Annotated in this window: 96 protein-coding genes, 1 tRNA gene, 2 other RNA genes and 2 pseudogenes (2 of these 101 only partly in view); 60 read left to right on the top strand and 41 right to left on the bottom strand. The window is 52.4% G+C overall.

Annotation, left to right across the window (positions count from 1 at the left end):
- Window positions 1–796 carry the 3' portion of a glutathione ABC transporter permease GsiC gene (gene gsiC, locus AC534G_RS16530; protein ID WP_110498518.1) on the top strand. Its footprint begins 125 nt before the window's first position, so only the last 796 of its 921 coding nucleotides appear in the window; the start codon falls outside the window, past its left edge; the stop codon is at window positions 794–796.
- Window positions 797–798: 2 nt separating this feature from the next.
- Window positions 799–1710 (top strand): glutathione ABC transporter permease GsiD, encoded by a 912-nt coding sequence (gene gsiD, locus AC534G_RS16525; protein WP_038639184.1) that lies wholly within the window; start codon window positions 799–801, stop codon window positions 1708–1710.
- A gap of 54 nt (window positions 1711–1764) precedes the next feature.
- Here the strand turns inward: gsiD and rimO are convergent, their stop codons facing one another.
- Entirely contained in the window at window positions 1765–3072 is a 1308-nt protein-coding gene (rimO, locus tag AC534G_RS16520; protein WP_110498517.1) for a 30S ribosomal protein S12 methylthiotransferase RimO, read from the bottom strand.
- A 278-nt stretch (window positions 3073–3350) separates the two neighbouring features.
- Between rimO and bssR the strand changes: the two genes are divergently transcribed.
- Window positions 3351–3734, top strand: coding sequence for a biofilm formation regulator BssR (gene bssR, locus AC534G_RS16515; protein WP_038639191.1), 384 nt, complete (start codon window positions 3351–3353; stop codon window positions 3732–3734).
- Window positions 3735–3836: 102 nt separating this feature from the next.
- On the top strand, window positions 3837–4934 hold the full coding sequence (locus tag AC534G_RS16510) for a PQQ-dependent sugar dehydrogenase (protein ID WP_110498516.1): 1098 nt from the start codon (window positions 3837–3839) through the stop codon (window positions 4932–4934).
- 5 nt (window positions 4935–4939) lie between these two features.
- On the opposite strand, the gene AC534G_RS16505 is transcribed toward AC534G_RS16510, so the two are convergent.
- On the bottom strand, window positions 4940–5566 hold the full coding sequence (locus tag AC534G_RS16505) for a glutathione S-transferase family protein (RefSeq protein ID WP_199981180.1): 627 nt from the start codon (window positions 5564–5566) through the stop codon (window positions 4940–4942).
- 329 nt (window positions 5567–5895) lie between these two features.
- Between AC534G_RS16505 and dacC the strand changes: the two genes are divergently transcribed.
- Window positions 5896–7098: a serine-type D-Ala-D-Ala carboxypeptidase gene (gene dacC, locus AC534G_RS16500; RefSeq protein WP_032940149.1), complete on the top strand. Its 1203-nt coding sequence runs from the start codon at window positions 5896–5898 to the stop codon at window positions 7096–7098.
- Between the two features lie 48 nt (window positions 7099–7146).
- Here dacC and deoR read toward each other — a convergent pair whose 3' ends face one another.
- Entirely contained in the window at window positions 7147–7905 is a 759-nt protein-coding gene (gene deoR / locus AC534G_RS16495; RefSeq protein ID WP_038639198.1) for a DNA-binding transcriptional repressor DeoR, read from the bottom strand.
- Between the two features lie 63 nt (window positions 7906–7968).
- A complete protein-coding gene (gene ybjG / locus AC534G_RS16490) occupies window positions 7969–8577 on the bottom strand; it encodes an undecaprenyl-diphosphate phosphatase (RefSeq protein WP_038639201.1) in 609 nt (202 codons plus the stop codon).
- A gap of 296 nt (window positions 8578–8873) precedes the next feature.
- Between ybjG and AC534G_RS16485 the strand changes: the two genes are divergently transcribed.
- Window positions 8874–10106, top strand: coding sequence for an MFS transporter (locus AC534G_RS16485; protein WP_038639204.1), 1233 nt, complete (start codon window positions 8874–8876; stop codon window positions 10104–10106).
- 27 nt (window positions 10107–10133) lie between these two features.
- On the opposite strand, the gene AC534G_RS16480 is transcribed toward AC534G_RS16485, so the two are convergent.
- The 3 genes and pseudogenes from AC534G_RS16480 to AC534G_RS16470 all read right to left on the bottom strand — a co-directional run bounded on the left by AC534G_RS16480 (window position 10134) and on the right by AC534G_RS16470 (window position 12547).
- The gene (locus AC534G_RS16480; protein ID WP_038639207.1) at window positions 10134–10415 is read right to left on the bottom strand and encodes a hypothetical protein; all 282 of its coding nucleotides are present in this window, start codon (window positions 10413–10415) and stop codon (window positions 10134–10136) included.
- Window positions 10416–10523: 108 nt separating this feature from the next.
- Window positions 10524–11339, bottom strand: a pseudogene (locus AC534G_RS16475) (Cof-type HAD-IIB family hydrolase).
- Window positions 11339–12547 carry an MFS transporter gene (locus tag AC534G_RS16470; protein WP_199981181.1) on the bottom strand — a complete coding sequence of 403 codons (1209 nt, stop codon included), beginning with the start codon at window positions 12545–12547 and terminating at the stop codon, window positions 11339–11341. The pseudogene AC534G_RS16475 and the gene AC534G_RS16470 overlap by 1 nt, the downstream one beginning before the upstream one ends.
- A gap of 85 nt (window positions 12548–12632) precedes the next feature.
- On the opposite strand from AC534G_RS16470, the gene AC534G_RS16465 reads away from it, so the two are divergent.
- Complete coding sequence (locus AC534G_RS16465; protein WP_110498513.1) at window positions 12633–13181, top strand: TetR/AcrR family transcriptional regulator; 549 nt, start codon at window positions 12633–12635, stop codon at window positions 13179–13181.
- Window positions 13182–13186: 5 nt separating this feature from the next.
- Here AC534G_RS16465 and AC534G_RS16460 read toward each other — a convergent pair whose 3' ends face one another.
- The gene (locus AC534G_RS16460) at window positions 13187–14101 is read right to left on the bottom strand and encodes a LysR family transcriptional regulator (RefSeq protein WP_110498512.1); all 915 of its coding nucleotides are present in this window, start codon (window positions 14099–14101) and stop codon (window positions 13187–13189) included.
- A 102-nt stretch (window positions 14102–14203) separates the two neighbouring features.
- On the opposite strand from AC534G_RS16460, the gene AC534G_RS16455 reads away from it, so the two are divergent.
- Window positions 14204–15118 carry a DMT family transporter gene (locus AC534G_RS16455; protein WP_038639220.1) on the top strand — a complete coding sequence of 305 codons (915 nt, stop codon included), beginning with the start codon at window positions 14204–14206 and terminating at the stop codon, window positions 15116–15118.
- A 13-nt stretch (window positions 15119–15131) separates the two neighbouring features.
- Here the strand turns inward: AC534G_RS16455 and AC534G_RS16450 are convergent, their stop codons facing one another.
- Entirely contained in the window at window positions 15132–15929 is a 798-nt protein-coding gene (locus AC534G_RS16450) for an SDR family NAD(P)-dependent oxidoreductase (protein ID WP_110498511.1), read from the bottom strand.
- Between the two features lie 267 nt (window positions 15930–16196).
- Entirely contained in the window at window positions 16197–17882 is a 1686-nt protein-coding gene (locus tag AC534G_RS16445) for an aspartate:alanine antiporter (protein ID WP_038639225.1), read from the bottom strand.
- 269 nt (window positions 17883–18151) lie between these two features.
- Between AC534G_RS16445 and AC534G_RS16440 the strand changes: the two genes are divergently transcribed.
- A complete protein-coding gene (locus AC534G_RS16440; protein WP_061388467.1) occupies window positions 18152–18532 on the top strand; it encodes an inner membrane protein YbjM in 381 nt (126 codons plus the stop codon).
- Window positions 18533–18566: 34 nt separating this feature from the next.
- Here the strand turns inward: AC534G_RS16440 and AC534G_RS16435 are convergent, their stop codons facing one another.
- Window positions 18567–18830 (bottom strand): GrxA family glutaredoxin, encoded by a 264-nt coding sequence (locus AC534G_RS16435; RefSeq protein ID WP_016152408.1) that lies wholly within the window; start codon window positions 18828–18830, stop codon window positions 18567–18569.
- 173 nt (window positions 18831–19003) lie between these two features.
- On the opposite strand from AC534G_RS16435, the gene AC534G_RS16430 reads away from it, so the two are divergent.
- The 10 genes from AC534G_RS16430 (at window position 19004) to rlmC (ending at window position 28010) form a co-directional block, all read left to right on the top strand.
- A complete protein-coding gene (locus AC534G_RS16430) occupies window positions 19004–19294 on the top strand; it encodes a YbjC family protein (protein WP_110498510.1) in 291 nt (96 codons plus the stop codon).
- On the top strand, window positions 19278–20000 hold the full coding sequence (gene nfsA / locus AC534G_RS16425; protein ID WP_087857572.1) for a nitroreductase NfsA: 723 nt from the start codon (window positions 19278–19280) through the stop codon (window positions 19998–20000). The genes AC534G_RS16430 and nfsA overlap by 17 nt, the downstream gene beginning before the upstream one ends.
- A 57-nt stretch (window positions 20001–20057) precedes the next feature.
- On the top strand, window positions 20058–20960 hold the full coding sequence (gene rimK, locus AC534G_RS16420; protein ID WP_038639233.1) for a 30S ribosomal protein S6--L-glutamate ligase: 903 nt from the start codon (window positions 20058–20060) through the stop codon (window positions 20958–20960).
- 90 nt (window positions 20961–21050) lie between these two features.
- Window positions 21051–21527, top strand: coding sequence for a type III secretion system chaperone family protein (locus tag AC534G_RS16415; protein WP_038639236.1), 477 nt, complete (start codon window positions 21051–21053; stop codon window positions 21525–21527).
- A gap of 433 nt (window positions 21528–21960) precedes the next feature.
- Window positions 21961–23073 (top strand): spermidine/putrescine ABC transporter substrate-binding protein PotF, encoded by a 1113-nt coding sequence (gene potF / locus AC534G_RS16410; RefSeq protein ID WP_038639239.1) that lies wholly within the window; start codon window positions 21961–21963, stop codon window positions 23071–23073.
- 138 nt (window positions 23074–23211) lie between these two features.
- Window positions 23212–24345: a putrescine ABC transporter ATP-binding subunit PotG gene (gene potG, locus AC534G_RS16405; RefSeq protein ID WP_069323238.1), complete on the top strand. Its 1134-nt coding sequence runs from the start codon at window positions 23212–23214 to the stop codon at window positions 24343–24345.
- A 9-nt stretch (window positions 24346–24354) separates the two neighbouring features.
- Window positions 24355–25308 carry a putrescine ABC transporter permease PotH gene (potH, locus tag AC534G_RS16400; RefSeq protein WP_069323239.1) on the top strand — a complete coding sequence of 318 codons (954 nt, stop codon included), beginning with the start codon at window positions 24355–24357 and terminating at the stop codon, window positions 25306–25308.
- Window positions 25305–26150, top strand: coding sequence for a putrescine ABC transporter permease PotI (gene potI, locus AC534G_RS16395; protein ID WP_110498509.1), 846 nt, complete (start codon window positions 25305–25307; stop codon window positions 26148–26150). Before potH ends, potI begins: the two co-directional genes overlap by 4 nt.
- Window positions 26151–26209: 59 nt before the next feature.
- A complete protein-coding gene (locus AC534G_RS16390) occupies window positions 26210–26698 on the top strand; it encodes a YbjO family protein (RefSeq protein ID WP_038639250.1) in 489 nt (162 codons plus the stop codon).
- A gap of 184 nt (window positions 26699–26882) precedes the next feature.
- On the top strand, window positions 26883–28010 hold the full coding sequence (gene rlmC, locus AC534G_RS16385; protein ID WP_110498508.1) for a 23S rRNA (uracil(747)-C(5))-methyltransferase RlmC: 1128 nt from the start codon (window positions 26883–26885) through the stop codon (window positions 28008–28010).
- A 141-nt stretch (window positions 28011–28151) separates the two neighbouring features.
- Here the strand turns inward: rlmC and AC534G_RS16380 are convergent.
- From AC534G_RS16380 to AC534G_RS16360, 5 genes are all read right to left on the bottom strand, one after another.
- Window positions 28152–28290: non-coding RNA, RtT sRNA (locus AC534G_RS16380), on the bottom strand.
- Window positions 28291–28334: 44 nt separating this feature from the next.
- A non-coding RNA gene (locus AC534G_RS16375) (RtT sRNA) lies at window positions 28335–28473 on the bottom strand.
- A gap of 44 nt (window positions 28474–28517) precedes the next feature.
- Window positions 28518–28605: transfer RNA gene (locus tag AC534G_RS16370), tRNA-Ser, on the bottom strand.
- Window positions 28606–28754: 149 nt separating this feature from the next.
- Window positions 28755–29432, bottom strand: a complete 678-nt coding sequence (locus AC534G_RS16365; RefSeq protein ID WP_110498507.1) for an isochorismatase family protein — start codon at window positions 29430–29432, stop codon at window positions 28755–28757.
- Window positions 29433–29448: 16 nt separating this feature from the next.
- Complete coding sequence (locus tag AC534G_RS16360; protein ID WP_038639258.1) at window positions 29449–30309, bottom strand: pirin family protein; 861 nt, start codon at window positions 30307–30309, stop codon at window positions 29449–29451.
- A 108-nt stretch (window positions 30310–30417) separates the two neighbouring features.
- Between AC534G_RS16360 and AC534G_RS16355 the strand changes: the two genes are divergently transcribed.
- Complete coding sequence (locus tag AC534G_RS16355) at window positions 30418–31329, top strand: LysR family transcriptional regulator (RefSeq protein WP_069323241.1); 912 nt, start codon at window positions 30418–30420, stop codon at window positions 31327–31329.
- An 81-nt stretch (window positions 31330–31410) separates the two neighbouring features.
- On the opposite strand, the gene infA is transcribed toward AC534G_RS16355, so the two are convergent.
- The 5 genes from infA to trxB all read right to left on the bottom strand — a co-directional run bounded on the left by infA (window position 31411) and on the right by trxB (window position 37235).
- Window positions 31411–31629 carry a translation initiation factor IF-1 gene (gene infA, locus AC534G_RS16350; RefSeq protein ID WP_002211347.1) on the bottom strand — a complete coding sequence of 73 codons (219 nt, stop codon included), beginning with the start codon at window positions 31627–31629 and terminating at the stop codon, window positions 31411–31413.
- Between the two features lie 285 nt (window positions 31630–31914).
- Window positions 31915–32619 carry a leucyl/phenylalanyl-tRNA--protein transferase gene (gene aat / locus AC534G_RS16345; protein WP_038639268.1) on the bottom strand — a complete coding sequence of 235 codons (705 nt, stop codon included), beginning with the start codon at window positions 32617–32619 and terminating at the stop codon, window positions 31915–31917.
- A 44-nt stretch (window positions 32620–32663) separates the two neighbouring features.
- Window positions 32664–34385 carry a heme ABC transporter ATP-binding protein/permease CydC gene (cydC, locus tag AC534G_RS16340; RefSeq protein WP_069323242.1) on the bottom strand — a complete coding sequence of 574 codons (1722 nt, stop codon included), beginning with the start codon at window positions 34383–34385 and terminating at the stop codon, window positions 32664–32666.
- The gene (cydD, locus tag AC534G_RS16335) at window positions 34386–36152 is read right to left on the bottom strand and encodes a heme ABC transporter permease/ATP-binding protein CydD (RefSeq protein WP_038639271.1); all 1767 of its coding nucleotides are present in this window, start codon (window positions 36150–36152) and stop codon (window positions 34386–34388) included. It lies immediately after the preceding gene.
- Between the two features lie 114 nt (window positions 36153–36266).
- The gene (gene trxB, locus AC534G_RS16330; RefSeq protein WP_003831889.1) at window positions 36267–37235 is read right to left on the bottom strand and encodes a thioredoxin-disulfide reductase; all 969 of its coding nucleotides are present in this window, start codon (window positions 37233–37235) and stop codon (window positions 36267–36269) included.
- Window positions 37236–37782: 547 nt separating this feature from the next.
- Between trxB and lrp the strand changes: the two genes are divergently transcribed.
- The 8 genes from lrp (at window position 37783) to AC534G_RS16290 (ending at window position 49994) form a co-directional block, all read left to right on the top strand.
- Window positions 37783–38277 (top strand): leucine-responsive transcriptional regulator Lrp, encoded by a 495-nt coding sequence (gene lrp, locus AC534G_RS16325; RefSeq protein WP_000228469.1) that lies wholly within the window; start codon window positions 37783–37785, stop codon window positions 38275–38277.
- Window positions 38278–38411: 134 nt separating this feature from the next.
- Window positions 38412–42389, top strand: a complete 3978-nt coding sequence (gene ftsK / locus AC534G_RS16320; RefSeq protein WP_496594430.1) for a DNA translocase FtsK — start codon at window positions 38412–38414, stop codon at window positions 42387–42389.
- A gap of 111 nt (window positions 42390–42500) precedes the next feature.
- On the top strand, window positions 42501–43112 hold the full coding sequence (gene lolA, locus AC534G_RS16315) for an outer membrane lipoprotein periplasmic chaperone LolA (RefSeq protein WP_085049191.1): 612 nt from the start codon (window positions 42501–42503) through the stop codon (window positions 43110–43112).
- Between the two features lie 10 nt (window positions 43113–43122).
- Complete coding sequence (gene rarA / locus AC534G_RS16310; RefSeq protein ID WP_110498506.1) at window positions 43123–44466, top strand: replication-associated recombination protein RarA; 1344 nt, start codon at window positions 43123–43125, stop codon at window positions 44464–44466.
- A 91-nt stretch (window positions 44467–44557) separates the two neighbouring features.
- Window positions 44558–45850 carry a serine--tRNA ligase gene (gene serS, locus AC534G_RS16305; RefSeq protein WP_003836908.1) on the top strand — a complete coding sequence of 431 codons (1293 nt, stop codon included), beginning with the start codon at window positions 44558–44560 and terminating at the stop codon, window positions 45848–45850.
- 206 nt (window positions 45851–46056) lie between these two features.
- Entirely contained in the window at window positions 46057–48501 is a 2445-nt protein-coding gene (gene dmsA / locus AC534G_RS16300; protein WP_199981127.1) for a dimethylsulfoxide reductase subunit A, read from the top strand.
- A gap of 10 nt (window positions 48502–48511) precedes the next feature.
- The gene (locus tag AC534G_RS16295; RefSeq protein WP_038639290.1) at window positions 48512–49129 is read left to right on the top strand and encodes a DMSO/selenate family reductase complex B subunit; all 618 of its coding nucleotides are present in this window, start codon (window positions 48512–48514) and stop codon (window positions 49127–49129) included.
- A gap of 1 nt (window position 49130) precedes the next feature.
- Window positions 49131–49994 (top strand): dimethyl sulfoxide reductase anchor subunit family protein, encoded by an 864-nt coding sequence (locus tag AC534G_RS16290; protein WP_110498504.1) that lies wholly within the window; start codon window positions 49131–49133, stop codon window positions 49992–49994.
- 108 nt (window positions 49995–50102) lie between these two features.
- On the opposite strand, the gene ycaC is transcribed toward AC534G_RS16290, so the two are convergent.
- Window positions 50103–50729, bottom strand: coding sequence for an isochorismate family cysteine hydrolase YcaC (gene ycaC, locus AC534G_RS16285; RefSeq protein ID WP_016152433.1), 627 nt, complete (start codon window positions 50727–50729; stop codon window positions 50103–50105).
- A 385-nt stretch (window positions 50730–51114) separates the two neighbouring features.
- Here ycaC and AC534G_RS16280 point away from each other — a divergent pair, with 385 nt between their 5' ends.
- Complete coding sequence (locus AC534G_RS16280) at window positions 51115–52263, top strand: MFS transporter (RefSeq protein ID WP_038639295.1); 1149 nt, start codon at window positions 51115–51117, stop codon at window positions 52261–52263.
- A gap of 123 nt (window positions 52264–52386) precedes the next feature.
- Here the strand turns inward: AC534G_RS16280 and pflA are convergent, their stop codons facing one another.
- The 4 genes from pflA to ycaO all read right to left on the bottom strand — a co-directional run bounded on the left by pflA (window position 52387) and on the right by ycaO (window position 58677).
- Window positions 52387–53127: a pyruvate formate lyase 1-activating protein gene (pflA, locus tag AC534G_RS16275; RefSeq protein WP_003035751.1), complete on the bottom strand. Its 741-nt coding sequence runs from the start codon at window positions 53125–53127 to the stop codon at window positions 52387–52389.
- A gap of 185 nt (window positions 53128–53312) precedes the next feature.
- On the bottom strand, window positions 53313–55595 hold the full coding sequence (pflB, locus tag AC534G_RS16270) for a formate C-acetyltransferase (protein WP_006685273.1): 2283 nt from the start codon (window positions 55593–55595) through the stop codon (window positions 53313–53315).
- 59 nt (window positions 55596–55654) lie between these two features.
- Window positions 55655–56512, bottom strand: a complete 858-nt coding sequence (focA, locus tag AC534G_RS16265) for a formate transporter FocA (RefSeq protein ID WP_032939923.1) — start codon at window positions 56510–56512, stop codon at window positions 55655–55657.
- A 404-nt stretch (window positions 56513–56916) separates the two neighbouring features.
- Window positions 56917–58677: a 30S ribosomal protein S12 methylthiotransferase accessory factor YcaO gene (gene ycaO, locus AC534G_RS16260; protein ID WP_110498841.1), complete on the bottom strand. Its 1761-nt coding sequence runs from the start codon at window positions 58675–58677 to the stop codon at window positions 56917–56919.
- A 135-nt stretch (window positions 58678–58812) separates the two neighbouring features.
- On the opposite strand from ycaO, the gene AC534G_RS16255 reads away from it, so the two are divergent.
- The 13 genes from AC534G_RS16255 (at window position 58813) to AC534G_RS16195 (ending at window position 73784) form a co-directional block, all read left to right on the top strand.
- Window positions 58813–59505, top strand: a complete 693-nt coding sequence (locus tag AC534G_RS16255) for a DUF421 domain-containing protein (protein ID WP_038639302.1) — start codon at window positions 58813–58815, stop codon at window positions 59503–59505.
- 213 nt (window positions 59506–59718) lie between these two features.
- The gene (serC, locus tag AC534G_RS16250) at window positions 59719–60807 is read left to right on the top strand and encodes a 3-phosphoserine/phosphohydroxythreonine transaminase (protein WP_061381866.1); all 1089 of its coding nucleotides are present in this window, start codon (window positions 59719–59721) and stop codon (window positions 60805–60807) included.
- 68 nt (window positions 60808–60875) lie between these two features.
- A complete protein-coding gene (gene aroA, locus AC534G_RS16245; RefSeq protein ID WP_110498503.1) occupies window positions 60876–62159 on the top strand; it encodes a 3-phosphoshikimate 1-carboxyvinyltransferase in 1284 nt (427 codons plus the stop codon).
- 171 nt (window positions 62160–62330) lie between these two features.
- Window positions 62331–63014 carry a (d)CMP kinase gene (cmk, locus tag AC534G_RS16240; RefSeq protein WP_032939922.1) on the top strand — a complete coding sequence of 228 codons (684 nt, stop codon included), beginning with the start codon at window positions 62331–62333 and terminating at the stop codon, window positions 63012–63014.
- Window positions 63015–63127: 113 nt separating this feature from the next.
- Entirely contained in the window at window positions 63128–64801 is a 1674-nt protein-coding gene (gene rpsA, locus AC534G_RS16235; protein ID WP_003035776.1) for a 30S ribosomal protein S1, read from the top strand.
- Between the two features lie 159 nt (window positions 64802–64960).
- Complete coding sequence (gene ihfB, locus AC534G_RS16230; protein WP_003035780.1) at window positions 64961–65245, top strand: integration host factor subunit beta; 285 nt, start codon at window positions 64961–64963, stop codon at window positions 65243–65245.
- A gap of 205 nt (window positions 65246–65450) precedes the next feature.
- The gene (locus AC534G_RS16225) at window positions 65451–67715 is read left to right on the top strand and encodes a ComEC family protein (RefSeq protein WP_110498502.1); all 2265 of its coding nucleotides are present in this window, start codon (window positions 65451–65453) and stop codon (window positions 67713–67715) included.
- A gap of 36 nt (window positions 67716–67751) precedes the next feature.
- Window positions 67752–69500 carry a lipid A ABC transporter ATP-binding protein/permease MsbA gene (msbA, locus tag AC534G_RS16220; protein ID WP_038639312.1) on the top strand — a complete coding sequence of 583 codons (1749 nt, stop codon included), beginning with the start codon at window positions 67752–67754 and terminating at the stop codon, window positions 69498–69500.
- On the top strand, window positions 69497–70474 hold the full coding sequence (lpxK, locus tag AC534G_RS16215) for a tetraacyldisaccharide 4'-kinase (protein ID WP_110498501.1): 978 nt from the start codon (window positions 69497–69499) through the stop codon (window positions 70472–70474). Before msbA ends, lpxK begins: the two co-directional genes overlap by 4 nt.
- 41 nt (window positions 70475–70515) lie before the next feature.
- On the top strand, window positions 70516–71748 hold the full coding sequence (locus AC534G_RS16210) for a winged helix-turn-helix domain-containing protein (RefSeq protein ID WP_110498500.1): 1233 nt from the start codon (window positions 70516–70518) through the stop codon (window positions 71746–71748).
- A gap of 51 nt (window positions 71749–71799) precedes the next feature.
- Window positions 71800–71982 (top strand): protein YcaR, encoded by a 183-nt coding sequence (gene ycaR / locus AC534G_RS16205; RefSeq protein WP_038639323.1) that lies wholly within the window; start codon window positions 71800–71802, stop codon window positions 71980–71982.
- Entirely contained in the window at window positions 71979–72725 is a 747-nt protein-coding gene (gene kdsB / locus AC534G_RS16200) for a 3-deoxy-manno-octulosonate cytidylyltransferase (RefSeq protein WP_038639327.1), read from the top strand. Before ycaR ends, kdsB begins: the two co-directional genes overlap by 4 nt.
- 165 nt (window positions 72726–72890) lie before the next feature.
- A complete protein-coding gene (locus AC534G_RS16195; protein WP_069323251.1) occupies window positions 72891–73784 on the top strand; it encodes a YcbJ family phosphotransferase in 894 nt (297 codons plus the stop codon).
- 92 nt (window positions 73785–73876) lie between these two features.
- Here the strand turns inward: AC534G_RS16195 and elyC are convergent, their stop codons facing one another.
- On the bottom strand, window positions 73877–74641 hold the full coding sequence (elyC, locus tag AC534G_RS16190; protein WP_110498499.1) for an envelope biogenesis factor ElyC: 765 nt from the start codon (window positions 74639–74641) through the stop codon (window positions 73877–73879).
- A 135-nt stretch (window positions 74642–74776) separates the two neighbouring features.
- Between elyC and cmoM the strand changes: the two genes are divergently transcribed.
- The 7 genes from cmoM (at window position 74777) to AC534G_RS16155 (ending at window position 85454) form a co-directional block, all read left to right on the top strand.
- Entirely contained in the window at window positions 74777–75580 is an 804-nt protein-coding gene (gene cmoM, locus AC534G_RS16185; RefSeq protein WP_110498498.1) for a tRNA uridine 5-oxyacetic acid(34) methyltransferase CmoM, read from the top strand.
- Complete coding sequence (gene mukF / locus AC534G_RS16180) at window positions 75573–76895, top strand: chromosome partition protein MukF (protein ID WP_038639340.1); 1323 nt, start codon at window positions 75573–75575, stop codon at window positions 76893–76895. Before cmoM ends, mukF begins: the two co-directional genes overlap by 8 nt.
- Entirely contained in the window at window positions 76876–77580 is a 705-nt protein-coding gene (gene mukE / locus AC534G_RS16175) for a chromosome partition protein MukE (RefSeq protein ID WP_038639343.1), read from the top strand. The genes mukF and mukE overlap by 20 nt, the downstream gene beginning before the upstream one ends.
- Complete coding sequence (gene mukB, locus AC534G_RS16170; RefSeq protein ID WP_069323255.1) at window positions 77580–82040, top strand: chromosome partition protein MukB; 4461 nt, start codon at window positions 77580–77582, stop codon at window positions 82038–82040. Before mukE ends, mukB begins: the two co-directional genes overlap by 1 nt.
- A 260-nt stretch (window positions 82041–82300) precedes the next feature.
- Window positions 82301–84052 (top strand): L,D-transpeptidase, encoded by a 1752-nt coding sequence (ldtD, locus tag AC534G_RS16165; protein WP_110498496.1) that lies wholly within the window; start codon window positions 82301–82303, stop codon window positions 84050–84052.
- A 177-nt stretch (window positions 84053–84229) separates the two neighbouring features.
- Window positions 84230–84778, top strand: a complete 549-nt coding sequence (gene mepK, locus AC534G_RS16160) for a peptidoglycan L,D-endopeptidase MepK (protein WP_003831948.1) — start codon at window positions 84230–84232, stop codon at window positions 84776–84778.
- 28 nt (window positions 84779–84806) lie between these two features.
- The gene (locus AC534G_RS16155; protein WP_038639351.1) at window positions 84807–85454 is read left to right on the top strand and encodes an MBL fold metallo-hydrolase; all 648 of its coding nucleotides are present in this window, start codon (window positions 84807–84809) and stop codon (window positions 85452–85454) included.
- A gap of 53 nt (window positions 85455–85507) precedes the next feature.
- On the opposite strand, the gene aspC is transcribed toward AC534G_RS16155, so the two are convergent.
- From aspC to pncB, 4 genes are all read right to left on the bottom strand, one after another.
- Entirely contained in the window at window positions 85508–86698 is a 1191-nt protein-coding gene (gene aspC / locus AC534G_RS16150; RefSeq protein WP_042309427.1) for an aspartate transaminase, read from the bottom strand.
- A 183-nt stretch (window positions 86699–86881) separates the two neighbouring features.
- Window positions 86882–87952 carry a porin OmpF gene (ompF, locus tag AC534G_RS16145; RefSeq protein ID WP_199951400.1) on the bottom strand — a complete coding sequence of 357 codons (1071 nt, stop codon included), beginning with the start codon at window positions 87950–87952 and terminating at the stop codon, window positions 86882–86884.
- Between the two features lie 605 nt (window positions 87953–88557).
- Window positions 88558–89958: an asparagine--tRNA ligase gene (asnS, locus tag AC534G_RS16140; RefSeq protein WP_038639361.1), complete on the bottom strand. Its 1401-nt coding sequence runs from the start codon at window positions 89956–89958 to the stop codon at window positions 88558–88560.
- 165 nt (window positions 89959–90123) lie between these two features.
- The gene (gene pncB / locus AC534G_RS16135) at window positions 90124–91326 is read right to left on the bottom strand and encodes a nicotinate phosphoribosyltransferase (protein ID WP_069323257.1); all 1203 of its coding nucleotides are present in this window, start codon (window positions 91324–91326) and stop codon (window positions 90124–90126) included.
- Window positions 91327–91592: 266 nt separating this feature from the next.
- On the opposite strand from pncB, the gene pepN reads away from it, so the two are divergent.
- Window positions 91593–94205 (top strand): aminopeptidase N, encoded by a 2613-nt coding sequence (gene pepN, locus AC534G_RS16130; RefSeq protein ID WP_496594429.1) that lies wholly within the window; start codon window positions 91593–91595, stop codon window positions 94203–94205.
- A gap of 71 nt (window positions 94206–94276) precedes the next feature.
- Here the strand turns inward: pepN and ssuB are convergent, their stop codons facing one another.
- From ssuB to ssuE, 5 genes are read right to left on the bottom strand one after another with little or no spacing between them, the layout of a single operon-like run.
- Window positions 94277–95044 (bottom strand): aliphatic sulfonates ABC transporter ATP-binding protein, encoded by a 768-nt coding sequence (gene ssuB / locus AC534G_RS16125; protein WP_110498494.1) that lies wholly within the window; start codon window positions 95042–95044, stop codon window positions 94277–94279.
- Window positions 95041–95832: an aliphatic sulfonate ABC transporter permease SsuC gene (gene ssuC, locus AC534G_RS16120; protein WP_110498493.1), complete on the bottom strand. Its 792-nt coding sequence runs from the start codon at window positions 95830–95832 to the stop codon at window positions 95041–95043. Before ssuC ends, ssuB begins: the two co-directional genes overlap by 4 nt.
- Window positions 95833–95843: 11 nt before the next feature.
- The gene (gene ssuD, locus AC534G_RS16115; protein ID WP_038639379.1) at window positions 95844–96989 is read right to left on the bottom strand and encodes an FMNH2-dependent alkanesulfonate monooxygenase; all 1146 of its coding nucleotides are present in this window, start codon (window positions 96987–96989) and stop codon (window positions 95844–95846) included.
- Window positions 96986–97960: a sulfonate ABC transporter substrate-binding protein gene (locus AC534G_RS16110; protein ID WP_087857549.1), complete on the bottom strand. Its 975-nt coding sequence runs from the start codon at window positions 97958–97960 to the stop codon at window positions 96986–96988. The genes ssuD and AC534G_RS16110 overlap by 4 nt, the downstream gene beginning before the upstream one ends.
- On the bottom strand, window positions 97953–98528 hold the full coding sequence (ssuE, locus tag AC534G_RS16105) for an NADPH-dependent FMN reductase (protein WP_061381850.1): 576 nt from the start codon (window positions 98526–98528) through the stop codon (window positions 97953–97955). Before ssuE ends, AC534G_RS16110 begins: the two co-directional genes overlap by 8 nt.
- A gap of 242 nt (window positions 98529–98770) precedes the next feature.
- Here ssuE and pyrD point away from each other — a divergent pair, with 242 nt between their 5' ends.
- Together pyrD and zapC are read left to right on the top strand one after the other, a co-directional pair.
- Complete coding sequence (gene pyrD / locus AC534G_RS16100; protein ID WP_038639394.1) at window positions 98771–99781, top strand: quinone-dependent dihydroorotate dehydrogenase; 1011 nt, start codon at window positions 98771–98773, stop codon at window positions 99779–99781.
- A gap of 165 nt (window positions 99782–99946) precedes the next feature.
- Window positions 99947–100489: a cell division protein ZapC gene (zapC, locus tag AC534G_RS16095; protein ID WP_038639397.1), complete on the top strand. Its 543-nt coding sequence runs from the start codon at window positions 99947–99949 to the stop codon at window positions 100487–100489.
- Here the strand turns inward: zapC and AC534G_RS16090 are convergent.
- The gene (locus AC534G_RS16090; RefSeq protein ID WP_110498492.1) at window positions 100486–101592 is read right to left on the bottom strand and encodes a YcbX family protein; all 1107 of its coding nucleotides are present in this window, start codon (window positions 101590–101592) and stop codon (window positions 100486–100488) included. The genes zapC and AC534G_RS16090 overlap by 4 nt on opposite strands.
- 98 nt (window positions 101593–101690) lie before the next feature.
- On the opposite strand from AC534G_RS16090, the gene rlmKL reads away from it, so the two are divergent.
- The 6 genes and pseudogenes from rlmKL to rmf all read left to right on the top strand — a co-directional run bounded on the left by rlmKL (window position 101691) and on the right by rmf (window position 109615).
- Window positions 101691–103799, top strand: coding sequence for a bifunctional 23S rRNA (guanine(2069)-N(7))-methyltransferase RlmK/23S rRNA (guanine(2445)-N(2))-methyltransferase RlmL (gene rlmKL / locus AC534G_RS16085; RefSeq protein WP_110498491.1), 2109 nt, complete (start codon window positions 101691–101693; stop codon window positions 103797–103799).
- Between the two features lie 12 nt (window positions 103800–103811).
- Window positions 103812–105719 (top strand): ABC transporter ATP-binding protein, encoded by a 1908-nt coding sequence (locus AC534G_RS16080; protein WP_110498490.1) that lies wholly within the window; start codon window positions 103812–103814, stop codon window positions 105717–105719.
- A 15-nt stretch (window positions 105720–105734) separates the two neighbouring features.
- A pseudogene (gene pqiA, locus AC534G_RS16075) lies at window positions 105735–106987 on the top strand (membrane integrity-associated transporter subunit PqiA).
- A 4-nt stretch (window positions 106988–106991) separates the two neighbouring features.
- Entirely contained in the window at window positions 106992–108632 is a 1641-nt protein-coding gene (pqiB, locus tag AC534G_RS16070) for an intermembrane transport protein PqiB (RefSeq protein WP_038639416.1), read from the top strand.
- The gene (gene pqiC, locus AC534G_RS16065; RefSeq protein ID WP_038639420.1) at window positions 108629–109192 is read left to right on the top strand and encodes a membrane integrity-associated transporter subunit PqiC; all 564 of its coding nucleotides are present in this window, start codon (window positions 108629–108631) and stop codon (window positions 109190–109192) included. Before pqiB ends, pqiC begins: the two co-directional genes overlap by 4 nt.
- 255 nt (window positions 109193–109447) lie before the next feature.
- Window positions 109448–109615, top strand: coding sequence for a ribosome modulation factor (rmf, locus tag AC534G_RS16060; RefSeq protein WP_071888121.1), 168 nt, complete (start codon window positions 109448–109450; stop codon window positions 109613–109615).
- A gap of 114 nt (window positions 109616–109729) precedes the next feature.
- Here rmf and fabA read toward each other — a convergent pair whose 3' ends face one another.
- A complete protein-coding gene (gene fabA / locus AC534G_RS16055; protein WP_003035875.1) occupies window positions 109730–110248 on the bottom strand; it encodes a bifunctional 3-hydroxydecanoyl-ACP dehydratase/trans-2-decenoyl-ACP isomerase in 519 nt (172 codons plus the stop codon).
- 68 nt (window positions 110249–110316) lie between these two features.
- Window positions 110317–112077, bottom strand: a complete 1761-nt coding sequence (locus AC534G_RS16050) for an AAA family ATPase (protein ID WP_038639423.1) — start codon at window positions 112075–112077, stop codon at window positions 110317–110319.
- A 185-nt stretch (window positions 112078–112262) separates the two neighbouring features.
- On the opposite strand from AC534G_RS16050, the gene matP reads away from it, so the two are divergent.
- Window positions 112263–112715 (top strand): macrodomain Ter protein MatP, encoded by a 453-nt coding sequence (gene matP / locus AC534G_RS16045; protein WP_038639426.1) that lies wholly within the window; start codon window positions 112263–112265, stop codon window positions 112713–112715.
- Between the two features lie 98 nt (window positions 112716–112813).
- Here matP and ompA read toward each other — a convergent pair whose 3' ends face one another.
- A complete protein-coding gene (gene ompA, locus AC534G_RS16040) occupies window positions 112814–113872 on the bottom strand; it encodes a porin OmpA (RefSeq protein ID WP_038639429.1) in 1059 nt (352 codons plus the stop codon).
- Window positions 113873–114229: 357 nt separating this feature from the next.
- Window positions 114230–114739, bottom strand: coding sequence for an SOS-induced cell division inhibitor SulA (gene sulA, locus AC534G_RS16035; protein WP_038639432.1), 510 nt, complete (start codon window positions 114737–114739; stop codon window positions 114230–114232).
- A 216-nt stretch (window positions 114740–114955) separates the two neighbouring features.
- Between sulA and AC534G_RS16030 the strand changes: the two genes are divergently transcribed.
- Window positions 114956–115343 carry the 5' portion of a TfoX/Sxy family DNA transformation protein gene (locus AC534G_RS16030; RefSeq protein ID WP_038639434.1) on the top strand. Its footprint extends 227 nt past the window's final position, so only the first 388 of its 615 coding nucleotides appear in the window; the start codon lies at window positions 114956–114958; the stop codon falls past the right edge of the window.

Genomic DNA, 115343 nt, shown 5'->3' with positions numbered 1-115343 from the left:
GGCCGATGCTGAGGTAATTGAACTGGTGCGTAAGCAACTGGGTCTGGACCAACCGCTGCATATTCAGTTATGGCATTACATGACCAACGTGTTGCAAGGCGATTTTGGAACCTCGATGGTTTCTCGCCGCCCGGTTGCGGAAGAGATTGCCAGCCGTTTTATGCCATCGCTATGGCTGACAATTGCCAGTATGGCGTGGGCAGTGTTATTTGGCATGACGGCGGGGATTATCGCCGCCGTGTGGCGTAATCGCTGGCCGGACAGGTTAAGTATGACGCTGGCGGTCACCGGGATCTCTTTTCCGGCTTTTGCGCTCGGCATGCTGCTTATGCAGATATTTTCCGTTGAACTCGGCTGGTTGCCCACCGTGGGCGCTGACACCTGGCTGCACTATATCCTCCCGTCAATTACGCTGGGGGCGGCGGTGGCTGCGGTGCTGGCCCGCTTTACCCGTGCTTCGTTTGTCGATGTGCTCAGTGAAGATTATATGCGCACTGCGCGAGCTAAAGGGGTGAGTGAAACCTGGGTGGTGTTGAAACATGGTCTGCGTAACGCGATGATCCCGGTGGTTACCATGATGGGGCTACAGTTTGGTTTTTTACTCGGCGGCTCAATCGTGGTTGAGAAGGTGTTTAACTGGCCAGGGCTTGGACGACTGTTAGTGGACTCAGTCGAAATGCGCGACTACCCGGTGATACAGGCCGAGGTGCTGTTATTCTCTCTGGAGTTTATTCTTATTAATTTAGTGGTGGATGTACTCTACGCCGCCATTAATCCGGCTATCAGGTACAAGTAAGGATGCGATTTTTTAACTGGCGCCGACAGGCGATTTTAAATGCGATGCCCCTTGTTAAGCCAGAGCAGATTCGCACGCCGTGGCATGAGTTCTGGCGTCGTTTCCGCCGCCAGCACATGGCGATGATCGCGGGATTGTTTGTCCTTATCCTGATTATGGTGGCGATTTTTGCCCGCTGGCTGACGCCATTTGATGCCGAAAACTACTTCGATTATGACCGTCTGAATGACGGGCCGTCGATGCTGCACTGGTTCGGCGTTGACTCCCTGGGACGGGATATCTTTAGCCGTGTGCTGGTTGGGGCGCAAATCTCGTTGGCGGCAGGGGTCTTTGCCGTATTTATTGGCGCGACGATTGGCACCGTGCTGGGGTTACTGGCGGGATACTACGAAGGCTGGTGGGATCGACTGATTATGCGCATCTGCGATGTACTGTTCGCCTTTCCGGGTATTTTGCTGGCGATCGCTGTGGTGGCAGTGCTGGGCAGCGGTATTGCCAACGTGATTATTGCCGTGGCTATTTTTTCTATTCCGGCCTTCGCGCGTCTGGTGCGTGGGAATACGCTAGTGCTGAAGCAGCAGACCTTTATTGAATCTGCGCGCAGTATTGGCGCCAGCGATGCAACCATCATCTTTAACCATATTCTACCGGGAACGGTCTCATCGATTGTGGTCTTTTTTACCATGCGAATTGGCACGTCGATTATCTCTGCCGCGAGCTTGTCATTTCTGGGATTGGGCGCGCAGCCGCCGACCCCGGAGTGGGGGGCAATGCTCAATGAGGCGCGGGCCGATATGGTGATTGCGCCGCATGTGGCGATTTTCCCGGCGGTGGCGATATTTCTGACGGTGCTGGCGTTTAACTTACTGGGCGATGGCCTGCGCGACGCGCTGGACCCGAAGATAAAAGGATAAACCACAGGCCGGATAAGACGTAACGCTTATCCGGCCTACGTTGGGTTACGCTATTTAAACGCGGGTGCCCCACAGATCGTATTCATCTGCGTTTTCGACCTTCACGCGGATGATATCGCCAGGTTTCACCCTGGTTTCGCCATTCAGGTATACCGCGCCATCGATTTCCGGGGCGTCAGCCATACTGCGACCAATCGCGCCTTCTTCGTCAACTTCATCAACGATAACCAGAATTTCGCGGCCCACTTTCTCCTGCAAGCGTTCAGCAGAGATCTGCTGTTGCAACTGCATAAAGCGGTTCCAGCGTTCTTCTTTCACCTCTTCCGGGATTTGATCCGGCAGGTCATTGGCGCCAGCGCCTTCTACCGGGCTGTACTTAAAGCAGCCGACGCGATCCAGGCGTGCTTCCTTCAGGAAGTCGAGCAACATCTGGAAGTCTTCTTCTGTTTCACCCGGGAAACCAACAATGAAGGTGGAGCGCAGCGTCAGTTCAGGACAAATTTCACGCCACTGCTTGATACGCGCCAGCTGTCTGTCCACGGAGCCTGGGCGTTTCATCAGCTTGAGAATACGCGGGCTGGCATGCTGCAGCGGGATGTCCAGATACGGCAGAATTTTGCCTTCCGCCATCAACGGGATCACGTCATCAACGTGCGGGTAGGGATAGACGTAATGCAGACGCGTCCAGATCCCCAGTTTTGATAACTGTTCGCACAGATCAACCATGCTGGTTTTGACCGGCTCGCCGTTATGGAAACCGGTGCGATGCTTCACATCCACGCCGTACGCGGAGGTATCCTGAGAAATGACCAGTATCTCTTTCACGCCCGCATCTACCAGACGCCTGGCTTCGCTGAGTACGTCGCCGATCGGACGACTCACCAGATCGCCACGCATCGACGGAATAATGCAGAACGTGCAGCGGTGGTTGCAGCCTTCAGAAATTTTCAGATAGGCATAATGGCGCGGAGTCAGCTTGACGCCCTGCTCAGGAACCAGACTCTGGAACGGGTTATGCTTTGGTTTTGGCACATAGTGGTGAACGTGCTCCAGAACCTGTTCATAGCTGTGCGGACCGGTGATTTCCAGCACTTTCGGGTGGACTTCACGGATCTGATCGACTTTCGCGCCCAGACAGCCGGTAACGATCACCTTGCCGTTTTCGTTCAACGCTTCGCCGATTGCTTCCAGGGACTCCTGAACCGCGCTGTCGATAAAGCCGCAGGTGTTAACGATAACCATATCCGCGTCGTCGTAGCTTGGCACAACATCATAGCCTTCGGTACGAAGTTCGGTCAGGATGCGCTCAGAATCGACGAGGTTTTTCGGACAACCTAGTGATATAAAACCAATTTTTGCCATTTTCTTATACTGTACATTGCTCGTAATCGGGGGATTATACAGATGCCGTCACGGTACATCTATATCTGATCGGTATAAGGCGCAGGGAAGACTGGCTTCTCATTTTGCATATTGTCGCAGCCAGATTTGCTTGTCTTAGCGGCAGAGTAACTTGCCGAGGGTTGTAACATTGTAAATTATGTTAATCAATTGAGCTTTGTTGATGTAGGACATCTATTTGTTCAAAAAACAACCATACTATTAAGTTGCACCATGGTTGGAAAGAGGAGGAACAAAGTATGGTTGTTGACAGACTGAGAACCGATCTTCTCAACAAATTGATAAACGCCCGTATCGAACTTGCCGCTTATCTGCTGTTGAGAAAAGCGAAAGGCTACATGTCAGTCAGCGAGAGCGATCGTCTGCGTGATAATTTTTTTGTGCTGAATCGCGAATTGCACGAGCAATCACAGCTTCACGGTATGCATCTTGATCAGGAAGAGTGGAATGCCCTTCATCGTGCTGAAGGGGCGTTAGCCGCCGCCGCTGTTTGTCTTATGAGTGGACATCACGATTGTCCAACTTTTATTGCCGTTAACGCAGATAAACTGGAAAACTGCCTGACAACGCTGACGCTGAGCATCCAGTGTTTGCAATCTTATCCAACGCTGGAACACGTCTGAATCAGGGGGAGGGCGCTCCCCCTTTTTGTTAAGATTATGTAAATGTGACGGGGTAATTCCCCCTGCTGGCTACGCTTTATGCAGAGCCATTAAGGAGGTGTTATGCGTCGACTCTTTCTCTGTGCTATCCCACTTGCGCTATTTTCCTCTTATGCCGCCGCGGTAAAGGTGGAGGTGCTGCAAACCAAACTCGATCACCCGTGGTCGCTGGCTTTTTTACCCGATAATCGCGGTATATTAATTACCCTTAAAGGCGGCCAGCTTAGACTTTGGCAACCTGATAAGGGGCTTTCCGACCCGCTGACCGGCGTACCTAAAGTCTGGGCGAATGGTCAGGGAGGATTGTTGGATGTGGCGTTAGCGCCTGATTTTGCACAATCCCGGCGAGTGTGGCTCAGCTTTGCTGAAGTTGATAGTGAAGGTAAAGCCGGCACGGCGGTAGGTTACGGACGCCTGAGCGACGATCTCAAACATCTGCAAGCGTTCCAGACCGTTTTTCGCCAACAGCCGAAGCTCTCAACCGGAAACCATTTTGGCGGGCGCATGGTGTTTGATGGCCATGGCTATCTGTTTATTGGCCTGGGTGAAAATAACCAACGTGCAACCGCGCAGGAGCTGGATAAATTGCAGGGCAAGGTGGTACGTCTGACCGACGAGGGCAAAACGCCGCCGGATAATCCGTTTGTGAATCAGTCGGGAGCGCGGGCAGAAATTTGGTCGTATGGCATCCGTAATCCACAAGGTATGGCGATGAATCCATGGAGCGATGCGCTGTGGCTCAATGAGCATGGTCCGCGCGGAGGCGATGAAATCAATATCCCCGCAAGAGGCAAAAACTACGGTTGGCCGATCGCGACCTGGGGGATTAACTATAGTGGTCTCAAAATTCCCGAAGCCAGGGGCCAAATTGTTGCGGGTACTGAGCAACCCATCTTTTACTGGGAAAAGTCACCGGCAGTTAGCGGAATGGCTTTTTATCATAGCAATACCTTCCCGCAGTGGCGGCAAAAGTTATTCATCGGCGCATTGAAAGATAAAGAGGTGATCGTGCTGAGCGTCAAAGGGAATGCGGTCACGGAGGATGGCCGCATTTTACAGGATAGAGGGCAGCGGATCCGCGATGTGCGCGTCGGACCAGACGGCTATTTGTACGTGTTAACCGACGAGTCCGACGGGGAATTATTGAAAGTGAGTCCCTGAGCTGATTAGCTGACCGGGATCATTACCATTTTTTGAAATGCCGGACGTTCCGTCAGTTGCTGATACCAGCGTTCCAGGTGTGGACGCGGGGTCCAGGTCAGACCAACTTTGAACAGGTTATAGACGAATGGCGCAATGGCGATATCCGCCGTGCCGAATTCAGCTCCGGAGAACCACGGCTGGTCCGCCAGCGCGTTATCCAGAATAGCAAACAGGTTATCGCAAACCTGAGTACTTGCCTCAATGGCTGCCATGTCGCGCTGATCGACCGGCGTTCTGACCAGACCAAATAAGATAACCCGGTGTGTAGGACTCAGCGTCTGGTTCGCCCAGTCCATCCATTTTTCGCCGACAGCACGCGCGGCCGGGGCGTCAATCCATAAGCGATTTTGTCCGTACTGAGCCGCCAGATAACGGACAATAGTATTGGATTCCCACAGGACAACGTCCGTTTCATCATCGCGTAGCAGTGGGACCAACCCGTTCGGGTTCATCGCCAGATAGTCGGCGTCGCGGTTACCGCCATGCTGCCCGCCCGCCAGAATTTGGTTGTACGGCAGCTCCAGTTCTTCAAGCGTCCACAATACTTTTTTTACGTTGGTCGAGTTATTGCGACCCCACAGTGTAATCATAGTAACCCCGCAAATTAATTGAGCAGCTTCATGGCTGCAGATACCCTCTGACTCGCTCACATGGTGGGGTAAACCTAATATTTACGCAACAACGTCTAAAAAAATCGTGCCAGGGGCAGCGCTGCGCGGCGTTATTGCATAAACTTTAAAAACTTTACCAACATACGGTTTCTTTAAGCTCGTTAGTGCGTTATTACTCACCGCACTTATTTTACACGTCATCCATCAGGTTTTTTCTGCAATGGGTTGGCCGAGGTTGTCTGGCCAGTTTTGTGTAAACACGGTGTGGTATGACGTGGTTTTTTAGAATGGATACTCGGGTGGCATTTATGACGCAATACTTCTCTTCACTTCGCAGCTTTGCTGCAGGTTCTGCACTCTTAATCCTTTTGGCGCCGACCGTACAGGCGGCGGAGCAACCCACGGCTCCGCCGAGCGTGGACGCGCGTGCATGGATCCTGATGGATTACGCCAGCGGCAAGGTGCTGGCGGAAGGTAATGCTGATGAGAAACTGGATCCTGCCAGTCTGACCAAGATTATGACCAGCTATGTGGTCGGTCAGGCGCTGAAGGCCGGAAAAATTAACCTCAACGACATGGTCACCGTGGGCAAAGATGCCTGGGCGACCGGTAATCCGGCCCTGCGCGGTTCGTCGGTTATGTTCCTCAAACCTGGCGATCAGGTTGCGGTATCCGATCTGAACAAAGGCGTTATCATTCAGTCTGGTAATGATGCCTGTATCGCACTCGCTGATTACGTTGCCGGGAGCCAGGAGTCCTTCATCGGTCTGATGAACGGTTACGCGAAAAAGCTGGGACTGACCAATACCACGTTCCAGACGGTGCATGGCCTGGATGCGGCAGGGCAGTTCAGTACCGCGCGTGATATGGCGTTGCTCGGCAAGGCGTTAATCCACGATGTGCCCGAAGAGTACGCTATTCACAAAGAGAAAGAGTTTACCTTTAATAAAATTCGCCAGCCGAACCGCAACCGTCTGTTGTGGAGCACCAACCTGAACGTGGACGGAATGAAAACCGGTACCACAGCGGGCGCAGGTTATAACCTCGTCGCTTCCGCGACCCAGGGGGATATGCGCCTGATCTCCGTCGTGCTGGGAGCAAAAACCGACCGTATCCGTTTTAATGAGTCCGAAAAGCTGCTGACCTGGGGCTTCCGCTTCTTTGAAACCGTTACGCCGATCAAGCCGGATGCCACCTTCGTGACTCAGCGCGTCTGGTTTGGCGATAAGAGCGAAGTCAATTTGGGTGCCGGGGAAGCGGGTTCGGTTACCATCCCGCGCGGTCAGCTTAAGAACCTGAAAGCCAGCTTTACGCTGACTGAGCCACAGTTAACCGCGCCGCTGAAAAAGGGGCAGGTTGTGGGGACTATCGACTTCCAGTTGAACGGTAAATCTATCGAGCAGCGTCCGTTGATGGTGATGGAAGCGGTGGAAGAGGGTGGTTTCTTTAGCCGGATGTGGGATTTTGTGATGATGAAGTTCCACCAGTGGTTTGGCGGTTGGTTCTCTTAATCTAACCGATTGCCGGATGGCGCTACTATCGCTGTCCGGCAGTATCACTTAATACAACAGCTTTATGCGTTGCGCCTTAGCGTATTCCACAAACTCATCGTCGGGGCGGCTATCACTGATGATGGTATCAAAACGTTTTAATTCCCCCATCCTCGCAGGACGTACCTTCCCAAACTTGCTGTGGTCGACCACCAGAACGTGATGCTGCGCCATCGACATTGCCCAGTGTTTTACTGCTAACTCTTCCAGATTAAAACAGGTCACGCCTTTCTCAATGTGCACGCCTGCCGCGGAATAAAAGGCGATATCCGGGCACAGATTATTCAGTGTTTCCTGAAAATCGAGCGGTTTGAAGATGGCGTTACTGGCATGAAATTCCCCGCCACACAGAATGACGCGACACTGCGGTTTTTCCTGCAATACCAGAAATGTATTTAGCGAGTAGCAGATTGCGGTGAAAGGCAGTTCATTGTCGATAGCCTCAATAATCCACGGCGTGGTCGTGCCGCAGTCGAAAAAGATGGTTTGATGCGCCTGTACGAGGCTTGCCGCCTGCTGGGCGGCACGGCGCTTTTCATCAACCAGACGGGATTTTTGATCGCTGATTAAATAGTGGTTGGCGCTGCGGGGCTCAAGAACAATATAGCCCCCGAGCAAGACGACAGGCGCATTGTTATTATTCAGGTCGCGACGAATGGTCATCTCAGATACGCCCAGCAGCGTCGCGGCTTCTTTGAGGTGTAATTTATCGCTGCGTTTCAGCGCCTGTAGCAACTGACCAATACGCTCGTCGCGTCGAGTTTCCATAGTTCCCCTGGAGAGTAGTATAAGTGCTCGTATTGCGCCTAATACTACTCTTTTTACCGTGGGTTAGTCACGCACCCAGCCTTTACGGATGGGCAGAGCGAAACAGGTGCGATAGCAGGTCTGCAAGCCGAAATATAGGGTGGCGCCGAACCGTTGCCAGATCATCTGGGCGCTCAGGCAGCCGATCAGCCCAGCCAGGAATCCGCCCAGCATATCCAGCGGCCAGTGCACGCCAAGGTAAACGCGCGACCATGCAATCGCCACGGCGACAACCATCAGCAGCGCGCCAGTCCACAGACGATGCCAGAACAGGAAAGCCAGAGCAAAAGTAAAGATAACCGTGCCGTGATCGCTCGGGAAAGAGTCATCCGCCGCATGGTGGAGGAAGTTGTACCCAATGTGGTTAACGAACGGACGATCGTGGGGGAACAGATGCCCCATCAGCCATGAAATAGTCAGGCCGACTGCCAGCGCTATCGCCATTTTTATGACCAACTGGCGCTGGAGAGTAACCTGAGCGCGCGGTCCCCAAAGCCAGAGAATAACGGCTAACAGCGGGACAATGCTGATTAAATCTTTGGCAATAAATATGGCGAGCGAGATAGCCCATTGCGCTGAGTCCGGCGTGGCATTGATGAGATAAAAAAGCGAGTTGTTCAGATTTTCCAGCATAACGTCCAGACTCAGTGTAATTGTTAAAAGGCCCATAGGGGGAGAGCATAAAATTGCTGTTACAGGATAAAAAGCGGTCTTGTCTTATTTGTCTGCTAAATGACTATTTTTAAGACAATTAATGGGACTTATTGAGCATGATAGCGGCCTCAACTTAAATTAACCTTAAAGCAAAATGTTCTTGAGCAAATGAATGTAAATATGTGCGCATTTTGCTTTCAAATCACATAATTCACTATCACCGGTACGGCGCATTTATTACACTTTGCGCGTTTTTTCCTTTGCTAAGAGACTGCATGCAAAACCGTTTATCTTCAGGCGCCCGGTTGGGGCGTCAGGCATTACTTTTTCCTCTCTGTCTGGTGCTTTACGAATTCTCTACTTATATCGGTAACGATATGATCCAACCTGGAATGTTGGCGGTGGTGGAGCAATATCAGGCCGGATTAGACTGGGTACCCACTTCCATGACTGCGTATCTGGCGGGTGGCATGTTTTTACAGTGGCTGTTAGGACCGCTGTCGGATCGTATTGGTCGTCGCCCGGTGATGTTAACCGGTGTGCTGTGGTTCATTGTGACCTGCCTTGCGACTCTGCTGGCACAGAATATTGAGCAGTTTACCTTTCTACGTTTCTTGCAGGGGATAAGCCTGTGCTTTATTGGCGCGGTGGGTTACGCCGCAATTCAGGAATCTTTTGAGGAAGCGGTATGCATTAAAATTACCGCGCTGATGGCAAACGTGGCGCTGATTGCGCCGCTGCTGGGACCGTTAGTTGGCGCGGCCTGGGTGCATGTTCTGCCGTGGGAAGGGATGTTTATCCTGTTTGCCGCCCTCGCAGCTATCTCCTTTTTTGGCCTGCAACGCGCGATGCCGGAAACGGCGACCCGGCTTGGTGAAAAACTGTCTATTAAAGATCTGGGTAAAGATTATAAGCTGGTGCTAAAAAATGGGCGTTTTGTTGCCGGCGCGCTGGCGTTGGGTTTTGTCAGCCTGCCGTTACTGGCGTGGATTGCCCAGTCGCCGATTATTATCATCAGCGGAGAACACCTCAGCAGTTACGAATATGGCCTGTTGCAGGTGCCGATTTTTGGGGCGCTGATTGCTGGTAATCTGGTGCTGGCGCGTCTGACTTCGCGCAAGACCGTGCGTTCGCTGATTATCATGGGCGGCTGGCCTATCGCCGTCGGGCTGGTGATTGCCGCGGCGGCCACGGTGGTGTCATCCCATGCGTATTTGTGGATGACGGCGGGTTTGAGTATCTATGCGTTTGGCATTGGCGTGGCGAATGCGGGGCTGGTCCGCCTGACGTTGTTTGCCAGTGAAATGAGTAAGGGTACGGTTTCTGCCGCCATGGGCATGTTGCAGATGCTGATTTTTACCGTCGGTATTGAGTTGAGCAAACATGCTTATCTGCTGGGAGGAAACGGCTTGTTCAGCCTGTTTAATCTGGCAAGCGGCGTACTGTGGCTGATATTGATGGTTATCTTTCTGAAAGATAAACGGGTAGGGAATTCCCGGGAAGGCTGAAGCCCGGTTGCCCGGGCTTCGCAAAACTTAGTGGTGATCGTCAATCTGATGTTCGATGATCATCCCTTCACCTACGCTGGCAACATGTCGCGCATAAGGATGCGCGCGATAGACAGGGGCCGGGGCAGGTGCCGGGGCAACATACACCGTTTGCGGCGCGGTCGTCACGCTGACCGCCTGCGGAACGCTGACGGAAGAGGGCACGACCACCACTTTATAACCGCTTGGTACATCCACGGTAACGCTTTGCGCAAATGCTGTTCCGGTAAAGCCCAGCAACAATGTTGCCATCAGTACACTTTTCTTCATGATCCGCTCGCCTGAAGTAATCACCGGAGGTAATAATCCAGTGGAGTTAATTTGAGGCGGATTATGAATAGATCATATCATCATTTTGTTGCCGTCTGTGCTGAGGTGTTAATGCGTAAACGGCGCTTCGTTTTTTAATACGCGGTCGATAACATCCAGCACACCCTCTTCATTGTTCGATCCCGCGCGATATTTTGCCGCCTGGACAACCGGTTCGTGAGCGTTGGCCATTGCGAAACTAAATCCCGCCTGACGCAGCATCTCAATATCATTTCCGCCATCGCCAAACACAACAACCTCGTCGTCGCTAATATTCCAGCGTTGTTGCAGCAGGCGCAGACCGTTTGCCTTATGCACACCTGGAATAATTAAATCGATGCTGCCGTAGCCGGTATGCACCGGTACCATGATATCGCCAATTGCCTCATGGAGATCGGCCTGCACCTGCGGGATACGGTCGTCTGAAATATTCAGCCCGAATTTGAAAAAAACGTCGTTGAGGTTGTCAAAATTATCTACAAATTCAAGACGATGATAGTACATGGCGGAAACGGATTTATGCTCATCGCTGTATTTTTTGAGCGTATAGGCGCTGTTTTTACCGCAGGCGATAATGTCGATGTCCGTACGGGTCAACAGATGATCCACGATGGCCCTGAAATCGTCTTTTGCCAGTTCACCGTTAAAAATATCTTTCCCTTCACTGACTACCCAACCGCCGTTTTCAGCGACAAATGAGATTTCATTGGCCAGTTCAGGGAAAAAGGAGATGAGCTGGTAATACTGGTTGCCGCTGGCGACGACAAAACGGATGCCTTGTTTTTTCATCTGCTGTTATTGCGCCATAAACCGCTCACGGTTATAGGTTTTTTGGTCGCTTAAAAAAGTGCCGTCCATGTCGACCGCAATTAATTTGATGCTCATTAGCTGTTCTCCATCACAGGGGGATTTTTGAGATCCGGTTTCGCCACCGCTTTCGCGACGATGGCGGCGATAAGCACCAGCGCCAGCACCACCAGCATAGCGCTGCGCAGGCCGTAGTGTTCACCCAGATAGCCGAGCAGCGGCGGCCCTACCAGGAACGCCAGGTAGCCGGTGGTCGCCACAACGCTGACGCGGGTTGGCGCATCGGGACCGGTGTCGCTGGCGGCTGAAATGGTCAGCGGGAAGCCGAGCGATGCGCCAAGCCCCCAGAGAATAACGGAAACACCTGCTACCCATGTGCTATCGACAAAAATAATCAGACTGATGCCAAGCGCACCCATCAGCGCGCTGGCACGCACTACCGCGACGCGGCTGTAGTGGTCGATGAACCAGCCGCCGGTGAATCGACCCACGGTCATCCCCAGCGTAAAACCAGCATAAATCAGCGAGCCTGATGTCGGGCTAAACCCGTGGCCATCCACCATTAGCAGCGGCAGCCAGTCGTTGGCCGAACCTTCAGCAAACGCCATTGCCAGCACTACGACGCCAATCAGCAGCAACTGAATGTCGCGATAAAAAGGCACGCCTTTTTCGCTGGAGTGAGCGCCGTTAGAGGCATTCTTGCCCGTGCCGTCTGGAATGGCCTTGATGGCGATAAAGATAGGAGTGATTGCCACCATTGCCGCCAGTAAAATATGTAAAGTCGCTGGAACGCTGAGGGCGGTAAGCATCATCCCGACCCCGGCTCCCGCCAGCGTTCCCAGACTGTAAAAACCATGCATCATCGGCAGCACGGTTTTGTTCATTTCGCGCTCAACTGCCGCGCCTTCGACGTTGATGGCGACTTCCGCCGCGCCAAAGCTGGCGCCAAACACGCTCAGGCCAAACGCGAAAAGCCATGCGGAATGCAACCAGAGCGCCGCGCTGAGGATAGCCATCCCGAGGACTGCACAGGACATGGTGGTGCGGATCACTTTACGCGTGCCAAATCGTTTCACCAGCCAGGCCGAACAAAGAATGCCACTCATCGAACCAACAGAGAGTCCAAACAATACCGCGCCCATTTCGGCGGTGGAGATGGAGAGGATATCTCGGATGGCAGGAGTACGCGTTGCCCAGGAAGCCATTAGTAATCCGGGTAAAAAGAAAAACGTGAAAAGCGCCCAGGTGCGACGTCTTAAGGCTTTGCGTGGTGAGGTGCCAGTCATGAATTCGAGCCAAAGAAAAGAGGGAAGAAGACAACATTAGCAAGACTGTGTACATTTGTACACAAATGCAAGGAGAGGAAATGCAGTGCGACGCGCGAACGATCCGCTACGGCGGGAAAAGATAGTTCAGGCCACCCTGGAGGCGGTAATCGCCTACGGTGTCCATGGGGTTACGCACCGAAAAATCGCCATGATTGCCGGGGTGCCGCTGGGTTCAATGACCTATTATTTCTCAGGAATAGATGAGCTTTTAATGGAGGCGTTCGCGCGCTTTACTGACACAATGTCTCAGCAGTATCAGGCTTTTTTTGCCGACGTTGCGGATGCGCAGGCAGCCTGCCATGCCATTACCGAGATGATTTACAGCTCCCAGGTTACGACGCCCGATAATATGGAACTTATGTACCAGCTGTATGCTTTCGCCAGTCGCAAACCGACGTTGAAAATGGTGATGCAAAACTGGATGTTACGCAGTCAACAAACGCTGGAACAATGGTTTGAACCGGTAACTGCGCGGGCGCTGGATGCATTTCTCGAAGGAATGACGCTGCATTTTGTCACCGACAAAAAACCGCTGTCGCGGGAGAATATTCTGGTGATGGTGGAGCGTATTGCCGGATTGCCGCAGAGATAACATTATCAAAATGGTTTGTCGAGGCGGGTAACGGCCTGACGTAAAAAATCGATGACTTTCATCGCCGCTGGCGTCAATGGTCGGGCGGCTATTTTTACCGTCCCGACATCCATATAAGTAATAAAATCATCAATCGTTCTGTGCATAACGCGCAGACCATCCAGTGACCACGGGCGATACACCAGGTCGGATAAAATGGTTATGCCTCTGCCTTTTGCAACCAGGCTTCTTATGGCTTCAAAAGAGTTGCTGCGAAAACTGATATTGGGCGTATAACCACGCTGCTGCCAGTAATCGATGATTACGTCAGGGTACTTATCGGTTTCCAGCAGTAAAAATGGAAGCTTCTCGACGTCTTTTAAACGGATCGAAGATTTGCTCTGTAGCGGATGCCCAATAGACGTCCACAGGCGGCGCTGTGAACGAATAAATGTTTCGATCTCCAGGTCGTTATCATGGCTGATGTTTGAGGCCAGAAGCAGACAAAAATCGACCTTGTGTTCCCGGAGCGCCTGTACCAGTTCCGGTGCTGTAGCTTCATAAAACACGATCTCCAGCAAAGGAAAACGTCGTTCAATATCGTTGAGTATATCCGGGATAAGATAAGCAGAGAGCGTTTCGGCAATGCCTATGCGCACCGTGCCGGTAAGAATTTCACTTCTGTCATGCAGGTCGTCAACAGCCGAGTGGCTACTGTTGATGATGTTGCAGGCATGTGCCAGAAAGCGCTCGCCCTCGGCGGTGAGCTTCACCCCTTTGGGGTAACGTACAAATAGTTGCACGTCTAATGCTTCTTCCAGATTCCGCATGGCAATGGTCATTGATGACTGAGAAATATGACAGCGCGCAGCAGCTTTGGAAATTTGTAATGTTTCTGCAAGCGCGATGTAAAACTCAAGTTGCCTTAGTGTAAATTTCATAGTTTTAATCTATGCACATGGATAAAAACGTTATATTAGCATTCATTTTCACGCCGCCGTAGCCTTGTGGTCATACCGTACAACTGACAATAAGGCGCATATATGCCCTATTTTTTACTCAGTCTGGCCGCCTGTTTTTGGGGGGGAAATTATGTGATTGGTCATCTATTGGTTGCTGAAGTTGATCCCATTGTTTTATCAGCGGCACGCTGGATATTTACCGCGTTATTATTGATGGCGCTCTATTTTCGTCAGGTCGCAGAGCAATGGCCGGTGATGAAAAAATCCTTTGGTACTATCGTCTTCCTCGCGCTTTGTGGTCAGGTTCTTTTTCCCTTAACGCTGTATATCGGCCTGCAATATACAACCTCGCTCAATGCGGCGATTTATATGTCCACCACCCCGGCGCTCGTTCTGTTAATTAATAAGTTCTTTTTTAAAGAGCGGATTTCTGCGCGAAATATAGCCGGTGTGATCCTGAGTACTGTTGGTGTTATCTGGCTGGTGTCGCAGGGCGATATGATACACGCGCGGGTATTTGCACATCTGAATCAGGGCGATGTCTGGACCATGGGGTCGGCGGTAAGTTGGGCTGTTTATTGTGCTTTTTTGCGCATTAAACCGCGTGAGGTGAAGGGAAACGCCTTTGTCGCCGTGAGCGCGCTGCTCGGTGCGATGGTGCTGATTCCGGTACTGGTTGTGGAGCTGATGCGCAATGGTATGCCGGGCTGGGATAGCTATGCCAATACAGGTGTTATTACTGGGCTGGCATACCTTGTTATTTTTCCTTCCTGGCTGTCATATCTGTTATGGAACAAAGGGATTAGCGCCATTGGCGCAACCCGCGGAGAGATATACTCGCACTTGATCCCACTGAGTGGCGGATTATTTAGCGTTATGTTTTTGCACGTCACTCTGCATTCATATCATCTGGTGAGCGCGTTGGTTATTATGTGCGGTATAGCATTGTGTTCCCGCCCGAGTGCTAAAAAAGGCTCGCAGCAGCGCACGGCGTAAAAAAGCGAGTAAATTAGCTTACAGTTGCGCCCCCGGTAATATTTACCACTGTGGCGGTTATTGCTCCGGCATGGTCTGAAGCCAGAAAGGTTGTAACCTCAGCGATTTGTGCCAGCGTAGGCAGGCGTCCGATCATGGTGCCTTGTGCCGCACCGCCTAACCATTGTTCGACGGTTAAACCCATTGACTGCGCTTTCGCGGTGAAAATCTCCCCGGTATAGGAACCGGCCGCTACCGCATCCACAATCGCATGCGAGCGCACGCCGACGACACGAATGTTTATTGGTCCCGTCTCGCTGGCAAGCGCTTTAATAAACGCTTCTGTTCCTGCACAGCCGACGATATGGCCGAGATGCCCGGGCATCGCCATCGGGGCGGCGGGCGCAACGATGGTGAGAATGACGCCCGCTTGATCGCCGCCCATGTGCGGCGTTACGGCTTTTGCGATATTGAACTGCGCCGCAAGGAAAGGGGTGATACCGCTCATAAACTCAGAGAGGGATAATGCGTCGATGCGCTTGCCCTGTTCATGCATAAAGCCGGTCGCGTTAACCACCACATCAATTCCACCGGTTTGCTGTACCAGGCGGGTAACTTGTGTTGAGGTGTCGTGCTCGTCGAGCACATCGGTGATAAACGTATCGACGGTACCCCCCGCCATTCGCAGGCGACTGGCCGCCCAATCAAGCTTTTCCTGACAGCGCGCGCCCAGGTATACATGAGCACCTTCGCGCGCCATCGCCTGTGCAACCGCGCTACCAATAGCGCCGCTGCCGCCGAAGATCACTGCAACCTTTCCAGTAAGCAACATAGTAAACTCCCGTCACCTTTAAGCACCGATTAAAAGTATGTGCCATAACCGGCGTGCTGCAAATTTGGGGAGGAATTACGGGGAGAAGGGGGGATAGCAAATTTCAGGCAACAAAAAACCCATCAACCTTGAACCAAAACGGCGGGGTTGATGGGCTCCACAAATTGGGGACATCAAAGAAAAGCAGTGGCAATAGTTATGACTGACACCTTGAAGAAAAGTTCTGCTGAACTGCAAAAAATTTTCTTTTAAGGGTAATTTTCAGTGCTAACCAAGGCCTGGCCAGACGATGACGATGAGTGTCCCCGCCAATGTCAGCAGAACGTTGGCAATGGCGTAGGTGCCAGCATAGCCTAATGCCGGGATGTTGCTGCGGGCCGTGTCGCTGATGATTTCCATTGCCGGAGCGCAGGTACGCGCGCCCATCATGGCGCCAAACAGCAGGGCGCGGTTCATGCGCAATACGTAAGCGCCAAACAAGAAACAAATAACAACCGGAACCAGGCTTACAATCAGACCGGCAATCAGCATTTGACCACCCACGGCGCCAAGGCCATTGCCAATGCCGCTACCCGCGCTTAAACCGACGCCTGCCATGAATACCATCAAACCAAACTCTTTCACCATGTTCAGCGCGCCCTGCGGGATATAGCCAAACGTAGGATGGTTGGCACGCAGGAAGCCCAGCATAATCCCGGCGAACAGTAATCCAGCTGCATTCCCGATGCCGAAGCTGAAATTGCTGAACTGGAAGGTGATCATTCCAATCATCAGACCAATGATAAAGAAGGCGCAGAAGGCCAACAGATCGGTCACCTGACTGTGAATGGAAATGAAGCCGATACGATCTGCGATCGTTTTAACGCGACGGGCATCACCGCTCACCTGCAACACGTCACCTTTATTGAGCACGACGTTGTCATCAATAGGCATTTCGATCTGGCTGCGGATCACGCGGTTGAGGAAACAGCCGTGGTCGGTCAGTTTCAACTGGGCCAGGCGACGGCCAACGGCATTGTGGTTTTTCACCACAATCTCTTCCGTGACGATACGCATATCGAGCAGATCGCGATCGAACACTTCTTTGCCGTTACGGAAACTGGGATCGAGGCGGGCATGCGCGTCTGGATAACCTACTAAGGCTATTTCGTCGCCCATTTGCAGCACTGCGTCACCGTCCGGGTTAGCCAGGATGCCGTTGCGGCGGATGCGTTCAATGTAACAGCCGGTCTGACGATAAATACCTAACTCGCGCAGGTTCTTACCATCAGCCCATGCTACCAGCTCCGGGCCCACGCGGTAGGCGCGGATCACTGGCAGATAAACCTTACGGTTGGCGTCAGTGTCCAGACCTCGTTCACGCGCAATTTGTTGGGCGCTGGTTTGCAGGTCCTGATGCTGAAGTTTCGGCAGGTAGCGCGCACCGACAATCAGACTGACCAGTCCAATCAAATAGGTGAGGGCGTAACCCAGACTCAGGTTATCAAGGGCAGTGGAAAGCTGCGCGCCTGCCATTCCGGAATGGCGCAAGGTATCGCCTGCGCCGACCAGCACCGGCGTGGAGGTCATCGAACCAGCCAGCATACCCGCCGTCAGGCCGATGTCCCAGCCAAATAGCTTACCCAGCCCCAGGGCGATCAGCATTGCGCTACCGACCATCACCAGAGCAAGCATTAGATAATTTTTCCCATCGCGAAAAAAAATCGAAAAAAAGTTGGGGCCGGCTTCGACGCCGACACAAAAAATAAACAGCATAAAGCCGAGATTTAATGCATCGGTGTTAATACTAAAGTGCTGCTGACCTAATAATAGGGACACCACTAAAACGCCAATGGAATTACCGAGTTGGACTGAACCCAGGCGTAATTTACCCAGGCAGAGGCCCAGAGCCAGGACCACAAATAATAACAGGATGTAATTCCCATTTAACAAATCTGCGACGTTTATATTCACTGAGGCTAACTTCTTGTTTACTAGTAAGCTATTGAAAGAAATGGCAATTTACGCTAATGTTTTTGCCAGAAATTAAGGGGCGACAGCACCGCACACAGCCCCGATTAATGCAGCATAACAATATATGCGGATAGTTTAATCTCATTACGTATCAACGGCTATAAGAATCGTGTGGGTGTGTTTTTGGCATGGAATGCCGAGTTACTTTATCTGACTGGACGCCTGCGGGCGAAAAGAGTGTTCGATAGAGAATGTGTCAGGAGGAACGATTGAAACATAAGCAAAGTTGGGCGGGGGCGATCTGCTGCTTTGTGCTGTTTATTGTGGTGTGTCTTTCATTAACGCTAAACGTGAAAGGGGCATTCAGAGCGGCAGGGCATCCTGAGGTCGGGTTGTTGTTTTTTATCTTGCCTGGTGCTGCAGCAAGCTTTTTCTCCCACCGTCGGGAAGTGCTCAGACCTCTTCTTGGTGCAATGTTGGCGGCGCCATGCTGTCTGTTGCTAATGCGGTTCGTTTTTATGCCGACGCGTTCATTGTGGCAAGAACTGGCGTGGTTATTCAGTGCGGTGTTTTGGTGCGCGCTTGGCGCATTGTGTTTTTTGTTTATCAGTAGCTTGTTCAATCAGCATCAACGACGGAAAAAGAACTGATCACGCCCTCCCGCGGAGGGCGTAGAAACAGCTATCAGGCGAACAGATTCATATTCTCTTTTGCCCACGCCTCAAAATCCGTGCAGCCGCCGATGTGTTTTTGATCAACAAAAATTTGCGGAACGGTTTCTACTGGCTTACCTACCGTCTTTTCCAGATCGGCTTTCGTAATACCTTCGGCATGAATATCAATGTAGCGGAAGTTAAAATCGTCATGCTCATTGCTTAATTTTTCTGCTAATTCTTTTGCGCGCACGCAATACGGGCACCCTGGACGACCAAAAATAACGGCAAACATCTCTCTCTCCTCGAACTTATCAGGCCGGATGGCGAATACTTATTATGATGCCGCGATTTGTGACGGATGGAAAGCAGGTTCGGCCTGTTGCTTTGATATCCTCAAGCTATAACTGTTAAACACGACGAGCCGGAACGTTTTATAATGAAAGCCATTTCGCCGGGAGACCGCTTATGCGCACCATTGGTGTATTACCGAAAAGCGTATTGATGCTGGAAATAATGGGGATGGTTTTGTTATCGCTGGCGCTGCTGTCGCTTAACGATTACCTGACCTTACCCGCGCCGCTTAACAGCCCGCTTGCCTTAGTTGTGATGATATTTCTGGGCGTACTGCTGATGCTCCCCGCTGCGGTGATGTTGATGTGGCGCATTGCTCAACTGCTGGCGCCGCAGCTCCTGTCGCGCGCTCCCGACGATTCTTCCCATTCAGACAGAGAAAAAAGAGATGACGCCAACTATTGATTTAATCCGCAGCCACCGTTCCATTCGCCATTTCACCGAAGAAGCTATTTCTGACGCACAGCGAGAGGCGATTATTGCCGCCGCTCAGGGCACCTCAAGCTCCAGTTTTTTACAGTGCACAACGATTGTTCGGATAACCGATAAAACCCTGCGTGAATCGCTGGCTACCTTATCTGGCGGTCAAAAGCACGTGGCGCAGGCCGCTGAATTCTGGGTGTTTTGCGCTGACTTTAACCGTCATTTGCAGATTTGCCCTGACGCGCAGTTGGGGCTGGCAGAACAACTGCTGCTGGGCGTGGTTGATACGGCGATGATGGCGCAAAATGCGCTGACGGCGGCAGAATCGCTGGGACTTGGCGGTGTGTATATAGGTGGGTTACGTAACAATATTGAGTCGGTCACGGAATTATTGAAGTTGCCGCAGCATGTTCTGCCGCTGTTTGGTTTGTGCCTTGGCTGGCCTGCGGATAACCCGGATATCAAGCCGCGCCTGCCTGCGTCGCTGGTTGTGCACGAAAACCAGTATCAGCCGCTTGATACAGACGTTTTGTCGCAGTATGACGAACAGCTTGCGCAGTACTATCTGACCCGCGGCAGTAATACGCGTCGTGACACCTGGAGCGATCACATTCGTCGAACCATCATTAAAGAAAGTCGTCCCTTTATCCTGGAATATTTGCATAAACAGGGATGGGCCACGCGCTAAAGATTTCAACCCAGTGTATGATACGCCTGCTTTTACCAGGTCATTGAGAGGTGCAGGGTGAAAATTGCCATTTTGTCCCGGGACGGAACGCTCTATTCTTGTAAGCGCCTGCGTGAAGCGGCGATGCAGCGCGGTCACCTGGTTGAAATTATCGATCCGCTTTCTTGCTATATGAATATCAGCCCGGCGGCGTCATCTATTCATTACAAGGGCCGCCAGCTTCCTCATTTTGACGCGGTGATCCCACGGATTGGTTCAGCGATTACCTTTTATGGTACGGCCGCACTGCGGCAGTTTGAAATGTTGGGTAGCTATCCGTTAAATGAATCGGTAGCGATTACGCGCGCGCGCGATAAGCTGCGTTCGCTGCAGTTGCTGGCGCGTCAGGGAATCGATTTACCCATTACCGGGATTGCTCACTCCCCGGACGATACCAGCGACATGATTGATATGGTCGGCGGCGCGCCGCTGGTGGTGAAACTGGTTGAAGGCACACAGGGGATTGGCGTGGTGCTGGCGGAAACACGGCAGGCCGCGGAAAGTGTCGTGGATGCGTTTCGTGGGCTGAATGCTCATATTCTGGTTCAGGAATATATCAAAGAAGCGCAAGGGCGGGATATTCGCTGTTTCGTGGTGGGAGACGAGGTGGTGGCCGCCATTGAACGCCGGGCGAAAGAGGGCGATTTTCGTTCTAATCTCCATCGCGGTGGGGTTGCTACGATTGCGAATATCACGCCGCGCGAAAGAAAAATTGCGCTCAAAGCCGCTCAGACTATGGGGCTGGATGTTGCAGGTGTGGATATTTTGCGTGCAGAACGTGGGCCGCTGGTCATGGAGGTTAACGCTTCTCCGGGACTGGAGGGGGTCGAGAAAACCACCGGGATAGACATTGCCGGCAAGATGATCCAGTGGATTGAGCGCCATGCTACGCCTGAATTTTGTCTTAAAATCGGCGGCTAAACACAATATCGATTGCGATCGTGGTATGACACGCTCTTTTTGCGTAAGCTGTGCCGGTATTTTTTTCATCAATAGAGGTCGCACATTATTATGACATCACTGGTCGTTCCCACTCTGGATACGTTGCGTCAATGGCTCGACGACCTGGGCATGAGTTTTTTTGAATGCGATACCTGTCAGGCGCTGCATTTACCTCATATGCAGAACTTTGACGGCATCTTTGATGCAAAAGTTGATTTGGTGGATAACGTCATCCTGTTTTCTGCAATGGCGGAAGTCAGACCTTCCGCACTGCTGCCACTGGCCGCCGATTTGTCCGCGATTAATGCCAGTTCGCTGACGGTAAAAGCATTTCTGGATATGCAGGATGATAATCTGCCAAAGCTGGTGGTTTGCCAGTCTTTATCCGTTACGCCGGGCGTAACGTTTGAACAGTTTGAGTGTTTTGTTCGCCAGAGCGAAGAGCAGATATCGATGGTGATCCTCGAAGCTGGGGCGCATCAGCTGTTATTTAACGCTGAAGACGATACGCAAAACAGCAATGCTGAAGTCCATTTCCTCCATTAATTCCCCCTGAATCTGGACACATTTTGCGCAGTCGCTACCAGAGCGGTTGCGTACTGCCTGTTTTTATTCTGCGTTTAACCTTTTATTAAAGAATTATTCACTTCCATTCTGCTCCTTCCGCTTTATGTCATAGACAATTCTTGCATAAAAAATTGATAAAAGACGTTTTTTAATCTGGGCTATATCCACAAAACCTGGCTAAAGTTATTCTTGCGAAGCATATAGACGTCAATTCTCGAACTGCCCCGTGTGACCTGAGCTGTGACTACAGTACGTGGTGAATGAGTGAGCGGATATCTGCGCGCGATAGCGGCATCGGGAGAGGACTCTCTTTTCATTGATGCCGCATGAAAGAATATGCACGTTTCTTGCATATCATTAGAGTGTGACATTTTTGTTCGTTTGTTAACGAACTTTCAGAAGGAAAGAGATTATGACCGCCTTAAATAAAAAATGGTTATCAGGCCTGGTTGTGGGTGCTCTGATGTCCATCTCTGCCGGCACGCTCGCTGCTGAACAAAAAACGCTGCATATTTATAACTGGTCTGATTATATTGCTCCGGATACGGTGGCTAACTTTGAAAAAGAGACCGGAATTAAAGTTATCTATGACGTATTTGATTCCAATGAAGTACTGGAAGGTAAGCTCATGGCGGGTAGCACCGGTTTTGACCTGGTTGTTCCTTCCGCCAGTTTCCTCGAACGTCAACTGACCGCTGGCGTCTTCCAGCCGCTGGATAAGAGCAAACTACCGGGCTGGAAAAACCTCGATCCTGAGCTGCTGAAGCTGGTGGGTAAACACGATCCGGACAACAAGTTTGCGATGCCGTATATGTGGGCAACGACCGGCATTGGCTATAACGTGGACAAAGTGAAAGCGGTGCTGGGGCCAGATGCGCCGGTTGATAGCTGGGATCTGATCCTCAAACCGGAAAATCTGGAAAAACTCAAAAGTTGCGGTGTCTCTTTCCTTGATGCGCCTGAAGAGGTGTTTGCTACCGTACTGAACTATTTGGGTAAAGATCCCAACAGTACCAAAGCAGATGATTACACCGGACCGGCGACCGACCTGCTGTTGAAACTGCGTCCGAATATTCGCTATTTCCACTCTTCGCAATATATTAACGACCTGGCAAACGGAGATACCTGTGTAGCAATTGGTTGGGCGGGGGACGTATGGCAGGCGGCGAACCGTGCAAAAGAAGCGAAAAATGGCGTCAATATCTCTTTCTCAATTCCTAAAGAGGGGGCGATGGCGTTCTTTGACGTGTTTGCAATGCCAGCCGATGCCAAAAACAAAGAAGAAGCCTATCAGTTCCTCAACTACCTGCTGCGTCCTGATGTGATTGCGCATATTTCCGACCACGTGTTCTATGCCAATGCCAACAAAGAAGCGACGGCTCTGGTCAGTCAGGAAGTTCGTGATAACCCTGGTATCTACCCGCCTGCGGATGTGCGCGCCAAGCTGTTCACGCTGAAAGTACAGGATCCGAAGATCGACCGTGTCCGTACCCGAGCGTGGACGAAGGTAAAAAGCGGAAAATAACCTGATGTTTGGGACATGACCCGGCAGGATTTATGCCTGCCGGGCAGTGTTGATCCTAAACACACCTAACCCGGCAATACGCACCACCGTGGTGCGTTATTTGCACCGTTTCTTTGTTTTATGCCGGAGAGCACCTGAGTGAATGATGCAACCCCACGCCCACACGCGAAAATCCGCAAGGCGCTGACCCCGCTGCTTGAAATTCGCAACCTGACCAAGTCTTTCGACGGGCAACACGCCGTCGATGACGTCAATCTTACTATCTACAAAGGTGAAATATTTGCCCTGCTCGGCGCATCCGGCTGTGGCAAATCGACTCTGCTGCGCATGTTAGCGGGATTTGAACAGCCGACAACCGGGCAAATTATGCTTGATGGCGTCGATTTAGCGCACGTCCCGCCTTATCTGCGCCCGATCAATATGATGTTTCAATCCTATGCCCTGTTTCCGCACATGACGGTAGAGCAGAACATTGCCTTTGGCCTCAAGCAGGACAAGCTGCCAAAAGCTGAAATTGCCAGCCGGGTGAATGAGATGCTGGGCCTGGTGCACATGCAGGAATTTGCAAAACGCAAACCGCATCAGCTTTCCGGCGGTCAGCGTCAACGTGTGGCGCTGGCGCGTAGCCTGGCGAAACGGCCGAAGTTGCTGCTGCTGGATGAACCGATGGGGGCGCTGGACAAAAAGCTCCGTGACCGTATGCAACTGGAAGTGGTGGATATCCTTGAACGCGTCGGCGTGACCTGCGTGATGGTAACGCACGATCAGGAAGAAGCCATGACGATGGCAGGGCGGATTGCGATCATGAACCGCGGAAAATTTGTGCAGATCGGCGAACCGGAAGAGATCTACGAGCATCCGACTACGCGCTATAGCGCCGAGTTTATCGGTTCGGTTAACGTCTTTGAAGGACTACTGAAAGAACGCCAGGAAGATGGGCTGATTATTGAGTCTCCTGGACTGGTGCATCCGCTGAAAGTAGATGCAGATGCGTCTATTGTCGATAACGTCCCTGTGTATGTTGCGCTGCGCCCGGAAAAAATCATGCTCTGTGAGGCTCCTCCCCCAGACGGTTATAACTTCGCGGTAGGTGAAGTGGTGCACATTGCCTATCTGGGCGATTTGTCGGTGTATCACGTACGTTTGAAAAGCGGCCAGATGCTGAGCGCTCAGCTACAAAATGAACATCGTTATCGCAAGGGATTACCAACCTGGGGTGACGAGGTCCGTTTGTGCTGGGATGCAGACAGCTGTGTGGTGTTGACGGTTTAAGGAGCGAAGATGAGTACACTTGAACCTCCGGCGCGCGTGGATAAAGCAGGGCGATTCACGCTGCTTATGTCGCGGCTGCAAATGAACCACGGGCGCAAGCTGGTGATTGCGCTGCCGTATGTGTGGCTGCTGCTCCTGTTTCTTCTGCCGTTTCTGATCGTCTTCAAAATCAGTTTGGCTGAAATGGCGCGCGCTATTCCACCGTATACCGACCTCGTTTCATGGGCTGACGATCAGCTATCCATCACGCTCAACTTAGCCAACTTCCTGCAACTAACGGATGATCCGCTCTATTTTGATGCCTACCTGCAATCTTTGCAGGTGGCGGGGATTTCGACGATCTGTTGTCTGCTGTTGGGCTATCCGCTGGCGTGGGCCGTCGCACACAGTAAACCCTCGACACGCAATATTCTGTTATTGCTGGTGATCCTGCCGTCCTGGACGTCGTTTTTGATTCGCGTGTACGCCTGGATGGGGATCCTGAAAAATAACGGTGTACTGAATAACTTTCTGATGTGGCTGGGCGTTATCGATCAACCATTGACGATTCTGCACACCAATCTGGCGGTCTATATCGGGATTGTTTATGCCTATTTACCCTTTATGGTGCTGCCGATTTACACCGCGCTGACGCGTATTGATTATTCGCTGGTAGAGGCGGCGCTGGATTTGGGCGCCCGACCGTTGAAAACCTTCTTTAGCGTGATTGTGCCATTGACCAAAGGCGGGATTATCGCCGGATCGATGTTGGTGTTTATCCCGGCTGTGGGTGAGTTTGTAATTCCGGAACTGCTGGGCGGCCCGGATAGCATCATGATTGGTCGCGTGCTGTGGCAGGAGTTCTTTAACAACCGCGACTGGCCGGTGGCATCTGCCGTTGCCATTATTATGCTGCTGTTACTGATTGTGCCAATCATGTGGTTCCACAAATATCAGCAAAAAAGCATGGGGGAACACGGATGAATAACTTACCGGTCGTGCGTTCGCCGTGGCGTATTTTTATCCTGGTGCTGGGCTTTACCTTCCTGTACGCGCCGATGCTGATGCTGGTTATCTATTCGTTTAACAGTTCGAAGCTGGTAACGGTCTGGGCGGGGTGGTCAACGCGTTGGTATGGTGAACTTTTCCACGATACCGCGATGATAAGCGCCGTTGGCATGAGCTTAACGATTGCTGCGGGTGCGGCGACGATGGCGGCAATCCTCGGCACTATAGCCGCCGTGGTAATGTTGCGTTTTGGCCGTTTTCGCGGATCGAATGGGTTTGCTTTTATGATTACCGCACCGCTGGTTATGCCGGATGTCATTACCGGTTTATCACTGCTGCTGCTGTTTGTGGCGCTGGCGCATGCCATCGGCTGGCCTGCGGATCGCGGTATGTTGACCATCTGGCTGGCGCACGTCACCTTCTGTACGGCGTACGTGGCGGTGGTGATTTCCTCGCGGTTGCGCGAACTGGATCACTCCATTGAGGAAGCGGCAATGGATCTTGGCGCCACGCCGCTGAAGGTCTTTTTCGTTATCACGCTGCCGATGATTATGCCTGCGGTGATCTCCGGCTGGTTACTGGCCTTCACGTTGTCGCTTGATGATCTGGTTATCGCCAGCTTTGTCTCTGGTCCTGGCGCCACAACATTACCGATGCTGGTGTTCTCCAGCGTACGTATGGGGGTTAACCCGGAGATCAACGCGCTGGCGACGCTGATTCTTGGCGTGGTAGGAATCATCGGATTTATCGCGTGGTATCTGATGGCGCGAACAGAAAAACAACGGATTCGCGATATCCAACGTGCAAGACGCGGCTGAAAAAACTAAAATCTGCCAACCTGTCTATACGGCGCCGCTGTGGTGGCTGCGCCGTTTTCATGGAAGACGACGCGTTGGGATTTTTTAAGAAATCATCCACATCACATGCTCGCTTAAACGTCCCTGCGTTGGTGCAGGTGGCGGCGCTGGCTATTATCATGATCCGCTGTCTCGATCTGTTGATGATTTTTAATACGCTAGGGTTGCGTGGAACCAGCGAATTTATTCATCGCAGCGTGCAGACCTGGAATTTGACGCTGGTGTTTCTGGGCAGCCTGGCGCTGCTGTTTATTGAAATCTACTGCGCATTTTCGCTGGTGAAAGGACGTAACTGGGCGCGTTGGGTTTATCTGTTGACCCAGATTATCGCCAGCGTTTATCTGTGGGCGGCCTCGTTGGGTTATGGTTATCCTGAACTGTTCAGCATTGCGGGAGAGTCCAGACGTGAGATCCTGCGTACGCTGGTGATGCAAAAGTTGCCGGATATGCTGGTGTTGCTGCTACTGTTTGTTCCCGCGTCCAGTCGGCGGTTCTTCCGTTTGCAGTAAATGTGGTCGGTGTTGTTTGTAGGCCGGATAAGGCGTTTATGCCGCCATCCGGCACCGACGCCGCACAATTGCCTAATGGCGACCCTAACGCGTCTTATCAGGCCTACGAAAGCTCAGGCCTGATATGCATCCCGAATGATTTTACGTATATAATCTCCGCCCTCGATCACGTAAAGGTTTTTGTATGCAGTGCGCACTCTATGACGCCGGTCGCTGTCGTTCCTGTCAGTGGATTGAACAGCCGGTTTCCCACCAACTCACCGCCAAAATGGCCGATTTACGCCAACTGCTTGCTGAACATGCGGTGGCGGAGTGGCGCGCGCCGGTCAGCGGCCCGGAACGCGCTTTTCGCAACAAAGCCAAAATGGTGGTCAGCGGCAGCGTGGAAAAACCACTGCTTGGGATGCTGCATCGTGACGGTACGCCGGAGGATTTGTGTGATTGTCCGCTCTATCCTGCGTCTTTTTCGCCCGTATTTGCCGTGCTCAAACCGTTTATCGCCCGTGCGGGGTTAACGCCCTATAACGTGGCGCGTAAACGCGGGGAGCTTAAATATCTGCTGTTAACGGAAAGCCGGTTTGATGGCGGTATGATGCTGCGCTTTGTCCTGCGTTCAGACGCCAAACTGGCGCAGTTGCGTGCAGCGCTACCGTGGTTGCAGGAACGGTTGCCACAGTTAAAAGTGATCACTGTGAATATTCAACCGGTGCATATGGCGATTATGGAAGGGGAGACAGAAATCTTCCTCACCGAACAACAGGCGCTGGCGGAACGCTTTAATGATGTGCCGCTGTGGATACGTCCACAGAGCTTTTTCCAGACCAACCCAGTGGTGGCGGGACATTTATATGCCACCGCACGCGACTGGGTGCGCCAGCTTCCGGTTGATCATATGTGGGATCTGTTTTGCGGCGTAGGAGGGTTTGGTCTGCATTGCGCCACGCCGCAGATGAAACTGACAGGTATTGAAATCGCGCCAGAGGCGATTACCTGTGCGAAACAGTCGGCGCAGGAGCTTGGGTTGCAAAATCTGCGTTTTCAGGCGCTGGATTCGACTCAGTTTGCTACCGCCCAGGACGAAGTACCCGATCTGGTTCTGGTGAACCCACCGCGTCGCGGGATTGGCAAACCGCTGTGCGATTTTCTTTCCCGCATGGCGCCACGTTTTATTGTCTATTCAAGCTGCAATGCGCAAACCATGGCGAAGGATATTCACGAGTTGCCAGGGTATCGCATTGACCGCGTTCAGCTTTTCGATATGTTCCCACACACCGCGCATTACGAAGTGTTAACGCTGCTCAGTCGACACTAACCCCATGCCTGATGGCGCTTCGCTTATCAGGCCTACGAGGAGGGGCATGACTGTAGGCCGGATAAGGCGCTTGCGCCGCATCCGGCAAATGCAACATGCGAAAAAAAAGCCCGTACTTGCGTACGAGCTCTTCTTAAAATATGGCGGTGAGGGGGGGATTGACTCGCTTTGCTCGCCCCTTCGGGGCAGCCCGTTCGCGATGCTCTCGGTCTGTCCAGCTGGCTGCGCCAGCAGTCGAACCCCGGTCGGGGCTTCTCATCCCCCCACGGGCGTGCAATATACGAAAAAAAAGCCCGTACTTGCGTACGAGCTCTTCTTAAAATATGGCGGTGAGGGGGGGATTGACTCGCTTTGCTCGCCCCTTCGGGGCAGCCCGTTCGCGATGCTCTCGGTCTGTCCAGCTGGCTGCGCCAGCAGTCGAACCCCGGTCGGGGCTTCTCATCCCCCCACGGGCGTGCAATATACGAAAAAAAAGCCCGTACTTGCGTACGAGCTCTTCTTAAAATATGGCGGTGAGGGGGGGATTCGAACCCCCGATACGTTGCCGTATACACACTTTCCAGGCGTGCTCCTTCAGCCACTCGGACACCTCACCATATTGTATTGCTGCCTGACCGCTTGGGGGGCAACGGGGCGCTACTATAGGGAGTTGCGCTAAAACGGTCAAGCAGAATTTACAGGTTCACTGTTGTTTGGTTACGCAGTGTACATATTCCTCCGCCCGGACTGGCGCGGAGGATATAATTAACGCTGAGAGTCCAGTTTTTCGCCGTTGGTCACGACTTCCTGGGCTTTGCTGTAGCTTTCGATCAGCAACTGATAAGCCGGGAAGACTTTGGTATACACTTCCGCCCACTCAGCGGCGTCTTCACGGTTCCATGTCCCCTGTATTTCAGAAGCGACGGCAGCGGTATCCATCGGCACGACACCAGCCTGAACCACGCGTGCCAGGGTAATTTCCTGCGCCATTTTGCTGTAGGTGCCGGAGGCGTCGATTACCGCGAAGACCTTATAACCTTCAGCCACTGCGCTGATGGCCGGGAAAGCCATGCAGACGCTGGTAATCGTACCGGCGATAATCAGCGTCTTACGACCTGTTGCTTTTACCGCTTTAACGAAGTCTTCGTTATCCCAGGCGTTGATTTCGCCTTTACGCGCCACGTATTGGGCGTGGGGCGCATTGGCATGGATCTCAGGGATCAGCGGGCCATTAGGTCCCTGCGGTACAGACGCCGTGGTAATCACCGGCATTTTCGCCAGGGTGGCCATTTTAGCCAGCGCAGCAGCACGCGCACGCAGCTCTGGCATTGGCATATCGCCGACGGTCTGGAAAAGCCCGCTCTGATGGTCGATAAGCAGCATGACGGAATCATTCACATCGATGAACGGACGTGAACCATTAAAGTTTGCAGGACTGGACATATTCTTCTCCTTCGATTCAGATTTGGCCAAAACGGCCGGAGTTAAAATCGCGTACGGCTTCAGCGATTTCTTGTTTCGTGTTCATGACAAACGGGCCGTAACCTACAATTGGCTCGTTCAACGGTTCGCCAGACAGCAGCAGCACGATGGCATCGCTGGTGGCTTCAATGTGCAGCGTTTTCCCCTGCTGGCTTAGCACCACCAGTTGCGCTTCGCTGGCTGGCGTGGTGCCGTTTACGGTGATATTGCCTTTCAATACCACCAGTGCGGTGCTCCATCCTTCAGGCTGAGACAACGCGAGCTGATGATTACGTTGCAGTCGCATATCCCAGACGTTCAGCGGCGAAAAAGTATGTGCAGGCCCTTTGGTTTCCTCGTAGCTACCCGCAATAACGCGAACGCTTCCTGCTTCATCAGGCAGAGCAACCGTTGGGATAACATCGCTGGTGATGCTCTGATAACCCGGCGTGGCCATTTTGTCTTTTGCCGGCAGGTTGACCCACAGCTGTACCATTTCCAGTTCGCCGCCCCGACGGGTAAATTCCGGTGAATGGAATTCTTCGTGCAAAATTCCTGCACCTGCGGTCATCCACTGCACGTCGCCGGGACCGATAATGCCGCCGCGACCAGTTGAATCACGATGTTCAACTTCACCGCTGTAAACGATGGTCACCGTTTCAAAACCACGGTGAGGGTGTTCGCCGACGCCGCGCTTTTCGTTACCCGGTGTGAACGTATGCGGACCGGCGTAATCCAGCAGCAGGAATGGACTTAACTGCTCTGCATGAGACTGGTAAGAGAACATTGAGCGAACCGGAAATCCATCGCCAACCCAGTGCGGGCGAGGTGCGGTGTAGACGCCTGTTACTTGTTTCATTTGTGTCTCCTCAGTGGCGTTATCTTGATGTGAATAAGCTTATATTCATGACAGCGAATTGAGTAGTCGCTAAAATGGTCTTCACTGTCTCATAAATAGGACAATAAAATGACAAAGCCGGATCTCAATGATTTTGCTTGGTTTGTACATGTCGTAGAGGAAGGTGGTTTCGCCGCGGCGGGGCGTGCGCTTGATGAACCGAAATCAAAACTGAGCCGACGTATTGCGCAACTTGAAGAGAGGTTGGGGGTTCGACTTATTCAGCGAACCACCCGGCAGTTTAACGTGACTGAAGTCGGACAAACCTTTTACGAGCACTGTAAGGCGATGCTGGTGGAAGCGCAGGCGGCGCAGGATGCCATTGCGGCTTTACAGGTTGAGCCGCGTGGCGTTGTGAAGCTGACTTGTCCGGTCACCTTGTTGCATGTGCATATTGGGCCAATGCTTGCCCGATTTATGGCGCGTTATCCCGATGTATCCGTGCAGCTTGAGGCGACGAACCGTCGCGTTGATGTCATCGGTGAAGGTCTGGACGTGGCGATTCGCGTCAGACCTCGTCCATTTGAGGATAGCGACCTGGTGATGCGGGTACTTGCAGACAGGGGACACCGGTTATATGCCAGCCCGCGATTAATTGAACAAATGGGCGCGGTTAACTCCCCGGCGGAATTGACCCGTTGGCCGGGCCTGAGTCTGGCATCGGGTAAACATGTGCATCGCTGGGAGTTATTCGGCCCACAGGGCGCACGGGCGGAGGTGCATTTCACGCCGCGAATGATCACCACTGATATGCTGGCGTTACGTGAAGCCGCGATTGCCGGCGTGGGGGTTGTACAACTTCCGCAACTGATGGTGAAAGAGCAATTAGCGGCGGGTGAACTGGTGGCATTGCTCGACGGTTGGGAGCCCAAGCGGGAAATTATTCACGCAGTCTTTCCGTCTCGTCGGGGATTGCTGCCCTCGGTACGCGCCCTGGTGGATTTCTTAACAGAAGAATATGCGCGGATGATTGAGGATTAAATACAGATCCTCAGCCTATAAAAAAGGCCGGTTAAACCGACCTTTTATTATCTGGACGCCATCATGGTGGCGTGAAAACAATCAGCGACTACGGAAGACAATGCGGCCTTTGCTCAGGTCGTACGGGGTCAGCTCAACAGTCACTTTGTCGCCCGTCAGGATGCGGATATAGTTTTTGCGCATTTTACCGGAGATGTGTGCAGTAACCACGTGACCGTTTTCTAACTCTACGCGGAACATGGTATTAGGTAACGTATCGAGAACGGTACCCTGCATTTCAATATTGTCTTCTTTGGCCATCTAATCCTCTGGGGTATCACTACCGTAATTTGAACCGGCAAGATAATGCCGAAGTTCTTTTAATAAGTAAAGATTTGTGCGTTTAAAACACAGCAAATCGGGTTTGGCGCATTACTCTGACCACCCACGGCAAAGCCGCACGTAAAGCGCAACGTATAAGGGAACGAGGAGATAAACGATAGGCGTTGCCTGGCGCGAACTGTTCCTTAACGGCGGCGGGGTAATGGGCTAAACCAACTCTGCGGCACAATTATAACACCCCGACAAAAAATGTGCCGAAAACATTCACCCCTGAGGCGAAAATAACGTCCTTGGTATCCAGAAATGGCTCGGTAGCCGCTGCTGACGCAGTCTGCTCAGCTGCTCAAGGTACTCCCGCCGCGGGGTTTCGATGGCGCCCAGGGATGCTGTGTGGCTATTTAACACCTGGCAGTCGATTAATTTTCCGCCCTGACGGATAAATTCCGCGCAAAAAACAAGTAGTGCGGTCTTGGATGCATTTTCCTGACGACTGAACATTGATTCGCCACAAAACAGCGTACCTTGCGCCACGCCATACATGCCGCCGACTAATTCATTTTGTCGCCATACTTCAATTGAGTGCGCATGTCCCAGTTCGTGCAGCCGATGGTAAGCGTCCACCACATCGTGTGTGATCCAGGTGCCTTCTTCCCGATCGTTCGCACAGCCTTCAATCACCTGACCGAACGCGTAGTTGAGCGTCACACGATAAGGCGAATTTTTATGAAAGCGTTTCATGCTGCGACTGAGGTGAAAGTTCTCAGGCCAAAGAATGGCGCGCGGATCGGGTGACCACCAGAGAATAGGGTCACCGGGAGAAAACCACGGGAAAATACCGCGCTGGTAGGCCATCAACAGGCGGGCAGGGCTAAGATCGCCTCCCAGCGCCAGTAAACCGTTAGGTTCGCGTAAAGCGCCTTCCGGTGATGGGAAGGCTATTGAATGGCGGGACAGTTGCACCAGGCGCATGACAGCGAAACTCCACTACGCGAGTTTGATCGTTCAATAATAGCTTACAGACGTTGCTTAAACTGGTAATAACGCCCCTGCCTGGCTAACAGATCTGCGTGATTACCTTGCTCAATAATTTGTCCGTTGTCCATCACTATTATTTGATCGAAACGCGACAATCCGCGCAGACGATGTGTGACCATCAGCACGGTTTTATCCCGCATCACATCGCCAATTAATTCAAGCATTTGGCTTTCTGTTGTGGCATCAAGCCCTTCGGTAGGCTCATCCAGCAGCATCAGCGGGGCATCATGCAGCAAGGCGCGGGCGATAGCCAGACGGCGGAGCTCGCCGCCGGAAAGCTGACGACCGCCTTCGCCCAACCAGGCGTTGAGCCCATCGTCTTCAAGCAGTTTTTCCAGACCGACGCGGCGCAGGATCGCGGATAATGCTTCATCGCTGGCGTGCGGAGCTGCCAGCAGCAGGTTATCGCGAAGCGTAGCGCTAAACAGATGTACGCGCTGTGGCACGACGCTGATGATTTGGCGCAATGTGGCTTCATTCAGGGCTGAAAGCGGTCGATCGTTAATCAGGATTTCGCCACTTTGCGGATCCCAGGCGCGGGTCAGCAATTGTAACAACGTTGACTTTCCGCAGCCAGTGCGACCTAAAATAGCGATGTGCTCACCGGGTTTTGCCAGTAAAGAAAGGGTGTCGAGTGCTTTTTGCGTCTGCCCCGGATAGCTGAATGAGACCTCACGCAGGGTAAGAGTGAGCTGCTCAGAAACCGGAGATTCGGTATCCGGGAAGGTGACTTCTGGCTGCTGTTCGGTCAGTTCGGTGATGCGTAATGCAGAGGCGATAACCTGGCCGAGATGCTGAAACGCGCCGGTGACAGGCGCTAATGCCTCAAACGCAGCCAGCGCACAGAAGACAAACAGCGCGATTAGCGCGCCTGGCTGGGTATTTCCGCCCACGTCGCCTGAGGCCATCCATAACATCATAATCACCGCCAGCGCGCCGATTAACAGCATGATCGCCTGCGACAGCGCCGTTAATTCGGACTGACGTCGCTGCGCTTCATGCCACTGCAATTCAGTGGCTTCCATTTGAGCGCGGTAGCGTTCACTGGCGCCGAAGATAGTTAATTCAGCCTGGCCCTGCAGCCAGGAGGTTAATTGCTGACGATATTGCCCACGCAAATGCGTCAGGTTTTGCCCGGTACTTTTACCGGCCTGATAAAAGAGTGGGGGCAGAATGAATAAGGTCAGCAGCATAATACCGCCGAGGGTGACAGCCAGCGTGAAATCGAGAACGCTCAGTCCCAGCGTGACCACCATGATGACGACAAACGCTCCCACCAGCGGAGACAGAACGCGTAAATAAAGATGATCGAGCGTGTCGACATCAGCGACGACGCGGTTAAGTAATTCACCTTGTCTATAGCGGGACAGGCCAGCAGGGGAGAGCGGTAGCAGCTTGCTGAAGGTATAAATCCGCAGGTGTTGCAGCACTCGGAACGTGGCGTCGTGACTGACCAGGCGCTCGAAATAACGGCCTGCGGTTCGGGTGATTGCCGCACCACGTACGCCCGCGGCGGGGAGCATATAGTTAAAACTGTAAATTCCAGTGACGCCCACCACCGCAGAAGCAGACAGGAACCAACCTGAGAGCGTCAGCAAGCCAATACTGGCCAGCAGCGTAACGATCGCCAGAACGATGCCCAGCGTTAACATCCATTTGTGACGTTTATACAGCGTCAGATAGGGTAGCAAAGCGCGCATTTAGATATCCTCCTGACGATGAGCCAGTAGTGTTGCAAAAGCACCGTTGGCAGCGCTAAGTTCAGCCCAGCTACCTTGTTCAACGATCTGACCATCCTGCATGACCCAGATAGCATCCCAGTCGGCAAGATCTTCAAGCTGGTGCGTCACCATCAGCGTGGTCTGGCGGCGCGATGCTGCGTTCAATGCCTGCATCACGCGTTGTTCACTGTGGGCATCAAGGCTGGCTGCGGGTTCGTCCAGCAGAAGCAACTGACACGGATTAAGTAACGCGCGCGCCACGGCCACGCGCTGCGCTTGACCAACAGAAAGTCGGGCCGCCTGATCGCCGACTGGCGTATCTACGCCCTGCGGCAGCAGCGGTAAAAACTCGCTCACCCAGGCGCTGTCGAGTGCGGCCTGAAGCTGTTCTTCACTGGCATCGGGCCGTGCCAGCAGTACGTTTTCGCGTAACGTGGCGGCAGGAAGCTGCGGGTTTTGCCCAACCCACGACAGCTGTTTGCGCCAGGAATCAGGCGACAGGTCGCGTAGTTCAAAACCATTGATCCGCAGCGATCCCTGATAAGAAAGAAAACCGGACAGAACATTCAGCAGCGAACTTTTTCCGGATCCGCTACGTCCTACCACTACCGCACGTTGACCTGCTGTCAGGGTAAAGTTGAGCGGTCCCGCAAGCACTTTGCCTTCCGGTGAGGTGATGACCAGACCTGCAGCCTCAATTGAAACGGCATCTTTCGTCGCCAGCTCAATCTCACCACGCTCAGGGTGCGCCAGCGGGGTTTCCATAAAGGTTTTCAGACTGTCTGCTGCTCCGACGGCTTGCGCTTTGGCGTGATAAAACGTCCCGAGATCGCGCAGGGGTTGGAAAAACTCCGGTGCCAGAATGAGCGCCAGGAAACCGGACGCCAGCGTGACGCCCATACCGTAGTGGCCGAAGTCAAGCTCGCCGAGGTAGGAAAAACCGAAGTAAACCGCGACCAGAGCGATAGACAACGACGTAAAGAACTCGAGGACCCCGGATGACAGGAATGCCAGGCGCAGGACTTCCATCGTACGCTGGCGGAAATCCTGTGATGCTGCGCGAATACTTTCTGTTTCGGCTTCACCGCGGCCAAATATTCTCAGCGTTTCCATACCCCGGAGGCGATCGAGAAAATGACCGCTTAGTCGGGCAAGCGCCTGAAAGTTGCGGCGGTTAGCGTCGGCTGCGCCCATACCGACCATCGCCATAAACAGAGGGATTAGCGGGGCGGTTCCGAGCAGAATAAGAGCGGCTACCCAGTTTGACGGAAAAACGGCCGCCACAATCAACAGGGGAACGCATACGGCCAGCGCCATTTGCGGCAGATAACGCGCATAGTAATCATGCATATCGTCAATCTGCTCGAGGATCAGGGTCGCCCAGCTCCCGGCTGGTTTACCCTGTATCCAGGCCGGACCCGCCTGTTGCAGGCGATCGAGAACCTGGCGACGAATCTCAAAGCGAATATGTTGCCCGGCGTGAAACCCGACGCGTTCGCGCAACCAGACGACCCATGCGCGCAGGATGAAAACCAAAATCAGCACGATGAAAGGGAGCAGAAGCGCTTCCCGGGGGATATTGCCCATGATCATATGGTCCAGAATTCGGGCCATGAGCCAGGCCTGAGCGACAATTAACAGGCCGCTCACGAATCCCAGCAGGCGTGAAATGTTCAGCCATCGTTGGGATATTACACTTTGCTGTTTTAACCAGCGGGTCAGCTCTTTTTGACGGGTTTTATTCATTGCACGCTTAGCAGGTGAGTTATTGGAATTTTTGGGCAGGACAATGTTACAACGAGGCAAAAATAAAGGCGACTTATAGTCGCCTTTTTTACTTTTGTTACTGATTTGTAAAACTTATTTGCAAGCGTCTGCCAGACCGTCGAGATAACGTTCTGCGTCAAGCGCAGCCATACAACCCGTGCCAGCAGAAGTGATCGCCTGGCGATAAATATGGTCCATCACGTCACCCGCTGCGAAGACGCCTGGAATGCTGGTTTGCGTCGCATTGCCGTGAATACCGGACTGAACTTTGATGTAGCCGTTTTCCAGTTCGAGCTGACCGTCGAAAATGGCGGTATTCGGGCTGTGACCGATGGCGACAAACAATCCCGCAACGTCAAGTGATTCAACGTTGTCAGTATTTTGCGTATCGCGCAGACGCAGTCCGGTTACGCCCATTTGATCGCCAGTCACTTCTTCCAGCGTACGGTGCGTATGCAGCACGATGTTGCCGTTTTCCACTTTATCCATCAACCGCTTGATAAGAATTTTCTCAGCACGGAAGCTGTCGCGACGGTGAATCAAATGTACTTCAGATGCGATATTCGCCAGATACAACGCTTCTTCAACAGCGGTATTGCCACCGCCGATCACCGCAACTTTTTGGTTACGGTAGAAGAAACCGTCGCAGGTGGCGCAAGCGGAAACGCCGCGGCCTTTAAATGCTTCCTCTGAAGGCAAGCCCAGGTAGCGTGCGGACGCGCCAGTGGCGATGATCAATGCGTCACAGGTGTATTCACCGCTGTCGCCGGTCAGACGGAAAGGGCGGTTTTGCAGATCAACTTTGCTGATGTGATCAAAAATGATTTCTGTCTCAAATTTGGTCGCATGTTCGTGCATACGTTCCATCAGCAATGGGCCAGTAAGATCGTGCGGATCGCCAGGCCAGTTTTCCACTTCTGTTGTTGTGGTCAACTGACCACCTTTTTCCATACCGGTAATCAGTACCGGTTGCAGGTTAGCGCGTGCAGCGTAGACCGCAGCGGTATATCCCGCAGGGCCTGAGCCCAGAATAAGAAGTTTACTGTGTTTGGTTGCGCCCATGAGATCCCCATAGTTGTTGGCAGGCAATGAGCAGGATTGTAGGGAATTTACAGGCGTAAAAAAAGAGTATGGCGATTTTGTTAACAATATGTGTAATAGCGGAGACCGATGAACGACAGATTGAGTCGTAATACTATAACGATTTCTACTTAAAATCGGTCAGTTATAAGGTGATAAAATGACGAATTTCCATCACTGCGACTGAATAACTGGCATGTTGTACTAAAAATCGATGTTTTGCTTTGACAATCCCCTGCTGTTTTGCGAAAACATTCAAGGAAGAAAAAAACTGTGTCATGTATGTGCTGCATAATCATGCATGTAGATACCATGTTTACCGTGTTAGCGAAATCTACGCATGGTGTGGACAGATGCCATTCGTGATGTCGATAGCCGCCGACAGGCAACGGTCTTCTCACCATAAACCCAGACATTGCAAGCCGTAAATCCCTCTGGGCTGCGGTTTATTTTGATGGGGAGCGACTCTGAACAGTGATGTTAGTAGAGTCAGGCAGGAGTAGGGAAGGAATACAGAGAGACAATAATAATGGTAGATAGTAAGAAGCGCCCTGGCAAAGATCTCGACCGTATTGATCGTAACATTCTTAATGAGCTGCAAAAGGATGGGCGTATTTCTAACGTCGAGCTTTCTAAACGTGTGGGACTTTCACCGACGCCCTGCCTTGAGCGTGTGCGTCGGCTGGAAAGGCAGGGTTTCATTCAGGGCTATACAGCGCTGTTAAACCCACATTATCTGGATGCATCACTTCTGGTTTTTGTTGAGATAACTCTGAATCGTGGCGCCCCGGATGTGTTTGAACAATTTAACGCTGCAGTACAAAAACTTGAAGAAATTCAAGAGTGTCATTTAGTTTCCGGTGATTTCGACTATTTGCTGAAAACACGCGTACCGGATATGTCAGCATACCGTAAGCTGCTGGGGGAAACCCTGCTGCGTCTGCCTGGCGTAAATGACACACGTACTTATGTAGTAATGGAAGAAGTCAAACAGAGCAATCGTCTGGTAATTAAGACGCGCTAACACGGAACAGGTGCAAAATCGACGCAGTTTGATTACACTCCTGTTAATCCATACAGCAACAGTGCCGGGGCAACCCGGTGCTGTTGTCCGTTTTAGCATCGGGCAGGAAAAGCCTGAAACCTGGAGAGCCGTTTTTGAGCCAGGAATACACTGAAGACAAAGACGTCACATTGACGAAGTTAAGCAGCGGGCGCCGACTTCTGGAAGCGCTACTGATCCTTATTGCCCTTTTTGCCGTCTGGTTGATGGCTGCCTTACTCAGCTTTAACCCCTCGGATCCCAGTTGGTCGCAAACCGCATGGCATGAACCTATCCATAACCTGGGAGGCATTCCCGGTGCATGGCTGGCGGACACGCTGTTCTTTATTTTTGGCGTCATGGCCTACACCATTCCGGTCATTATTGTCGGCGGCTGCTGGTTTGCCTGGCGACACCAGGCCAGCGACGAATACGTCGATTATTTTGCTGTTTCATTGCGCATTATTGGCGTTCTGGCCCTGATCCTCACCTCCTGCGGGCTGGCCGCAATTAACGCCGATGACATCTGGTATTTCGCCTCTGGCGGGGTGATTGGCAGCCTGCTCAGCACTACGCTGCAGCCATTACTGCACAGTAGCGGCGGTACGCTTACGCTTTTGTGCATCTGGGCTGCGGGATTAACGCTGTTTACCGGCTGGTCATGGGTGAGCATTGCGGAAAAACTGGGTGGCTGGTTACTTAATACCCTGACATTTGCCAGCAACCGTACCCGCCGCGACGATACCTGGGTCGATGACGAAGAATATGAAGATGAAGAAGAGTTTGTCGACGCCGCTGATGGTAAACCCCATGAATCGCGTCGGGCTCGAATTCTGCGCGGTGCGTTAGCGCGCCGTAAACGCCTTGCTGAGAAATTTACCAATCCGCTGGGCCGTCATACTGATGCTGCGCTGTTCTCCGGCAAACGCATGGATGATGAACACGACATTGAATACAGCGCCCGTGGCGTGGTCGCCGATCCGAACGATGTGCTGTTTTCCGGTAATCGGGCAACATTGCCTGAATACGACAAACTCGATCCACTGCTGAACGGTCATTCGGTGACAGAGCCGGTAGCTGCCGCAGCAGCAGCCACAACGGCATCTCAGGCCTGGAGCGCGCCGGTTGATCCGCTGTTGCAAACGTCGCCAGTTACCGGCACCGTTATGGAGCAATCGACGCCAGCCGTTGCCTGGCAATCCGCGCCTGGCCCGCAAACCGGTGATGCGGTGATTGCGCCTGCGCCTGAAGGTTATCCGCAGTCAGCCGAATATGCTCAGCCTGCGGTGCAGCAGCTGTATGAGCCATGGCAACAGCCAGTTGCACAGGAGAATCCTCAGCCGGAATATTACGCACCGCAAACGTCTGAACCGGTGTATGCGCAACCCGCCGCGCCGCAGCCGCAGGAATTCACCGCGCAGCAAAACTGGCAGCAGGAACCTGTTTATCAGCCGGAGCCTGAGCCGCAACCGGTCTATCAGCAGGAGCCTGGCTTCCAACAACCTTCCGCGTTCCAGCAACCTGTGGTTGAACAACCTTCTGTAGTGGAACCTGAGCCAGTTGTTGAGGAGACGAAACCCTCTCGTCCGCCGCTCTACTATTTTGAAGAAGTCGAAGAGAAACGAGCGCGCGAGCGTGAGCAGTTGGCCGCCTGGTATCAGCCTATTCCAGAACCCGCTCAGGAGCCTGAGCGTGTTAAGCCGTCTATGCCATCTATGCCGACGGCTGCCTCCATTCCGCCCGTTGAGTCTGTTGGTGCCGTTGCGCCGCTGGCTGCCGGGGTGAAAAGCGCCGCTTCTGGGGCAAATGCCGCTGCCGCAGCACCTGTGTTTAGCCTTGCGGGTAGCGGTGCGCCGCGTCCGCAGGTGAAAGAAGGGATTGGCCCGCAACTGCCGCGCCCGAATCGTGTGCGCGTGCCTACCCGTCGGGAGTTAGCATCGTATGGCATAAAACTGCCGTCACAGCGTATGGCTGAAGAGAAAGCTCGCGAAGAGCAGCTTGATACCAATGCGTACAGCGACGATGAAATTGATGCAATGCAGCAGGATGAGCTGGCACGTCAGTTTGCCCAGTCTCAGCAGCACCGTTATGGCGATGATTATCAGGACGATACCCATCAGACTGATGACGAAGATTTGGCCGCAGAAGCGGAACTGGCTCGCCAGTTTGCCTCGTCCCAGCAGCAGCGCTATTCCGGCGAACAGCCTGCCGGGGCCAATCCGTTCTCGCTTGATGACTTTGAATTTTCGCCAATGAAAACGCTGGTGGATGACGGTCCGCATGAGCCGCTGTTTACGCCAGGCGTGATGCCTGAGCCTGCGCCGCAGCACCAGGAACCTGTCGCACCGCAGCAGCATTATCAGCAGCCGGCACAGCCTGCCGCACCGCAGCAGCATTATCAGCAGCCGGCACAGCCTGTCGCACCGCAGCAGCATTATCAGCAGCCGGCACAGCCTGTCGCTCCGCAGCAGCATTATCAGCAGCCGGCACAGTCTGTCGCACCACAGCAGCATTATCAGCAGCCGGCACAGCCTGTTACACCGCCGCCGCAGGATAGCCTGATCCATCCACTCTTGATGCGTAACGGCGACAGCCGTCCGGTTCAGCGTCCGAGTACGCCGTTGCCATCGTTAGATCTGCTCACGCCGCCGCCGAGTGAAGTTGAGCCGATTGATACTTTTGCACTGGAACAAATGGCGCGTCTGGTGGAAGCGCGTCTGGCGGACTTCCGTATTAAAGCTGATGTAGTGAACTACTCTCCAGGGCCGGTCATTACCCGTTTTGAACTAAACCTGGCACCAGGGGTTAAAGCGGCGCGCATTTCCAACCTGTCACGAGATCTGGCGCGTTCGTTGTCGACCGCTGCGGTCCGCGTGGTCGAGGTCATTCCTGGCAAACCGTATGTCGGACTGGAATTACCGAATAAAAAACGTCAAACCGTTTATCTGCGCGAAGTGTTAGATAACGCGAAATTCCGTGATAACTCGTCCCCGTTGACTGTGGTGCTGGGTAAAGATATTGCGGGCGAACCGGTTGTTGCCGATCTGGCGAAAATGCCGCACCTGCTGGTGGCAGGGACTACCGGTTCCGGTAAGTCTGTTGGGGTGAACGCCATGATCCTCAGCATGCTGTATAAGGCGCAGCCAGAAGACGTTCGCTTTATCATGATTGACCCTAAAATGCTGGAGCTGTCGGTTTATGAAGGCATTCCGCATCTGCTGACTGAAGTTGTGACCGACATGAAAGATGCTGCCAACGCTTTGCGCTGGAGCGTCAATGAAATGGAACGTCGCTACAAACTGATGTCGGCGCTCGGCGTACGTAACCTTGCCGGTTATAACGAGAAAATCGCCGAAGCAGCTCGTATGGGACGTCCGATCCCGGACCCGTACTGGAAGCCGGGCGACAGCATGGACGTTCAGCATCCAGTGCTGGAAAAACTGCCGTATATCGTTGTTCTGGTGGATGAATTCGCCGATCTAATGATGACCGTAGGTAAGAAAGTGGAAGAACTGATTGCACGTCTGGCGCAAAAAGCGCGTGCGGCGGGGATCCACCTGGTGCTGGCAACCCAGCGACCATCCGTTGACGTCATTACCGGTCTGATTAAAGCGAATATCCCGACGCGTATTGCCTTTACCGTCTCCAGCAAAATTGACTCGCGTACTATCCTTGATCAGGGCGGCGCGGAATCGCTGCTGGGGATGGGCGATATGCTCTATTCGGCGCCGAACTCGACGATTCCTGTGCGTGTACACGGTGCCTTTGTTCGTGACGAAGAAGTTCACGCGGTGGTGCAGGACTGGAAAGCGCGCGGTCGTCCACAATATGTTGATGGCATTACCTCAGACAGCGAAAGCGAAGGTGGCGCTGGCGGCTTTGATGGTGGCGAAGAGTTAGATCCGTTGTTCGATCAGGCGGTGAACTTTGTTACCCAAAAACGCAAAGCTTCCATCTCCGGTGTTCAACGACAGTTCCGTATCGGTTACAACCGAGCGGCGCGTATTATCGAACAGATGGAAGCGCAGGGAATTGTCAGCGAGCAAGGGCATAATGGTAATCGTGAAGTGTTGGCTCCGCCGCCCTTCGATTGATTGCAAAGTTAAGTAATTCAGTATTTTCTACTTTCCTCATGCTGTTTTTTGGCCTGAAATGGATAGCAGAGGGATCTCCCCGTTGGGAGTGACGTATTTTGAGGAATAACGATGAAAAGAATCGCAATCACCTGTGCATTACTGTCGAGCTTTGTAGTGAGCAGCGTCTGGGCTGATGCTGCCAGCGACCTGAAAAGCCGCCTGGATAAAGTCAGTAGCTTCCATGCCAGCTTTACGCAAAAGGTTACGGACGGTAGCGGTGCGGCAGTGCAGGAGGGGCAGGGTGATTTATGGGTTAAACGTCCTAATCTGTTTAACTGGCACATGACGCAGCCTGACGAGAGCATCCTGGTCTCTGATGGTAAAACGCTGTGGTTCTTTAACCCGTTTGTTGAACAAGCCACTGCAACCTGGCTGAAAGACGCCACCGGCAACACGCCGTTCATGTTGATTGCGCGTAACCAGGCCAGCGACTGGCAGCAGTACAACATTAAGCAAAACGGCGATGATTTCGTGCTGACGCCGAAAACCAGCAACGGTAACCTGAAACAGTTTACGATCAATGTTGGGCGTGACGGGACGATCCATCAGTTTAGCGCCGTTGAGCAAGACGATCAGCGCAGCAGCTATCAACTGAAATCGCAGCAGAATGGCGCGATTGAACCATCTAAATTCACCTTTACCCCGCCACAAGGTGTAACGGTTGACGATCAACGTAAGTAGAGGCGTGTGAGTGAGCAATCTGTCGCTCGACTTTTCTGATAATATCTTTCAGCCATTGGCCGCGCGTATGCGGCCAGAAAATTTAGCGCAGTATATCGGCCAGCAGCATCTGCTGGCTACCGGTAAGCCTTTGCCCCGCGCCATTGAGGCCGGGCACCTGCACTCTATGATTTTATGGGGACCGCCGGGAACGGGTAAAACCACCCTTGCCGAAGTTATTGCCCGTTACGCTAACGCCGATGTTGAACGAATTTCGGCGGTCACCTCTGGCGTAAAAGAAATTCGTGAAGCGATTGAGCGTGCGCGTCAGAACCGTAACGCTGGCCGACGCACAATACTGTTTGTGGACGAAGTCCATCGATTTAATAAAAGCCAGCAGGATGCGTTTTTACCGCATATTGAAGACGGTACAATTACGTTTATTGGCGCTACCACCGAAAACCCCTCGTTTGAATTGAATTCGGCGCTGCTGTCGCGGGCACGCGTTTATTTGCTGAAATCGTTAACCACCGACGATATTGAACAGGTGCTTGACCAGGCAATGTCAGACAAAGCGCGTGGCTACGGCGATCAGGATATTGTTCTGCCACAAGAGACGCGTCGGGCGATTGCTGAACTGGTTAATGGTGATGCGCGGCGGGCGCTGAATACGCTGGAAATGATGGCCGATATGGCCGAAGTTGATGATTCCGGCAAGCGCGTATTGAAAGCGGAATTACTGACCGAAATTGCCGGTGAACGCAGCGCGCGCTTTGATAATAAAGGCGATCGCTTTTACGATCTCATCTCCGCCTTACACAAGTCGGTACGTGGTAGCGCGCCGGATGCGGCGCTCTACTGGTATGCGCGAATCATTACCGCGGGTGGCGATCCGCTGTACGTTGCCCGTCGCTGCCTGGCGATTGCCTCTGAAGATGTGGGCAACGCAGATCCTCGCGCTATGCAGGTGGCGATTTCCGCGTGGGATTGTTTCACTCGCGTGGGACCCGCGGAAGGCGAGCGAGCAATCGCTCAGGCGATCGTCTACCTGGCCTGTGCGCCGAAGAGTAACGCGGTTTACACCGCCTTTAAAGCCGCGCTGGCCGACGCCCGTGAACGTCCGGATTACGACGTTCCCGTTCACCTGCGCAATGCGCCGACTAAGCTGATGAAAGAGATGGGCTACGGTCAGGAGTATCGTTACGCGCATGATGAACCAAATGCCTATGCCGCCGGAGAAGAGTACTTCCCCCAGGAAATGGCACAAACGCGCTATTATCGCCCCACAAACAGAGGTCTTGAAGGCAAGATTGGCGAAAAGCTCGCCTGGCTCGCCGGACAGGATCAAAATAGCCCTATAAAACGCTACCGTTAGTGTTATCGTTGCGGTAATGTTGTCTCTGTATCCCTGTGACCGCAGGCTGTGGTCACTTTTCCCATTTTAATTCGATAAGCACAGGATAAGCATGCTCGATCCCAATCTGCTGCGTAATGAGCCAGACGCAGTCGCAGAAAAACTGGCAAGCCGGGGCTTTAAGCTGGATGTAGATAAGCTGCGCGCTCTTGAAGAGCGTCGTAAAGTTCTGCAGGTACAAACTGAAAACCTGCAGGCAGAGCGTAACTCTCGATCGAAATCCATTGGCCAGGCAAAAGCGCGCGGGGAAGATATCGAGTCTTTACGTCTGGAAGTGAACAAACTGGGCGAAGAGCTGGATGCCGCGAAAGCTGAACTTGATACCTTACAGGCCGAGATCCGCGACATTGCGCTGACCATTCCTAACCTGCCAGCGGATGAAGTTCCGGTGGGTAAAGATGAAAATGACAACGTCGAAGTCAGCCGCTGGGGTACACCGCGTGAGTTTGATTTCGAAGTCCGCGATCATGTTACCCTGGGTGAAATGCACACGGGTCTTGATTTCGCCGCTGCGGTGAAGCTTACCGGCTCTCGTTTCGTGGTCATGAAAGGGCAGATCGCACGTATGCATCGTGCGCTGTCTCAGTTCATGCTGGATCTGCATACCGAACAGCATGGTTACAGCGAAAACTATGTTCCGTATCTGGTTAACCATGACACGCTGTATGGTACCGGGCAACTGCCGAAATTCGCTGGCGATCTGTTCCATACCCGTCCGCTGGACGAAGAAGCTGACAGCAGCAACTACGCGCTGATCCCAACGGCCGAAGTTCCGCTGACTAACCTGGTGCGTGACGAAATCATTGACGAAGATGCGCTGCCGATCAAAATGACCGCGCATACGCCGTGCTTCCGTTCTGAAGCAGGCTCTTACGGTCGTGATACCCGTGGTCTGATCCGTATGCACCAGTTCGATAAAGTTGAGATGGTGCAGATTGTTCGTCCGGAAGATTCAATGGACGCACTGGAAGAGATGACCGGCCACGCCGAGAAGGTTCTTCAACTGCTGGGTCTGCCGTACCGTAAGATCATTTTGTGCACAGGTGACATGGGCTTCGGCGCATGCAAAACCTACGATCTGGAAGTGTGGATCCCAGCGCAGAATACCTATCGCGAAATCTCATCCTGCTCCAACGTGTGGGATTTCCAGGCGCGTCGCATGCAAGCGCGTTGCCGCAGCAAATCCGACAAAAAGACCCGTCTGGTGCATACCCTGAACGGTTCCGGTCTGGCAGTTGGACGTACGCTGGTGGCGGTAATGGAAAACTATCAGCAGGCAGATGGCCGCATTCAGGTTCCGGAAGTATTACGTCCGTACATGAATGGCCTGGAATTCATCGGCTAACCTATCTTTCTATGCTAAAAAGCGCCTCAGGGCGCTTTTTTTATGCCCGTTTGACGTCGGACAATAACCCTTACCTACATAGGAGTAATACTGCCTTCGAATGAAAGTCAGTATCTACCAGTCTGTATAGTGATACTAGCGATATATAAAAATATATACAACGAGTATTTATTTTTTGTTTATTGTGAGCAGCAGAGTGAGCCCCTATGAAAACTAAGATCCCCGATGCCGTGCTGGCAACTGAGGTTAGTCGCCGCGGTTTGGTAAAAACGACGGCGATAGGCGGGCTGGCGGTGGCCAGTAGCGCGTTTACCCTGCCATTTACCCGTATTGCAAACGCTGCAGAAGCCATTAATCCTACGCAGCGCAATGAGAAAGTCATCTGGAGCGCGTGTACGGTGAACTGCGGTAGCCGCTGTCCACTGCGGATGCATGTGGTAGACGGTGAAATAAAATATGTCGAAACCGACAACACAGGTGATGATAACTATGACGGCCTGCACCAGGTGCGTGCTTGTCTGCGTGGTCGCTCCATGCGTCGTCGCGTTTATAATCCCGATCGTCTGAAATACCCGATGAAACGTGTCGGTAAGCGCGGCGAAGGTAAATTTGAGCGCATCAGTTGGGATGAGGCGTACGAGATTATTGCCAGCAACATGCAGCGTCTGATTAAAGACTATGGTAACGAATCTATCTATCTGAACTACGGCACCGGCACGCTGGGTGGCACCCTGACACGCTCCTGGCCGCCGGGTAAAACCCTGGTGGCACGTCTGATGAACTGCTGTGGTGGGTACCTGAATCACTACGGGGACTACTCTTCGGCACAAATCGCTGCCGGGTTGAACTACACCTACGGCGGCTGGGCCGACGGTAACAGCCCGTCCGATATAGAAAACAGCAAGCTGGTGGTGCTGTTCGGTAATAACCCTGGTGAAACCCGTATGAGCGGGGGCGGGGTAACCTACTACCTTGAACAGGCGCGCCAGAAATCCAATGCCCGGATGATTATTATCGATCCCCGATATACCGACACCGGCGCGGGGCGTGAAGATGAATGGATCCCGATCCGTCCTGGTACAGATGCGGCGCTGGTTAATGGTCTGGCGTATGTTCTGATCACCGAAAACCTGGTGGACCAGGCGTTCCTCGACAAATACTGCGTGGGTTACGACGAGAAAACCTTACCGGCCGACGCGCCGAAGAATGGCCACTATAAGGCGTATATTCTTGGGCAGGGGACAGACGGTATTGCCAAGACCCCGGAATGGGCGGCGCAGATTACCGGTATTCCCGCTGACCGTATCATCAAACTGGCGCGTGAAATTGGCAGCGCTAAACCGGCATACATCAGCCAGGGTTGGGGGCCGCAGCGTCATGCTAACGGTGAAATAGCGACCCGCGCTATTTCTATGCTGGCCATTCTGACCGGTAATGTTGGTATCAACGGCGGCAACAGCGGTGCGCGTGAGGGTTCATACAGTCTGCCGTTTGAGCGTATGCCTACGCTGGAAAACCCTGTTGAAACCAGCATCTCAATGTTTATGTGGACGGACGCTATTGAGCGTGGCCCGGAGATGACGGCGCTGCGTGACGGCGTTCGCGGCAAAGATAAGCTTGATGTTCCGATTAAAATGATCTGGAACTATGCTGGTAACTGCCTGATTAACCAGCACTCTGATATTAACCGTACGCACGAAATCCTGCAGGATGAGAAAAAGTGCGAGATGATCGTGGTCATCGACTGCCATATGACCTCCTCGGCGAAATATGCGGATATTTTGCTGCCAGACTGTACCGCTTCCGAACAGATGGACTTCGCGCTGGATGCGTCCTGCGGAAACATGTCCTATGTGATTTTCACCGATCAGGCGATCAAACCACGTTTCGAATGCAAGACTATCTACCAGATGACCAGCGAGCTGGCGAAACGCCTTGGCGTTGAGCAGCAGTTTACCGAAGGTCGTACTCAGGAAGAGTGGATGCGTCATCTGTATGAGCAGTCGCGTAAAGCCATTCCTGAACTGCCTGGGTTTGAAGAGTTCCGCAAACAAGGCATCTTTAAGCAGCGAGACCCTGAAGGACACCACGTGGCGTACAAAGCGTTCCGTGAGGATCCCAAAGCCAATCCGCTCACCACGCCGTCGGGTAAGATCGAAATTTATTCGCAGCAGCTTGCCGAGATCGCGGCAACCTGGGAGCTACCGGAAGGGGATGTGATCGATCCATTACCGATTTATACCCCTGGCTTTGAAAGTTTAGACGATCCGCTGGTGGAGAAATTCCCGCTGCAACTGACCGGCTTCCACTACAAATCTCGCGTCCACTCGACCTATGGCAACGTAGATGTTCTGAAAGCATCCTGCCGCCAGGAAATGTGGATCAATCCGTTGGATGCGCAGCGACGTGGCATTGACAACGGCGACAAGGTACGCATCTTTAACGATCGTGGCGAGGTGCATATCGAAGCGAAAGTGACCCCGCGTATGATGCCCGGCGTGGTGGCATTAGGCGAAGGGGCCTGGTACGACCCGGACACGAAGCGTGTGGATCAGGGCGGCTGTATTAACGTCCTGACGACTCAGCGTCCTTCTCCTCTCGCGAAGGGGAATCCGTCACATACGAACCTTGTTCAGGTTGAAAAGGTGTAAGGAGTAACCGATGACAACCCAGTATGGATTTTTTATTGATTCCAGCCGTTGCACCGGTTGCAAAACCTGCGAACTGGCCTGCAAAGACTTCAAAAATTTAACCCCAGATGTCAGTTTCCGCCGCATTTACGAGTACGCGGGTGGCGACTGGCAAGAAGACAATGGCGTCTGGCATCAAAACGTCTTTGCCTATTACCTCTCTATTGCCTGTAATCACTGTGAAGACCCGGCCTGCACCAAGGTGTGTCCGAGCGGCGCGATGCACAAACGTGAAGATGGCTTCGTCGTCGTGGATGAAGATGTGTGCATTGGCTGTCGGTATTGCCACATGGCCTGTCCTTACGGTGCGCCCCAGTACAATGCTGAAAAAGGACATATGACCAAATGCGATGGCTGCCATGAGCGCGTCGCTGAAGGTAAGAAACCTATCTGCGTTGAGTCCTGCCCACTGCGTGCGCTGGATTTCGGTCCGATTGACGAACTGCGCAAAAAACACGGTACTCTGGCCGCGGTTGCGCCACTGCCGGGCGCGCACTTCACCAAACCGAGCATTGTTATCAAACCTAACGCCAATAGCCGCCCGACCGGGGATACCACGGGTTATCTGGCCAATCCGAAGGAGGTGTAAGATGGGAAGTGGATGGCATGAATGGCCGCTGATGATCTTCACGGTCTTCGGACAGTGTGTGGTTGGTGGCTTTATCGTTCTGGCGTTGGCGTTAATGAAAGGGGACTTACGTCCTGAATCACAGCAGCGGGTAATCGCCTGCATGTTCGGGCTGTGGGTACTGATGGGTATTGGCTTTATTGCTTCTATGCTCCATCTGGGCTCGCCGATGCGTGCCTTTAACTCGCTCAATCGCGTAGGCGCTTCTGCGCTGAGCAATGAAATCGCCAGTGGTTCAGTGTTCTTTACCATTGGCGGCATCGGCTGGCTGCTGGCGATGTTGAAAAAAATGCCGCCCGCACTACGCAATCTGTGGTTAGTTGTCACCATGGTGCTGGGCGTCGTTTTTGTCTGGATGATGGTACGTGTGTATAACACCATTGATACCGTGCCGACCTGGTACAGCGTCTGGACGCCGCTGGGTTTCTTCCTGACGCTGTTTATGGGCGGTCCGCTGCTGGGATATCTGCTATTGAGAATTGCCGGTATTGACGGTTGGGCGATGCGTCTGCTGCCTGCCATTTCGGTTCTTGCTCTGGTCATAAGCGCCATTATGTCTGTAATGCAGGGGGCCGAACTGGCGACGATCCACAGTTCGATTCAACAGGCGTCTGCGCTGGTTCCGGATTATGGCTCACTGATGGCCTGGCGGATCGTGGCACTGGCGTTAGCGTTGTGCTGCTGGATTGTACCGCAAGTCAAAGGTTACCAACCCGCAATACCACTGCTTTCCGTCGCGTTTATTCTGTTGATAGTCGGCGAGCTGATTGGTCGTGGCGTGTTCTATGGCCTGCATATGACTGTCGGTATGGCGGTTGCAAGCTAATTCATAATATGCCGGATGGCGGCTCGTGCCTTCTCCGGCCTACAGATCCGTAGGCCTTAACGCGCGCGCCATCAGGCATTATGTTACGCCAGGTTATTCCCCGGTTTTTTATTTCTGTTTCGTTAACGTATCGTAGCTGGTCATCAGATTGCGATAATCCGGAATGTGATTAGAGAACAACGTCGCCAGCCCTTCGATATCGTTACGCCAGTCACGGTGTAGTTCACACGCGACGCCGAACCATGTCATCAATTGCGCGCCAGCCTGCGACATCCGATCCCATGCTGAATGGCGGGTGATTTCGTTAAATGTACCTGAAGCATCAGTGACGACAAAAACGTCAAACCCTTCTTCTATCGCGGAGAGCGCAGGGAAGGCGACACAAACTTCCGTCACGACCCCAGCAATGATCAACTGCTTTTTACCAGTCGCTTTCACCGCCTTCACAAAATCTTCGTTATCCCACGCGTTGATGTTTCCCGGGCGAGCAATATAAGGCGCATCGGGGAATTGAGCTTTTAGTTCCGGTACCAGCGGTCCGTTCGGTCCTGTTTCAAAACTGGTGGTCAGAATAGTCGGGAGCTTGAAGTATTTTGCCAGATCACCCAGGGCAAGCACGTTATTCTTGAATTTATCGGGATCGATATCCCGAACCAGAGAGAGCAAGCCAGCCTGATGATCGACCAGCAATACTGCCGCATTATCTTTATCAAGTCTTACGTAAGGTTTCGTCATGATATTTCTCCTGTTCGGCATCGGTGCGGGAAATTTGATGAGTTTAAGTCTGGAGAAAGAACGGTATCCGGACTGGAAATATAAATAAGAACTGACTGTTCTATTTCGAAGACAATACCGCTCTGCATCTCGCATAGAGTTTAGTAAGAAATAAAAGTAAGGGGAGTCCATGAAATTTTTCGACTGAACGTAACGTGAGATTTTTGTTTTAGATCAATAAAAACAAGCAGATGTGTTTTTGTATTTTTTATCTATTCACATTAAGAATCAGTAATGCAAATCGATCGTCAGAAAAGCGCCTCAGCCCTTTGATTACGCCGATTGACAATGTTTTTGGCAGTGGCATGATGCGCATGAAATTTGAACTTCCTCACGGTTTTTATTCATGTCCATCTATACCCGTCCCGTCATGCTTCTGCTGTGCGGGCTGCTTCTGTTGACCCTGGCGATCGCCGTGTTAAACACGCTCGTCCCGCTTTGGCTCGCCCATGAAAATCTGCCAACCTGGCAGGTCGGTATGGTGAGTTCGTCCTACTTTACCGGTAATTTGGTAGGGACGTTGCTGACCGGGTATTTAATTAAACGCCTTGGATTTAACCGCAGCTATTACCTCGCCTCGTTTATTTTTGCCGCGGGCTGTGTTGGGCTGGGGGTTATGGTTGGATTCTGGAGCTGGATGAGCTGGCGCTTTATTGCCGGCGTTGGCTGCGCCATGATTTGGGTGGTAGTGGAAAGTGCGCTGATGTGCAGCGGGACTTCGCGCAATCGCGGACGTTTGCTTGCCGCCTATATGATGATCTATTACGTGGGGACGTTCTTAGGACAATTGCTGGTCAGTAAGGTATCAACAGAATTGATGAACGTGCTGCCGTGGGTGACGGGAACCATCCTGGCTGGGGTTTTACCGCTGCTCTTTGCGCGCATCGCCAATCAGCAGGGTGATGAACAGCACTCAACCCCTATTGTATCGATGCTGAAGCTGCGACAGGCGCGTCTGGGCGTTAATGGCTGCATTATTTCCGGGATTGTGCTGGGCTCTTTGTACGGCCTGATGCCGCTGTATCTGAACCATCAGGGAGTAAGCAATGCCAGCATTGGTTTCTGGATGGCGGTTCTGGTTAGCGCCGGTATTCTGGGGCAATGGCCGATTGGCCGCCTGGCGGACAAGCTGGGACGCCTGCTGGTCTTACGCGTCCAGGTGTTTGTGGTGATCGTCGGAAGTATTGCTATGCTGAATCAGGCGGCGATGGCCCCCGCATTATTTATGTTAGGTGCGGCAGGTTTTACTCTCTATCCGGTCGCGATGGCCTGGGCCTGTGAAAAGGTGGAACATCATCAACTGGTCGCCATGAATCAGGCTTTGCTATTAAGCTATACCGTTGGCAGTCTGCTTGGCCCTTCGTTTACCGCAATGCTGATGCAGAATTACTCAGATAGCTTGCTGTTTATCATGATTGCCAGCGTATCGTTTATTTATTTACTGATGCTGCTGCGCAAGACGGGCCATACGCCCAATTCTATCGCGCATATTTGACCTGTTTTAACAGAATGCGAACAGGTGTACTTGTTGGGCTGGGATTGATTTTCCCGCTGCTGGCGAGAAGAGGGCGTTAAGAAGGCATGAGGTGGGTAACTGGTTTGTTACCCACCTTAAGACTTAATACATCACTTTATGACCATACTGCTCAAGGATGCCTTTCACTCGCTCCATGGTCTCTTTCTTCGGCGGCTTCACACCATCGAGTTTGTACTCTTCGCCCATCGCTACCCATTTGTGTTTGCCCAGTTCGTGGTAAGGTAGCAGCTCGATTTTTTCAACGTTGCCCATATCGCGGGTAAATTCGCCCAGACGGTGCGCGGAGTCGTCATCGTCAGACCAGCCTGGCACTACCACGTAACGGATCCACACTTTAATGTCTTTGTTCGACAGGTAACGAGCAAATTCCAGCGTGCGATGGTTAGACACGCCGACCAGATTCTGGTGGATTTCGTCGTTCATCTGTTTGAGATCGAGCATCACCAGGTCGGTGACTTCCAGCAGTTCATCAATTACCGGATCGTAGCGGCGAACAAAACCGTTGGTGTCCAGGCAGGTGTGAATGCCTTCTTTTTTACAGGCGCGGAACCAGTCACGTACGAACTCAGCCTGCAGGATGGCTTCACCGCCGGATGCCGTCACGCCGCCACCGGAGGCGTTCATAAAGTGGCGATAAGTCACGACCTCTTTCATTAATTCGTCGACAGTGACTTCTTTACCGCCGTGCGTATCCCATGTGTCACGGTTATGGCAATACAGGCAGCGCATCAGGCAGCCCTGGAAGAAGGTAATAAAACGGATGCCCGGGCCGTCTACAGTGCCACAGGATTCAAAGGAGTGAATGCGACCAATAACTGACATTGCGGTGTTTCTCCAGATGTGGCCCATCCGGGGCCTGTGTTAGTGCACAGTTATTAACTGTGTCGAGTCTGTTTTGGCTGCTATCCATAAGTATAGATAGCTGACAAAGCAGGCTATTAAAAAGGCCCCACTTACGTGGAGCCTTTATTGTACGCTTTTTAAAGTACGATTTCAGTCAAAACCAATTACATGGTCTGAGTGAAGGTACGAGTAATAACGTCCTGCTGCTGTTCTTTAGTCAGGGAGTTAAAACGTACTGCGTAGCCAGAAACGCGGATGGTCAGCTGCGGATATTTTTCCGGATGTTCCATCGCATCCAGCAGCATTTCACGGTTCATGACGTTCACGTTCAGGTGCTGACCACCTTCGATGGACGCTTCGTGGTGGAAGTAACCATCCATCAGACCAGCCAGGTTAGTCTTACGAACTTCGTCGTCTTTACCCAGTGCGTTCGGAACGATAGAGAAGGTATAAGAGATACCATCTTTAGCGTAAGCAAACGGCAGTTTAGCAACGGAGGTCAGAGAGGCAACAGCACCTTTCTGGTCACGACCGTGCATTGGGTTAGCACCCGGTCCGAACGGCGCGCCAGCACGACGACCGTCTGGGGTGTTACCCGTTTTCTTACCATAAACCACGTTAGAGGTGATGGTCAGAACAGACTGAGTCGGGATAGCGTTACGGTAAGTAGTCAGTTTCTGAATTTTCTTCATGAAACGTTCTACCAGGTCAACCGCCATGTCATCTACACGAGAGTCGTTGTTACCAAACTGCGGGTATTCGCCTTCGATTTCGAAGTCGATAGCCAGACCGTCTTCGTCACGAATCGGTTTAACTTTCGCATATTTGATTGCAGACAGGGAGTCAGCAGCAACGGACAGACCAGCGATACCACACGCCATGGTGCGGATAACGTCACGGTCGTGCAGCGCCATCAGAGAGGCTTCGTAGCTGTACTTGTCGTGCATGTAGTGGATTACGTTCAGCGCGGTGACGTACTGCTTCGCCAGCCAGTCCATGAAGTGATCCATGCGGTCCATCACTTCGTCGAAGTTCAGAACGTCGCCTTTGATCGGTTCAGATTTAGGACCAACCTGCATTTTCAGTTTTTCATCAACGCCGCCGTTGATTGCATACAGCATGGTTTTCGCCAGGTTTGCACGCGCACCGAAGAACTGCATTTGTTTACCAACAACCATCGGGCTTACGCAGCAAGCGATAGCGTAGTCGTCGTTGTTGAAGTCCGGACGCATCAGGTCATCGTTCTCGTACTGCAGAGAAGAGGTGTCGATGGACACTTTAGCGGCGAATTTCTTGAAGTTCAGAGGCAGTTTTTCAGACCACAGAACGGTGATGTTCGGCTCCGGAGAAGGACCCATGGTGTACAGGGTGTTCAGGAAGCGGAAGCTGTTTTTGGTAACCAGAGTACGGCCATCAACGCCCATACCACCGATAGATTCAGTTGCCCAAATCGGGTCACCGGAGAACAGTTCATCATATTCCGGAGTACGCAGGAAGCGAACCATACGCAGTTTCATGACCAGGTGGTCAATCATTTCCTGAGCGTCTTGTTCAGTGATTTTGCCTGCTTTGATATCACGTTCGATGTATGCATCCAGGAAGGTGGATACGCGACCGAAGGACATTGCTGCGCCGTTCTGAGATTTAACCGCGGCCAGGTAGCCGAAGTAAGTCCACTGGATAGCTTCCTGAGCGTTGGTAGCCGGACCAGAGATATCGCAGCCATATTTCGCTGCCATTTCTTTGATCTGACCCAGCGCGCGGTGCTGTTCAGCGATTTCTTCACGCAGACGGATAGTCGCTTCCAGGTTTACGCCGTTTTCCAGGTCAGACTGCAGGGAAACAAACTGCGCGTATTTGTCTTTCATCAGGAAGTCGATACCGTACAGCGCAACGCGACGGTAGTCACCGATGATACGGCCACGGCCATACGCATCTGGCAGACCAGTCAGAACACCGGATTTACGGCAGTTCAGAATGTCTTTGGTATAAACATCGAATACGCCCTGGTTGTGGGTTTTACGGTATTCGGTGAAGATTTTTTTCAGCATCGGATCCAGTTCGCGATTGTACGCTTTGCAGGAACCTTCAACCATTTTGATGCCGCCGAACGGAATGATCGCACGTTTCAGCGGAGCTTCAGTCTGCAGACCAACAATTTTCTCCAGCGCTTTGTTGATGTAACCAGCGTCGTGAGAAGTGATGGTAGAAGCAACGGAGGTGTCAAAGTCAACAGGCGCGTGAGTGCGGTTTTCCTGTTTAACGCCTTCCATTACGCTGTCCCACAGCTTGGTGGTCGCGTCAGTAGCGCCAGCCAGGAAGGACTCGTCACCCTCATACGGAGTGTAGTTTTTCTGAATGAAGTCACGTACGTTTACTTCATTCTGCCAGTCACCTTTGGTAAAACCTTCCCAGGCTGTGGCTAACTTTTCATTAAGCTCGGACATGTAACACCTACCTTCTTAAGTGGATTTTTTATTTACTGCGTGTAATGGGCATCAACAGATTAATGATGATCGTTACCACGCAGGTAAATGACCCAGTATGTCAACCCGACCAACAAACCGCCGCCGATAATATTACCGATCGTAACCGGAATCAGGTTATCGGTGATGAAATTCATCACGGTCAGGTGAGAAAAATTCTCCGGAGAAGAACCGACAGCGGTCCAGAATTCCGGGGTGGCGAAATCGCGTATTACAATACCCATAGGGATCATAAACATGTTTGCGATACTGTGCTCAAAACCGCTGGCAACAAACATTGCGACCGGTAATACCATGATAAACGCTTTGTCCATCAGGCTGCGACCTGAGTAGCTCATCCATACGGCCAGACACACCATCAGGTTAGCCAGGATACCGAGGCTTACCGCTTCAACAAAAGTATGGTGTACTTTGTGGTCGGCTGTTTGCAGGACGTTGAGTCCCCACGCGCCGTTGGCGGTCATATACTCGCCGGAAAGCCACATAAGTAACACGAAGATCAGGGCGCCAATCAGGTTGCCGACATAAACGTTAAGCCAGTTTTTAGCCAACTGTCCCCAGGTAATACGACCACTGGCTTTAGCAACAACAATCAGTACGGTTGAGGTGAAGAGGTCTGCACCGCAGATAACACAAAGGATCAGCCCCAGGGAAAAGCAGATACCACCTATTAATTTTGCCATGCCAAAAGGCATGGTGCCGGTACCGGTTGTGGCGGTGATATAGAAAACAAAGGCAATTGAAATGAATACACCGGCAGTAATTGCCAGATAGAACGTCTTAAGCGGATGTTTCGTTGCTTTATAGACGCCTGCTTCTTCGGCAACTTTGGCCATTGCAGCAGGAAGTAAAAGATCAAAAGGGTTGTCAGCTTTCACACTAACTCTCTCTTTATTAAGTCGGCGACGAGATACTAACAAAGCATTATAGATGAGAATTTGATATAGATCATATCTCGCCTGGCTTATAGGCCCGCAAGACGCATGGTTTTTATGCGAATGCGGAGTAACTTATTGATTATCCATGTAAAAATAAATTTTAAAAATTATAAAGTGAGTTGAATTTTTTCTTTCAGCCTCCTGTTGGACGGTTAATTAATATGGAGTAATTGAGATAAAAGGCCACATTAATAAGCTAATTTTTTTAATATCAACTACTAATATTTAACCTTGTTTTTACATTTATTTTTTGATTTGACCAAAATAAAAAACAGGGCGCTTAAAGCGCCCCGTAATATAGCCCAGACAATACATTTAGCCTACTTAACGCAGGCTGTTTGGCACTATTTTGACCAGTGCGCTGCTTTCGCGCGCTGCAGTTTTTCATAGGCTTTCAGCAGAGACTGATGCGCCGGGAATGCGTGCAGATCGTTGTCTACTGGCTGAAGACCATAAAATGCGGCTTCACCACTCAATGCCGCACTTGCCGCTTCAACCGCATCGGCGCCGTACATGCGGACAAACGCGTTCAGATATTGCAGCGGCTGACGCTCCTCTTCCTGCGACAATAGCAGCAGCGTTTGCAGGCAACGGTAGTAGTTTGCACGTTCAGCGCTAAACACGGAGGCGTTGAATTCCATCGTCCATTCTGTCCATACCAGCGCTTGCTCCAGGTCACCACCGGCCAGCGCCAGCATCACTTTAAGCTCGCCAATGCGCAGGGTATACCAACCGTTATCTGCGCCGGTCGCCAGACCAAGCAGTTCGCGTACGCGGGTGAAGTCGTCAAAACCTTCTTCATCCAGTTGTTCGAGCAGATTGAGATAGTCTTCTTTATCCCACTCACTGCCTGGCAGAGAGAGGATCGTTTCGCGCAGATGCGTACCCATTGCGTTGTTGGCTAACCACAGATCTTCAGCCGGGTAGATGTCAGACATCCCCGGAACGATAATGCGGCAGGCGTATACCCCCAGATGTTCGTAGTCGGCGATATACACTTCTTTATCTTCAGCGTTGAAGATGGTCATCAGGGTGGCGAACTCTTCTTCCGTAGTGCCGGAGAAATTCCAGTCAACGAACGGATAATCAGCATCTTGCTTGAACAGATCCCAGGAGATCAGACCGCTGGAATCAATGAAGTGGGTTTCAAGGTTAGTGTGTTCAGACACTTCTTCATCGTCGAAGGTTGGCGGGGTGAAGACATCAAGATCTTTCAGACCACGACCCTGCAGCAGTTCGGTAACGGTACGCTCCAGCGCAACGCCGAAATCCGGGTGCGCGCCGAAGGACGCAAAGCAGGTACCGTTGGCCGGGTTGAACAGGACAACGCAAATCACCGGGTATTTGCCGCCCAGCGAGCCATCGTAGGCGAAAATCGGGAAACCTTCCGCTTCCAGTGTGGCGATGGACTCCACTACCGCCGGGTAACGCGCCATCACCTCGGCCGGGATTTCCGGCAGGCTGATGCTTTCCGCGATAATGCGGTTCTTCACATAACGTTCAAAGACTTCAGACAGGCCCTGAACGCGCGCTTCGTTAGGCGTGTTACCCGCAGACATACCGTTAGAAACGTACAGATTGCCGATAATATTCATCGGAATATAGACAGTCTGGTTATCAGACTGACGGGTAAACGGCAGGCCGCAGACGCCACGATCTTCATTTCCGGATTGCAGGTCGATAAGCATGCTTCCGGTCAATTCGTTTTCTGGATCGTAAAATGCGCGCAGACGCGCATCCAGCAGACCTTCCGGCACGTCATCGTCTTCCGTCAGCGGGAACCATTTTTCGTTTGGATAATGCACGAACGGGCCGTTGGCGATGGTTTCGCCCAGCCAGAAATCCGCAAAGAAGTAGTTCGTAGACAGACGCTCAAAATATTCGCCCAGCGCGGAGGCCAGCGCCGCTTTTTTCGTCGCACCTTTACCGTTGGTAAAGCACAGCGCGCATTCTTTGTCGCGAATATGCACAGACCAAACGTTAGGCACAGGGTTCAACCAGGAGGCTTCTTCAATCTGAAAACCAAGGTCGAGTAATTTTTGCTGGAAGCGAGCGATGGAGTCTTCCAGAGCGGCATCTTTGCCGGGAATAAATGTTTGCGTCATGAAAATCACTTTTGTCGTACGGAAAGCGCGCAATGATACGGGTTTTCAATGAACGGCGCTATCGCCGCCGGAGCCCAGGCGTAAATAAAACTATTGGCTATGCTTTCACACAGTCAACAATGTTAAGAGCACAAAATGAAAGCATTCGATTTACAGCGTATGGCACTGGATAAGGTGCCAATGGAGTTTCTTGGCGAGGTTGCGCTGCGCAGTCTCTATACCTTTATATTGGTTTTTCTGTTTTTAAAGCTAACGGGGCGGCGTGGCGTACGGCAGATGTCGCTTTTTGAAGTGCTGATTATTCTTACGCTGGGCTCTGCGGCGGGCGATGTGGCGTTTTATGACGATGTGCCGATGATTCCGGTGCTGGTGGTTTTTATTACCCTGGCGCTGCTTTATCGTCTTGTCATGTGGCTGATGTCACACAGCGAAAAGCTGGAAGATCTACTGGAAGGTAAGCCAGTGGTCATCATTGAAGACGGTGAATTGTCATGGTCAAAGCTTAATCGCGCCAATATGACGGAATTCGAATTCTTTATGGAGCTGCGTTTGAACGGCGTAGAGCAACTGGGGCAGGTGAAACTCGCTATTCTGGAGACGAATGGGCAGATCAGCGTTTACTTCTTTGCCGATGAAGACGTAAAACCGGGACTCAGCATTCTGCCTAAACACTGTACACAGCGATTTAAGGTGGTGCCTGAAACAGGCGACTATGCATGTGTACGGTGTAGTGAAGTGGTGCAAATGAGCGCGGGGGATCATCAATTATGTCCGCGCTGCGCAAATCCAGAATGGTCGAAGGCCAGTCGGGCAAAACGGGTCACCTGACAGCGAAAATCTCGGTTTTTACCCGTCAATCCGATAGATTCTGTTGTGTGACCTATGACTCATTTTTACCCCGCTCCGTTTTACCCATTGCGGCGCGTGTCACTGAATGATAAAACCGATATCCACAGGAATAACTTATACCCAATGTCTGTCACAGGATTATCGTCAATGACAGGATGTTGATTGGATAACAACACAACGTGGTGAGGGGAAATGGCTCAGGTCTTCAATTTTAGTTCAGGTCCGGCAATGCTACCGGCGGAAGTACTTAAACTGGCTCAACAGGATCTTCGCGACTGGAACGGTCTTGGCACGTCGGTCATGGAAATTAGCCACCGGGGCAAAGAGTTTATCCAGGTGGCAGAGGAAGCAGAGCAGGATTTTCGCGATCTCCTCAGCATCCCCTCTAACTATAAAGTGTTGTTCTGTCATGGCGGTGGCCGTGGGCAATTCGCCGGTATCCCGTTAAATATTCTCGGTGATAAAACGACAGCGGATTACGTCGATGCCGGTTACTGGGCCGCCAGTGCGATTAAAGAAGCGAAAAAGTACTGCACGCCGAACGTTATCGATGCCAAAGTCACCGTTGACGGTCTACGCGCTGTTAAGCCAATGAGCGAATGGCAGCTTTCTGACAACGCCGCGTACCTGCACTATTGCCCGAATGAAACCATCGATGGCATTGCGATTGATGAAACGCCGAACTTTGCCAGCAATGTGGTGGTTACGGCGGATCTCTCTTCTACCATCCTCTCCGCGCCGCTTGATGTTAGCCGCTATGGCGTAATCTATGCCGGGGCGCAGAAAAACATTGGTCCTGCGGGACTGACGATTGTCATTGTACGCGAAGATCTGCTGGGTAAAGCGCATGTTTCATGCCCGTCAATCCTTGACTATACCGTGCTAAATGACAACGACTCCATGTTCAACACGCCGCCAACCTTTGCCTGGTATCTGTCTGGCCTGGTCTTTAAGTGGCTCAAAGAGCAGGGCGGTGTTAATGCGATGAATAAAATTAACCAGCAAAAAGCAGAGCTGTTGTATGGCGTGATCGACAACAGCGACTTCTATCGTAACGATGTCGCGAAGTCGAACCGTTCACGTATGAACGTCCCGTTCCAACTGGCTGACAGCGCCCTGGATAAACTCTTCCTGGAGGAGTCTTTCGCTGCGGGGCTGCATGCGCTGAAAGGGCACCGTGTGGTCGGCGGTATGCGTGCGTCTATCTATAATGCGATGCCGCTTGAAGGCGTAAAAGCACTGACCGATTTCATGGTCGATTTCGAACGCCGCCGCGGTTAATCTGCTGTACTTTTCATCCCCACAGCCCGCCTGTGGGGTTTTTATATCTGTTTTGAGAGTTGAGTTTCATGGAATCCCTGACGTTACAACCCATTGCGCGGGTGGATGGCACCATCAATCTGCCTGGATCCAAAAGTGTTTCTAACCGCGCTTTGCTGCTGGCCGCATTAGCAAATGGCACCACTGTCCTGACCAACCTGCTGGACAGCGACGATGTCCGTCATATGCTCAATGCACTCAATGCGTTAGGGATTAGCTATACCCTTTCCGCCGATCGCACCCGCTGCGAGATTATCGGCAACGGCGGCGCATTACATGCCGAAAGGGCAGTGGAACTGTTTCTTGGCAATGCCGGAACCGCAATGCGTCCGCTGGCCGCTGCGCTGTGCCTTGGCAGCAATGACATCGTGTTGACAGGCGAACCGCGCATGAAGGAGCGCCCGATTGGCCATCTGGTTGATGCGCTGCGCCAGGGGGGAGCCAACATTGAGTACCTGGAGCAGGAAAACTATCCGCCACTTCGTTTGCGCGGGGGCTTCTCCGGCGGGCAAGTTGAGGTAGACGGCAGCGTATCCAGCCAGTTCCTTACTGCGCTACTGATGACTGCACCGCTGGCGCCGCAGGATACAACGATCGCCATTAAAGGCGAGCTGGTATCTAAACCTTATATTGATATCACCCTGAATCTGATGAAGACGTTTGGTGTTGAAATTGAGAATCAGAACTACCAGCGCTTTGTCGTGCAGGGGCAGCAGCAGTATCAGTCTCCGGGCGCCTATCTGGTTGAGGGCGATGCTTCTTCTGCTTCATACTTCCTCGCGGCGGGCGCCATTAAAGGCGGCACGGTTAAAGTCACCGGGATTGGCCGCAACAGTATGCAGGGCGATATTCGCTTTGCTGATGTACTGGAGAAAATGGGCGCGACCATTACCTGGGGTGATGATTTTATTGCCTGTACTCACGGCGAACTGAACGCAGTGGATATGGATATGAACCCTATTCCCGACGCGGCGATGACTATTGCCACGGCCGCGCTGTTTGCTAAAGGCACCACGACCCTACGCAACATCTACAACTGGCGCGTCAAAGAGACCGACCGTCTGTTTGCGATGGCGACGGAATTACGCAAAGTGGGCGCGGAAGTTGAAGAGGGGCATGACTTCATCCGCATCACACCACCAGCGACGCTGCAGTTTGCGGATATCGCAACCTATAATGATCACCGTATGGCGATGTGTTTCTCGCTGGTGGCGCTGTCTGATACCCCGGTGACCATTCTTGACCCCAAATGTACCGCCAAAACTTTCCCGGATTATTTCGAACAGTTGGCGCGTATTAGTACACCTGCCTGATTTTATTGCCGCACTACCCAGTGCGGCACATTCTGCCATCTCCGATTGTCTATTTCTTCTACACTCAGCTTCAATGATTCTGCATTTTTCACACAAAGATAACGATCGTTGTCGTTGGCGCGTATAATGCGCGGCGTTCACGTTAACGTATGCCCGTTTAAGGAGAAAAAGATGACGGCAATTGCCCCGGTTATTACCATTGATGGCCCAAGCGGTGCAGGTAAAGGCACCTTGTGCAAGGCAATGGCGGAAGCATTGCAGTGGCATCTGTTAGATTCAGGCGCGATCTATCGCGTACTGGCGCTCGCAGCGTTACATCACCATGTCGATGTCACCTCTGAAGATGCTCTGGTACCGCTTGCCTCACACCTGGATGTGCGTTTTATCTCAACGGACGGCAACCTGGAAGTCATTCTGGAAGGTGAAGATGTTAGTGGCGAAATCCGCACTCAGGAAGTGGCGAATGCCGCATCCCAGGTGGCTGCTTTTCCCCGCGTGCGCGAAGCGCTTTTACGTCGTCAACGCGCGTTTCGCGAAGCGCCTGGCCTGATTGCCGACGGACGCGATATGGGAACCGTCGTGTTCCCGGATGCGCCGGTGAAAATTTTTCTGGACGCCTCCTCGCACGAACGTGCGCATAGACGTATGCTACAGTTGCAGGAGAAGGGCTTTAGTGTTAACTTTGAACGCCTTTTGGCCGAGATCGAGGAACGCGATTACCGCGATCGTAACCGTGCTGTAGCGCCGCTGGTTCCCGCTGCTGATGCTTTAGTTTTGGATTCAACCCGATTAAGCATTGAGCAAGTGATTGAAAAAGCGTTACAATATGCGCGCCAAAAACTGGCACTCGCTTAAGTGCGACCGAATTTGCAGTACCCCCGTTGCAATGGACTGACAGCGGGTATGTTAAACAACCCCATCCGGCATGGAGCCAGGTGGACGTTAAATATGAAACCTGAAGATTAAACATGACTGAATCTTTTGCTCAACTGTTTGAAGAATCCTTAAAAGAAATCGAAACCCGTCCGGGTTCCATCGTTCGTGGTGTTGTTGTTGCTATCGACAAAGACGTAGTACTGGTTGACGCTGGTCTGAAATCTGAGTCCGCCATTCCGGCAGAGCAGTTCAAAAACGCCCAGGGCGAGCTGGAAATCCAGGTTGGTGACGAAGTTGACGTTGCTCTGGATGCAGTAGAAGACGGCTTCGGTGAAACCCTGCTGTCCCGTGAGAAAGCTAAACGTCACGAAGCTTGGATCACGCTGGAAAAAGCTTACGAAGAAGCTGCAACCGTTACTGGTGTTATCAATGGCAAAGTCAAGGGTGGCTTCACTGTTGAGCTGAATGGTATTCGCGCGTTCCTGCCGGGTTCCCTGGTAGACGTTCGTCCGGTCCGCGACACGCTGCACCTGGAAGGCAAAGAGCTTGAGTTCAAAGTCATCAAGCTGGATCAGAAGCGTAACAACGTTGTTGTTTCCCGTCGTGCCGTTATCGAATCCGAAAACAGCGCAGAACGCGATCAACTGCTGGAAAACCTGCAGGAAGGCATGGAAGTTAAAGGTATCGTTAAGAACCTCACTGACTACGGTGCATTCGTTGATCTGGGTGGCGTTGACGGCCTGCTGCACATCACCGACATGGCATGGAAACGCGTTAAGCATCCGAGCGAAATCGTAAACGTTGGCGACGAAATCACTGTTAAAGTGCTGAAGTTCGACCGCGAGCGTACTCGTGTATCTCTGGGCCTGAAACAGCTGGGCGAAGATCCATGGGTAGCTATCGCTAAGCGTTATCCGGAAGGTACCAAACTGACTGGTCGCGTGACCAACCTGACCGACTACGGCTGCTTCGTTGAAATCGAAGAAGGCGTTGAAGGCCTGGTTCACGTTTCCGAAATGGATTGGACCAACAAAAACATCCACCCGTCCAAAGTTGTTAACGTTGGCGATGTAGTGGAAGTTATGGTTCTGGATATCGACGAAGAACGTCGTCGTATCTCCCTGGGTCTGAAGCAGTGCAAAAACAACCCATGGCAGCAGTTCGCAGAAACCCACAACAAGGGCGACCGTGTTGAAGGTAAAATCAAGTCTATCACTGACTTCGGTATCTTCATCGGCCTGGACGGCGGCATCGACGGCCTGGTTCACCTGTCTGACATCTCCTGGAACGTTGCAGGCGAAGAAGCAGTTCGTGAATACAAAAAAGGCGACGAAATCGCAGCAGTTGTTCTGCAGGTTGACGCAGAGCGTGAGCGTATCTCTCTGGGCGTTAAACAGCTCGCAGAAGATCCGTTCAACAACTGGGTTGCACTGAACAAGAAAGGCGCAATCGTAAACGGTAAAGTCACTGCAGTTGACGCTAAAGGCGCAACCGTAGAACTGGCTGACGGCGTTGAAGGTTACCTGCGCGCTTCTGAAGCTTCCCGTGACCGCGTTGAAGATGCAACTCTGGTTCTGAGCGTAGGCGACGACGTTGAAGCTAAATTCACCGGCGTTGATCGTAAGAACCGTGCAATCAGCCTGTCTGTTCGTGCTAAAGACGAAGCTGATGAGAAAGATGCAATCGCAACTGTTAACAAACAGGAAGATGCAAACTTCTCTAACAACGCAATGGCTGAAGCTTTCAAAGCAGCTAAAGGCGAGTAATATCGAGTTCTCTAAATCCTTTGTGCCGTTAACAGCACAAAGGGTGACGAGTAGCTTGACAGATTACAGGATTCGTCCTGTAATCAATGACAAAGGGCGGCTACGGCCGCCCTTAATCAATGCAGCAGCTAATTATGCCTTTAAGGAACCGGAGGAATCATGACCAAGTCAGAATTGATTGAAAGACTTGCAACCCAGCAACCTCATATTCCCGCGAAAGCGGTTGAAGATGCAGTAAAAGAGATGCTGGAACATATGGCCTCGACTCTTGCGCAGGGCGAGCGTATTGAAATCCGCGGTTTCGGCAGCTTCTCTTTGCATTACCGCGCACCTCGCACCGGACGTAATCCGAAGACCGGCGATAAAGTGGATCTGGAAGGGAAATACGTTCCGCACTTTAAACCAGGTAAAGAACTGCGCGATCGCGCCAATATTTACGGTTAAGTTTTTAGCGAGACTTAACGCCGAGGAAAGCACCTGCATGGGTGCTTTTTTCATTTCTGCAGGCCCATACTGGAATCCCCATCCCAATTAATTCGCATGTTACATCCGCCGCCAAAGATCAGCGGAACGCGTGCCGTATAACAGTAAATTGTCGCCAGACAACCGTTGAGTATTACTACACACTCCCCGCAACAGGGAGGTATTGATGAAAATAACAACGGTGAGTACGTGTGCATTGTGCGGCATTCTTCCTCTGATGCTATTACCCGCGCTACCTGAGATGCTGAGCATCAGCGTTGTATTTTGTCTGGCATGTCTGCTCTGCCTTTTTCCCCACAAACATATGCGTTTCGCCGGGTTGACCCTGCTGTTTTTTCTTTGGGGAATAATGGCGGCGAAAGATGCACTTTGGGCGGGTAATACGCTTCCTGCTAAAAACCAGCAGGCAATTGTGCGCATAACCGGAACCGACAATATGACCACGCACTATGGTCAGATCACCCACCTGCTGGGGCGGCGAATCTTTCCTGCGCAAGGAATTGTGCTGTATGGGCAGTACCTGCCCGGCGACGTTTGCGCGGGCCAGACATGGGCGATGACGCTAAAAGTTCGCGCCGTACACGGTCAATTAAATGAGGGAGGATTTGACAGTCAACGTCACGCGTTAGCACAGCATCAGCCGCTGACGGGACGGTTCTTACAGGCTTCAGTCATTGCGCCACACTGTAGTTTACGTTCGCGATATCTTGCCTCGCTGAAAATGGCACTCGCCGACTATCCCTGGCAGCAGGTCATACTGGGGCTGGGAATGGGAGAGCGCTTGTCCGTGTCACAAGAGGTAAAAGCCATTATGTGTGATACCGGCACGGCGCATTTGATGGCTATCTCCGGGCTGCATATTGCGTTTGCCGCACTTTTGGCGGGAGGACTGATTCGCGGTGGACAATTTTTTATGCCAACCAGATGGATTTGCTGGCAGGTTCCATTGATTGGCGGGATTATCTGCGCGACATTTTATGCATGGTTAACGGGGCTTCAGCCGCCTGCATTGCGCACGATTGTCGCGCTGATGGTCTGGGGGGCGCTGAAGCTAAGCGGCAGGCAGTGGAGCGGATGGTCGGTCTGGGTCTGTTGTCTCGCAGCCATCGTGGTGGCTGATCCTCTCGCTATTCTGTCACAAAGTCTGTGGTTGTCTGCTTTTGCCGTCGCGGCGCTGATATTCTGGTATCAGTGGGTACCTTTACCTGCCTGGTCGCTCTCTCGCATTGGACGCATACTGCTGGCGCTCGCTCATCTGCAACTGGGTATCACGATTCTGCTTTTGCCTGTGCAAATTTCGATGTTTCACGGCATAAGTCTGACTTCATTGGTGGCTAATATATTTGCCGTACCGCTGGTCACGTTTATTTCCGTACCGCTGATACTAGCCGGCATGCTCGTACATTTAACCGGTCTGGGAGGGCTGGAGTCGGGGTTGTGGTATTTAGCCGATCGGTCTCTGGCGCTGTTATTTTGGGGACTTAATGCTCTGCCTCAAGGCTGGATTAATATAGATGCCCGCTGGCAATGGCTTGCATTGGCACCTGGGCTGATGCTCATCGCATGGCGACTGAATGCCTGGCGTACTCTACCGATGCTTTGTTTCACGGCGCTATTTTTGCTGAGTGAACCGCTCTGGCGAGCGCCACGCACGGACGCATGGCAAGTGCATATGCTGGACGTCGGGCAGGGACTGGCGATGGTGATCGCCCGCAATGGAAAAGCGATTCTTTATGATACGGGTCTGGCATGGCCTGAGGGCGATAGCGCGCAGCAACTGATCATTCCCTGGTTACGCTGGCACAACCTCGAGCCTGAAGGGGGTATTTTAAGTCACGAGCATATGGATCATCGGGGAGGGTTGCGCTCGCTGCAACAAGCATGGCCATTCTTATGGATAAGAAGCCCACTAGGCTGGAAAGGTCATCTCCCGTGTTTTCGCGGGGAACGCTGGCAATGGCAAGGATTAACGTTCAGTGCGCACTGGCCGGTGCGCGGAAATACAGCGCAAGGGAATAACCAATCCTGCGTGGTTAAAGTCGATGACGGACATCAGAGTATTCTTCTGACCGGGGATATTGAGTCTCCCGCTGAACAAAAAATGCTAAGTCACTACTGGTCGCATCTGCAGGCTACTGTTATGCAGGTTCCACACCATGGCAGCAATACATCATCATCACTGGCGCTGATTCAGCGAGTTGGCGGACAGGCGGCATTAGCCTCGGCATCCCGTTACAATGCCTGGCGACTGCCTTCCTGGAAGGTGAAGCGGCGCTATCGGCAACAAGATTATCAATGGCTGGATACGCCACATCAGGGGCAGATTACGCTGGATTTTTACCCGAAAACCTGGCAAATACGCAGCATGCGGGATCAGATTTTACCCCGTTGGTATCATCAGTGGTTTGGCGTGTCGGAGGATAACGGGTAGAATATGCGGCTATTCTAACAAATGCTGGTTTTTTGAATGCATAACGATAAAGATCTCTCTACGTGGCAGACGTTTCGCCGACTATGGCCAACCATAGCGCCTTTTAAATCGGGTCTGATCGTGGCGGGTATAGCGTTAATCCTTAACGCGGCCAGCGATACCTTCATGTTATCGCTCCTTAAGCCATTACTGGATGATGGTTTTGGTAAAACTGACCGCTCGGTGCTGTTGTGGATGCCGCTGGTGGTCATTGGGCTGATGATAGTTCGTGGCTTAACCAGCTATGTCTCCAGCTACTGTATCTCATGGGTGTCAGGCAAAGTGGTTATGACCATGCGCCGCCGCCTGTTTGGTCACATGATGGGCATGCCAGTCTCCTTTTTTGATAAACAGTCTACAGGTACGTTGCTGTCACGTATTACCTATGATTCAGAACAGGTTGCGTCATCGTCTTCCGGCGCGCTGATCACCGTGGTACGTGAAGGGGCGTCAATTATTGGCCTGTTCATCATGATGTTCTATTACAGCTGGCAGCTATCATTGATCCTGATAGTACTGGCGCCAATTGTGTCAGTGGCGATTCGTGTGGTTTCTAAGCGCTTTCGTAGCATCAGTAAAAATATGCAAAACACCATGGGGCAGGTTACGACCAGTGCGGAGCAGATGCTGAAAGGCCACAAAGAAGTTCTGATTTTTGGTGGTCAGGAAGTCGAAACCAAACGCTTTGATAAAGTCAGCAACAAGATGCGTTTACAGGGGATGAAGATGGTTTCCGCCTCTTCTATCTCCGATCCTATCATCCAGTTGATTGCGTCTCTGGCTCTGGCATTCGTGTTATATGCAGCCAGTTTCCCAAGCGTCATGGAAAACCTGACGGCAGGGACCATTACCGTTGTTTTCTCGTCAATGATCGCGCTGATGCGTCCGTTGAAATCGCTGACTAACGTCAACGCGCAGTTCCAGCGTGGTATGGCGGCATGCCAGACCTTATTTACGATTCTGGATAGCGAACAGGAGAAAGACGAAGGCAAACGCGTTATCGAACGCGCTACCGGCGATCTGGAATTCCGCAATGTGACCTTTACTTATCCAGGACGTGAAGCCCCTGCGCTGCGTAACATCAACCTGAATATTCCGGCGGGCAAAACTGTCGCTCTGGTGGGGCGTTCAGGTTCAGGTAAATCCACTATCGCCAGCCTGATCACGCGCTTCTACGATATCGATGAAGGGCAGATTCTGATGGACGGACACGATCTGCGCGAATATACCCTCGCATCCCTGCGCGATCAGGTTGCTTTGGTTTCGCAGAATGTGCACCTGTTTAACGATACGGTTGCCAATAACATCGCCTACGCGCGTACCGATTTATACAGTCGCGAACAGATCGAAAAAGCGGCGCAGATGGCCTATGCCATGGATTTCATCAATAAGATGGATAATGGTCTGGATACGGTGATTGGCGAAAACGGCGTACTGCTTTCCGGTGGACAGCGCCAACGTATCGCTATCGCCCGTGCCTTACTGCGTGACAGTCCGATCCTGATCCTTGATGAAGCTACGTCGGCTCTCGATACTGAATCCGAACGCGCGATTCAGGCGGCACTGGATGAGCTACAGAAAAACCGTACTTCTCTGGTCATTGCACACCGTCTTTCTACCATTGAGCAGGCGGATGAAATCATCGTGGTGGAAGACGGGGTGATTGTTGAGCGCGGAACCCATAACGAGCTGATTGAGCAACGCGGCGTGTATGCGCAATTACACAAAATGCAATTTGGTCAATGATCGCACGTATCTGGACTGGTGAATCGCCGCTGTGGCGCTTATTACTTCCACTCTCCTGGCTGTATGGCCTGGTGAGTGGGGGGATCCGCTTATGCTACAAACTTGGGCTCAAGCGCGCATGGCGCGCGCCGGTACCAGTGGTCGTAGTGGGAAACCTTACCGCAGGCGGGAACGGTAAAACGCCGGTGGTGATTTGGCTGGTTGAACGACTACAGCAACGTGGTATCCGCGTAGGCGTGGTTTCTCGTGGTTATGGCGGAAAAGCCGCGGCTTACCCGCTGTTGCTGACAACGGATACCACGACTGCAGAAGCGGGCGATGAACCTGTGCTCATCTACCAGCGTACCGGCGTGCCTGTAGCGGTCTCTCCGAACAGAGCGGATGCGGTAAAAGCTATTTTGGCGCATCATGATGTGCAGATTATTGTGACGGACGATGGTCTACAGCACTATCGTCTGGCGCGAGATGTTGAAATCGTGGTGATTGACGGCGAGCGTCGATTTGGCAATGGCTGGTGGCTTCCTGCCGGTCCAATGCGGGAACGCGCAGGCCGGCTTAAATCGGTGGATGCGACAATCGTTAACGGCGGCAGTCCACAGCCGGGGGAGATCCCCATGCGACTTGAACCAGGGCTGGCCGTTAATTTACGCACAGGTGAACGCCGTGATGTGGCACAGCTAACCAATATTGTCGCCATGGCGGGTATTGGTCATCCGCCACGTTTTTTTGCCACGCTTGAAGCGTGCGGAGCCAAACCACAAAAATGTATTGCGCTGGCAGATCATCAATCTCTGACCTACAGTGACGTCAGTGCGTTTTCAGACGCAGGGCAAACGCTGGTGATGACGGAAAAAGATGCGGTTAAATGCCGCGCATTTGCTGATGATAACTGGTGGTATTTACCTGTGGACGCACATTTGTCAGGCGAACGGCCTGATGTGTTGCTGGATAGCTTAATCTCGCTGACTCGCTAACGGATTCAAGCTGCGGCAGCGAATCATTTATGAGGTCATAAATGTCGTTGCCGCACCTTTCTCTGACGGATGCTCGTCATCTTCACCTTGCCGCTCAAGGTCTGCTGAAAAAAACACGCCGCCGGGCATCTCCTGCCGATATTCTTGCCACCATTTCGCGCATGTCTTTATTGCAAATCGATACCATCAATATTGTGGCGCGCAGTCCTTACCTGGTGCTGTTCAGTCGTTTAGGTGATTATTCCCCGCAATGGCTGGATGACTCGTTACGGCAGGGTGAACTGATGGAGTACTGGGCGCACGAGGCCTGCTTTATGCCGCGCAGTGACTTTATGCTGATACGCCACCGCATGCTGGCGCCGGAGAAAATGGGCTGGAAATATAAAGCGGCGTGGATGACAGAACATGCCCATGAGATTGAGCAGTTACTCCAGCATATCCATCATAACGGGCCGGTACGCTCAGCCGATTTTGAACATCCCCGTAAGGGGGCTAACGGCTGGTGGGAATGGAAGCCGCATAAGCGACACCTTGAAGGACTGTTTACTGCCGGGAAAGTCATGGTGGTGGAGCGGCGTAATTTCCAGCGAGTCTATGATTTAACCCATCGCGTCATGCCGCATTGGGATGATGAACGTGACAGGCTTTCACAAGAGGAAGCCGAAATTCTCATGCTGGACAACAGCGCCCGTAGTCTGGGGATTTTTCGCGAACAATGGTTGGCAGACTACTATCGTCTGAAGCGTCCGGGGTTAAAAAACTGGTGTGATGTGCGCAAGGAACAGCAACAAATTATTCCGGTCGACGTTGAAGGGCTGGGAACCCTGTGGTTGCATAGCGATCTTCAACCGCTGCTTGAGCAGGCATTGGCGGGTAAATTAACAGCAACGCATAGCACGGTTTTATCGCCGTTTGATCCGGTGGTCTGGGATCGCAAACGGGCAGAGCAGCTATTCGATTTTAGCTATCGGCTGGAATGTTATACGCCAGCAGCGAAACGACAATACGGTTATTTTGTCCTGCCGTTGCTGCATCGTGGACAGTTAGTGGGGCGGATGGATGCCAAAATGCACCGTAAAACAGGTGTACTGGAGGTGATTTCGCTATGGTTACAGGATGGGGTCAAACCTGGTGTTACTCTGCAAAAAGGGTTGTTCCAGGCGATTGATGATTTTGCCCGCTGGCAGCAGGCAACGCGCGTGACGCTGGGGCGCTGCCCCGAAGGTATATTTGCTGGCGTACGTCATGGTTGGGAAATAGCCCCAGCCCGTTAAGCGATTATGTTAATATTTACGGATTCACAATCCGGTCCATCTGGAGGAACTATGGATCATCGTCTGCTTGAAATCATTGCCTGCCCGGTATGCAATGGCAAACTCTGGTTTAACCAGGAAAAACAGGAACTAATTTGTAAACCGGATAACCTTGCTTTCCCACTGCGTGATGGCATTCCCGTTTTACTGGAAACCGAAGCTCGTGTTCTGACTGCGGATGAGAGTAAATCATGAGTTTTGTGGTCATTATTCCTGCGCGTTATGCGTCCACCCGTTTGCCGGGCAAGCCACTGCTGGATATCAACGGCAAGCCGATGATCGTGCATGTGCTGGAGCGTGCGCGTGAATCTGGCGCTGAGCGCATTATCGTTGCCACCGATCATGAAGATGTCGCTCGTGCGGTAGAAGCGGTGGGAGGGGAAGTTTGCATGACCCGGGCCGATCACCAGTCTGGTACCGAGCGTCTGGCGGAAGTCGTCGAGAAATGTGGCTTTAGCGATGATACCGTTATTGTGAACGTTCAGGGTGATGAGCCGATGATCCCAGCGGTCATTATTCGTCAGGTGGCCGAAAATCTGGCGCAACGCCAGGTTGGCATGGCGACCCTTGCGGCTCCCATTCATAGTGCGGAAGAAGCATTCAATCCGAATGCGGTTAAAGTCGTTCTGGACAGCGAAGGCTATGCGCTCTATTTTTCGCGCGCAACGATTCCCTGGGATCGCGACCGTTTTGCCAAAAGCCTGGAAACGGTAGGCGATACCTTCCTGCGTCACCTCGGTATTTACGGTTATCGCGCCGGTTTTATTCGCCGCTATGTTAACTGGCAGCCCAGCCCGCTTGAGCATATTGAAATGCTGGAGCAACTGCGTGTGCTGTGGTACGGCGAAAAAATTCACGTGGCCGTCGCTAAAGAAGTACCGGGTACTGGCGTAGACACTGCTGAGGATCTTGAGCGCGTTCGCGCTGAAATGCGTTAGTTTTTCTCATGGCACTCCACCCATAATACCGCCTATTTTTGGGAGGAGTGTCGTATCGTTACGTTTTCCCTGTGCTTTTCTTTTCATCAATTGATCTCATCCGGGTGACATCTGTCTGCGCGACGCTCATTATGAAAGCAGTAGCTTTTATGAGGGCAATCTGAAATGGAACAGTTGCGTGCCGAACTCAGCCATCTGCTGGGTGAAAAACTCAGTCGTATTGAATGCGTGAATGAGAAAGTGGATACCGCTCTGTGGTCACTGTACGACAGTCAGGGTAATCCGATGCCGCTGATGGCGAGAAGTTTCACCACGCCGGGGATGGCGCAGCAGCTGGCATGGAAAACCTCTATGCTGGCGCGCAGTGGCACGGTACGTATGCCGGTCATTTATGGCGTCCTAACGCATGAGGAGCATCCCGGTCCTGATGTGCTCCTGCTTGAGCGTTTACGTGGCGTGCCGGTGGAAGCGCCTGCCCGAACGCCCGAGCGCTGGGAACATTTAAAAGATCAAATCGTAGAAGGTTTGCTGTCATGGCATCGGCAGGACAGCCGCGGCTGCGTGGGTGCGGTGGATAACACGCAAGAGAACATCTGGCCGTCCTGGTATCGCCAGCGTGTCGAGGTATTGTGGAGCACGTTAAATCAGTTCAACAATACTGGGCTGACGATGCAGGACAAGCGGATTCTGTTCCGCACCCGTGAATGTTTACCCGAGTTATTTGCCGGATTTAATGATAACTGCGTGCTGATCCACGGCAATTTCAGTTTACGCAGCATGCTCAAAGATGCGCGTAGCGATCAGCTCCTGGCGATGGTGGGACCGGGCTTGATGCTATGGGCGCCAAGAGAATATGAATTGTTCCGCTTAATGGACAATGCGCTGGCGGAAAGCCTGCTTTGGCAATATCTGCAACGCGCGCCAGTGGCGGAGTCATTCATCTGGCGGCGCTGGTTGTATGTGTTATGGGATGAGGTGGCGCAACTGGTCAATACCGGACGCTTTAATCGTTCCAACTTTGATCTGGCGACAAAATCCCTGCTGCCGTGGCTCGCCTGATCAACACGTGAACACCGTATCCGGCCTGGAATTCTGCGCTGACCCGTAGGCCTGATAAGACGCGATAGCGTCGCCATCAGGCAATATTTCGGTCAATGTCCCGCTCCCTTCAGCCACTGCCAGATGCGCCCCAGCGTTTCGTATCCGGCACGATCGCTGTGCATCAGCCAGACCGGCGAGGGAATTGCCCGCTCCCATGGATTAAGCGGGGAATCAATCGCTAACTGATTGGCAGGTGCTGGCAGCGGATGTAGACCGGCCTGTTGGAAGAAAATCATGGCACGCGGTAAGTGCGACGCGGAGGTCACCAGCAGAAACGGCGCGTTGCCGATGGCCTGCTTTACTGCCGCTGCTTCTTCTTCAGTATCTTTGGGGTGATCCAGCGTGATGATGTCACCAGGCGGCACCCCCAGCGACTGCGCTACGCGGGCACCAGCTTCCGCGGTACTAACGTTATTCGTTTTTGCGGCGGCACCGGTAAAGATAAGTTTCGACCCTGGATTCGCGCGCCATAGGCGAATACCTTCATTCAGGCGTGGAAGGCTATTGTTAATCAGGTTTGAACTCGGCGCCCACTGAGGGTTCCAGGTATATCCCCCGCCCAGCACCACAATGTATTCCACTTTTTGCGTATCCTGCCAGGTGGGATAGCTGTCCTCAATGGGCTTGAGCAGACTGTCGGCGACGGGTTGTAAACTCAGGAGTAATAGCGCCAGCCAACTCAGGCTGATACACACTTTCCCTGTTTTTTGAAAGCGGCTAAACCAGACCAGCGCCAGGCCAATACCCATCATTGTTAGCATCAGTGGAAGCGGCAGCATCATACCGCCAATCACTTTCTTCAGCGTAAAAAGCATCCTTTTTGGTTCCTTTTTTAACCATACAGCAGGGGATCTGCAGGGATATTACACCAGGAAGGTTCATTCTCGGCGCGGGTGTGACAAAATAGCGGTTTTACTTAGTCACCCTAAAGCCAGTATGTGGAGAGCCCGATGCGGGATCGCAATTTTGATGACATTGCAGAAAAGTTTTCCCGTAACATTTACGGCACCACCAAAGGCCAATTAAGACAGGCTATTCTTTGGCAGGATTTGGATCGATTATTGGCGACATTCGGCGAGCAGCAATTGCATATTCTGGATGCTGGCGGCGGTGAAGGGCAAACGGCCATCAAGATGGCGGAACGTGGGCACTTCGTGACATTATGCGATCTGTCAGGCGAAATGATCGCCCGTGCGCGACAGGCGGCAGAGGTAAAAGGTGTGAGCGGAAACATGCATTTCATACAATGCGCCGCTCAGGACGTTAGTGCGCATTTGGAAACCCCGGTTGATCTGATATTGTTTCATGCTGTGCTGGAATGGGTGACGGATCCCGTCAGCGTGTTGCAGACGCTGTGGTCAGTATTGCGTCCCGGCGGCGCGCTGTCGTTAATGTTCTACAATGCTAACGGTCTGTTGATGCATAACATGGTCGCAGGGAACTTTGACTATGTGCAGGTGGGGATGCCGAAACGTAAAAAGCGTACGCTTTCACCGGACTACCCACGCGATCCGGGGCAGGTTTACCAGTGGCTGGAACAGATCGGTTGGCAGATAACAAGTAAAACGGGCGTCCGAGTGTTTCATGACTATCTGCGGGATAAGCATAAACAACATGACGACTATGAAATGTTACTTGAGTTAGAAACGCGCTATTGCCGCCAGGAACCGTATATCAGCCTTGGGCGCTATATTCATGTCACCGCGATTAAAAGTCCGGCCCGAGCCGCAGATGCAAGGATAACCTATGAGTGAATTTTCCCAGACAGTCCCCGAACTGGTTGCCTGGGCCAGAAAAAATGACTTCTCCATCTCTCTGCCGGTAGACAGACTTTCGTTCCTGCTGGCGGTCGCCACTCTGAACGGCGAGCGACTTGACGGCGAGATGAGTGAAGGTGAGCTGGTGGATGCGTTCCGCCATGTGAGTGATGCGTTTGAGCAAACCAGCGAAACCATTGGCGTACGTGCTAACAACGCGATTAACGATATGGTGCGTCAACGTCTGCTGAACCGCTTTACCAGCGAGCAGGCGGAAGGCAATGCCATATATCGTTTAACGCCGCTCGGGATTGGCATCACGGATTACTACATACGTCAGCGCGAATTCTCTACGCTGCGTCTTTCAATGCAACTGTCGATTGTTGCAGGCGAACTGAAGCGCGCGGCGGATGCGGCAGCGGAAGGCGGCGATGAGTTCCACTGGCATCGCAATGTTTACGCGCCATTGAAATATTCGGTGGCGGAGATTTTCGACAGTATCGATCTCACCCAGCGCATCATGGATGAACAGCAGCAGCAGGTGAAAGACGATATCGCGCAGTTGCTGAACAAAGACTGGCGGGCGGCGATTTCCAGCTGTGAACTGCTGCTTTCTGAAACTTCCGGGACGCTGCGCGAACTGCAGGATACGTTGGAAGCGGCGGGGGATAAGCTACAGGCAAACCTGCTACGAATCCAGGATGCCACGATGGCGCATGACGATTTGCATTTTGTCGACAGACTGGTGTTTGACTTACAAAGTAAGCTCGACCGAATTATCAGTTGGGGCCAGCAGTCTATTGATTTGTGGATCGGTTACGATCGCCATGTGCATAAGTTTATCCGTACCGCGATTGATATGGATAAAAACCGCGTCTTTGCCCAGCGTTTGCGCCAGTCCGTGCAGACTTATTTTGACGATCCATGGGCGCTGACTTATGCCAACGCCGACCGTCTGCTGGATATGCGTGATGAAGAGATGGTCCTGCGTGACGAAGAGGTCACCGGTGAGCTTCCGACAGATCTGGAATATGAAGAATTTAACGAGATCCGTGAGCAACTGGCGGCGATCATCGAAGAACAGTTGGCTATCTACAAATCCAGACAAACGCCACTGGATCTCGGTTTGGTAGTGCGCGAGTATCTGGCGCAATATCCACGTGCGCGTCATTTCGACGTCGCGCGTATTGTTATCGATCAGGCGGTACGTCTTGGCGTAGCGCAAGCAGATTTCACCGGACTGCCAGCCAAATGGCAGCCGATTAATGATTACGGAGCCAAGGTACAGGCGCATGTCATTGACAAATATTGAACAAGTGATGCCGGTAAAGCTGGCGCAGGCGCTGGCGAATCCGTTATTTCCGGCGCTGGATAGCGCCTTACGTTCGGGCCGACATATCGGCCTGGATGAACTGGATAATCATGCCTTCCTGATGGATTTTCAGGAATATTTTGAAGAATTTTACAGCCGCTATAACGTGGAACTGATCCGCGCGCCGGAAGGATTCTTCTACCTTCGTCCGCGTTCAACGACGCTCATTCCGCGTTCGGTTCTGTCCGAACTGGACATGATGGTGGGTAAAATTCTTTGCTATCTCTATCTCAGCCCGGAACGCCTGGCGAATGAAGGGATTTTTACCCAGCAAGAGTTATACGACGAGTTGTTGACGCTGGCGGATGAAGCGAAACTGCTGAAGCTGGTGAACAATCGTTCAACCGGTTCGGACGTTGACCGTCAAAAGCTACAGGAAAAGGTACGTTCTTCGCTAAACCGTCTGCGTCGCTTAGGTATGGTGTGGTTTCTGGGTCACGACAGCAGCAAATTCCGTATTACGGAATCGGTCTTCCGCTTTGGCGCGGACGTACGCACCGGTGACGATCCGCGCGAAGCACAGCGTCGCTTAATTCGTGATGGCGAAGCGATGCCGGTCGAGAACCGCCTGCAGCTTAACGATGAGCCCGAAGAGAATCAGCCGGACAGTGGAGAAGAAGAATAATGATTGAACGCGGTAAATTTCGCTCACTTACGCTGATTAACTGGAATGGCTTTTTTGCCCGTACGTTCGACCTGGATGAATTGGTCACCACGCTGTCCGGTGGTAACGGTGCGGGAAAATCCACGACCATGGCGGCATTTGTTACGGCGCTCATCCCGGATTTAACCCTGCTGCATTTCCGTAATACCACCGAAGCCGGTGCGACCAGCGGTTCACGTGACAAAGGTCTGCACGGTAAGCTGAAGGCGGGGGTCTGTTACTCAATGCTTGACGTCCTCAACTCCCGCCATCAGCGCGTGGTTGTCGGCGTTCGTCTGCAACAGGTTGCCGGTCGCGATCGTAAAGTGGATATCAAGCCGTTTGCCATTCAGGGGCTGCCGATGTCGGTGCAGCCCACTCAGTTGGTTACGGAAACGCTGAACGAACGCCAGGCGCGCGTCCTGTCTCTCCCTGAGCTGAAAGAAAAGCTTGATGAGATGGAAGGCGTGCAGTTTAAGCAGTTCAACTCGATAACGGATTATCACTCGCTGATGTTCGATCTGGGCATCATTGCCCGTCGTCTGCGCTCTGCGTCCGATCGTAGTAAATTCTATCGTTTGATTGAAGCCTCGCTGTATGGCGGTATCTCCAGCGCTATTACTCGCTCGCTGCGTGATTACCTGCTGCCAGAAAACAGCGGCGTACGCAAAGCGTTCCAGGATATGGAAGCCGCGCTGCGTGAAAACCGCATGACCCTGGAAGCCATTCGCGTAACCCAGTCTGACCGCGATCTGTTTAAGCATTTGATCAGCGAAGCGACCAACTACGTGGCAGCGGATTATATGCGCCATGCCAACGAGCGCCGTATTCATCTGGATAAAGCGCTGGAATATCGTCGTGAACTGCATACCTCACGCCAGCAGTTGGCTGCTGAGCAGTATAAGCACGTGGATATGGCGCGCGAACTGGGCGAGCACAACGGCGCGGAAGGCGATCTGGAAGCTGATTACCAGGCAGCGAGCGATCACCTCAATCTGGTGCAAACCGCGCTGCGTCAGCAGGAAAAAATTGAACGCTATGAAGCGGATCTCGAGGAATTACAGATCCGTCTCGAAGAACAAAATGAGGTCGTCGCGGAAGCCGTTGACCGCCAGGATGAAAACGAAGCCCGCGCGGAAGCCGCTGAGCTGGAAGTGGATGAGCTGAAAAGTCAGCTTGCCGATTATCAGCAGGCGCTGGATGTCCAGCAAACGCGAGCTATCCAGTATACCCAGGCGATTCAGGCGTTAAGCCGGGCCAAAGAGTTGTGCCACTTACCGGATCTGACAGCCGACAGCGCTGCCGAATGGCTGGAAACCTTCCAGGCCAAAGAGCAGGAAGCCACAGAAAAACTGTTGACGCTGGAACAAAAAATGAGCGTGGCGCAAACCGCGCACAGCCAGTTCGAACAGGCTTATCAGTTGGTGGCGGCGATTAACGGCCCACTGGCGCGTGGTGAGGCCTGGAGCGTGGCGCGTGAACTGCTGCGGGAAGGCGTTGAGCAGCGTCACCTGGCGGAACAGGTTCAGCCGTTGCGTATGCGTCTTAGCGAACTGGAGCAGCGTCTGCGCGAGCAGCAGGACGCCGAGCGGCTGTTGGCTGAATTCTGCAAACGCCAGGGTAAACAGTTCGATATCGATGAACTGGAAGCGCTGCATCAGGAGCTGGAAGCGCGCATCGCCGCCTTGTCGGACAGCGTATCGTCAGCCAGCGAACAGCGAATGACGCTGCGTCAGGAACAGGAACAACTGCAGTCGCGTATCCAGCATTTGATGAAACGCGCGCCGGTCTGGCTGGCCGCGCAAAATAGCCTGAATCAACTTAGCGAACAGTGCGGCGAAGAGTTTACCTCCAGCCAGGACGTGACCGAGTATTTGCAGCAATTGCTGGAGCGCGAGCGTGAAGCCATTGTTGAGCGCGATGAAGTTGGCGCGCGCAAAAACGCGGTTGATGAAGAAATTGAACGTTTAAGTCAGCCGGGCGGGGCGGAAGATCAGCGTCTGAACGCGCTGGCGGAACGCTTCGGCGGCGTGCTGCTGTCAGAAATTTATGACGACGTTAGCCTTGAAGATGCGCCGTACTTCTCCGCGCTGTACGGTCCGTCGCGCCATGCTATCGTGGTGCCGGATCTGTCGCTGATTACCGAACAGCTTGAAGGACTGACGGATTGTCCGGAAGATCTCTATTTTATCGAAGGGGATCCGCAGTCGTTTGATGACAGCGTTTTCAGCGTTGATGAGCTGGAAAAAGCGGTGGTGGTGAAAACCGCCGAACGTCAGTGGCGTTATTCCCGCTTCCCGACGGTGCCGATTTTTGGCCGCGCCGCGCGCGAAAGCCGTATCGAAACCCTGCATGCCGAGCGTGAAGGGCTGTCTGAACGTTTCGCCACGCTCTCTTTTGACGTCCAGAAAACCCAGCGTCTGCATCAGGCGTTCAGCCGCTTTATCGGCAGCCATTTGTCGGTGGCGTTTGAAGCCGATCCAGAAGCGGAGATTCGTCAGTTGAACAGCCGCCGCGTTGAGCTGGAGCGTGCGCTGACCAATCATGAAAATGATAACCAGCAAAGCCGTATGCAGTTTGAACAGGCGAAAGAGGGGGTCTCTGCGCTGAACCGCCTGCTGCCGCGTTTAAATCTGCTGGCCGATGAAACGCTTGCCGATCGCGTGGACGAAATTCGTGAGCGTCTGGATGAAGCTCAGGAAGCGGCGCGTTTTGTGCAGCAGCACGGCAATCAGTTAGCCAAACTGGAACCGATGGTTTCGGTTCTGCAAAATGACCCTGAGCAGTTTGAACAACTGAAGGAAGATTACGCCTATTCCCAGCAGATGCAGCGTGATGCGCGTCAGCAGGCGTTTGCGCTGACAGAGGTCGTACAACGTCGGGCGCACTTTAGCTATTCCGATTCAGCCGAAATGCTGAGCGGCAACAGCGATCTGAACGAAAAACTGCGCCAACGCCTGGAACAGGCGGAAGCTGAACGTACCCGAGCTCGTGAAGCGCTGCGCAGCCACGCCGCGCAGTTAAGCCAGTACAACCAGGTCATGGCGTCGCTGAAAAGCTCCTATGACACTAAAAAAGAACTGCTCAACGATTTACAACGTGAACTGCAGGATATCGGCGTTCGTGCTGACAGCGGTGCGGAAGAGCGTGCTCGTATTCGTCGGGATGAACTGCACGCGCAGCTCAGTAACAACCGTGCGCGCCGTAACCAGCTGGAAAAAGCGCTGACCTTCTGCGAAGCGGAGATGGACAACCTGACCCGCAAACTGCGCAAACTGGAACGCGATTATTTTGAGATGCGCGAACAGGTAGTCATGGCGAAAGCCGGCTGGTGTGCCGTGATGCGTATGGTGAAAGACAACGGCGTTGAACGCCGTCTGCACCGTCGCGAGCTGGCATATCTTTCTGGTGATGAACTGCGTTCAATGTCGGATAAGGCGCTCGGCGCGCTGCGTCTGGCGGTGGCGGATAACGAACACCTGCGTGATGTGTTGCGCATGTCTGAAGATCCGAAGCGCCCGGAGCGTAAAATTCAGTTCTTTGTCGCGGTTTATCAGCATCTGCGTGAACGTATTCGTCAGGATATTATTCGTACCGACGATCCGGTGGAAGCGATTGAACAGATGGAGATCGAACTGAGCCGTCTGACGGAAGAATTAACCTCGCGTGAACAGAAGCTGGCGATCAGCTCCCGCAGTGTGGCGAACATCATTCGTAAGACGATTCAGCGCGAACAAAACCGTATTCGTATGCTGAACCAGGGGCTGCAAAACGTGTCGTTTGGTCAGGTCAACAGCGTGCGTCTGAACGTCAACGTGCGTGAAACGCATGCCACCTTGCTGGACGTACTTTCCGAGCAGCATGAACAGCACCAGGATCTGTTTAACAGCAACCGTCTGACCTTCTCTGAAGCACTGGCGAAGCTGTATCAGCGACTGAATCCGCAGATTGATATGGGGCAACGCACGCCGCAAACCATTGGCGAAGAGCTGCTGGACTACCGTAACTATCTGGAAATGGAAGTCGAGGTTAACCGTGGATCTGACGGTTGGCTGCGTGCTGAATCTGGCGCACTGTCCACCGGTGAAGCGATCGGGACCGGGATGTCTATTCTGGTGATGGTTGTGCAAAGCTGGGAAGACGAAGGTCGCAGACTGCGTGGGAAAGATATCTCGCCATGCCGACTGTTGTTCCTTGATGAAGCCGCACGACTTGATGCCCGCTCCATCGCGACCCTGTTTGAACTGTGCGAGCGTTTGCAGATGCAACTGATTATCGCGGCACCGGAAAACATCAGCCCGGAGAAAGGCACCACCTACAAACTGGTGCGTAAAGTCTTCCAGAACACCGAGCACGTTCACGTGGTGGGGCTACGCGGATTTGCCCCGCAGTTACCTGAACCACTGCCGGGAACTGAAGACGCTTCCTCACAGGCAAGCTAACGAAGAAGGCGGCTAAATAGCCGCCTTCTGCTTTTCTGAAAAGCACGTAATGCCTGGTGTGATTTCTTTAGACTTCTTTACATTAGGTTAGGCAAAAACTATTTGATGTTTATATACTAAAGGTAAGCCTAACGCATCGCAGGCTTGCTCGTCATACTTCAGCGTGTATTGGCGTTTTACAGGTCCGACCCCAACTAACTTAGGGGGAATGCATACGGCCTGGCTATTCAAAGTATGATAAAGAAAACAGGGGGCAAGGGATGTTGCTTAATAAAATGTGTGGTCGTCGGCTGTCGGCAATCAGTTTGTGCCTGGCCGTAACATTCGCTCCACTGTTCAATGCGCAGGCCGATGAGCCTGAAATGATCCCTGGCGATAGCTCAGCGTCCGTCAGTGAACAGCCTACGGCGTTATCGCAACCGCAGGTTCAATCTTCCGCCACTGCTATTATGGCGGGTATTCAACCGCTGCCAGAGGGCATGTCTGCCGATAAGGCGCGCGCCGACTTACAATCTCAACTTCCAGCGGGCTTCACGCCGGTATACATGAGTCAGTTGGAGCTGCTGTACGCTGCGCGCGATATGAAACCGATGTGGGAAAATCGTGATGCGGTAAAAGCATTTCAGCAACAGTTAGCCGAGGTGGCGATTGCTGGTTTCCAGCCGCAATTTACCACTTGGGTCGCATTGCTGACTGACCCGGCGGTAACCGGTCAGGCGCGAGACATCGTGCTTTCTGATGCCCTGATGGGATATCTGCACTTTATCGCGAATATTCCTGTCAAAGGTAATCGCTGGCTCTACAGTAACAAGCCCTATGCGCTGGCAACTCCGCCGATTTCCGTGATCAACCAATGGCAGGTGGCGCTGGATAATGGCCAGCTGACGTCGTTTATTGCCAGCCTGGCGCCTCAGCATCCGCAGTATGCAGCCATGCATGAATCGTTGCTAAAACTGGTGAGCGATACGCGTCCCTGGCCGCAGTTAACCAGTACCGCGACGCTGCGTCCTGGCGAGTGGAGTAACGACATCCCCGCGTTGCGTGAAATTTTACGCCGTACCGGGATGCTCGAATCAGTCGTCAGTACGGCTGCTAAAGAAGGGCGTAGCGCTTACGGCAGTGAACTGGTCGAGGCGGTGAAGCGGTTTCAGACCTGGCAGGGGCTGGGGGCTGATGGCGCAATTGGACCCGCGACGCGTGACTGGCTGAACGTAACGCCCGCGCAGCGTGCGGGGGTGCTGGCGTTGAATATTCAGCGTTTGCGCCTGCTGCCGAGTGACTTATCTACCGGGATCATGGTCAATATTCCTGCCTACTCGCTGGTCTATTACCAGAACGGTAATCAGGTGCTGGCCTCCCGCGTCATCGTCGGGCGTCCCGATCGTAAAACGCCGATGATGAGCAGTGCGCTGAATAATGTGGTCGTGAACCCGCCGTGGAACGTCCCGCCGACGCTGGCACGAAAAGATATTCTGCCTAAGTTGTGGAATGATCCGGGATACCTTGAGCGTCACGGCTATACCGTAATGCGCGGCTGGAATAGCAAAGAGACGATAGATCCGTGGCAGGTTGACTGGGCGACCATCACCGCATCCAATCTGCCGTTCCGCTTCCAGCAGGCGCCGGGCGCGCGTAACTCACTCGGACGTTATAAATTTAATATGCCGAGTTCAGATGCTATTTATTTGCACGATACGCCGAATCACAATCTGTTCCAGAAAGATACGCGGGCGCTTAGTTCAGGCTGCGTGCGTGTGAATAAGGCATCTGAGCTGGCGAATATGCTGTTACAGGATGCGGGATGGAATGATTCGCGCATCTCGGACGCCCTGAAGCAAGGGGATACACGGTACGTGAATATTCGCCAGAATATTCCGGTCAATCTCTACTACCTGACCGCGTTTGTGGGAGCGGATGGTCGGACGCAGTATCGTACAGATATTTACAATTACGATCTGACAGCGCGATCCAGCGCACAAATTGTGTCAAAAGCCGAACAATTAATCAGATAAATGAAGCAGTTCGAGGAAAATGATTGTCGTAAGTTATGTCGGAAACGGGGCAAAATGGCTGTAAGCCCCGTATTTCCTGGGGTTGGGAGCCTTGACGTGGACTACTTAGCCAGATAAGGTTTCCCGCGTGCGCTAGAGCATACATACGATAACATTGACCTTGTAGATCTTAATACCATGGACAAATTTGACGCTAATCGCCGCAAACTGCTGGCGCTTGGTGGCATTGCCCTCGGCGCTGCCATCCTGCCTACGCCCGCGTTTGCCACACTCTCTACCCCACGTCCGCGTATCTTGACTCTGAATAACCTGCATACCGGTGAGTCAATAAAAGCAGAGTTTTTTGATGGCAGGGGCTATATTCAGGACGAATTAGCTAAACTTAACCACTTTTTCCGTGATTTTCGGGCCAATAAAGTGAAATCCATTGACCCGGGATTGTTTGACCAACTCTTCCGTCTGCAGGGCCTGCTGGGCACGCGTAAACCCGTACAGCTGATCTCTGGCTATCGCTCAATCGATACCAATAATGAACTCCGTGCGCGCAGCCGTGGTGTCGCTAAGAAAAGCTACCACACGAAAGGCCAGGCTATGGATTTCCATATTGAAGGCATCGCATTAAGTAATATTCGCAAAGCTGCGTTATCTATGCGCGCAGGTGGTGTAGGATACTACCCCAGCAGTAACTTTGTGCATATTGACACCGGACCTGCACGGCACTGGTGATCCGTAAGCTTAATGAAACAGGAGCTGTATGAACTATCGTATTATTCCGGTCACTGCATTTGCCCAGAACTGCTCGTTAATCTGGTGTGAGCAGACTCGTCTGGCCGCGCTGGTCGATCCCGGCGGCGATGCCGGGAAAATCAAACAGGAAGTGGATGCCAGCGGTCTGACGCTTATGCAGATCCTGCTCACTCATGGTCATCTTGACCACGTTGGGGCGGCGGCTGAACTGGCACAGCATTATGGTGTCCCGGTTATTGGCCCGGAAAAAGAAGATGAGTTCTGGCTACAGGGGCTGCCTGCTCAGAGCAGGATGTTTGGCCTGGGAGATTGTGAGCCGCTGACGCCCGATCGCTGGTTGAATGAAGGCGACCGGATAAGCGTGGGCAATGTGACGTTACACGTACTGCATTGTCCGGGCCACACGCCGGGGCATGTGGTCTTCTTTGATGAGCAGTCAAAATTACTGATTTCGGGTGACGTGATTTTCAAAGGCGGCGTAGGACGCAGCGACTTCCCGCGCGGCGATCACAGCCAATTGATTGATTCGATTAAACGTAAACTGTTGCCGTTGGGCGATGACGTGACGTTTATTCCGGGCCACGGTCCACTTTCTACGCTGGGTCACGAACGGTTGCATAACCCGTTCCTGCAGGATGAAATGCCTGTCTGGTAAAAGCGCAGATAAATAAAAAGGCCGCGATTGCGGCCTTTTTTATGCGCTATTGATTACAGTACTGCGACAATCGCTTCGCACAGCGGCGCCATGTTATCTGGTGTCATTCCAGCTACGTTTACACGTCCGGAAGCGACGGCATAGACACCAAACTCTTCACGCAGACGCAGAACCTGTTCTTTAGTCAGGCCGCTGAATGAGAACATGCCGTTCTGTTTAATGATAAAGCTGAAGTCGCGGCTTGCACCTTTCTCCTGCAGCGTATTCACGAACAGTAAACGCATGCGCTGAATGCGTTGGCGCATATCAGTCAGCTCTTGTTCCCAGATGGCGCGCAGCGCGTCGTTGCTCAGAATCGTAGCGACTACGGATGCACCGTGCGCCGGCGGGTTGGAATAGTTAGCACGAATGGCTGATTTCATCTGGCTAAACGCGCGGTCAACGGTTTCAGCATCGGCTGCAACCAGCGTACAGGCGCCTACGCGCTCATTGTACAGACCAAAGTTCTTGGAGTAGGAGCTGGCGACGATCAGCTCTTTGTGCAGCGCCGCGAATGCGCGCAGACCTTCCGCATCTTCTTCCAGACCACGGGCAAAACCCTGGTAAGCGAAGTCAAACAGCGGCAACCAACCTTTATCGACGGAAAGCTGAGCCAGCGTTTGCCACTGCTCCAGTGTTGGATCGATACCGGTTGGGTTATGGCAGCAGCCGTGGAATAACACCACGTCGCCGGCCTGCGCTTCGCTGAGGCTTGCCAGCATCGCATCAAAGTCTAAAGAGTGGTTTGCCGCATCGTAATAATTGTATTCACGAACTTCCAGACCGGCAGAGTTAAAGACGCTCTTATGGTTCGGCCAGCTTGGATTGCTCACCCAAACGCGTTTAGCCGAGGTGTTTTTTGCCAGGAAATCAGCTGCTACACGCAGTGCGCCAGTACCACCAGGGGTCTGTGCTGTACGTGCGCGTTTGTCGTTGATAAGCGAACTCTCTTTACCAAACAGTAATTCCTGAGTGCAGCGACCAAACTCTGGAATACCGTCAATGCCAAGGTAGTTTTTGGTGGTTTCATTTTCCAGTATATATTGCTCGGCTTTTTTAACGCTGGTCAGTACCGGCGTTTTGCCTGTCTCATCTTTATATACACCGATCCCGAGGTTTATTTTTCCTGGGCGGTCATCGGCACGAAACAAATCAGCCAGACCCAAAATAGGGTCGGCAGGAGCGGCGGTAATGTTCTCAAACATGACGAGGTTCCATAGTGATTACAGAAGGGAAGTCCGCTATCAGGTTAACGGTAGATTTACAAAATGCCAACCGTTACTGACGAAAAGCTGAGGTGTTTTTTTAAGACGCAAGAATCCGCTAGCAGAGATAAAAAAACAGGACCGAAGTCCTGTTTTTTAGGCATTTAACAAAGAGGTCTGCTATTAGAACTGGTAAACGATACCTACTGCGACGGTGTCGTCAGAGCCTACGCCCAGTTTGTTGTCAGAATCGATCTGGTTGATGATGTAATCAACATAGGTGGACATGTTTTTGTTGAAGTAGTAAGTCGCACCCACTTCGAAGTAGTTCACCAGATCTACGTCACCGATGCCTTCAATGTCCTTACCTTTAGATTTGGTATAGGCGAGGGACGGACGCAGGCCGAAGTCGAACTGATACTGGGCAACCAACAGCACGTCTTCAGTTTTGTTGGCATAACCGTTAGCGATACGGGTAGCGTTACGGGTTTCGCTGTAGTTCGCCGCCAGGTAGATGTTGTTCGCATCATATTTCACGCCAGCAGCCCACTGCTCAGCTTTTGCACCGCGACCGTAGGTCAGCGTTTCTTGCGCGTTGGTGCGGTCAGCTGCGCCATAAGCACCCACGATACCGAAGCCATCCATTTCGTAGCTTACTGAGCCGCCAACACCATCACCGTTAGAGCGACGCGCGTCATCACGCTCATTTTTGCCCAGGTACTGAACGGCGAAATTCAGGCCTTCAACCAGACCGAAGAAGTTGGAGTTACGGTAGGTTGCGAGACCGCCGTTACGCTGGGAGAAGAACTGGTCAGAAGCAGCGGTATCACCACCGAATTCTGGCAGCATATCGGTGTAACCCAGCGCATCGTATACGACGCCGTAGTTACGACCGTAGTCGAAGGAGCCCGCGTCGCCGAATTTCAGACCGGCAAACGCCAGACGAGTTTTGTTACCGTCCTGCGCGTTTGAGCCTTCAGCATTGTTGCCGGCAAAGTTGTATTCCCACTGGCCGTAACCGGTCAGTTGGTCGTTAATCTGAGTTTCCCCTTTGAAACCAAGACGGGCGTATGTCTGATCGCCGTTAGCAGCGTAGGCATTTTCACCGTTGTGCTTGGAAAAATAGTGCAGACCCACGGCTTTACCGTAAATGTCTACTTTGTTGCCATCTTTGTTATAAACTTCTGCAGCGTTAGCTGCCCCGGCTACCAGCAGAGCAGGGATAACCACTGCCAGAATATTGCGCTTCATCATTATTTATTACCCTCATCGGTTTTTATATGACACCTGCCACTGCCGCCAATAAATTCCGTCAATTAAAATTTACGGAACTATTGATGAGAGTTTGGTGTCTTTATGTGTCTGACAGGCATCTTTCCATTCAAACTATCGTTTCGCTACTCTCAAAGTGCTACAAATATAAAGATTTGGTTTCAAAAAGAAAAAATATGTAACAAAATGTTATTTTTGTGCAACTTTGTGAACAACTTCAAACTTCAGATGTCTCTGCGCTAAAAATTACCCCTGTTATTTCTATTTATATGATTTTCTTATATTTAATTTTGCTAAGACCGCTTTTTCTTCGCTATGACTAAAAGAACTGATTTAACTGAAGGTGATTTATGGACATCTGGACAGCCATGTGAAAGGTTAAAAAATGTACTATTTAATCAGAAAATGCTAATCCACAATAAAACTGCTGATTATTTTTTGTTCGAATGTGTTGCTGTGAAATATTACGTAACAGGAAGAGGGGAGGCGAAGGGTTGTATTTAACGTGTTATGGGGATCCCTGTAACGTGGAGCGGTTACAAAAAAGGCCAGCAATGAATGCTGGCCTTTGGATTAAAAATTCAGCTTTAGAAGCTGGCGTTACGCGGAGTACGCGGGAACGGAATGACATCACGGACGTTCTGCACGCCAGTAACGTAGGCAATCAGACGCTCGAAGCCTAAGCCGAAGCCGGAATGCGGAACGGTACCGTAGCGGCGCAGGTCGCGATACCACCAGTAATCTTCTTTATTCAGACCCATCTCCAGCATACGGGCATCCAGCACGTCCAGACGCTCTTCACGCTGAGAACCACCGATGATTTCACCGATTCCCGGAGCCAGTACGTCCATTGCCGCAACGGTTTTACCGTCTTCGTTAAGGCGCATATAAAACGCTTTGATATCTTTCGGGTAGTTTTTAACCACGACCGGCGCTTTAAAGTGCTCTTCAGCAAGATAACGTTCGTGCTCGGAAGAGAGATCCACACCCCAGTAAACCGGGTTTTCAAACTGTTTGCCGCATTTTTCGAGAATGCTTACCGCGTCGGTGTAGTCCACCTGCGCGAAGTCGGCGTCAATGAAACGTTCCAGGCGTGAAATCGCGTCTTTGTCGACGCGTTCAGCGAAGAATTTCATATCATCCGCACGCTCTGCCAGTACGGCCTTGAAAGCATACTTCAGCATGGCTTCAGCGAGGCCAGCCACGTCGTCCAGGTTAGCGAAAGCCACTTCTGGCTCCAGCATCCAGAACTCCGCCAGGTGACGGCTGGTGTTAGAGTTTTCTGCACGGAACGTCGGGCCAAAGGTATAAATTTTGGACAGGGCGCAGGCGTAGGTTTCGCCGTTCAGCTGACCGGAAACGGTCAGGAAGGCTTCTTTACCGAAGAAGTCTTTATCGAAATCGACTTTTCCCTGATCGTTACGCGGCAGGTTTTCCAGATCCAGCGTAGAAACGCGGAACATCTCACCAGCGCCTTCCGTATCGGAAGCGGTGATCAGCGGCGTGGATACCCAAAAGAAACCCTGCTCATGGAAGAAGCGATGCAGCGCTTGCGCCAGCGTATGACGTACACGCGCTACCGCACCAATCATGTTGGTACGCGGACGCATGTGCGCCACTTCACGCAGATACTCAATGCTGTGACGCTTGGCCGCCATCGGGTAGGTGTCAGGATCTTCAACCCAGCCCGCGACTTCAACCTCAGTGGCCTGAATTTCAAAGCTCTGTCCCTGTCCAGGCGACGCAACGACTTTACCCGTTACGATAACTGAACAGCCGGTTGTCAGGCGCAATACGTCCTGATTGTAATTGGGCAGAGAATTATTGATGACGGCCTGTACAGGATCAAAGCAGGAACCGTCATAAACGGCGAGGAAGGAGATGCCAGCTTTTGAATCTCGGCGGGTACGTACCCATCCGCGCACGGTGACTTCGCTGTCAACGGCTACGCGGCCCTGGAGTACGTCGGCTACAGGCACAACGCTCATAATATTCTCTCTGTTAATAGTCGGATATATAAACACATGTCCACCCGTAATGGGGGGATACCTATGTTACCTGGCATCTGCAATCAGACAAGCAGAATTCGTTGCTGGAGTGAAAGATTTCGGAAATAAACGCGAAAAGGGAGCCGATGTGGCTCCCTGTGAAGATTAACTGGCTTTTTTAATATGCGGCAAATCGAAAGCTTTGCGCAATGCACGAACAAACGCTTTATCGTGGCAGATGGTTTTACCGGGGCTATCAGATAACTTCGCTACCGGTTTGCCGTTACATTCCACCAGCTTGATAACAATATTGAGCGGCTTAACCTGCGGAATATCACACGTTAGCCGTGTACCAATGCCAAAACTCAACTGTACGCGAGAAGAGAAGTGGCGGTAGAGCTCAATCGCTTTTTTCAGATCGAGGTTATCGGAGAACACCAGCGTTTTGCTCAGCGGATCAATCCCCAGTTTTTCATAGTGGGCAATGGCTTTTTCACCCCATTCAACCGGATCGCCAGAGTCGTGACGTAAGCCCTGGTAACGGGTCGCAAATTCAACGCCAAAGTCGCGTAAAAACGCGTCCATGGTGATGCAGTCCGTCAGCGCAATCCCGAGTTGATCAGGATATTCATTTAACCATGCGGCCAGCGCAACGCGCTGGCTGGTGGCAAGCTCCGGGCTGATTTGCTGATGAGCCTGGAACCACTCATGCGCTTGCGTACCCATCGGGGTTAATGACAGACGACGGGCGAGATCGTAGTTGCTGGTGCCGACAAACCAGGATTCTTGCTGCAGGCGTTTAACAATGGCCTGCTGTACTTCGCGTGAAAAACGACGGCGCGTACCGAAATCCATCAGATGGAAGCGGGACATATCGACATCTTTCGTTAAAGCAGAGAATTCGACTAGTTTGCTTTCCAGCTCATGGAGTGCCTGTGGGACGCCTGATTCGGGCGAACGGTAACGGTGCACCAGTTCGCTGATAACCGCCAGCAGCGGGACTTCCCACATGATCACTTCACGCCATGGACCGGTTAAGCGGATGTTCAGCTTGCCGTTATCGTTGGTGACGCACACCTGTTCCGGGTTATAGCGGAAATCACGTAACCAGGCGAGGTAATCAGCTTTAAAGAAAGGCAGGCCGGAGAGCCACTGGTACTCGTCCTCCTGCAGTCGCAGGTGCTGCATGGCATTCACCTGCTCACGAATAGCATCGGCATAAATACCGAGCAGGTCATCGCCACGGCAACGAAATTCAGCCGCTACTTGTACATCATAGTAGTGGTGAAAAACGGCTTGCTGCATATGCAACTTATAAGCGTCTGTATCCAGCAGCGAGTGCAGAACAGGAGAAGCGAATTGTGTCATAGGTGCGCAGTAGCATCCTCTCACGGGAGCGTTTAGTACAATAAACAACTAAGAAAACCGCTGGAGTATACCCTGTTTAGCGATTTATTGAACCCCGATCACACCATAAGCTGTCTTTCTGGTCGAGGGCAATTCGTGCCGCGTGTTATGAAAATGTAGCAAAAAGGGCGTTTGTGCCTGAAAAGATGAACATTCTGCGTAGCGCGATTTACGCAACAGGAATAGACTGAAGCCGAGACTCTACCAAAGATGCTAAAGGTTTTTTTATGACACAACAGCCACAAGCCAAATACCGTCACGACTATCGTGCGCCGGATTACCAGATTACTGATATTGACTTGACCTTTGACCTGGATGCTGAAAAAACCGTGGTCACCGCCGTGAGCCAGGCTGTCCGTCATGGTGCGTCCAGTGCGCCGCTGCGCCTGGATGGCGAAGATCTGACCCTGGTGTCAATCCACGTGAACGACGAGCCGTGGACAGAGTATAAAGAAGAAGAGGGCGCTCTGGTCATCAGTCAACTGCCGGAACGTTTTACGCTGCGTATCGTGAATGAAATTAGCCCGGCGGCCAATACCGCGCTGGAAGGACTGTATAAGTCTGGCGATGCGCTGTGCACCCAGTGTGAAGCAGAAGGGTTCCGCCATATTACCTGGTATCTCGACAGACCCGATGTTCTGGCGCGTTTTACCACCAAAATTATCGCCGACAAAACCCAATATCCGTTCCTGCTCTCTAACGGCAACCGCGTGGCGCAGGGTGAACTGGAAAACGATCGTCACTGGGTGCAGTGGCAGGATCCGTTCCCGAAACCGTGCTATCTGTTTGCGCTGGTAGCCGGTGATTTCGACGTCCTGCGTGACAGCTTTACCACCCGCTCAGGACGTGAAGTGGCGCTGGAACTGTATGTTGATCGCGGCAATCTGGACCGTGCGCCGTGGGCAATGACCTCGCTGAAAAACTCCATGAAATGGGATGAGGAGCGTTTCGGCCTCGAGTATGACCTCGACATCTATATGATTGTCGCCGTCGACTTCTTCAATATGGGCGCGATGGAGAATAAAGGTCTGAACATCTTTAACTCCAAATATGTGCTGGCCCGCACCGATACGGCCACCGACAAAGACTATCTCGATATTGAACGCGTTATTGGTCACGAATATTTCCATAACTGGACCGGCAACCGTGTGACCTGTCGCGACTGGTTCCAGTTGAGCCTGAAAGAAGGTTTAACCGTGTTCCGCGATCAGGAGTTCAGTTCCGATCTCGGCTCACGCGCGGTAAACCGTATCAGCAATGTACGTACCATGCGCGGCCTGCAGTTTGCCGAAGACGCCAGCCCGATGGCGCACCCGATCCGCCCGGATATGGTCATCGAAATGAACAACTTCTATACCCTGACCGTGTATGAAAAGGGCGCTGAAGTCATTCGTATGATCCACACTCTGCTGGGGGAGACTAACTTCCAGAAAGGGATGCAGCTGTACTTTGAGCGTCATGACGGCAGCGCTGCTACCTGTGATTATTTCGTGCAGGCGATGGAAGATGCGTCCAATGTCGATCTCTCTCATTTCCGCCGCTGGTACAGTCAGTCCGGTACGCCGATTCTGACCGTGCGTGATGACTACAATCCGTCAACGGAACAATACACGCTGACTATCAGCCAGCGTACGCCAGCCACGCCGGATCAGGCCGAGAAACAACCGTTGCATATTCCTTTCGCCCTCGAGTTGTATGACAACGAAGGGAAAGTGATTCCGCTACAAAAAGGCGGGCATCCGGTGAATGCCGTGCTCAACGTGACCCAGGCAGAACAGACATTTGTCTTCGATAACGTCTACTTCCAGCCGGTTCCGGCACTGCTGTGCGAATTCTCCGCACCGGTAAAACTGGAATACAAATGGAGCGATCAGCAACTGACCTTCCTGATGCGTCATGCGCGTAACGATTTCTCTCGTTGGGATGCGGCGCAAAGTCTGCTGGCGACCTATATTAAGCTCAACGTTGCCCGTCATCAGCAGGGCCAGCCGTTGTCGCTGCCGGTACATGTGGCCGATGCATTCCGCGCGATTTTGCTCGATGAGAAAATCGATCCGGCGCTGGCGGCAGAGATCCTGACGTTGCCTTCGGTGAATGAAATCGCCGAACTGTTCGACATCATCGATCCGGTGGCGATAACGGAAGTTCGCGAAGCATTGACCCGCACGCTGGCGGCTGAGCTGGCGGATGAATTCCTCGCTATCTATAACGCTAATCATCTTGACGAGTACCGCGTTGAGCATGCTGATATTGGTAAGCGTACGCTGCGCAATGCCTGCCTGCGCTTCCTGGCCTTTGGCGAAACCCATCTGGCTGACACGTTGGTTAGCAAGCAGTACCGCGAAGCGAACAATATGACTGACGCCCTGGCGGCGCTGTCCGCTGCGGTGGCGGCGCAACTGCCATGCCGTGACGCATTGATGCATGAGTATGACGATAAATGGCATCATGACGGTCTGGTGATGGATAAATGGTTTATCCTGCAATCCACCAGCCCGGCGAGAAACGTGCTGGAAACGGTACGCGGTCTGCTGAAACATCGTTCCTTCAGTATGAGTAACCCGAACCGTATTCGTTCCCTGATTGGTGCTTTTGCGGGCAGCAACCCGGCGGCTTTCCATGCGGAAGATGGCAGCGGCTATCAGTTCCTGGTCGATATGCTGACTGAGCTGAACAGCCGCAATCCGCAGGTGGCGTCACGTCTGATTGAGCCGTTGATTCGTTTGAAACGTTATGATGCCAAACGTCAGGCGAAGATGCGTGCGGCGCTGGAACAGTTGAAAGGCCTCGAGAATCTCTCCGGCGATCTGTTCGAGAAGATTGACAAAGCGTTAGCCTGATAATATTGCCGGATGGATCCGGCCTACCATTCACGCGTAGGCCGGATAAGCGGTAGCGCCATCCGGCGTTTTTAACCCTGCTTGCGTAGCTGAACTTCATTTTCGCCACGCTTCATCACCCGGTTCAACACTTCCGCTTCCAGTTCGGCTAACCGCACCGATCCCAAACGGCGGGGGCGCTGAATATCCACCGTCAGATCCAGCCCGATTTTGCCATCTTCGATCAACAGCACGCGGTCTGCCATCGCGACGGCCTCACTGACATCGTGCGTCACCAGCAGCACCGTAAAGCCGTGGTCCTGCCATAGCGAGACGATCAGATCCTGCATCTCAAGACGGGTTAACGCATCCAGCGCGCCGAGCGGTTCATCCAGTAACAGCAGGCCAGGGCGGTGAATTAATGCCCGCGCCAGGGCCACGCGCTGTTTTTGGCCGCCAGACAGGGCGGCAGGCCACTCCTGTGCCCGGTTTTCGAGGCCAACAGCGGCCAACGCATTACGGGCCGCATCGCGCCATTGACCTTTCAGCCCCAGACCAACGTTATCAATAACCGTTTTCCATGGCAGCAGGCGCGCATCCTGAAACATCATGCGCGTATCATCCTGAATCTCTGCCAGCGGGGTAGTTCCGGCAAGTAATGCGCCTGAAGTGGGCGATTCCAGCCCAGCCAGCAGGCGCAGCAAGGTGCTTTTGCCACCGCCACTGCGGCCCACTACGGCAACAAATTGCCCTGCCGGAATATGCAGATCTAATTGATTCAGCACCGTATTGGCGGCGTATTGTTTGGTCACGGCGCTCAGCAAAAGCGGCGTACCCTGATTCAAGCGAGCGGTATTCATACAGTAGCCTCCTTCACATGGTAAGCCGGGTTCCAGCGCAGCCAGACTCGCTCCAGCAGTTGGGCGCTGACATCGGCAAGTTTGCCGAGCAGGGCGTAGAGAATGATGGCCACTACCACCACGTCGGTTTGCAGAAATTCTCGCGCATTCATCGCCAGATAACCAATGCCGGCATTGGCGGAAATGGTCTCCGCAACGATCAACGTCAGCCACATCAGCCCAAGGGCGAAGCGTACGCCAACCATAATCGAGGGCAGGGCGCCGGGGAGGATCACATGGATAAACAGTGAAAAGCCGGACAACCCATAGCTGCGCGCCATTTCCACCAGGCCGCGATCGATATTGCGGATCCCGTGCCAGGTGTTGATGTAAATCGGGAACAGTGTGCCCAAGGCGACGAGAAAGATCTTCGCCGATTCATCAATGCCGAACCACAAAATCACCAGCGGGATCAGCGCCAGATGGGGAACGTTGCGCAGCATCTGTATCGACGTATCCAGCAGGCGTTCCCCCCAGCGTGAAAGACCGCTGATGAGTCCCAGCGTCAAACCCAACGATCCACCGATCGAGAATCCGATCAGCGCCCGCCAGGAACTGATCGCCAGATGCTGCCAAAGCTCGCCGCTGGTGGAAAGTGTCCAGAAGGCTTCGACAACGCCTTCCGGGGAGGGCAGGATGCGGGTGGATAGCCAGCCCATTGACGAGGCTATCTGCCAGAGCGCCACCAGACCTACCGGCAAAAACCAGGGTGCGAGGCGCAATAGCCACCTGTTTTTCGGTGTTGTCATCAGCGTGCTCCTTAGCTTTGCGCGACCTTACGGGGAATAAATTCGTTTGCCACCGCTTCGCCTTGTTGGTGCAGACGCTGTGGCTGTGGAATTTCAGGTATCGAAACATCCAGATGCGGGAACAGTAGCTCGCCAACTTTGTACGCCTCTTCCAGATGCGGATACCCCGACAGCACAAAGCTGTCGATACCCAGCGCGGCGTACTCGTTTATGCGCGCTGCGACGGTCGGGCCGTCGCCGACCAGCGCGGTTCCGGCGCCGCCACGCACCAGCCCAACGCCTGCCCACAGGTTCGGGCTTATTTCCAGTTTGTCGCGTTTACCGTTGTGCAGCGCGGCCATCCGCTGTTGGCCAACCGAATCTGTTCTTGAGAAGGCGGCCTGGGCTTTGGCAATCGTGTCGTCATCAAGATGCGAAATCAGACGCTCCGCTGCCTGCCACGCCTCATCCGTCGTCTCCCGCACGATCACATGCAAACGAATACCAAAGCGGATCTTGCGTCCAAGCGCTGCTGCTTTGGCTCGCACTTGCTCAATCTTCTCTTTCACCTGTTCAGGCGGTTCGCCCCAGGTCAGATAGAGATCAACCTGCTCGGCAGCCAGGTCTTGCGCGACATCGGAAGAACCGCCGAAATAAAGCGGCGGCCAGGGTTGTTGTACGGGAGGAAAAAACAGCTTCGCGCCGCGGACGTGCATATGTTTGCCGTTGAAATCCACCGTTTCCCCCTGTAACAGCCGACGCCAGATCTGGGTGAATTCAGCAGAAGCTTCATAGCGCTCGGTGTGATCAAGAAACACGCCGTCGCCAGCCAGCTCCTGCGGATCGCTGCCGGTCACCAGGTTAAACAGCGCCCGTCCGTTAGAGAGTCTGTCGAGCGTTGCAGCCTGGCGTGCGGCAACCGTTGGCGAGGTTACGCTTGGACGCAGCGCGACCAAAAACTTGAGCCGCTGAGTAACAGGGATCATGGAGGCGGCTACCAGCCAGGCATCTTCACAGGAGCGACCGGTTGGGATCAAAACGCCGGTAAATCCCAGGCGATCGGCAGCCTGCGCGATTTGCTGCAGATAACTGTGATCGACCGGACGCGAGCCTTCTTCCGTCCCCAGATAGTGGCCATCCCCGTGGGTGGGTAAAAACCAGAACATGTTCAGACTCATAATTTTGCTCCTGTCTGCTGAGTGGGTTGCCAGATACGCTGGCGAATATCGATTTTTTTCGGCACCAGACGATTGTCATAAAACAGATCGGCGGTTTGTTGTTGCAGGGCGGCAACCGAGGCGCTGACGGGTGAGATGGTCGTTGGCGGCCGGTGATCAAGATAAGACGCAATCACCGGCTCTGGCAGTCCCATGGTTTTGGCCAGCAGGGTAATACTTTGCTGGCGCTGGCTGAGGGTTAACGCATCAGCCTGGCTAAAGGTATCCAGCACGCCAAGAACAAACGCGCCATTTTTCTCGGCATAAGGACGCGCGGCGAGATAAAAGGAGCCGGTCTGTTTGAGGTCTGAGCCGTCTTTCAGCACGCGCACATCACCCTGCAGCAACGCGGCGGAATAGTAAGGATCCCAGATAGCCCACGCATCAACGTTACCTTGCTGGAAGGCTGCTCTGGCATCTGCGGGTGTCAGATATGTTGGTTGAATATCGGTAAATTTCAGCCCGGCCTGTTGTAAGGCTCGCAGCAGTAGATTGTGGGCGCTGGAACCTTTCTGGAAGGCGACTTTATGCCCTTTGAGCTGTGCAACGCTCTGGATCGGGCTGTTTTTGGGCACCAGAATCACTTCGGCTTTTGGTTTGGGCGGCTCGACGCCAACGTAAACCAGATCGGCTCCGGCGGCCTGGGCGAAAATCGGTGGAATGTCACCGGTACTGCCGAGATCGATACTGCCAATATTGAGTGCTTCCAGCATTTGCGGCCCTGCCGGAAACTCAATCCACGAGATTTTGGTCTGTGGGTAGCGTTTCTCCAGTAACTGATGGCTTTTTGCCAGCACCATACTGACGCTTCCTTTCTGGTAGCCTATGCGCAGCGCGTCTGGTGCAGACTCTGCGGCATGGACGAGCGTTGAAAGTGACAGCAATCCGGTCAACGCCAACCACGGCGTGTGACGCTTGAGCAGATTAAGCATGGGCGGCACCTCGCAGAGCATTCAATTGAGGAAGTTGGACATCACGACGATGCAACGCCAGCCAGAAGGTGTCGAGCGCATTGTCCAGACGCAGTTGCAGGTTGGGCGTAAACTGCGGTTTATGCTGATAATCAATGACCTGTGAATCATCAGCAAAAACACCGTGCAGGATTTCCTGGGCTTTTAACGCGCTCAGCACCGGCTTAAGCGCGTAATCAACGGCCAGTAAATGCGCAACGGTACCGCCTGTTGCCAGCGGCAAAACCACTTTGCCTTCCAGTGCGCGTTCGGGAAGCAGATCGAGCAACGTTTTCAACGCTCCGGAGTAAGCTGCTTTGTAGACCGGCGTTGCAACAATCAATCCGTCGGCGTCGTGCAGTTGTTCGACAAAGGTTTTCAGCGCCGGGCTGTCGAAGCGCGCATAGATCAGGTCTTCTGGGGCAAAGTTGTGCAGATTCCAGTGACAGACTTCGACATCCTGGCCGTTCAGTTTTTCCCGGGCGTATTCCAGTAAGGCGCTGGAGCGAGAGGGGAAGCGTGGGCTTCCCGCCAGAGTAATGACGCGCATAATTTCAATCTCCCCTTATAACTAATTGTTCGCTTTTATTTAACATTGATAACAATTTGTGCAGTCTGGCAGAGAGATTTTGTTTATCGAAATGATTTATACGGGATAGAAAAGTTGAAAAATGAATAAAACGGCAGAAGCAGGAAAACGATTGCTATTTATTGCCGCAGGTCAATTCCCTTTTTGCTCGCGATCGCACATAATACGCCCCCGGTTTGCACACCGGGAATCCAGGAGAGTTCATGTACTACCCCTTCGTTCGTAAAGCCCTTTTCCAGCTCGATCCTGAGCGCGCTCATGAATTGACATTCCAGCAGTTACGTCGCATTACCGGCACGCCGCTCGAAGCGCTTGTCCGCCAGAAAGTACCCGCAAAACCGGTTACCTGTATGGGGCTGACGTTTAAAAATCCGCTCGGGCTTGCTGCCGGACTGGATAAAGACGGGGAGTGCATTGATGCGCTCGGTGCGATGGGATTCGGTTCAATTGAAATTGGTACCGTGACGCCACGCCCTCAGCCCGGGAACGATAAACCACGTCTGTTCCGTCTGGTGGATGCGGAAGGTTTGATCAACCGCATGGGATTCAATAACCTGGGTGTTGATAATCTGGTAGAGAACGTTAAGAAATCACATTTTGACGGCATTCTCGGCATTAATATTGGTAAGAATAAAGATACTCCGGTAGAAAACGGCAAAGATGACTATCTGATTTGTATGGAAAAAGTCTATGCTTATGCCGGTTATATCGCGATTAATATCTCTTCACCGAATACGCCGGGATTACGCACGCTGCAATACGGTGAAGCGCTGGATGATCTGCTGACGGCAATTAAAAATAAGCAAAACGATCTGCAAGCGATCCACCATAAATATGTTCCGGTGGCCGTAAAGATCGCGCCGGATCTTTCCGTCGAAGAACTGATCCAGGTTGCCGACAGTTTAGTTCGGCATAATATTGATGGTGTAATTGCAACTAACACCACTCTCGATCGTTCTCTCGTACAGGGAATGAAAAATTGCGATCAAATGGGGGGACTGAGCGGTCGTCCGTTACAATTAAAAAGTACAGAAATTATTCGCCAGTTGTCTCAGGAATTAAATGGTCAGTTGCCAATTATTGGCGTTGGCGGTATTGACTCGGTGATTGCCGCGCGCGAGAAAATAGCCGCCGGCGCAACCCTCGTACAGATTTATTCGGGCTTTATTTTTAAAGGCCCGCCGTTGATTAAAGAAATCGTCACCAATATCTGAATGCTACCTTAATCACAATCCAGGGCTTTATTTCTAGCCCTGGTTGTTTTATATTCCTTTACTGTTGCTTATTTAAACATTCTGAGCTTTTATTATTAGGGCAATAAACGAAGCGGCAAAAGGATACTGTCGTAACGGCGATGATTAAGGAAAGGAGAGAAACTGATGCGAATTAAACCCGACGATAACTGGCGCTGGTATTATGATGAAGAGCACGATCGTATGATGCTCGATTTAGCCAATGGTATGTTATTCCGTTCGCGTTTTGCTCGTAAAATGCTCACGCCTGATGCCTTTACTCCTTCCGGATTTTGCGTTGATGACGCCGCGCTTTATTTTTCCTTTGAAGAAAAATGCCGCTACCTGGATTTAGCGAAAGAACAAAAAGCGGAACTGGTGCTCAATGCGCTGGTGGCTATTCGTTATCTTAAGCCGCAGATGCCAAAAAGTTGGCACTTTGTCGCCCACGGCATTAACTGGACGCCAGTGCCAGGGGACGCTGCCTGTGTCGATTTAAGCGATACCGATGAACAGGTAAACCTGTTAGTGGTTGAGCCGGGTGAAAACGCTGCGCTTTGTCTGCTGGCGCAACCGGGTGTGGTGATTGCCGGACGCACCATGCAGCTTGGCGACGCAATTAAAATCATGAATGACAGACTGAAACCGCAGACAATGGTTGACAGTTTCAGCCTTGAGCAGGCGGTTTAACTTTCCAGCCTGATTGCCGTTTTGGGCACACAACTGCAGCACAGAATTGTCCCGTCATCTCCCATCGCTGATTTTTTCAGCGGGGTCACTTCGCCTTCTACCAGCCGAATTCGACAGCATCCGCAAATTCCCGCCCGACATGAGTAGGGAACCCGGATACCCTGGTTTTCCAGTTGTTCAAGCAATACCTGCTGATTATTTCCGCGAAAGGTCTGTCCCTGCCACTCGATAAGCACCGTGGCATCGGGTTGTTGCACCGGGGCAGTATCATCGGTTTCTGCCGCGCCATATACTCTGGCCGGACCGGTGGACAGAATTTCAACCTCGTCGCCGACGCGAATCACGCCACTGTTACGCGCAATGAGATTCTGACCAAAATCGACATCGCCGTTATCCGTCGCAGTGCGAAAGCTTTGCAGCGTGGCCAGCGGTTCGCCGGACGGATGCTTCTGACCTTTCTCAGGGCTGACGGTGGTGAAAATGCAGCGGCTACAAGGTTTAGCCACGTCAAAAATAACCTCGCCAATGCGGATCACTTTCCAGGTATCTTCTTCCCAGGCGGCAGCGCCTGAAACCACCAGATTGGGGCGAAACTGCTCCATTTTTACGCTTGCCGGGCAGCGCTGCTGCAAATCGCGCAATGACGCTTCGTTAGTTAAAAGGTAGGGATAACCATCGGCAAAGGATAAAGGAACATCATCGCGGCGCTTCACTCGGCGCGTCAGCTGCGGACCAACCCAGCGAAGCTGCACGTCACGGGAGAAAAAACCGCTCAGCCACTGGTTGATAGCCGCTGGCGCAATACGCGCGGTAAAATGGTTGCCCCACACTTCCGTCGGCGCATCCTGCAGGGCGAAGTCGGCAAATCGCACAAGCGCGCTGCTACCGTCTGGCGCCGTAAGATGCAATCCATCGTGGAAAGGGGAAGGGGTAAAACGCACCATCTGTGGGTACTGTCGGGCGGTAATGAACGTCCCGTCGGGTTCGGTAATCATAAATATGCGATCAAAGGCGAGACCACTAACGTCTGCCAGAGCGTGGGTAAGCCCAATACCGCGCATTGATTTAACCGGATGAATAAAAAGTCGGGTTAACGTGACCACTGTACAGCCCCTCGAGCGAAAATAAGCCTTCAACTTTATGACATACCGCCCATATTAGCTATAATGCGCAGCAATTTTCTCGGAGTAAAAGTGACATTATGAATTCTCTGTTTGCCAGTACGGCCCGCGGGCTGGAAGAGCTGTTAAAAACTGAACTGGAAAACCTTGGCGCGCTGGAGTGTCAGGTCGTTCAGGGTGGGGTCCATTTTAAGGGCGACACGCGGCTTGTTTACCAGAGCCTGATGTGGAGCCGCCTGGCCTCGCGCATTATCCTGCCGATGGGAGAGTGCAAGGTCTACAGCGATCTTGATCTGTACCTCGGTGTTCAGGCAATCGACTGGACAGAGATATTTAATCCGGGCGCTACATTTGCGGTGCATTTTAGCGGCCTGAACGAAACCATTCGTAATAGTCAGTACGGGGCGCTGAAGGTAAAGGATGCGATTGTCGACGCCTTTACCCGTAAAAATCTGCCGCGTCCGAATGTGGATCGTGAATCTCCGGATCTGCGTATTAACGTGTGGCTGAATAAAGATACCGCCAGTATTGCGCTCGATCTGAGCGGTGATGGCCTGCATCAGCGTGGGTATCGCGATCGCGCAGGTCAGGCGCCGATTAAAGAAACGCTGGCTGCCGCCATTGTGATGCGTTCAGGTTGGCAACCGGGCATGCCGTTACTCGATCCGATGTGTGGCTCCGGTACACTGCTGATTGAAGCGGCGATGTGGGCAACCGATCGTGCGCCTGGTCTGCACCGTGGTTATTGGGGCTTTAGCGGTTGGGCGCAGCACGATGACGCTGTGTGGCAAGAGATTAAAGCCGAAGCGCAGGTGCGCGCACGTAAGGGTCTTGCAGACTACACCTCGCACTTCTATGGATCTGACAGCGATGCTCGCGTAATTGAAAAAGCACGCAGTAACGCCCGTCGCGCCGGAATTGCCGATCTGATGACGTTTGAAGTTAAAGATGTCGCCAAACTGAGCAACCCGTTACCGAAAGGACCGTACGGGACGGTTATCAGCAACCCGCCGTACGGCGAACGTCTGGATAGTGAACCGGCGCTGATTGCCCTGCACAGCCTGCTGGGGCGCACAATGAAAAACCAGTTTGGCGGCTGGAATCTGTCCCTGTTTAGCGCCTCGCCGGATTTGCTCAGCAGCCTGCAATTACGTGCTGATAAGCAGTTTAAAGCGAAAAATGGTCCGCTGGATTGCGTGCAGAAGAACTATCACGTTGCAGAAACCACCGCCGACAGTAAGCCTGCCACGGTCGCGGAAGATTATGCCAACCGCCTGCGTAAGAATCTTAAGAAGCTGGAAAAATGGGCGCGTCAGGAAGGTATTGAATGCTATCGCCTGTACGATGCCGACCTGCCGGAATACAACGTGGCGGTAGATCGCTACGGTGACTGGGTCGTGGTGCAGGAATACGCGCCGCCAAAAACGGTCGATGCGCAGAAAGCGCGTCAACGCCTGTTCGACATCATTGCCGCTACGCTCTCGGTACTTGAGATTGCCCCGAATAAACTGGTGCTGAAAACCCGTGAACGTCAAAAAGGCAAGAACCAGTATCAGAAGATGAATGAGAAGGGTGAATTCATTGAGGTAAGCGAGTACAACACACGTCTGTGGGTGAACCTGACTGACTATCTTGATACCGGTTTGTTCCTCGATCACCGCATTGCGCGTCGCATGCTGGGTCAGATGAGTAAAGGTAAGGATTTCCTCAATCTGTTCTCCTACACCGGTAGCGCCAGCGTTCATGCCGGACTGGGCGGCGCGCGGAGCACCACGACGGTTGATATGTCGCGTACCTACCTGGAATGGGCTGAACGCAACCTGCGTTTGAACGGCCTGAGTGGTCGCGCTCACCGTTTAATTCAGGCCGATTGTCTGGGCTGGCTGCGCGATGCCAATGAACAGTTCGATCTGATTTTCATCGATCCACCAACGTTCTCTAACTCTAAACGCATGGAAGATTCGTTTGATGTGCAGCGCGATCATCTGGCGCTGATGAAAGATCTGAAACGTCTGTTACGTAAAGACGGCACGATCATGTTCTCCAACAACAAACGTGGATTCCGTATGGATCTCGAGGGGCTGGCTGAGCTGGGATTGAAAGCACAAGAAATTACCCAAAAAACGCTTTCCCAGGACTTTGCCCGTAACCGTCAGATCCACAATTGCTGGCTGATTACCGCAGCCTGAAAGGATAAGTAAATGTCATTGATCAGTATGCATGGTGCATGGCTGTCGTTCAGCGATGCGCCCCTTCTTGATAATGCGGAACTGCATATCGAGGATAACGAACGCGTCTGTCTGGTAGGCCGTAACGGCGCGGGCAAATCGACGCTGATGAAGATCCTGAACCGTGAACAGGGTCTTGACGACGGGCGTATTATTTATGAGCAGGATCTGGTCGTCGCGCGTCTGCAACAGGATCCGCCGCGTAACGTCGAGGGCAGCGTGTATGACTTCGTTGCCGAAGGTATTGAGGAACAGGCTGAATACCTGAAGCGGTATCATGATATTTCGCGCCTTGTCATGACCGATCCCAGCGACAGAAATCTGAATGAGATGGCGCGGGTTCAGGAAATGCTCGATCACCACAATCTGTGGCAACTCGAAAGTCGCATTAATGAAGTGTTGGCGCAACTGGGGCTGGATCCTAACGCCGCGCTTTCGTCGCTGTCTGGTGGTTGGCTGCGTAAAGCGGCGCTGGGCCGCGCGTTGGTGAGTAATCCGCGCGTATTGCTGCTCGATGAACCGACGAACCATCTGGACATTGAAACAATCGACTGGCTGGAAGGGTTCCTGAAATCCTTCAACGGAACAATCATTTTCATTTCCCACGACCGTTCATTTATTCGCAACATGGCGACGCGTATTGTTGATCTTGACCGCGGCAAACTGGTGACCTATCCGGGGAACTACGATCAATATCTGCTGGAGAAAGAAGAAGCGCTGCGGGTAGAAGAGTTACAAAACGCGGAGTTTGATCGCAAGCTGGCGCAGGAAGAGGTTTGGATCCGCCAGGGTATCAAAGCGCGTCGTACCCGTAACGAAGGCCGTGTGCGCGCCCTGAAAGCGATGCGTCGCGAGCGCGGTGAACGTCGCGAAGTGATGGGCACGGCGAAGATGCAGGTTGAAGAGGCGAGCCGTTCGGGCAAGATTGTCTTCGAAATGGAGAATGTGGATTATCAGGTTGATGGTAAGCAACTGGTAAAAGATTTCTCCGCGCAGGTGCAGCGCAGCGACAAAATTGCGTTAATTGGCCCTAACGGTTGCGGCAAGACGACGCTGCTCAAACTGATGCTAGGCCAACTGCAGGCTGACAGTGGACGTATTCATGTTGGGACCAGGCTGGAAGTGGCTTATTTCGATCAGCACCGGGCTGAACTGGATCCGGATAAAACCGTGATGGACAATCTGGCCGAAGGTAAGCAAGAGGTGATGGTTAACGGTAAACCCCGCCATGTGCTGGGCTACCTGCAGGACTTCCTGTTCCACCCGAAACGGGCGATGACGCCAGTACGCGCGCTCTCCGGTGGGGAACGAAATCGTCTGTTGCTGGCGCGTTTGTTCCTGAAACCCAGTAATCTTTTAATTCTCGATGAACCAACGAACGATCTTGACGTCGAAACGCTGGAACTGCTTGAAGAGCTGATTGACAGCTATCAGGGCACCGTACTGCTGGTGAGCCACGACCGTCAGTTTGTGGATAATACCGTTACGGAATGTTGGATCTTCGAAGGCGGTGGTAAAATTGGTCGTTATGTCGGCGGTTACCATGACGCGCGCAGCCAGCAATCGCAGCATGTAGCGTTTAAACAGCCCGTTGTGAAAAAAACAGAGGAAGCTATTGCTCCTAAAGCAGAAATTGTCAAACGTGGCACGAGCAAACTAAGCTATAAACTGCAGCGCGAACTGGAGCAGCTCCCCGCATTGCTTGAAGAACTGGAAGCTAAGCTGGAAACATTACAAGCTCAGGTTGCTGACGCCGCTTTTTTCAGTCAGCCGCACGAGCAAACGCAACAAGTTTTAGCTAATCTGAACGAAGCGGAACAAGAACTTGAGCAAGCCTTTGAGCGCTGGGAGTATCTTGAATCTTTGAAGAATGGCGCATAATTTAAAGGAGCACATATGTGCGAACATCACCATGCCGCGAAGCATATTTTGTGTTCGCAGTGTGACATGCTGGTGGCGTTACCGCGCCTTGAGCATGGTCAGAAAGCGGCATGTCCACGATGTGGCACTACGTTAACGGTTGAGTGGGACGCGCCGAGGCAGCGTCCTACTGCCTATGTTTTAGCAGCGCTGTTCATGCTGCTTTTATCAAACCTCTTCCCTTTTGTGAATATGAACGTCGCAGGGGTAAGCAGCGAAGTGACGTTGCTGGAAATCCCCAGCGTGCTCTTCTCTGAAGATTACGCCAGCCTCGGCACGTTTTTTTTATTATTCGTCCAGTTGGTTCCCGCGTTTTGTTTACTGACTATTCTGCTGCTGGTGAACCGTGCCGAAATGCCTGGCTGGCTAAAGGCCAGGCTTGCGCGCGTCCTGTTCCAGTTGAAAAGCTGGGGGATGGCGGAAATCTTCCTCGCCGGAGTGCTGGTCAGTTTCGTTAAGCTAATGGCTTATGGTGATATCGGCGTGGGCAGCAGTTTCATCCCATGGTGCTTCTTTTGTGTACTACAGCTACGGGCGTTTCAGTGCGTTGACCGCCGTTGGCTGTGGGATGATATTGCGCCAATGCCTGTCATTAACCAGGAATTAAAGCCAGGCGTGCCCGGCATCCGGCAGGGGTTGCGTTCTTGTTCCTGCTGCACCGCGATTCTTCCCGCTGACGAACGGGTGTGCCCGCGCTGCGAGACGAAAGGCTACGTGCGTCGCAAAAACAGTCTGCAATGGACGATGGCGTTATTGTTCACGTCAATCATGCTTTATCTTCCTGCCAACATCCTGCCGATCATGATTACTGATTTGCTCGGATCCAAATTGCCGTCAACGATTCTTGAAGGCGTGGTTTTGATTTGGAGTGAGGGCTCTTATCCGGTGGCGGCGGTTATCTTTATCGCCAGTATTATGGTGCCGACGTTGAAAATGATTGCCATTGCCTGGCTATGTTGGGAGGCCAGGGTCACGGCAAACGTGACAGTGAACGTATGCACTTGATTTATGAAGTGGTGGAATTTGTCGGTCGCTGGTCAATGATCGACGTTTTTGTGATTGCGGTACTCTCTGCGCTGGTGCGCATGGGAGGGTTAATGAACATTTATCCTGCAATGGGTGCTTTGATGTTTGCTTTAGTCGTCATTATGACAATGTTTTCTGCGATGACATTTGATCCGCGTCTGTCGTGGGACCGTGAACCAGAACCAGATCATGAGGAGTCCTGACAGCATGGAATCTAAAAGTGGGGAAGCCAAAGTGCAGAAGGTGAAAAACTGGTCGCCCGTGTGGATATTCCCGATCGTTACTGCGCTTATTGGCGCATGGGTTCTGTTTTATCATTACAGCCATCAGGGGCCGGAAGTCACGCTGATTACCACCAATGCCGAAGGGATTGAAGGAGGCAAAACGACGATTAAAAGCCGCAGCGTGGATGTCGGCATCGTCGAGAGCGCGACTCTGACGGATGATTTGACCCATGTGGAGATTAAAGCTCGTCTTAACTCCGGAATGGAAAAGCTGCTGCATAAAGACTCTGTTTTTTGGGTGGTGAAGCCGCAGGTTGGTCGTGAAGGTATCAGCGGTCTGGGCACGCTATTGTCCGGGGCATATATTGAACTGCAGCCCGGCAATAAAGGTAATAAGCTGGAAAATTACCAACTACTGGACTCACCGCCGCTGGCACCGCCAGATGCGAAAGGGATCCGCGTGATACTGGACAGTAAAAAAGCCGGGCAGTTAAGCCCGGGCGATCCGGTATTGTTCCGTGGATATCGTGTGGGGTCGGTTGAGACCAGCACCTTCGATGCGCAAAAGCGTACTATCAGCTACCAGCTTTTCATTAATGCGCCTAACGATCGTCTGGTGACCAGCAATGTGCGTTTCTGGAAAGACAGTGGGATCGCCGTGGATCTTACCTCCGCAGGTATGCGTGTGGAAATGGGATCGCTCTCCACGTTGTTTGGCGGTGGCGTAAGTTTTGATGTGCCAGAAGGTTTAGAACAAGGTGAGCCGGTTGGGCAACAGTCCGCGTTTAATCTTTATGACGATCAAAAAAGTATTCAGGATTCCCTGTATACCGATCATATTGACTACCTGATGTTCTTTAAGGATTCGATTCGTGGCCTGCAGCCAGGCGCGCCGCTGGAATTCCGCGGCATTCGTCTGGGGACGGTGAGTAAAGTCCCTTTCTTCTCACCGAACATGCGTCAGGTATTTAACAATGATTACCGCATTCCGGTGTTGGTACGCATCGAGCCTGAGCGCCTGAAAGCACAGCTGGGCGAGGACACTGATGTTGGCGCTCATCTGGAGCAATTGCTCAAACGCGGATTACGCGCATCGCTGAAAACCGGGAATCTGGTGACCGGCGCGCTGTATGTCGATCTCGACTTCTACCCGAAAGAACCACCGATTAGCGGTGTACGAGAATTTAATGGTTATCAGATTATCCCGACGGTGAGTGGCGGTTTAGCGCAGATCCAGCAGCGCCTGATGGAAGCGCTGGATAAGATTAATAATCTGCCGTTGAACCCGATGATTGAGCAGGCGACCAATACGTTGTCAGAAAGCCAGCGTACGATGAAGCATCTGCAAACCACGCTGGATAATATGAATAAGATCACATCCAGCCAGTCAATGCAGGATCTTCCGGCGGATATGCAAAATACGTTGCGTGAACTTAATCGTAGCATGCAGGGCTTCCAGCCGGGCTCGGCAGCCTACAACAAGATGGTGGCGGATATGCAGCGTCTTGATCAGGTACTGCGCGAACTGCAACCGGTACTGAAAACGTTGAACGATAAGAGCAATGCGCTGGTATTTGAAGCGAAGGACAAAAAAGATCCAGAGCCGAAGAGGGCGAAACAATGAAAAAGTGGCTAGTGGTGATGATGGCGGTCTGGCTGACGTCATGCAGCTCCAGCGGAGAAAATAAAAGCTATTACCAGCTTCCTATCGCGCAAGGGGGCGTCCAAAGCTCCGCCAACCAGGGTAACCGGCTGCTGTGGGTTGAGCAGATTGCGGTGCCGGACTATCTGGCGGGTAATGGGGTGGTTTACCAGACCAGCGATGTGCAATATGTGATAGCGAATAATAATCTCTGGGCCAGTCCTTTAGATCAGCAATTGCGCAATACGCTGGTGACGAACCTCAGTATGCAATTACCTGGCTGGGTTGTCGCTTCGCAGCCGCTGGGAAGCACGCAGGACACGCTGAACGTCACTGTGACCGGCTTCCACGGTAGGTACGATGGGAAGGTTATTGTCAGCGGCGAATGGTTACTGAATCACCAGGGGCAGTTGATCAAGCGTCCGTTCCACATCGAAGCAGTGCAGACCAGGGACGGCTACGATGAGATGGTGAAGGTTCTCGCCAGCGCCTGGAGTCAGGAAGCGACGGCCATAGCTCAAGAGCTGAAACGCATCCCTTAAGCTTAAATAATTGTAAATTATGCCGCCCCTGGTTCACCGCCCGGGGCGGTTTTTTTTATTTTTTAGCCGCGGAGATAACTGTTCTGTCTGATTTTTTTTGTACAAATGATTTCGCGGGTAGCTCACAAATATGACACTGGCGTGAATTTTGCGCATTGACGAGCCTGATGTTTAGGGGTATTGGTTTAGTGTGATTGCACACTTAGTAATCACTGTTTTCTTTTCCACCAGAACTAAAGATGAGGGAAACGAGGCATGAAGAGACAAAAACGAGATCGCCTGGAACGGGCACATCAACGTGGATATCAGGCCGGCATTGCCGGACGCTCAAAAGAAATGTGTCCCTATCAGGCGCTGAATCAGAGATCATACTGGCTGGGAGGCTGGCGAGAAGCCATGGGGGATAGGGTTTTAATGGCCTGATTCTGTCTCTTTAGATAAAAGAAACCTCCGCAGAGCGGAGGTTTCGCCTTTTTGCAGACCGGATAAGGCGTTTACGCTGTCATCCGACAACGAAGCAACGCTTGATCTCTGCGATTAGAACGCGGAAGTGTCCTGGAAAAGACCCACTTTCAGATCGTTTGCGGTGTAGATCAGACGACCATCAACCAGCACTTCGCCATCAGCCAGGCCCATGATCAGGCGACGGTTAACGATGCGTTTGAAGTGAATGCGGTAAGTGACTTTCTTCGCAGTCGGCAGAACCTGACCGGTGAATTTCACTTCGCCTACGCCCAGCGCGCGGCCTTTACCTTCGCCGCCCAGCCAGCCGAGATAGAATCCAACCAGCTGCCACATGGCATCCAGACCCAGGCAGCCTGGCATTACCGGATCGCCGATGAAGTGGCATCCGAAGAACCACAGGTCCGGGTTAATATCCAGTTCAGCTTCAACATAACCTTTGTCAAAGTTGCCACCGGTTTCGGTCATCTTAATGACACGGTCCATCATCAGCATGCTTGGTGCAGGCAGTTGCGGGCCTTTTGCGCCAAACAGCTCACCGCGACCAGAGGCAAGAAGGTCTTCTTTTGTATAGGATTCGCGTTTATCTACCATGTTCTCTGTAAGCCTTATTTTATTGAAGCACGCAGGATAGCTAACACGTGTACGCTGAACAAGTCCGATCAGTTCGGAATAATCCAGTTCAGCCAACGTAGCGGCCATGGAAAACGGTGACGGCCTTCCTGTTGCGTTGCTGTCGCAATACGTTCCTGGATGGTTTGCATCAGCGTTGTCTGGCCTTCGCCATCCCACACCAGATTTAGTAATAGCGGCAATGCATCGGTTACGTCGTCCACCGCCCAGATAGTGAATTTTTCTTCTTCTATGGCCTGTAGCAGTGCCGGTTGCAGGCTCAGGTGTCTGACATTAGCTGATGGAATGATAACGCCCTGAGTACCTGTCAGCTCACGCTGCTGGCAGATGGCGAAGAAACCTTCAATTTTCTCGTTAAGACCGCCGACAGGTTGCGCCCGACCAAATTGATCAACAGAACCCGTAATGGCGATGCTTTGATTCACAGGGACGTCGGCGAGGGCGCTAATCAATGCGCACAATTCCGCCATGGACGCGCTGTCACCATCAACTTCGCTGTATGATTGTTCAAAGGTCAGCGAGGCCGAGAAGGGAATTTGCTGCTCAAGCTGGAGTTCAGACATCAGGAACGCCTGCATAATCATCATCCCCTTGGCATGAATATTTCCTCCCAGCTCGGCTTTGCGCTCAATATCTGTGAATTCGCCATCGCCAATATGCACCACGCAACTGATACGTGATGGTTCTCCAAACGCGCGAGGATGACCCGGAAACTCAATGACCGACAGGGCGTTGATCTGACCAATTCGCTCGCCTTCCGTTTCGATAAGGATTTGCTCTTGCAGGATCTCATCCTGCATACGTTCGGCCAGGAATCCTTCCCGCCATTCGCGCTGCGCCAGCATCAGGCTGAACTGTTCCGCTGTGCAGGTTTCGCTCGCGCATAGCGGGGCCACTTCTTTGAACTGTCGGATGATCCACAAGGGGTTAAGCGGCAACGTATCCTGTTCGCCGGTATAGCGCACAGCTTCGCGGATTAGAACCTGCCAGGCATCAGGCGCGGGGTAGGGCAAATTGTTGCGCGTGGCGGTATGCGTTACCCACTGGCACCACTGTGTCATGGTTTCGGCATCGACTATCTGCAGGTTGTCTTCAAATTCGCTGTAGATGGCCTGCTCAGCCAGTTCTGGCTCCATGTCCTGAAAATCTGCCAGTGATTCACGCTCCCCGACTAAAATCACTTTCAGTTTAAGCGGCATAGGCGGAACGGAAACGGGCAATGGGCGAGACTCATCAAAAGCTACCCAGTCAAAGCGCTCGTGGCTGACAATGGCTTTCAGACGCATCCACAACAGCGGTTGGGCCAGCAGAGTGCGTAATGAGATAACCAACACCCCACCATTCGCCTGATGTACCAGACCTGGTTGCAGGGAAATATCGCCATTGAACTGACGCAGGCAGCCAAACAGTTGCTCGGCTTCAACCCAGTCAGCGTTGACCACCTGAGTTAGCGTCGCAAAATTGTCTTCTGCTTTTTCCGCTGTACGATAGCGGATAGTGTGACCAGAGATATCATAATGACCCCCAGTCAGGCGTCCTGCGTCCGTGTGCAGTGTATGTGCAGCAGTTGCAATAAGGTTAAGGTATTCAAGCTCTTCCGGTGCTTTTACCAGCATGAACGAGGACGTCGTCCAGTGCTGCAGAAGCTGCTCTAGCGCGAATTGTAAACGTGGCTGAGTATCACTAAGTAAGGTATCGGTGTCGTCAGTGACGTGCGGCTGTGCAAATACTTCCTGATAACTGTCGGTATCAGGAACCAGATCACGCCATGCAAGTTTCGTAATGGTCAAAGTTGATGTTTTTTAGTCTGTTGTTAAAAACGAGATTATACCGTAACCCTCATCACTACACACCTGGAAAGCACCGCGAAACGGAAGTGATGACGCGCGGCAGTTCACAGGCTGGATATTCTTTTCTTCAGTTGCTCAAAAAGCTGATATTCTGATAAGAGTTACACGGTAACATTGAGATCGCAATGAAATATCAACAACTTGAAAATCTTGAAAGCGGCTGGAAGTGGAAGTACCTGGTGAAGAAGCATCGTGAGGGGGAATTAATAACCCGTTACGTAGAGGCCAGCGCTGCCAAAGAAGCCGTTGATTTATTGCTAACCCTCGAAAATGAACCGGTTCGGGTCAATACCTGGATTGAAGAACACATGAACCCTGCGCTACTCAATCGTATGAAACAGACCATACGGGCGAGGCGCAAGCGGCATTTTAATGCTGAGCATCAGCATACACGAAAGAAATCTATCGATCTGGAATTCATGGTTTGGCAACGCTTAGCAGGCCTTGCCCAGCGGCGCAGTAAAACGCTTTCTGAAACCATTGTGCAACTGATTGAAGATGCGGAACATAAAGAGAAGTACGCGAATAAAATGTCAACCTTAAAACAGGATTTACAGGCACTGCTGGGAAAAGAGTAGTGGCAGGGTGCTTTAATGGGTGACGTAGTCGTGTGCTTTGATTAAAACACAGATGAAAAAAAACCCCGCGATGCGGGGTTTTTTTATAAGACGATAACTTAAGCCTGAGGCTGAGTTACAACGTCTTTGATACCTTTAACTTCGATCTCAACACGACGATCCGGAGCCAGGCAGTCGATCAGTGCAGCGCGAGCTTTCACGTTGTCACAGGTGTTGCCAGTAACCGGGTTAGATTCGCCCATGCCACGTGCAGAGATTTTGTCAGAAGGAATACCTTTAGAGATCAGGTAATCAACAACGGACTGAGCACGTTTCTCGGACAGACCCTGGTTGTAAGCGTCAGAACCGATGCGGTCAGTGAAGCCCAGAACCACTACGGAACCGTCTTTCGGATCCAGGTTGCTCAGCTGGCTGTACATCTGGTCCAGAGCCTGCTGGCCTTCTGGTTTCAGAGTTGCTTTGTTGAAGTTGAACAGAACGTCAGACTTCAGAGTGAAGTGCTTGGTCTGTACTTCTGGAGCCGGAGCCGGAGCAACAACTACTGGAGCTGCTTCTTCCTGCTGGCCGAAACGATAAGAAACACCAACGCTTAACAGACCGTTATCCGGACGACCGCCAACGGTGTTCGCGTCACCGATGTTGTTGGTCCACTGGTATTCCAGACGGGTAGCGATTTCAGGAGTAATTGCATACTCTACGCCACCAGCGAATACTGGGGATACACCAGTGTCGTGGTCTTTGAAGCCGGTGTTGTTTTTAGCGTCTGCACGCCAAACCATACCACCCAGACGGGTATAAACGTCCAGATCGTCAGTGATTGGGTAACCCAGTTTAGCGGTCAGCTGAACGCCCTGAGCTTTGAAAGCGCCGTTGTTGTGAGTCTGGTCAGTGTAGCCTTTGTACGGCATACGGCCTAACCAGTCATAACCCATTTCGAAACCAACGTACGGGTTAACCTGATAACCACCGAACGCACCAGCACCCAGTTGGCTTTCGTGGGTAGGGCCGGCGTTGTTGATCTGGTTGTTGCCAATATCATGGTACTGAGACCAGCCCAGTTTAGCACCAGCGTACCAGGTGTTATCTTTCGGAGCGGCCTGCGCCACGGTAGCGAAACCAGCCAGTGCCACTGCAATTGCGATAGCTGTCTTTTTCATTTTTTGCGCCTCGTTATCATCCAAAATTCGCCATGAATATCTCCGAAGAGAGATAACACGGTTAAATCCTTCACCCGGGGACCAGTTCAATAGTTACTCTACCGATATCTGCGGCTTACGCCGAGCACCCCTGGCGATGTAAAGTCTACAACGTAGTTGAAAACTTACAAGTGTGAAGTCCGTCAGGCATATGAAAAAAAAAGGCTTGTATACATAATATTTAACATTTATTGATGTCTAAATGCACTGGAGATTTCCTGAAAACCGCTTGAGACAGGCGTTCGCACGAAAAACGCGTTAAAGCTCAAAGGCAAATTGAAGCATGAAAAAAAATTCCAGGATAAATCCTAATTTTACTCAATGATACAAATTCGAGTGAATTTTTAGCCCGGAATGCTGTCTCCCCGCAAGTGACTGTGCGCGAACAGGACGCATGATAAATCCCATAGCATTTCCTTCTTCAGCCGCTTTAACCAGTTCAGCGTGTTCGTCTTCCGTTAACTCTTCTCCCAGCCAGCCGATAACGACACTGTAATTACCTGTGCGCAGCGCACGGATCATCGATTCCAGCGTATTGCAGGGGGAGAGTTGGCGAATCTGCATCACTTTTGTCAATGGAAGCCCGGCTGACTGTACCCACTCCCGGCTTAATTTTTGCTGAGGCGTCAGCCACAACTGCCAGCGCGATTGCTGCCCTAATTGCTGCAGCAGGGGAAGCAGCAGTAGTTGCGTCATCATGGGCTGGTCCTCGCGATAGACCACTTCACTGATAAGCCCAGCGGTTGCGTTCTCTGATGAAACGCGCGCAATGTTGCTTGATGTGGAAGAGAACGACGAAGAACGATTTGCATAGCCTGAAGTGTACATAATCAATCCAGCCCTGTGAGTTACTGTATGGATATACAGTAACCCTGCTATCAACAAAGATCAACCTTATTTTCGGAAACAGGTTCGCAATTTTTAGTCGTAGTTACGGGAAAAATAAAATTCATCTTGCCCCGTGCGAATAAGTTGCCTATTTTCGTCATTAACGGATCTGTTATTGAAAATCATTTGCTTACGTTATGATTTAAAAGGATTTTTATGAAAGAACTTTCTTATGCAAAGATCTATAAATCACAAGAATATCTGGCGTCTCTGGGAACAATTCACTATCGCTCATTATTTGGCAGTTACAGTCTGACGGTTGGGGATACGGTCTTTGCTATGGTCGCCAACGGTGAGTTATATCTTCGGGCCTGCGAACAGAGCGTACAGTACTGTGTAAAAAATTCGCCTGTCTGGCTGACATTTATAAAGCGCGGGCGTCCGGTGGTACTCAACTACTATCAGGTGAATGATGCGCTGTGGCAAAACCAGCAGCAGTTGGTGTCGTTATCGCGGTACTCATTGGATGCTGCTGTTAAGGAAAAACAGAGTCGCTTTGCTCAACATCGTCTGCGGGAACTACCAAATATGACGTTTCATCTGG

Source organism: Citrobacter sp. CRE-46 (assembly GCF_059615875.1).
This window is presented reverse-complemented; position numbering and strand designations above follow the sequence as displayed.

What these genes read in the sequence shown, in the direction of transcription:
- msbA (WP_038639312.1), top strand. Translation starts at nt 67,752, where the DNA reads ATGCATAACGATAAAGATCTCTCTACGTGGCAGACGTTTCGCCGACTA.
- AC534G_RS16295 (WP_038639290.1), top strand. Translation starts at nt 48,512, where the DNA reads ATGACAACCCAGTATGGATTTTTTATTGATTCCAGCCGTTGCACCGGT.
- trxB (WP_003831889.1), bottom strand. Translation starts at nt 37,235, where the DNA reads ATGGGCGCAACCAAACACAGTAAACTTCTTATTCTGGGCTCAGGCCCT.
- aspC (WP_042309427.1), bottom strand. Translation starts at nt 86,698, where the DNA reads ATGTTTGAGAACATTACCGCCGCTCCTGCCGACCCTATTTTGGGTCTG.
- deoR (WP_038639198.1), bottom strand. Translation starts at nt 7,905, where the DNA reads ATGGAAACTCGACGCGACGAGCGTATTGGTCAGTTGCTACAGGCGCTG.
- AC534G_RS16360 (WP_038639258.1), bottom strand. Translation starts at nt 30,309, where the DNA reads ATGAAACAAGTAACAGGCGTCTACACCGCACCTCGCCCGCACTGGGTT.
- mepK (WP_003831948.1), top strand. Translation starts at nt 84,230, where the DNA reads ATGGACAAATTTGACGCTAATCGCCGCAAACTGCTGGCGCTTGGTGGC.
- ldtD (WP_110498496.1), top strand. Translation starts at nt 82,301, where the DNA reads ATGTTGCTTAATAAAATGTGTGGTCGTCGGCTGTCGGCAATCAGTTTG.
- AC534G_RS16280 (WP_038639295.1), top strand. Translation starts at nt 51,115, where the DNA reads ATGTCCATCTATACCCGTCCCGTCATGCTTCTGCTGTGCGGGCTGCTT.
- pqiC (WP_038639420.1), top strand. Translation starts at nt 108,629, where the DNA reads ATGAAAAAGTGGCTAGTGGTGATGATGGCGGTCTGGCTGACGTCATGC.
- cmk (WP_032939922.1), top strand. Translation starts at nt 62,331, where the DNA reads ATGACGGCAATTGCCCCGGTTATTACCATTGATGGCCCAAGCGGTGCA.
- ssuC (WP_110498493.1), bottom strand. Translation starts at nt 95,832, where the DNA reads ATGACAACACCGAAAAACAGGTGGCTATTGCGCCTCGCACCCTGGTTT.
- pqiB (WP_038639416.1), top strand. Translation starts at nt 106,992, where the DNA reads ATGGAATCTAAAAGTGGGGAAGCCAAAGTGCAGAAGGTGAAAAACTGG.
- mukE (WP_038639343.1), top strand. Translation starts at nt 76,876, where the DNA reads ATGTCATTGACAAATATTGAACAAGTGATGCCGGTAAAGCTGGCGCAG.
- rlmC (WP_110498508.1), top strand. Translation starts at nt 26,883, where the DNA reads ATGCAGTGCGCACTCTATGACGCCGGTCGCTGTCGTTCCTGTCAGTGG.
- pflA (WP_003035751.1), bottom strand. Translation starts at nt 53,127, where the DNA reads ATGTCAGTTATTGGTCGCATTCACTCCTTTGAATCCTGTGGCACTGTA.
- infA (WP_002211347.1), bottom strand. Translation starts at nt 31,629, where the DNA reads ATGGCCAAAGAAGACAATATTGAAATGCAGGGTACCGTTCTCGATACG.
- mukB (WP_069323255.1), top strand. Translation starts at nt 77,580, where the DNA reads ATGATTGAACGCGGTAAATTTCGCTCACTTACGCTGATTAACTGGAAT.
- kdsB (WP_038639327.1), top strand. Translation starts at nt 71,979, where the DNA reads ATGAGTTTTGTGGTCATTATTCCTGCGCGTTATGCGTCCACCCGTTTG.
- pflB (WP_006685273.1), bottom strand. Translation starts at nt 55,595, where the DNA reads ATGTCCGAGCTTAATGAAAAGTTAGCCACAGCCTGGGAAGGTTTTACC.
- pncB (WP_069323257.1), bottom strand. Translation starts at nt 91,326, where the DNA reads ATGACACAATTCGCTTCTCCTGTTCTGCACTCGCTGCTGGATACAGAC.
- aat (WP_038639268.1), bottom strand. Translation starts at nt 32,619, where the DNA reads ATGCGCCTGGTGCAACTGTCCCGCCATTCAATAGCCTTCCCATCACCG.
- gsiD (WP_038639184.1), top strand. Translation starts at nt 799, where the DNA reads ATGCGATTTTTTAACTGGCGCCGACAGGCGATTTTAAATGCGATGCCC.
- AC534G_RS16390 (WP_038639250.1), top strand. Translation starts at nt 26,210, where the DNA reads ATGGAAGACGACGCGTTGGGATTTTTTAAGAAATCATCCACATCACAT.
- AC534G_RS16450 (WP_110498511.1), bottom strand. Translation starts at nt 15,929, where the DNA reads ATGTTGCTTACTGGAAAGGTTGCAGTGATCTTCGGCGGCAGCGGCGCT.
- rpsA (WP_003035776.1), top strand. Translation starts at nt 63,128, where the DNA reads ATGACTGAATCTTTTGCTCAACTGTTTGAAGAATCCTTAAAAGAAATC.
- AC534G_RS16080 (WP_110498490.1), top strand. Translation starts at nt 103,812, where the DNA reads ATGTCATTGATCAGTATGCATGGTGCATGGCTGTCGTTCAGCGATGCG.
- rimO (WP_110498517.1), bottom strand. Translation starts at nt 3,072, where the DNA reads ATGGCAAAAATTGGTTTTATATCACTAGGTTGTCCGAAAAACCTCGTC.
- dmsA (WP_199981127.1), top strand. Translation starts at nt 46,057, where the DNA reads ATGAAAACTAAGATCCCCGATGCCGTGCTGGCAACTGAGGTTAGTCGC.
- AC534G_RS16355 (WP_069323241.1), top strand. Translation starts at nt 30,418, where the DNA reads ATGACAAAGCCGGATCTCAATGATTTTGCTTGGTTTGTACATGTCGTA.
- AC534G_RS16430 (WP_110498510.1), top strand. Translation starts at nt 19,004, where the DNA reads ATGCGCACCATTGGTGTATTACCGAAAAGCGTATTGATGCTGGAAATA.
- ycaR (WP_038639323.1), top strand. Translation starts at nt 71,800, where the DNA reads ATGGATCATCGTCTGCTTGAAATCATTGCCTGCCCGGTATGCAATGGC.
- serS (WP_003836908.1), top strand. Translation starts at nt 44,558, where the DNA reads ATGCTCGATCCCAATCTGCTGCGTAATGAGCCAGACGCAGTCGCAGAA.
- serC (WP_061381866.1), top strand. Translation starts at nt 59,719, where the DNA reads ATGGCTCAGGTCTTCAATTTTAGTTCAGGTCCGGCAATGCTACCGGCG.
- AC534G_RS16155 (WP_038639351.1), top strand. Translation starts at nt 84,807, where the DNA reads ATGAACTATCGTATTATTCCGGTCACTGCATTTGCCCAGAACTGCTCG.
- rmf (WP_071888121.1), top strand. Translation starts at nt 109,448, where the DNA reads ATGAAGAGACAAAAACGAGATCGCCTGGAACGGGCACATCAACGTGGA.
- mukF (WP_038639340.1), top strand. Translation starts at nt 75,573, where the DNA reads ATGAGTGAATTTTCCCAGACAGTCCCCGAACTGGTTGCCTGGGCCAGA.
- potI (WP_110498509.1), top strand. Translation starts at nt 25,305, where the DNA reads ATGAATAACTTACCGGTCGTGCGTTCGCCGTGGCGTATTTTTATCCTG.
- ycaC (WP_016152433.1), bottom strand. Translation starts at nt 50,729, where the DNA reads ATGACGAAACCTTACGTAAGACTTGATAAAGATAATGCGGCAGTATTG.
- AC534G_RS16510 (WP_110498516.1), top strand. Translation starts at nt 3,837, where the DNA reads ATGCGTCGACTCTTTCTCTGTGCTATCCCACTTGCGCTATTTTCCTCT.
- AC534G_RS16480 (WP_038639207.1), bottom strand. Translation starts at nt 10,415, where the DNA reads ATGAAGAAAAGTGTACTGATGGCAACATTGTTGCTGGGCTTTACCGGA.
- pyrD (WP_038639394.1), top strand. Translation starts at nt 98,771, where the DNA reads ATGTACTACCCCTTCGTTCGTAAAGCCCTTTTCCAGCTCGATCCTGAG.
- AC534G_RS16415 (WP_038639236.1), top strand. Translation starts at nt 21,051, where the DNA reads ATGACATCACTGGTCGTTCCCACTCTGGATACGTTGCGTCAATGGCTC.
- matP (WP_038639426.1), top strand. Translation starts at nt 112,263, where the DNA reads ATGAAATATCAACAACTTGAAAATCTTGAAAGCGGCTGGAAGTGGAAG.
- ssuB (WP_110498494.1), bottom strand. Translation starts at nt 95,044, where the DNA reads ATGAATACCGCTCGCTTGAATCAGGGTACGCCGCTTTTGCTGAGCGCC.
- rlmKL (WP_110498491.1), top strand. Translation starts at nt 101,691, where the DNA reads ATGAATTCTCTGTTTGCCAGTACGGCCCGCGGGCTGGAAGAGCTGTTA.
- ssuE (WP_061381850.1), bottom strand. Translation starts at nt 98,528, where the DNA reads ATGCGCGTCATTACTCTGGCGGGAAGCCCACGCTTCCCCTCTCGCTCC.
- zapC (WP_038639397.1), top strand. Translation starts at nt 99,947, where the DNA reads ATGCGAATTAAACCCGACGATAACTGGCGCTGGTATTATGATGAAGAG.
- sulA (WP_038639432.1), bottom strand. Translation starts at nt 114,739, where the DNA reads ATGTACACTTCAGGCTATGCAAATCGTTCTTCGTCGTTCTCTTCCACA.
- bssR (WP_038639191.1), top strand. Translation starts at nt 3,351, where the DNA reads ATGGTTGTTGACAGACTGAGAACCGATCTTCTCAACAAATTGATAAAC.
- AC534G_RS16470 (WP_199981181.1), bottom strand. Translation starts at nt 12,547, where the DNA reads ATGACTGGCACCTCACCACGCAAAGCCTTAAGACGTCGCACCTGGGCG.
- aroA (WP_110498503.1), top strand. Translation starts at nt 60,876, where the DNA reads ATGGAATCCCTGACGTTACAACCCATTGCGCGGGTGGATGGCACCATC.
- ycaO (WP_110498841.1), bottom strand. Translation starts at nt 58,677, where the DNA reads ATGACGCAAACATTTATTCCCGGCAAAGATGCCGCTCTGGAAGACTCC.
- cydD (WP_038639271.1), bottom strand. Translation starts at nt 36,152, where the DNA reads ATGAATAAAACCCGTCAAAAAGAGCTGACCCGCTGGTTAAAACAGCAA.
- nfsA (WP_087857572.1), top strand. Translation starts at nt 19,278, where the DNA reads ATGACGCCAACTATTGATTTAATCCGCAGCCACCGTTCCATTCGCCAT.
- asnS (WP_038639361.1), bottom strand. Translation starts at nt 89,958, where the DNA reads ATGAGCGTTGTGCCTGTAGCCGACGTACTCCAGGGCCGCGTAGCCGTT.
- ssuD (WP_038639379.1), bottom strand. Translation starts at nt 96,989, where the DNA reads ATGAGTCTGAACATGTTCTGGTTTTTACCCACCCACGGGGATGGCCAC.
- lolA (WP_085049191.1), top strand. Translation starts at nt 42,501, where the DNA reads ATGAAAAGAATCGCAATCACCTGTGCATTACTGTCGAGCTTTGTAGTG.
- ompF (WP_199951400.1), bottom strand. Translation starts at nt 87,952, where the DNA reads ATGATGAAGCGCAATATTCTGGCAGTGGTTATCCCTGCTCTGCTGGTA.
- AC534G_RS16195 (WP_069323251.1), top strand. Translation starts at nt 72,891, where the DNA reads ATGGAACAGTTGCGTGCCGAACTCAGCCATCTGCTGGGTGAAAAACTC.
- pepN (WP_496594429.1), top strand. Translation starts at nt 91,593, where the DNA reads ATGACACAACAGCCACAAGCCAAATACCGTCACGACTATCGTGCGCCG.
- AC534G_RS16110 (WP_087857549.1), bottom strand. Translation starts at nt 97,960, where the DNA reads ATGCTTAATCTGCTCAAGCGTCACACGCCGTGGTTGGCGTTGACCGGA.
- potF (WP_038639239.1), top strand. Translation starts at nt 21,961, where the DNA reads ATGACCGCCTTAAATAAAAAATGGTTATCAGGCCTGGTTGTGGGTGCT.
- ihfB (WP_003035780.1), top strand. Translation starts at nt 64,961, where the DNA reads ATGACCAAGTCAGAATTGATTGAAAGACTTGCAACCCAGCAACCTCAT.
- AC534G_RS16225 (WP_110498502.1), top strand. Translation starts at nt 65,451, where the DNA reads ATGAAAATAACAACGGTGAGTACGTGTGCATTGTGCGGCATTCTTCCT.
- fabA (WP_003035875.1), bottom strand. Translation starts at nt 110,248, where the DNA reads ATGGTAGATAAACGCGAATCCTATACAAAAGAAGACCTTCTTGCCTCT.
- potH (WP_069323239.1), top strand. Translation starts at nt 24,355, where the DNA reads ATGAGTACACTTGAACCTCCGGCGCGCGTGGATAAAGCAGGGCGATTC.
- AC534G_RS16435 (WP_016152408.1), bottom strand. Translation starts at nt 18,830, where the DNA reads ATGTTTGCCGTTATTTTTGGTCGTCCAGGGTGCCCGTATTGCGTGCGC.
- dacC (WP_032940149.1), top strand. Translation starts at nt 5,896, where the DNA reads ATGACGCAATACTTCTCTTCACTTCGCAGCTTTGCTGCAGGTTCTGCA.
- AC534G_RS16460 (WP_110498512.1), bottom strand. Translation starts at nt 14,101, where the DNA reads ATGAAATTTACACTAAGGCAACTTGAGTTTTACATCGCGCTTGCAGAA.
- AC534G_RS16505 (WP_199981180.1), bottom strand. Translation starts at nt 5,566, where the DNA reads ATGATTACACTGTGGGGTCGCAATAACTCGACCAACGTAAAAAAAGTA.
- lpxK (WP_110498501.1), top strand. Translation starts at nt 69,497, where the DNA reads ATGATCGCACGTATCTGGACTGGTGAATCGCCGCTGTGGCGCTTATTA.
- AC534G_RS16290 (WP_110498504.1), top strand. Translation starts at nt 49,131, where the DNA reads ATGGGAAGTGGATGGCATGAATGGCCGCTGATGATCTTCACGGTCTTC.
- AC534G_RS16255 (WP_038639302.1), top strand. Translation starts at nt 58,813, where the DNA reads ATGAAAGCATTCGATTTACAGCGTATGGCACTGGATAAGGTGCCAATG.
- cydC (WP_069323242.1), bottom strand. Translation starts at nt 34,385, where the DNA reads ATGCGCGCTTTGCTACCCTATCTGACGCTGTATAAACGTCACAAATGG.
- AC534G_RS16485 (WP_038639204.1), top strand. Translation starts at nt 8,874, where the DNA reads ATGCAAAACCGTTTATCTTCAGGCGCCCGGTTGGGGCGTCAGGCATTA.
- ompA (WP_038639429.1), bottom strand. Translation starts at nt 113,872, where the DNA reads ATGAAAAAGACAGCTATCGCAATTGCAGTGGCACTGGCTGGTTTCGCT.
- AC534G_RS16365 (WP_110498507.1), bottom strand. Translation starts at nt 29,432, where the DNA reads ATGTCCAGTCCTGCAAACTTTAATGGTTCACGTCCGTTCATCGATGTG.
- AC534G_RS16455 (WP_038639220.1), top strand. Translation starts at nt 14,204, where the DNA reads ATGCCCTATTTTTTACTCAGTCTGGCCGCCTGTTTTTGGGGGGGAAAT.
- elyC (WP_110498499.1), bottom strand. Translation starts at nt 74,641, where the DNA reads ATGCTTTTTACGCTGAAGAAAGTGATTGGCGGTATGATGCTGCCGCTT.
- ybjG (WP_038639201.1), bottom strand. Translation starts at nt 8,577, where the DNA reads ATGCTGGAAAATCTGAACAACTCGCTTTTTTATCTCATCAATGCCACG.
- cmoM (WP_110498498.1), top strand. Translation starts at nt 74,777, where the DNA reads ATGCGGGATCGCAATTTTGATGACATTGCAGAAAAGTTTTCCCGTAAC.
- lrp (WP_000228469.1), top strand. Translation starts at nt 37,783, where the DNA reads ATGGTAGATAGTAAGAAGCGCCCTGGCAAAGATCTCGACCGTATTGAT.
- AC534G_RS16210 (WP_110498500.1), top strand. Translation starts at nt 70,516, where the DNA reads ATGTCGTTGCCGCACCTTTCTCTGACGGATGCTCGTCATCTTCACCTT.